Below are 97,991 nucleotides of genomic sequence, written 5' to 3'. Positions count from 1 at the left end.
TGTGCCGCTGGGTGATCGTGCCTTTGTTTTGGTCCAGGATTAAGTTCGTGAACAATCAGAGATTGTTCTGAAACTTCACCCCTCACCCTTACATCCTTGGAGCTTCGCCATCCGTCTCATTCTCAAATGTTCCCCAAACCCCTGTGGCATCCCCGGACAACTAAGTGGCGTTCGTGCCACGCAGGCTGAGCCGGGGTCACTTATCGTCAGGGCGCAGCGAGGGGTGCACGTTACATCTTGGCACTGCTTATTCTCCCTCCCCCTGGTGGGGAGGGATTAAGGGTGGGGGGCGAGGTGAGGCGGTGGTTAGTCTTCACAGGTCATTACGTTGTTTTGGGGGGCTGATAAAAGTTGATCCCGGATCAGGTTCGGGACAGCCAGAGGTTGTTTTCAAATGTTCCCCCCCCATGTTCCCTCTGCCCTCATTGTGAGCCTGTCGAACCATGTATGCTGTGCACGTTCGTTCATCCTTCGACAGGCTCAGGATGCGGTGTTGGTGGTTGAGGCCGTGTGTTTTCTTGCATTAGTGAAGTGCACCAATTGGCGGGGGCGCCGGGGAAGCGAACGCAGTTCGCGACGGCGGCGCGGAAAGAAAACATAAAAACTTATCCCCGCCCATAAAACCTGTGTCACACTTAGGGCATCTTCTTTTGAAGCCAAAGCAGCTTGTTGACGAACAAGGCGCGGCGAGGAGGAGTTTTTTCACGCCGGCGTTGGTTGCTTTGCTGCCGACCCCGGCACCCCCGCCAATTGGTGATATGCGTCAATGCGGGGGGTGTGATTTCACCTTCCTTAAAGAGAAGAAATTGGCCGAACAATCAGACGTTGGTTGTTCGCGTTGATTTGAAATGTCCAGCCTGACGCCGAAGGCAGCTTGTTAGACGCTTGGTGGGTATTGTTTTCCACCTGTGCCAATTGGCACTCATCAAATGATCATGGCGATCAAAACAGTTTTGATGGAGCGCTGAGCAAGGGGATAAAAGGGTTTAGCACCTCGGGCCGTTTCAAATTCACAGCAAAAGCCAATGGCGCGAGGCGTTTGACGTCTCATTTTTAAACTGATTACCAAGACGAGATTTCAAACGCCTCGCGCTTCTGCAATTTGTTCGAACTCCGCCGGAAAACCGTGCGGGGGCATGCCTGTTTCTTGCTTTATCACTCTCGGATCAAGTCCGAGGAAGCCGATGGTGTTTGTGGTGGCGCACGGCCTCGGTTTCTCTTTCCCTCCCCCTGGTGGGGAGGGATTAAGGGTGGGGGGGCTTTAAAAAGCTTAGGTTCGGACTGTACGATCCAAAATGACATATAGGCAATTGGCCTTGCCTCACCTGCCAAATAGGGAAATGATGGAACAAATTCGACCCATCAAAGGACGGTCCTATGATTTGGAAAATCCCGCTGCTGTCGCTGCCGCTGATCATCTATAATCTGGTGGCGTTTGATATTGTTGGTGACAAGGCCAATGGCTGGTCGTCGCCGGTTATGTCGCTTGATATGGTATCGGGTGCAATTTGGACATTAAGTGTGGGCGACTTGTTAGTGGTATTGGCGCTGATCCTTTTGTTTGTTGAGGTGCTCAAATCGACCAAAGTGGGCAATTCCTCGATCATGGATCACATGCTCTCGACCTTTGTATTTATCGCCTATCTGGTGGAGTTCTTGTTGGTGCCGGCGGCGGCAACGTCATTGTTTTTCACCTGTATGGTCATGTCATTGGTTGATCTCATGGCGGGGTTTTCAGTATCGATCCGGTCGGCGTCACGCGACGTCAATTTTGGCGGGCATTAGGGGATAGTTATGAATTTTCGCATTGAAAGTGATTCGATGGGCGACATCGAGGTACCCACAAGTGCCTATTATGGCGCGCAAACTGCCCGATCAAAAATGAACTTCAAAATTGGCACCGAACGGATGCCGATTGAGGTGATTCACGCCTTTGGTTTTTTGAAAAAAGCGGCGGCATTGACCAATCATGAATTGGGAACATTGGATGGCGAAATCAAAGATTTGATTTGTGCGGCGGCGGATGAGGTGATTGCAGGAAAACTCGATCAGCATTTTCCGCTGGTGGTGTGGCAAACGGGTTCGGGCACCCAGTCGAATATGAATGTGAATGAGGTGATTTCGAATCGTGCGATTGAAATGGCGGGTGGTGAAATGGGGTCAAAAAACCCGGTTCACCCGAATGATCACGTCAACAAGTCTCAAAGCTCAAACGACACCTATCCAACCGCCATGCATATTGCCGGGGTGCAAATGATTGAACAACAGCTTATTCCGGCGATCTCGGATTTGCGCAATGTTCTTGATGATAAGGCGAAGCGGTTTGCTGACATTGTCAAAATTGGCCGCACCCATTTACAGGACGCGACGCCTTTGACACTGGGGCAGGAAATGAGCGGCTGGGTCGCGCAGCTGGATTTTGCTTTGGCTGCGATAAAAGCCACGATGGGGCAAATGCAGCAATTGGCCCTTGGCGGTACCGCTGTTGGTACTGGGCTGAACACCCATCCAGATTATGCGCAAAAGGTTGCCGCTAAAATCGCTGAGTTGACGGGTTTGGATTTCAAAACAGCTGATAATAAATTTGCCTATCTTGGGGGGCATGACGCATTTGTTGGCACCCACGGGGCGCTTAAGCAGTTGGCGGTTGCGTTGATGAAAATTGCCAATGACGTGCGTTGGCTGGCGTCAGGCCCACGCTGCGGGCTGGGCGAGTTGAGCTTGCCCGAAAATGAACCGGGCTCTTCCATTATGCCGGGCAAAGTGAACCCTACCCAATGTGAAGCGCTGACGATGGTTTGTGTGCAGGTGATGGGGAATGACGCAACGATTGGCTTCGCTGGCAGTCAGGGCAATTTTGAACTGAATGTCTATAAGCCGGTGATGGCCTACAATCTTATTCAGTCAGTACGATTGCTGGCAGATGCGGCGGGGAGTTTTAATGACAATTGCGCGGTTGGCATTGAACCTAACCGAGACAGAATCAAAGATCACCTGAACAATTCATTGATGTTGGTGACCGCGCTTAATCCGCATATCGGCTATGACAACGCCGCAAAAATCGCCAAACATGCGCACAAAATGGGTCAAACGCTGCGCGACGCTGCGATTGAGCTAGACCTAATGAGTGGTGAGGCGTTTGATGCAGCGATTAAGCCGGAAGAAATGGTCGGGCCAAAATCCTAGGGTCCAGACCCTAGATTAACAGTTAGGCGCTCAGCGTGCGCAAATAGCCAACGGGCATGCGCACGATTTTGCGTTGGTTGTTCTCAATGTAAGCCAATTGCGCTTCGCCCACACTGGCACGGCGTTTGGTGCGGAACATTGGTGTGTTGGATTTGCCCGCGAGCACTTGTGCCACAAACGATGCGTCTGGGCGGTAATTTGCATTGTAAAAACGACGACGGGGCGCGGGCTCCAAAACCACGGGTAGGTTTTGTGCCGAATTGGGCCGGGTTGTGCCGTTTTGGTCTATACTCATGACGCGCTCCGCAAAAAAATCGCGAGCCATGTTTCATTTTGGGACAGAATTGATGGCTCTTACCCATTATATTGCAATGAGCGTGCCAATTATAAAGGATTTGTTAACTTTTAACCCCAGAATTGCGGTGGCATGGTTAAAATTGGTCTTTGGCTTTGCGCAACGCGGTGAAGGTCTTGACCGGATTGGTGCCGCTTAATCCGAACTTTTCGGCAATAATCCGTTGGTCAGCGCGCAAGAACGGATTGGCCAGTTTTTCAATGCTTAGCAAAGTGGGCAATGTGGGGTATCCCGCAGCAATTTGGGCTTGGGCCTGTTCAACCCGCAACAAAAGCGTTGGATTGTCGGGGTCAATGGTTTGGGCGAATGCGCTGTTGGACAAAGTATATTCATGCCCGCAATAGAGCATTGTTTGGTCAGGAAGATCACGAAGCCGCTTTAGGCCTTGCCACATTTGGTCTGGTGGGCCGTCAAACATCCGGCCGCAGCCCAATGAAAAGAGGGCATCGCCTGCAAAAAGGGTGGGTTGCTCGGGCAAAAAGTAAGCGATGTGGCCGGACGTATGCCCCGGTGCTGACAGAACAGTAAGATGGCCCGAACCAAATTTCAGCATCGCGCCTGGTTCAACCTTAATATCGAGTTGGGGGATTAGATCAGCTTCAGCCATTGGGCCATACACGGTGAGATCAAAATGTTTGCGCAAGCTCGCGATGCCATCCACATGGTCCCCGTGATGATGGGTAACGAAAATCTTTGTCGGTGTCAGTTTCAACTGATCGCATTTGGCCAAAATGGATTCTGCTTCTGGTGCATCAATTAGCGCCACCTCGCCAGTGGTTTGACATTCAAGGATCAGTGCAAAGTTGGTTTCTAAAACCGGAACTTGATGGATTTTGAACAATTTATGTCCCCTTTTGCTGATCTTGAAATTGAACAGGCGAGAACCGACTTTAATAAAGTCGCGCATAAATGCATAGTGCACACAATTGAGCGGGCCAAAAGTGAAAGCTGGTAATTGATGTTTGTTGCCATTGACGAATTGTTGCAATTTTACAGGTCGCCGCTGGGTCGGATATCCAAGCGTCTCTTACAAGAGGTTATGGTACAAATGATTGGTGGTGCTGCCGGGCAACGGGTTGTTGGTCTGGGCTATTGTGCACCATATTTGAGCCGTGTCACGCAACAGGCCGAGCGCGTAATGGCGTTTATGCCCGCCCGACAAGGCGCGCAGGTTTGGCCCGCAGATCAGGCCAGTTGCACGGCGTTGGTGGATCCGTCTGAATTGCCCCTTACCGATAGCGCGGTGGATTTGGTAATTGCCAATCACTTGTTTGAATTTGCGCGCGAGCCAGAAGAGCTTATGCAGGAGTTGTGGCGGGTGACAGCGCCCGGTGCTCGCCTGGTGATTGTGGTGCCGCGTCGGCGTGGGCTTTGGGCGCAGCGCGACAATACCCCGTTTGGGCATGGCCATCCATTTTCGCGCAATCAATTGCATAGCTTGTTGCAAGATCATTCTTTCACCCCCGAAGTTTGGCGCGAGGCGCTGTATTTGCCGCCAAGCAATTTTGGCCCGATATTGAAAGCAGCACGAATATTTGAAGGATTGGGCCGGTTTGCTGGTCCAGCCTTTGCCGGGGCGCTGGTGGTGCGCGCGCGCAAAGAAATGTTCCCGGCGGTAACCCGTAAGCGTCGTGTGCGTCAGGTGGTCAAAATGCCCGGTTTTGTGCCTCAGCCTGCCTATCCGGTTCATTCAAATACCAGTCAAATCGTTCAATTGGTCAAAAACCGAACGGATTGATGCTGGTTTGCTTTGCGCAATTGGTTCGAGGACCTTAAGGTGCAGCGCTGCAAATAGAGTTCAACAAATGACGAGCAGTTCAAGTGTCAAACCGTCCTGAGGTTAATCCATCCATTTTGGAAATCGCTGCTTATGTGCCCGGCAAATCCAAGGCCGCACCGGGCATTGAGCCAATTAAATTGTCCGCCAACGAAAGTCCGCTGGGCGCTAGCCCAAAGGCACAAGAAGCCTACAAAAACCATACACAGAATTTGGCGATATATCCGGACGGAGCTGCAACAAAGTTGCGTGACGCGATTGGCGACGTGCATGGGTTGGACCCAGCGCGGATTGGTGTTGGCTCGGGCTCTGACGAGTTGTTGCACCTGATTGCGCAGCTGTATATTCAACCTGGCGATGAGGCTGTGATGAGCCAATTCGGATTTTTGGTTTATCCTATCGTGACGCGTGGTGCAGGTGGCACCCCGGTTTTCGCACCGGAGACCGACCTAAAAACTGATGTGGACGCGATGTTGGGTGCTGTGACACAGAAAACCAAAGTGGTTTATCTGGCGAACCCCAACAATCCAACGGGAAGCTATTTGAATGCTGACGAGTTAAATCGGTTGCATGCTGGGCTGCCGAAAAATGTGGTGTTGGTCATCGATGCGGCCTATGCGGAATATGTGGATGCGGCAGACTATAAGCTTGGCTTTGATCTGGTGGATAAGCATGAAAACGTGGTTGTCACCCGCACCTTTTCCAAAATTGGCCTCGCCAATTTGCGGGTCGGGTGGCTTTATGGTTCAGAACACTTCATGGATGGGTTCAATCGCTTGCGGGGGCCATTCAACGTGAATGGAGCTGCAATGGAAGCGGCACAAGCAGCGGTGCGCGATGTGGCGTTCACAGCGCAGTTAAAGAGCCACAATAAACGGCTGCGCGACAGATTGGTGGCTGAATTGCAGTCCAACTGGTTTCGTACGCGGCCCAGTCAGGGCAATTTTGTGTTGACTGAGTTCTCGCAAGAACCGGGCCACACAGCGCAAGATGCGTTTGAAGCGCTGCTGGCCGAAGGGTTGGTGGTGCGCGAGATGGGCTCATACGGGCTGCCACACGCTTTGCGGATATCCATTGGTCACGATAAAGATATGACAAAACTCATGCAGGTACTGCATGGCATGAACACGAATTGAATATTGTAATGTTTGAAAAAATCGCACTGATCGGGATTGGGCTTATCGGTTCCTCCATCGCGCGCGCCGTTAAAGACCAGCACCTTGCCGCGCATATCGCTATTTCGACACGGTCGCAAAACACCCTCGATAAAGCTGAAAAACTGGGGCTTGGCGATAGTTATTCGATTGATCCAACAATTGTGGTTAAGGGCGCTGATTTGGTGATCATTTGTGCGCCGGTTGGGGCCTATGAAGCGATTGGCAAAGCGATTGCGGGCCATCTGAGTGAAGGTGCCATTGTTTCCGATGTTGGGTCGGTGAAAGAGCATGTTGTCAAAGCGCTGAAACCGCATTTGCCTGCCCATGTTCATTTCATCCCGGGTCACCCGATTTCGGGCACTGAGAATTCGGGCCCAGAGGCCGGCTTTGCGGAATTGTTTGACGGCAAGTGGTGCATCTTGACGCCTGTTGCGGGGACTGATCCTGAGGCTTTGGGCAAACTGAAAGCCTTGTGGGAGGCTTTGGGTAGTGATGTAGAAATCATGGATGCGAAGCATCACGATATGGTTTTGGCGATTACCAGCCATGTACCGCATTTGATCGCCTACAATATTGTGGGCACCGCCGATCATTTGGAAAGTGTGACCAAATCAGAGGTGATCAAATTCTCCGCAGGGGGCTTCCGGGATTTCACCCGGATTGCGGCCTCGGACCCGGAAATGTGGCGGGATGTTTTTCTGACCAACCGCGAAGCGGTGATGGAGATGCTGGGGCGCTTTTCAGAGGATTTGTCGATGCTGCAACGGGCAGTTCGGTTTCGCGATGGGGAAATGCTTGAGGAGTTATTTACCCGCACGCGCAATATTCGCCGCTCAATCATTGATGCGGGTCAAGAAACGGATGCCCCGGATTTTGGCCGTCATGTGGTGGTGCATGAGGACGATGAAAACCAAGTGTAGCCAAAGCGTTAGATCAAAATAAAGCCGGCACGAAGAAGAGTGGGGCAACGCCAATGCTGACGGTGCCAGCATTTGCTTGCCAAAGCGATTTGTACTCGCCATCTGCGTTTGCCAGGCCGAAAATTGTGGGTGCAAGCAAGCCATATGCCTCAGGATCAAACAGTTCCACCAAGCCTTTGGATTGGGTTGTTACCTGGCCATTGAGTTGACCTTGTGCGTCCAGTTTCAGCGCGCCATTGGCGGTAAATCGCATATCTTTTGCGGAGAAATCTAGGGCGTGAACTATCAGTTCGCCACCTTGGCGCTGCCAGTTGCTGAGCAGGCGCGGATATTGCCACCCCATTACATTCCGGTCGAGTGCTGTGGCTTCGAGTTCAATGGCCAAATTGGCATTTTGGGTGTTGAGTTCAATTAAATTTGCATCGGTAATCCGAAAGAATGCCTGCAAACCGTTATCCGCATTTTGGGTGGCGATCAGATGGGCTTCAATATTCTTGGCATTTGCCAATTCAATCGGTGTGATTAAGCTGTCTGACCATTTAATATCTTGGGCAATTACAGAAACACGTTCGAGGTCGAAACTCCAATTCAGCCGGGCGCTTAATTGGAGGCTTGAAAATTCAAGCTCGCGCTCACTGCCTGTGAAGTCATTGCGCCAATAAATGGGTGCATCGGCGAAAGCAATGACGTGGGTTGGGCTGTAGATACGGATTGTCGCTTTGACGTTTTGGACCGTAATCTGGTCGTCGCCGTCAACCAGTTGCGCGTTGGTACAGGTGACATCATAACGAAATGGGAACCCGGTAATCGAGCGATTGGCGCAGGAAACCCGCGGCTGTGCGCCAGCTGTTGCCAGCTGGTCCAATTCGCTGCCAACAATGTTTGCCCCATAAAACCAAGCGCTCGTGTAAGCGAGGGAAAGCAAGAGGACAATGGCGATGAGGATTTTGAATTTGGTCATGTAAAATGGTCTAGCGCGGCTTTGGTTTCTTGTCACTCAAAATGGCGAAAATCGATGTGAAAATCGGGTTGTTGTGCGAAGTCTTTGCTGTTCTTATGGCGGTACACATTGAATGTCATTGCATTGGAAAATTGGTCAGAATATGAGTTATTGGGTGTTTGGTTATGGCTCACTGATTTGGCGGCCTGGCTTTGAATTTGTCGATGCGCGCCAAGCGCTGCTGCGGGGGTTGCACCGGCAATTGTGCGTTTATTCCTTCACCCATCGCGGCACCGAGGCGCAGCCTGGTTTGGTGTTTGGACTTGATCAAGGCGGCGCATGCCGGGGCATGGCGTTTGAAATCGATGGTGCGAATTGGGAAAAAACCCACGCCTATTTGCGCGAGCGTGAGCAGGGTAATGATGTTTATAAAGAGAGTTGGCGAAAAATTGCGCTGGCGGACGGCCGTTCAGTTAAAGCGCTAACGTTTGTGGCGGATAGGCGTCACCGCCAATATGCGGGGCGTTTGCCGCGCGAAGAACAATTGCGTTTGGTACGTCAAGGCGTCGGCAATTCGGGCATGAACCCTGAATATGTGATCAACACTTATGCACATTTACATGAAATGAATATACAAGATGAGGGCTTGAAATGGCTGCATGATGCATTGGTGAACGGTGACTAGGGTCTGAACCCAATCCAGACCTTTTCTCAATTGAGTTCAGACCCTAGCCGCTATCTCAAGCGGCGTCGCGCTCCGGGTTCCGGTGGGCTGCCTCCAAATCCCAAATCATTGTCAAAGGGGGCATTTCATCGTCCGCTAACTCCAGCACATAGGCATCATCTGCGATATGGATGGCTTTTAAGAACGCGCGGCGGCTCTGTTCATCGTGGATGAGGTTGTCGCCTGTTCCGACCCATAAAGCATCTTCGCCAACGTCATTATGCTTGGATAAAAGGCAAAGTTGATTGCCGGCCATGTTCAGGTCTGTGAGGTTGGTTTTGGTGAGCACATAAATGCGGCCCGTGCGCCCTTGCCAATCCGTGGATTGATCGGAATTGCGCAGATTAAGTCGTCGAATTGCTTCTGACATATTCACATTCCCCGATTCCATGCCCTGCAAAAAGAAGAACAAAAATAGAACAAACTTGTTCCAATGTCAATCCTTCAAATAGGGCAGCGCTACATATATGGGTTTTTATAGGTAAAATGTCAATATATGGTGTATTTAGTGGCGATGTGCGTCGATTCTTGCTTGAAGGGCTGGGGTGATGGTGCGCGCGATTCCCTTATCGATGTCGTCCATCAACATTTTGGTTGTCACCGGTTCAATCCGTTCCTGAATCAGGTGGTGAAAAGCGTCCAGTTCCATCCCGGACGGGATCGGCTCCAGATATTTTGCGCGGGCCGTGCCTGGCCACAGAATCAGTGAGTTGCGCGGCCAGTAAAGACCCGATGTAACCGCGACAGGTACGACGGGTACATCCAGGGCTTCGTACATTTTTGCCAGACCCCACTTGTATTTGGCTACGTCAAGCGGCGCGCGCCGGGTGCCCTCTGGGTAAATAACGATACGGCAATCGCGAGCAATTGCCTGTTTGCCCTGCTTCACCATTTGGGGCAGGGCTGATTGGCCGTTCTTTCGATCAATAGATATGGTGTGGAAATTTTGCATGCACCAGCCAAAGAACGGGATATCCAAAAGTTCTTTTTTGGCGATGAATGTTGGGCGACCTTTGGTTGCGGGCAACAGCGCAAATATGTCCCAATCGGACATGTGTTTGGATGCGATGATAAACGGTCCCTCAGGCAGGTTTTCCTGGCCCGTGATTTCAGTTTTTATGCCCACGACCCAACGCAATAAAAATAGGTTGCCCAAATACCATATTTTGACGACCCACCAGCCAGCCATTTTGCGGCCGACCAGTGAATATAGACCGAGGGGAATGGCCAAAATCGCGGTATAGCTGATGAATAAAGCATAAAAAATCATCGACCTGATGGCTTGGATAATCATCGGTATAGCCTTCGTTTTAGGAGCATTTTGGTTCTAGGAGCAATTTGGTTCTAAGGAGCGATTTGGGCCAAAAAGCGGTGCACTGTGATCCGGGACGTGATGGCGGTCAAGACGGCGATGGTGACCACCACTAAAACCAGACCCAATAGACCCAACCATCCGAGCGTGAATTGGCCAAACAGCAATTCAACCTGTGTGGCGCTTTGCGCGGGCAGGATAGCGCTTGTTATGGTGCTGGCCACAAAGAAAAAGACGATGGACATCGCACCGCCAAAAAACCCGCCCTGCATGCCGATTGCCAAAAAGCGTTCTTGGAAAGCGCCGGCAATATATCTGTCACCTGCGCCAATAAAGTGCAAAACATCAACGATTTCCCGATTGGTGGCCATGGCACCGCCGGTGGCAAATACGATGGCTAACACGGTGGCGGTGAGAATGAGAATGAGCGCTAACCCGCCCGATAGCACAACGGTGCCTGCCATAGCATTAAGTTGTTGCTGCCATAAGGCGTGTGTGTCCACGCTGGCGTCGGGAATGGCGCTGGCCAATTTTGATTTTAGCGCTTCCAGATCAAACTTTGCGGGGTCGGCCAATTGCACAACCACCAAGCGCGGCAATTGAAAGGCGCTAATGTCAAACTTCTCGCCAAGCCAGGGGCTAAGCAATTCGGCGCTGTCTTGAATTGTGAGTTCAAATGCGCGGGCGACACCGCCAGATTGCTGAGCTAGGCTGATGGCTGTGCGGATGTCCGATAACATTTTTTCTTCTTCAACTGGCTGCAGTTGAATGGTGAGTTCACGCCCGACCTCGGACGACCAGGCCATGGTTGAGTTTTGCACCAAATAGACCGCACCAAAGGTGACACAACTCAAAAAGGTCATGATGGCCACAAGAAACGCCAAAGTGCGCCCAGCGATGGATTGGCGCGGAACGATTGGAAATGATGTTTTGGATTTTGACAGCATTTGACTAATGAGAGACATTGATGCCTCCATTTTGCAGTTGCAAGCGCGGAAACTTGAATTTGTTCAAGAGGTGAAGCTCGTGGCTCGCCAAAATGATGGTGGTGCCCATGCGGTTAAGTTCGACAAAAAGGTGCAACAAACGTTCAGACAATTCCGGATCAACATTGCCGGTGGGTTCGTCCGCCAACAGCAAATCAGGTTTGGCGATCACGGCGCGCGCGATGGCAGCACGTTGTTTTTCCCCGCCTGACAAAAGCTCAGGCCGGACATGCATTTGGTGGCCTAGGCCGACCCAGTCGAGCAATTCTTCGACATTGGATTTATATGCACTTTCGGGCTCACCCCGAACCACCAATGGCAGAGCCACATTTTGAAATGTCGTGAGATGCTCAAGCAGCCGATATTCTTGAAAAACGATGCCGATATGCTGACGCATTTGCATTAATTCGGATTTTCCAAGGTCTGAGGTGCTTTTGCCAAACATTTTCATTTCGCCCACAGTCGGGCGTATGGACAACAGCAACAGGCGCAAAAGCGATGTTTTGCCTGAACCCGATGGCCCCGTCAGAAAGTGAAATGATCCCGGATCAATATTGAAATTGAGGTTTTTCAGGATTTCTGGGCCGGCCCCGTAGTGAAGTCCGACATTTTTGAATTTGATCAAGACCTACTCCCGAATCACTATTTGGAAACTATATTATCAGCGATGTGCAATTTGGTGCTCAATCGCTACCAGTTTTTTCAGAGTGTTAACATAATCAGCGCTACATTTGGGGCGGAAGTTTTGCATCGGTTCGCATTAAATGATTATTGTATGTCCAAATTGCAGCACGCGATATGAAGTTGCCGCGCAAGCGATCGGCGATCAGGGTCGGTCTGTGCAGTGTGCCAACTGCACTAGGTCATGGCATGCGCAAGCGTTGGTGGAGGACGATTTCAACGCTCTTTTGGGCGATGCGTTGAACGAACCGCCAAAAGAAAAGAAGCCTAAAGGGAAAAAAGTTACCGCAGCAGACGAAGATGCGTTGGATATCTCGTTTACGGCTGAGGAAGACAAGGCCGCCGCCGATGGCGATCCCAAACGTGTTGGTGATTTTGAACTTCCCGACGATGACGATCCGTTTGGCGATGATGATGATGGCACGAAAAGCGGGCGCGAAGCGGTGGAAAGCGCAATTGATGCCGCGCAAGATGTGATGAACTCCCTAAATGAAGACAATGAGGTCGAGCTGTCATCATATGCCGCGCGCCGAAGGCAACAAATCGAACGCATGAAGCGCTCTCGGCGAATTGCGAAGCGGCATCGCGAAATCTCTCGTGCCTTGCCGATGGCCAAATTACGTCGAAATATCAGTTTTATCGCGTTTGGTGGCGCATTGATCACTGTGGTGCTGCTGTTTGGTTTTAGCAATCGGGTAGTGCAGTTCTATCCGGATATGGCTGGGTTCTATCGCCTATTCGGACAGACGATTAATGTGGTTGGCCTTGAATTTGCCGAAGTGAAAACTGATCGTGTTTGGAACAATGGTCATGAAGAGCTGACTGTGAGTGCGAAAATTGAAAATGTCACTGAACGCATGATCTATTTGCCGCCGATTCGGGTGGCGCTGATAGATGGAGATGGGGGGGTGATTTATGAATGGAATACTACCCCGGGGTTGGCCGTGCTTGAAGCCCGTGGCTTGTTTGAATTTAAAACAGAATTGTCGTCACCACCAAACGATGTGCGACGTGTAAAACTAAAATTTTTGGATTGGCAGAATGATCTTTCACGGTCGTCAACACCAAACCAAGATAGTGCAGGAGAGTAGCGATATGGCAAAGATTTTATTGGCGGAGGATGATCCAAGTGTTCGCGGCTTTGTGAGCCGGGCATTGGAAATGGACGGCCATGATGTGGTTGTAACCGAAGATGGCGGTTTGGCAGCTGAAGCGGTGTTGGAGCATGAAGGGCAGTTTGATTTGATGTTATCTGACATCAAAATGCCCGTGATGGATGGCATCGCTTTGTCGTTAAGCGTTGCCGCACAATATCCAGACATCACGATTTTGCTGATGACCGGCTTTGCTGATCAACGCGAGCGGGCGCATGGGCTAGATGCTTTGGTTTATGATATTGTACCAAAACCATTTACGTTGGCCGACATTCGCGCGAAAGTTTCTGAAGCCTTGGAAGGCCGCGCAGTGGAAAAAATGACGCTGGCGAAGAAGCACGGGGCATAAAGCGGATTGATGGCTGGTGGGCAGATTTTCGTGCGAAACTTGTTGCCAATAGCAACCAACTCCACTTGCCAAATCACACAGAGTTTGAAATTCTGGTCGTACGGCCTGACCCGTGCCGCCGCCCTCCGTTAGGGAAATATATTGCATATGGGGTGTTCAACATCTCAAGTCTTATAATTGGGACAATCGCATAAGGGGGGAAATGCGTCGTTGGTCCGCAATTGTGAGGTTTTGATATGAAACTTTCTGCGCCAATCCACAACTTAAAGCGTCAGGCGAGACTTCTTGCTCGGCAAGAACAAGTCTCACTCCATCAGGCGTTAGACCAGATCGCTAGTCGCGAAGGGTTTAGCCGTTGGAGTTTATTGATTTCAAGATTCGATGGGGTATCCGACGCCGAGAAGGCGGCCCAATCTTTTCAGCCCGGCGATCTGGTTTTGCTGGGTGGTCGACCAGGACATGGCAAGACCAGAATCGGTCTGGCGATTGCCTATTCTAAGATGGCCGCTGGGCATGATGCCTACTTCTTTACCCTTGAATATCATGCCCAAGAGCTGAATGCGCGGTTGGGTGACATGGGATTTGACAATCAATCCCCTAACGCAAATCTAGTCATCGACACATCAGATGATATTTGCGCTGAATACATCACAAGCAACATGGGCATTGCGCGTTCTGGAGCGGTCGTTGTGATTGACTATTTGCAGATATTGGATCAGCGTCGCTCAACACCGGACTTGGATGTGCAGCTCAAGCAATTGCAGAGCTTTGCACGAAAACAAGAAGTGACTTTGATCCTCATTTCCCAAATTGATAGGGCTTTTGAGCATTCGGGTAGAGACTTCCCCGGGCTTGTAGATGTGCGTCAGCCAAACCCAATAGACTTAAGGCGATTCAACAGAAGCTGCTTCGTGCATAATAATAAACTGCGCTGGAACAAGGCGGCGTAAATCAAGCTTGGGAGCGGGGCAGTTTGCCCCGTTATCTATTCCAGCCACTCCGGCACGCTGTCCAAATCAATCAACGCATCTAGGTTTTGGCGTTCGCGAATCACATGGTAGCGATCACCATCGACCAGCACTTCGGCGCATAGCGGGCGCGTATTGTAAGTGCTAGACATAACCGCGCCATAAGCGCCGGCGCTCATGATGGCGATATAATCGCCAGTCTTTACTTCTGGCAGTTGGCGGTTGCGGGCGAGGTAATCGCCTGTTTCGCAAACCGGGCCAACAATGTCGCCGCGCTTTTCCTGCAATTGATGGTCTTCAACAAGCGGCAAGACTTCGTGATAGGCTTCGTACAAGGTGGGGCGGATCATGTCGTTCATGCCCCCGTCCACAATCACGAAGGTGCGCTCTGCGCCCTCTTTGACATATTCAACTTTGGTAACAAAAATCCCGGCGTTGCCCGCAATCATGCGACCTGGCTCAAGCACCAATTCGCACCCCAGATCTTTGACGTGCTTGAACACCACTTGCGCATAGGCCATAGGATCGGGCGGCACATTGTTTGAGCTGTCATAGGGTATGCCCAAGCCACCGCCCACATCGACGTGGCGGATATTGTGGCCTTCTTGGCGGAGCTCGGCTACCAATTGAGCCAACAGTTTGAACGCATTGTCGAACGGTTCTAGTTCGGTAATTTGGCTACCGATATGCATGTCGATGCCTGTGGCGTCCAGATGCTGTAACTGAGCGATGCGTTTATAAACTGCGCTGGCCCGTTCAAACGGAATGCCGAATTTGTTTTCAGATTTACCCGTAGAAATCTTGGCATGGGTTTTGGCGTCGACATTTGGGTTGATGCGCACAGAAACGGGGGCGATTTTGCCAAGCGATTGCGCGACCTCGTTGAGGCGCTCAAGCTCTGGCTCGCTCTCGGCGTTAAAGCATTTGATACCTGCTTCTAAGCCAAGCGTCATTTCTTCGCGGGTTTTCGCGACGCCAGAAAATACGATCCTGTTGGCTGGAATACCCGCTTTGAGCGCACGTTTCAACTCACCCAACGACACCACGTCCGCACCCGCGCCCATTTTGGCGACAAGTTTGAGCATGGCTTGGTTTGAGTTGGCCTTCATCGCGTAAGCGACGAGCGTATTCACGCCCTTAAACGCCTCCTGCATTACCCTTATATGACGGGTGAAGGTGGCGGTTGAATAGACGTAAAACGGTGTGCCAACCTCGCCCGCCAATTCGGTCAGGTCAACGTCTTCGGCGTGCAGCTTGCCATTGCGATATTGAAAGTGGTGAACCATCGTTTATTCTTCTTCGCCAGCGGTCAGTTGTTCGCGCCAACGCGCCACTTGGGCAAGCACATTGCTTGGCGCGGTGCCGCCATAGGAGGTGCGCGATTTCACCGAATTTTCAACGCTCAATACTTTGAACACGCGGCTGTCGATGCGCTGATCGACTTCTTTGAAGTCTTCAATGGTAAGGGCGTCCAAATCACAGCCTTTTTTCTCGGCCAGTGCGACTGCGGACCCGGTAATATGGTGGGCATCGCGGAACGGCACATTTGCCTCGCGCACCAGCCAATCGGCTAAATCCGTAGCCGTAGAAAATCCAGAACCCGCTGCGGCGCGCATGGCGTCGCGGTTTACTTTAAGATCGTTGATCATGCCCGTCATCGCGGCAAGCGCAAGGCCAAGGCTGTCGAAGGCGTCGAAAGCGACTTCTTTGTCTTCTTGCATGTCTTTGGAATAGGCGAGGGGCAGGCCCTTCATCACAATCATTAGCGATGTCAGTGCGCCCATGATGCGGCCAATTTTGGCGCGGATCAGTTCGGCTGCATCCGGGTTGCGCTTTTGCGGCATGATCGACGAACCGGTGGAGAATTTATCCGACAGGGTCACGAACTTAAACTGCGCGGTAGACCAAATCACCAATTCTTCGGATAAGCGCGACAAGTGCATGGCGCAAATCGAAGCGCAGCTGAGGGCTTCAAGCACAAAGTCGCGATCTGCAACTGCATCAAGAGAGTTTGCAGTTGGGCGCTCAAAACCCAAAGCCGAAGCGGTCATGTCGCGATCAATGGGGAAGGATGTGCCGGCCAAGGCCGCTGAACCCAATGGGCTTTCGTTCAGCCGTTTGCGCGCGCCATGAAAACGTGATGCGTCGCGCCCCAGCATTTCAACATAGGCCATCATGTGGTGACCAAAGGTGACCGGCTGGGCGCTTTGCAAGTGGGTAAAGCCGGGCATGACGGTGTCCGCTTCTGCTTCAGCTCTGTTGATCATTTCTAATTGCAGGGTTTTGATCTGGGTGATGAACATATCAATTGTGTCGCGCACATAGAGTTTGAAGTCTGTGGCGACTTGGTCGTTGCGCGACCGGCCTGTGTGCAGACGACCTGCTGGCTCGCCGATCAATTCTTTCAATCGAGCTTCCACATTCATGTGAATGTCTTCAAGCGCGCGCGAAAAAGTGAACGACCCGGCATCGATTTCTGATTGGACTTGGGCTAGACCTTTAACGATTGCATCCTTATCCTGTTCGGTAAGAATGCCAGCGGCAGCAAGCATTGTGGCATGGGCTTTTGAGCCTTCTATATCTTGTTTATAGAAGCGCTTGTCGAAATCGATAGAGGCATTTATTTCCTCCATGATGGCGTCTGGTCCAGAAGCAAAACGACCGCCCCACATTTGATTGCTCATGCCTTACCTCTCTTTAGGAAAAAATATGTCTCAGGATTCGCACAATGACAGCCCCAAACCATCTCGCAACAGGTGGACTATGGGGGCATTGATTGGTGTTGTTGTAGCTATAGCGACCGCTGTTTGGGTTAGCAATGGTGGCCAAGAGCAAAATGGTACGGCCTATCAACCAAATGAGGCTGTGCGTGTTGCTCTGGATGAGGCGGCGCAGGGTGAGTTAGCCGCATTTCGTGCCACCGCAAATGGTGCGGGTTACCCTGAAATTTCATTCGTTTCTGACAAGGGTGAGCAAGTCGGATTTGAACTGTTTGAAGGCAAAGTAACGCTGGTGAATTTCTGGGCAACATGGTGCGCACCTTGTCGAGCGGAAATGCCAGCGCTGGATGCGCTGCACGTCAAATATGCAGATCAGGGCTTTCAGGTTGCAACGATAAATCTGGACGTTGGTGATGATGGCATTGATAAAGCCCAGGCCTTTATGGACGAGATCGGTTTGAAGAACTTGCCGTTGCACGCTGACCCAACCTTTGATGCGTTTGATGTTTTGAAACAGCGCGGCACTGCGCTTGGACTTCCCACAACCTTATTGCTCGGGCCTGATGGGCATGAATGGGGCGTGTTGGTTGGCCCAGCCGAGTGGAACAGCGACGACGCGTTCACCCTTATTGAGGCGGCACTGGCTCAGGCCAAGGGCTAAAGCTGTTTAACCACTCGCGCTGGGTTGCCAGCCGCCACGCAGTCCGACGGGATGTTTTTTGTCACCACCGCGCCAGCGCCAATTGTGGTGCGGTCGCCAATCGTGACGCCAGGCAAAATGATCGCCCCAGCTCCAATCCAGCAATTGTCACCAATGGTTATGGGCGCGGCAATGTTGATGAAATTCATCCGGTCAGGTTCGTCTGGGTATGGATAGATACAACGCTCGCTCGAACGCACGGGGTGGCTTGCGGTGATGATTTGCACGTTAGGCGCGATCAGGGTTTCGCTGCCGATTTTTACGAAGTGATTGTCCAAAATAGTGCAATTGATATTGATGAAACTGCGCTCGCCGATTTCGGTCATTTCGCCATATTCAACGAAGAATGGCGATTCGACCCAGAACTGCTCGGGGGCTTTGCCCAATATGGTGCGCAGTAGTTCCATCCGCTCGGGCGCGTCGAGGTCAAGTTGGTTGAACTGGCGTATGACTTTTCGGGTGCGCACAGCATGGGTCACCAGATCAGGATCGCCCGCCAGAAACGGCTCGCCAGCGAGCATTTGTTGTTTTGCAGTTTTGGACATGAGACGCCTGCTGGACTGGAATTGGTATTATTCCGTTCTAGGCGAAGAATTCTGGTTTGGAAAGAGTGCTAGGCCGATTTGTCGACCAATATGCCTGTGCCGGCTGCGGGCATCGCCCTGGCGTTGGCGAGGCCTTGTTCGAGCATATTTACGGCTTGTTGCTGCATGTCATTTGCAGCTTTCACCATCATAAGCTCGGCGCTTTGCTGGCGTTGTGCTGATTGCATCCCAATGGCTTGGGTGATCAATGACATGTCCATCTGAAGCGCCTTCCTAGCTTTTCAGTTGAAGCCAGTGTCGCCCATTTAGCGTTAATGGCGGGTAAACAGATTGGTTAGAATTTTTGCTAGGTCGATTGTTTGTGCAATTGAGCTAGCGTCCAAAAAGGTTAACCGTGCTGCGTTTCATGAAGAAAACCAGCGTTGCCCCTGCAATCAACCCGCCAATATGCGCCCACCATGCGGTGGCACTGCCATCGGGGAACAGCACAAAGAACAATTGCATGGCAATCCATAATCCCAGTACCCAAAGGGCGGGAATGGGAATAGGCAAGGGGATGATGATCCGCGCCAGCACATAGACTTTCACTTTTGGGTACAAAATGATGTATGCGGCGATGACACCGGCAACAGCGCCTGATGCACCAACCAATGGTGCGGTACTTGTTGGGTCAGCCAGCATGTGAGCAAGGCCACCAGCCGCTGCGCAAGCCAGATAGAATATGAGATATCGAACATGGCCCATAGCGTCTTCGATATTGTCGCCAAACACCCATAAAAACAGCATGTTGGTTAGGACATGCATCCAATCGGCATGCAAAAACGCGTACGTGAACAGAGTGGTTTGATCTGGTAAAAACGGCACTTGGTCAATAAGCGGTTCGTTGAGCCAACCGGGGACTACGGCCATGGTGATCAACACCATTTCTTCGCCTGAAGCAGGGAGCAAATATTGGATGGTAAAAATGATTAAGTTGATGGCAATCAGGGCATGATTAACCCAAGGGCGGTTTACATAGGTTTTGGGGTTTTGATCGTACAATGGAATGAACAAACAGCTTTCCCCAAACTTTCTTTTAGCCGCCGTTGGTCGCTTTGCTCCCGACCCCGGCACCCCCCGGGGCTTGTTTTACGCGCCGCCGTTGGTCGTTTTGCTCTCGACCCCGGCACCCCCGCCGCTTATTTGTATGCCGCCGTCGCGAACTAAGTTCGCTTCCCCGGCACCCCCGCCGATGTGACTATCGGTTTTTGCCCGGCTGCCACAAAACGTCGCGCGCGCCATTATCATTTGTGACACGAGATAAAACAAACAGCAAATCCGATAATCGATTGAGATATTTCACGGCAACTGGATTTGTATTTTTCTCTGCGGCCAATAGAGCAACGCCAATGCGCTCGGCGCGGCGCACTACGGTGCGGGCGAGATGTAAATGCGCCGACAAAGCACTGCCACCGGGCAAGGTGAAACTTTTGAGCGGTTCAAGATTTTCATTATAGGAATCAATTGTTTCTTCCAGCCAATCCACTTGACTCTGCACAGCTCGCAATGGCTCGTAAGTTAGGCCCTCGTCCGGTCCCGGCGTGGCGAAATCTGAACCCACATCAAACAGATCGTTTTGAATGCGGGCCAGCGCCTCATCGAGCTTTTCATTCTCGCTTGAATGCAAGCGCACAAGGCCGATGGTTGAATTCGCCTCATCAATGGTGCCGTAAGCTTCTACCCTGATATCAGCCTTTGAGCGACGTGGGCCAGAAACCAAACCAGTGGTGCCATCATCGCCGGTGCGCGTATAGATTTTGTTCAGCTTGACCATAATTGCTCCTTAGCGCGGTGCGAAAAAGAATGCCGCTATAAACAAAATGACAATAGCGATAAATTGAGCAATGACCCGGGCGCGCATGAGTTTTTGAGAAAGATTAGGCGAACCGCCGCGCAGCATGTTGAACAGGCCAGCGAACAATATGAGCGCCACCACGCCAAGGGCGACAAAGATGAGAATGTTGATTGGTTGATCCATGGGTCGACTCGTTGGTTTTACATTTTGGCGCCAGTATAAGCGGATAGTTCGCTTGCCAACAGGTCATAAATGACGCGGATGCGATTTGCCTTGTGCACTTCGCGGTGCGCCACCAGCCACATTTCCATTGCAGGAATTTTGAGGTCCGGCACAATATGCACCATGCCCGGGGTGGTTTCGATGAGGTTGAACTGGGCAAAACTGACACCCAACCCTTGTTTGACCATTTCCCAAATCAACGTTTGGCTGTCAGTGCGGAGTTTAAAATTCTGCCGTTCGAGCGGAAAACCGATGGCCTTAGAAACCCGAATAATATCGTCTTGCCGATCAAGCCCGATGATTTCGTGGTCGTATAGGTCTTGCGGCGTCAGGGGTGTGCCATGTTTATCCAAATAGGACTGATGGGCGCAGGCGCGTAAGGGCACATCGCCGATTTTTTTGCCGACCACATCCAATTGGCCGGGGCGGAACATACGGATGGCGATATCTGCTTCGCGCAGCAAAAGGTTTTCAACGGCGTCTGAGGGTACGATCTCCAATTCGATCATCGGAAATAGTTCGCGCGCTTTTTTGAGGATGGCGGGCAAAATATTGTGCGAAATGATTTGCGACGCGGTGATCCGCACAGTGCCATCAAGCAGCTCGGTAGCGCCAGTTACCGCGAGTTGGGCTTGGGCCAAAGCAGATTTTGCATTGCGTACCGGGTCAACCAATTGAAAAGCGATAGATGTCGGCTTTAGGCCCCGGCCCGTTCGATCAAACAATACCGCGTTGAGGCAGCTTTCCAACTCTTCAATATGCCGGCCAAGTGTGGGTTGGGATGCGCCCAACGCACGTGCCGCGCCAGATAATGACCCCTCATCCATGACGGCTAAGAACGACCGCCATAAAAACCAATCGGGTTCTGAGGGGAGTTTAATGTTATTCATAACTGAATACCTGAGATGCGATTTTGGCTAATTTCAATTTGAATATGAATGGATATGTTAGGGGCAGTCAAGCAAACAATTCGAAACTCAGGAGCAACAACATGGCTGACACAGTAACAATTCTCGGCATTAATGGGCGCATCGGGCAATTTGCGGCAAAAGCTTTTATCGAAGCAGGCTGGAACGTGAACGGCTTTGGTCGTTCAAACAAAACATCGTTTGATGGGTTCACCTTTGTGCAAGGCGATGCGTTCAATCTGAGCGATGTGAAACGCGCAATCAGTAACGCGGATGTTGTCGTACATGCATTGAACCTTCCTTATGACAAATGGGAGGGCGAAGCCGAACGCATGAACGACGTGGTGATTGAAGCGATGAAAGGAAGCGGTAAAACGCTGGTCTTTTCGGCCAACGTGTACAATTTCGCGGCGAGCGTCACCAAAATGACACCGCACAGCCCGCAAAATCCGGAAACGGCAAAGGGTGAAATTCGCAAGCGGATGGAATTGGCGTTGCAAGCGGGCGCTGAGCAATTTGGCTTTAAGGCCTTTATGATGCGGGCTGGTGATTTTTATGGACCCGGAGCCGAAGGCAGTTGGTTTGATTTGGGTTTCGCGATGAATTTCAAAAGCAAAAAAATCACGCTGCCATGTGATGGGCAAACCAAACACACCTGGGCCTATCTGCCAGATCTTGGTCGGGCTTTTGAAAAAATTGCATCAGCGCGTGACGAGCTAAACACGTTTGAAAACTTCCATTTCCACGGCAACTTTGTTACTGGGCAAGAAATTGCCGACGCAATCCAACGGGTGGTGCCGCAGCCCTACAAAGTGACCAGCATGCCTTGGTGGCTGCTGAGTATTATGGGGATTTTCCAGCCAGTAATGCGTGAAGTGGTCAAAATGCGCTATTTGTGGAAGTCGCCACAGGAATTGGTCGACCCAAAGTTGGACGCTCTTTTGGGCGCAGGGTTTGGTACGCCGTTTGAGCGGGCTGTTGCTGAAACGACTTTATCGCTTTTGCCGGAAGCTGAGCTTGAAAAACTCAAAACACTGAAGCGTATACCGGCACTGGCTTAACCTTCGTCGTTAGCACTTTTCTGGTCGCGTTCTCGAACCGCAAAACCGGTATTCACTTTTGCTGAGAACGCTCTAGTCTTCTTCATCTTCCTCAAACCCCAGCTGGGCGCGGACTTGTTCTGGCGTCCAGTCTCGTTTTTTTAGGGCGATAAGGCTCAAGGATTTTTTTGATTTGGAGAGCTTGTTGCCCTCATCATCAAGGATAAGGCCATGATGCATATATTTCGGTTCTGGCAGCTCAAGCAGGTCTTGCAAAACGCGGTGCACGGCGGTGGCAAAATATAGGTCTTTGCCGCGGGTTACATGGGTAATGCCTTGGTCCGCATCATCCACCACAACGCTCAAGTGATATGATGTTGGGGTATATTTGCGGGCCAAAATCACGTCGCCCCAAGCGGAAGGGTCAGCCTTGATGGTCTCAACTTCGCTTAAGTCTTCGCTCAATTCCTGCCACGTTACATCGCCAACTTTTGCCAATGCTTTTTCCATATCAAGGCGCAGCGCATAGGCCGCGTCGCTGTTTAAGCGCTTCTCGCGATCATATGGGCTCATATGCTTGCAGGTGCCTGGATATTTTGGTGCGCCGTCGGGATCTTTTTCGCCCGTTGCATTGGCTTTGATCTGAGAGCGCGAGCAAAAACACGGGTAAAGCAAACCTTCAGCATGTAAAGCGTTGAGGGCTTTTTCATAGTCAGCAAAATGATTTGACTGATGGCGCGGTTCTTCGTCCCAAGAAAAGCCGATCCAATCCAGATCATTGAGCATTTGCTCCGTGCCTTCTGGGGTGCAGCGTATCGTATCGATATCCTCAATCCGCAGCAGCAATTTGCCGTCAGCAAGCTGTGCTAATTGTTGGGTGAGAAGCGCCGAAAAAGCATGGCCGAGATGCAATTGCCCGTTAGGGCTGGGGGCAAAGCGGAAAATGGGTTGATCAATGATGTTCATAGTTGCTCTAGTTGCCACGTTCAAAGGCGAAAGACAAACATGAAATCAAACCCCTTCAATGATCGTTTGCGCGAAGAAGTGATTTTGCGCGCGCATTTGGCCGCCCTGACAGACCTTGATCCATCCCTTGTTCCTGTTTTGGCACTGTGCGATCCGGTGCCACTTCGTGCTGAACAAGGCGGGTTTGCTGGCTTGTCGCGGATTGTGGTGGGGCAGCTTTTGTCCGTGCAATCAGCGGCGGCGATATGGGAAAGATTTTCAGATGTGTTGGGCGAATTGAACGCAAAGCGCTTTGTTCAATTGGACGCAGATGCGCTAAATGGAGTTGGGCTTTCAAAAGCAAAATCTGCAACCATAAGGGCGATCGCACTCGCCGAACTATCAGGCGATTTAGATTATGACCGCGTGGCCTTGGCTTCGTTAAGTGATGCACTGACAATGCTCACCGCGATCAAAGGGATTGGCCCTTGGACGGCAGAGGTTTACCTGTCATTTTGTGTGGGACACCCGGATATTTTTCCAGTTGGCGACTTGGCTTTGCGAAAAATAGTTGCGCACCATATGGGGCATGATGTTACACCCAGCATTAATGAGACCATTAAATTGACGCAAAAATGGTCACCATATCGGGGTGCGGCGGCGCGTTTGATGTGGCGCTATTATGCGGTGACAAAGAGTAAAGAAGGCATTTTGATATGAGTGAATTGTTTGGCCCCAAACTTGAACCGGCAAATGGCAATCCGCCAAACAAGCTTGTGATTTTGCTGCATGGCTATGGATCTGATGGCAAAGACATGATCGGGCTCGGCAATTTTTGGAACCAAGGTTTTCCGGACGTTGAGTTTTTGGCGCCCAATGCGCCAGCCCCTTGCTCTGTTAATCCGCTCGGATTTGAATGGTTCCACTTGGATTTAGAACGGGGTGACACCAATTACGAAGCGGGCGCTGAACAAGCTCATCCGCTTATTCGCGACTTTGTTTTGCAACGGACGGCGGATGCGGGGCTTGAGCTTAAAGACGTGGTGCTTGGTGGGTTTAGCCAAGGGGCGATGATGGCGCTTTATACAGGGCTCCGGTTTGAAGAGCCTTTGGCGGGCATTTTGTGTTTTTCAGGCAAAATGGTGGATGCAGAGACCATTGGCGACGAAATGGAATCCTCACCGCCAGTATGTTTGGTGCACGGCGAAGACGATGATGTGGTGCCGGTGCAAGGTAGTCTTGATGCTAAAACTGCTTTGGAAGAGTTTTACATCAATGTATCGCTAAAGGTGACGCAGCAGACGGGCCATTCGATTTCTATGGATGGGCTTCAATTCGCCACCGGGTTCTTAAGCCATGTGTTCAAACCAGACGACCAAATCGACATTGAGTCCAGACCCTAGGTAAAGAGATGATTAACATGCCTTCACAGGGGTGCCATCTTACGGCACAATGATGGGGTGATTGTAAGAGCGTGATTCTGACCAAAGGAGGAAGGCGTGACAATCCATGTGTCACCCGAGGCTCTTCCGGCGCTCGTGTTGAATGCGGACTTTAGGCCGCTGAGCTATTATCCATTGTCTTTGTGGTCTTGGCAGGACGCGATCAAAGCGGTGTGTCTTGATCGGGTAAATATCGTTTCAGAATATGACCGGGTTGTCAGAAGCCCGAGCTTTGAAATGAATTTGCCCAGCGTCGTCGCGCTAAAATCCTATATTAAGCCAGCAAGCAATCCCGCCTTTACGCGATTCAATCTTTTCTTGCGCGACAAATTTAGCTGCCAATATTGCGGTTCGCGTCATGACTTGACCTTTGACCATTTGATTCCGCGCTCTCGCGGTGGGCGTACGACCTGGCAAAATGTGGTGACTGCTTGCTCGCCGTGTAATTTGCGCAAAGCCAATAAGATGCCGCGCGATATTGGCATGTGGCCCAGCCAAACACCGTTTCAACCAACGGTTTATGATCTGCAAGCCAATGGGCGCAAGTTTCCGCCAAACCATTTGCATGAAAGTTGGATGGATTATCTTTATTGGGATATTGAACTAGAACCTTAAAATGCTTCTTCAGAGCGATCTTTTCGTGTCTGCGGGTGTCGCCGTCGCGCTGCGATCCTCAAATACATTTGAGTATTCTCCGGTTCTCGCTTTGGCGGCTCCTACTCAGAGCACGAAATTCTCAGCTCGAATAAGCCATTTTTTTGGTGAAGAGCAACGAGTCCAAATTGGCAGCCTTTTGCGCTTCCGGTGCTCACGTACTTTTAGTACGCTGCACGCTGGTTCTCAGTCCTCACCATTTTCGACTCAAATCAGACATACAGGCGTTTGAACAATTATGATTTTTTATTGGCGTGGAAATTTAAGTAGCCCGCGTAGAGCAATGCCGCAGTAATAATTGTAGAAACAATCGCGTTCAGCCCGGCAAAGCTGAGGCCAAAGAACCGCACCTGCGCGCGGTCGCACGGGATAACCACCGTTTCATTGATGTTCTGCAAATCGGCAAAATCAGCGATACCAGCACCAATGCCTGTGCAGGTGTCCGGACCGGGCCACCAACCCCATTCTACGCCGGCATGATAGCCGCCCATCCACGTGCCATAAGCAAAAATCAGGGCCGCGACACCTAAAAACATCGTCCGTAGATTGGCGGTCAGGCGATCCCATAAGAATAAACCAACCAGCAAAATGGGAATGCCAATATAGTAGGGATTACGCTGTTCGTAGCACAGATCGCACGGGATATAGCCGCCAATATATTGAAAGCCGTAGGCGCTCAATATCGATGCTGTCGCGAGCACCATTGCGCCCAATGTCAGGTTTTTTGCGTTCAACTCAATCACGGCAGTCCCCAATAGTTTAGCCGGTTAAATCAAAAATTTGATGGCAACAAAGCCGCCGACCAGCAAAGCGCAGCCGATGAAAAACATCAATCCAAGTCGTTTTTCAATGAAATCTTTTATGGGCGGACCAAAGAAAAACAGCAATCCCGCGACGATGAAAAATCGCAGGCCACGCGCCACGATAGAGGAGAGGATGAATATGGGTAGATTAAGGCCGGTTGCGCCCGACGCTATGGTGATCACCTTATAGGGGAAGGGTGTCAGGCCAAACACAAAAACGATCAATAGTCCCCAATCATTAAAGGCCATCTGGAAGGTTTCAAATTTGTCCCAGTAGCCGTAAAATTCAAGAATGGGACGGGCGATTGTTTCGAGTAAAGCTGACCCAATATAGTAACCCAACATGCCACCAAGGACCGACGTGACGGTACAAATAAGGGCAAACTTCCATGCAGAATTACGTTTTGCCAACACCATCGGGATCAGCATGATGTCTGGCGGCATGGGAAAAAACGAGCTTTCAGCAAACGAAATGGCGCCGAGGGCTTTGGGGGCATGTTTAGATGCGCCGAGCGCTAAAACCCAGTCATATAGGCGTCTGATCACAAGCATCAATCCTTAGATTTAATTCAGGACACGATGCCCTTTTGCGCCCCAGATGTAATCAGTTTGAATTTCGTGTCAATCAGTGATTGACGCGCCAGCGTTTTTGGCTATATTCCGCCCCGATCACCTTAGTGCGGGTGTGGCGGAACTGGTAGACGCGCGGGATTCAAAATCCCGTTCTTTCGGGAGTGGGGGTTCGATTCCCTCCACCCGCACCAAACAAAAACCCGGTATGCTTTTTAGCTGCCGGGTTTTGTTTTGCCTAAATGTCTCACCATGGCACTTTCACATCATTGACCAGATAACTATTCAATCGGCTGACATGGCTTTTCATCAGTTGTGCGATTGCGCGTTGCCTGCGACAATTTATCCGTAATGGTTTATGCTTACTTAACTGATTTCATTGCAAAGTGCTGAGCGAATGGTCGAATAAAGGTTGATCAAGAATTATTGCCAATTTGGTATGGGTGGGGCTAATGCGCCGTCAAAATTGGTACATTTTGCGAAGATACCTTACTCGGATATTGCGGTTTAGGGATACGCACGGCAGGTGCGTATGTCATGATTTTGCTGGAGAATTGGCGCATGCATAAACTAAAGATTTCTGCCCGAATTTACCTTCTTGTTGCGCTATCCATGGTAGCGGTTGGATTGCTCGCCTATTTGAGCATCAGCAATATCAACAATACGCGCACCGATCTGCGTTCACAGGAACTGGTGTCGTTAACTGATTCAGCGATTGCGATTGTGCAGGCGAACTTTGACCGCGCAGAAGCGGGCGAGATCACCGTTGAAGAAGCGCAAGCCAATGCATTGCGCTCCCTTGAAGATATTCGATATCGCGGTGCTGAATATTTCTTTGCCATCGATGATAGTGGCGTGATGATCATGCACCCATTTGCAAAGCAATTGGTGGGTGGCAATCAGCTTGGTATGAAAGACGTCAACGGAAAAGCAATTTTTGTCGACATGATCGCTATTGCGAAGAAGCAAGGCGCGGGTTTCATGGAATATGTCTGGCCGCGTGGCAAAGAAAAAACACCGGTCGATAAAAGCAGCTATGTTTCCTACTTCAAAAATTGGGGTTGGATCGTTGGCACGGGCGTTTATATTGATGATCTACGCGCCGCCAATCAACAAACATTGATGCAACAACTCGGCTTGACCGCGGCGATTGCTGGGGCGCTGTTGGCGCTTGCGTTCGTCATCGGACGGTCAATTACCAAACCTGTTGGAACACTTACTCAGATTATGCGTGAACTGGCTTCGGGCGACAATGAAGTTGAAGTTTTGGGGGCTGATCGATCCGACGAAATTGGAGAGATGGCGCGCGCTGTGGAAATCTTCCGTGAAAACGGGTTGAAAATGGCGGAACTTGGCGAACAGGATGTCGAGCAACGCAAGCAAACCCGCGAAGAGCGGGCGCAGATGATGCAAGATTTGCAGCGGGCTTTTGGCAAGGTTGTTGATGCGGCCGTGCAAGGCGACTTTACCAACCGCGTTGATATGGAGTTTCCAGATCCTGAATTGAACGCACTTGGCCAAAGTGTAAATGGATTGGTCGAAACTGTGGATCGCGGACTGCATGAGACCGGCGAAGTGCTTGCAGCGCTTGCTCAGACCGATCTCACCCAACGTGTTGAAGGTGATTATCAGGGCTCGTTCCTAAAACTTAAACAAGATACCAATGCGGTCGCAGACCGGCTGACTGAAATTGTTGGGCGATTGCGTGAAACTTCTGGCGGTCTAAAGTCGGCAACTGGCGAGATTTTGGTGGGCGCTAACGATTTGAGTGAACGCACCACACGCCAGGCTGCCACGATTGAAGAGACGTCTGCTGCGATGGAGCAATTGTCCGAGACGGTTGCAGACAACGCCCAAAAAGCACAATTGGCGACGCAAAAGACAACACACGCTTCCCAACTTGCTTCAGAAGGTGGTGAGGCGATGGCCCATGCCTCTACGGCAATGGAACGCATTACAAGTTCATCTTCAAAAATCTCCAATATTATTGGTTTGATTGATGACATTGCATTCCAAACCAACTTGCTGGCATTGAACGCTTCGGTTGAAGCGGCAAGGGCTGGCGAAGCGGGCAAAGGCTTTGCGGTTGTGGCGGTGGAAGTGCGGCGCTTGGCACAAAGTGCTGCGGGTGCATCTTCTGAGGTAAAAGTCTTGATTGAGCAAAGTGCGGGTGAGGTATCTGAGGGCACCAAGCTTGTTTCCGGCGCATCGGCCAAACTTGGTGAGATGCTCACTGCGGTTCAAGAAAATGCAGCTTTGATGGCAGACATTGCCCAAGCTTCAAAAGAGCAATCATCTGCGATTTCAGAAGTTGGTATGGCCGTGCGCCAGATGGATGAAATGACCCAGCATAATGCGGCATTGGTGGAAGAAACCAACGCAGCAATTGCTCAAACCGAAACTCAAGCGGTTGAATTGGATCAGATTGTTGACGTGTTCCGGATTAAAGGTTCAGCCTCGCATTCAAAGCCAGTTGAAGCACCAGCGCCTCAGCAAAGGGCCGCGCCGAAAAAGCCGTCTTACGCTAGTCAAGGCAATGCTGCGATCAGCGAGGACTGGGCGGAGTTTTAGGCTGCAATCCTGTTAAAATTGAGTTTTGCTGGGCGGGGATGTTGATCACATCTCCGCCCATTGCATTTTGGCTGGCCTGTTGGGGTAACATGTCAGTTTGTTGGATTATGTTATGGGCATATTGACGGGGTTGGACGCAAAACTAATTTCTTTGTGCGTATGTTTGGGGCAAAAATGAACATCAATTTGCCCCATTGCATTTGCATCAAGCTTCTTGTCTGGTAACAAGTTGGCTCGTTACAGTTTTGGGTAGGGATGAAATGCGCGTTCTGCGTTGGGTGATTGCTGTCAGTATTTTGGTGTTTGGCGCGTGTTCGTCAGCGCTTGCCATTCCGCAATTGCTGGTCGACATGCAAAGCGGCGAGGTTCTGTACGAAGAAGACGCGGGCGTTGCATGGTATCCAGCGTCGCTAACCAAGCTGATGACAGCCTATGTGGCGTTTGAAGCTATTGCAGCAGGCGAAGTCGAATTGAACACGCCGGTGATCATGTCGGCAAATGCGCTTAAAGCGCCCCCCAGCAAAATGGGCTTTCCCGTGGGTACTGCTGTAACACTAGAGGATGCACTTTATCTGCTGATCGTAAAATCGGCTAATGATGTGGCGATTGCTGTAGCTGAAACGGTGGGGGGCAGCGAAACTAAGTTTGTTGCTTTGATGAATGCACACGCGCGTAATTTGGGGTTGAGCAACACCAATTTTGTCAATCCAAATGGGTTGTATGAATTGCAACAAGTCACCAGTGCTCGGGATTTGGCGGTCCTATCGGTTGTGATCCGCAATCGATACCCGCAATATGACGGGCTTTTTGATACACGCACTATTGAGTTTGGCAAATCCAAATTGGCGTCCTTCAATATTTTGTTGACCAAGTTTCGCGGTACGACGGGGATGAAAACCGGTTATTTGTGCGCGTCTGGGCTGAATATTGTTGCGACCGCAGAACGGCAGGGCCGCAAATTGATGGCGGTTGTTATGGGCGCATCCTCGGAGCGGGAGCGGGGCGAACTTACCGCTTTGTTGCTGGAACGTGGCTTTGATGGTCGGTATAAAGGCGGCGGAAAATCGGTTATCGGCTTGGCCAATTTGGCGTCGATGCCGGTGAATATGCGCGACAAGATTTGTGGAACACAAGCGAAGTCTTATGCGCAAGATCGTGAGGTTGCGTTTCCATTTGGGCTTGATGGTCAACCCACCTATTTAGGGGACACGATCGCACCAAAACGGGTGCAGATCCGCACATTGGGCAAATTGGTGAATGTGGACTTACCGCGCCCACGCCCCGCGTACAATTTTGTACCCGAGGTCGCAACGGTTGAACTGCCACGCCTAAGACCGCATTATATACAGCCTTAGGCGACATTGTGCCGATTAACCGCTTCCACGGGCCATGTCTTGCACATCGCCGGATTGTAGGCGTTGACCGCCTATTGCCCAATCGCCGCTTTTCACTTCCAGTATGCGCACCCAAGTGACGCCGCGTAAGTTCTCGCCTTCAATGGCGACGACTGCGTCTGTTACATTTGTGATGAGTTTTTGTTTTTGATCTGGGGTGAACACCCCTTCGATTACATTGATGTCGATGAGCGGCATATCTGTCTCCTTGTTGGTTGAACCTCAACGTTAAGACAGTCGGGATTGGCTGCCCTAGTGTAGAAAATGGATCGGTGCTGGTACTCTATCTGTACTGGACGAGACCATATGGGGTGCCCATACTCCAGCATGTGAGGAGGGATGATGTCCCAAAACAGCTATAATCAGTTTTGCCCGATTGCGATGGCATGCGAAATATTGGAGCCGCGTTGGACGCTTTTGATCATGTGCGAAATGTGGTCGGGCTCCATGCGATTCAATGAAATCCGGCGCGGGGTGCCGCGCATGTCGCCAACTTTACTGTCGAAGCGCCTCAAAGAAATGGAAGTGCGCGGGTTGATCACGCGACGCGAAGACGGGGTGACGGGGGCTGTGACCTACAAGATTACGCCTGTGGGCAATGAACTTGGCCCAATCGTGCATGCGTTGGGGCAATGGGCGCACCGCAATGTTGATTCAGAGGTGACGCTTGAGCATTTGGATGCGCGGCTTTTGATGTGGAATATCCGCCGCAAAGTGGATCGAAATGCGCTGCCAATGAAGCAGAAAACAACGATCCAATTTATGTTTCGTGAGCTTGAAACTGAGCAACCCAGCTATTGGTTGATTGCCAAACCCGGTTGCGATGTGGACATTTGTTGGAGTGATCCTGGGTTTGATGTTGATCTTTTTGTCAGTGCCGAGCTTAAAGCTATGACCTCAGCTTGGCTTGGTTTGTCCCGTTTGGAAAAAGAGATTGATGACCAAAAGATCGAACTTATTGGTGACGAGCTTCTTGCCAGCACGATTGGCACATGGTTGGTGCGTAGCACGTTGGCGGGATGTTAACGGACCAAATATTGCCGCTCCAATTCAATCAGCTTTTGTTTGCGCCACAACCCGCCGCCATATCCGGTGAGCGAGCCATCTGCGCCAATTACCCGATGGCACGGAATGAGGATGGCAATTTGGTTGGCGCCATTGGCCCGCGCCACGGCTCGGGTGGCGGTGGGGCGGCCAATATCGTTCGCCAATTCAGAATAGCTCTTGGTGTGACCTGTGGGAATAGTCCGCAAATTGTTCCATACATTTTTTGTGAAGACAGAACCATGCAACGCCAAGGGCACTGTAAACTGATCCGATTTTCCGGCGAAAAATTGTTTGAGTTCTTCGTCCACTTGATCAGTGGGCGCAAACCGGCCAATGCCAATATTGCCCTTGACCGTCTTCACTAGCTTTTTGAGTTCAGTGGGCAATGCCTTGCGGTCTCCAAATTCTAACAAATGCAAGGCGTTGTTATCGCATATGGCAATCATTGCGCCCAAAGGCGTGTCGATCCAATCCGCTTTGAGCAGGGCATCCTTAACCAGTTTACCCGGCGGTAGACCCAGTAGTTTTGCAAAAGCGGCTCGAAAAGCGCTGGGGGAGGCGTATCCTGCGTCCAATTGCGCTTCGATGACCTTGCCGCCACCGGCCAAGGTGGTGAACCCATCTCGGATGCGGCTGAGGCGGGCCATTTCCAAAAACGTAATGCCAAATTGACGCTTGAACGCTCGGCGCACCGTTGAGGGGTCAAAACCCATGTTGGTGATGTCGTCTTCACACCAACGATGAGCAGGTTTAGCTTCTAGTGCGTTGGTGAGCGCTTGAATGGTTGGGTCACCATTGGCTTCGGGCGCGAGCGGCTTGCATCTTTTGCAGGGGCGAAATCCTGCCGCAATGGCGACGGATACCTCAGAATAGAAGCTGCAATTTTCGCGCTTGGGTTTTCTTGCCGTACATGTCAGGCGACAAAAGATATGGGTGGAGGACACGCCCACATAGGCGCGTCCATCGTAGGATGGGTTGCGGTCAAGCAGCGCTTGATAGAGTTGGTCGTCATTTGGCAATTGAAAAAGCATGCGCGCAATCTAGCGCAGTTTTAGATTGTTGTCCGTTCGATTTCGGGCGTCTATTGGCTTTTAGGATTTTTGAATTTCAAAACGCAGCACTTTACCATCTTGCGTGCTCGAAAGAAGCTTGTGTCTGGCTTTGTTGCACATGTTTGGAATATCAATCACAGCAATTGGGTCGCTCGCCAATAGTATCAAAACATCGCCGCTGGCCATATTGCTCAAAGCTTTTTCAGCCTTGATCACGGGCAGCGGGCAATTGAGGCCAATTGTATCCACCAGCATATGATTACTCGGCGACAATGAGTACCCAATGGGCACCAAAGCTTGAATTGGCGTTGTAAGTTACGGCTAGCCCTGCATTTGTTACATTTGGCATCAAAAGTGTTTTTGCATCGCGGTTTGACCCGCGCCAACCAGAAAATGTTTCAGCAAAAGTGGTATAGCCGGCGCTGAATAGGGCCGATGCATTTGCCCGTCCAGCGACGAGTGCAGCGGCACCATTATTGTTGCCGTCTTTTGCGTAGCGTGCAGCTGCTTGTGAGGCGGCTATATTGAGTTCTGTGGTGAGGACAAGTGCAGCCAAATTGTTTGCGGCGCGATATTGATTGATCAGGCCAATGGCTTCTTGCTTATCAAGTTGAGCGCCTGGGTTCGCCATTGAAGCGGTAAGTCCGGCGGGCAACGGTGATGTGGCGTTCAGACAGCCTGCAAGCGGCAACAGCAACATAAATACAGCAAGAATTCTGAACATGGCGTCCCCCAACAATTTGCGATTAAATAGCTCTTAGCAGGCCTTGATTGGAACAGCCAGCTCACAGTGCAATTTCAAAACGAATGTTGCTTGATGGAGGCGAACTGCGGCAGCAATATGAAGTTCTTGGGGTAAAGTGGACAATTGCAAAATTGGGAGTGTGAATATGGCAAGGGTTTTGGTGATGGGACGCAAACCCGGGATTGTAAAGGCTGTCAAATTACAGTTTGGCGATTTGGGTGTTTCTTGGGTGGAGGTGGGGAATTTTGCTGATGTGTCAACATCCTTGGACGCGCACCCCGATATTGGCATCGCAATTATGGGCGCGGGCCTTGATGACAAAATGCGGGGCGAATTAATAGGTTTGATTGCGCGCAAACGCCCCGATATTTCCATTCACCTTAAAGACCGCAAGTCCGGCCCAACGGGAATGGCGCCATTTGTTGCGCAGTTGGTGAAAAGCTTTATCGCTTAATTCGCCCGGTCTATGCGGGTGGTGAAGCACGTATAGGCTGCGGAGCGTAAGTGGATGAACGCAACATCTTTGTGCGCAAAAATTTGCTCGGCAGTGTTTTGTAGATCTGAAACATTGACGATTTGGCCTGTGCGATAGTCGATCTTTTCATCTGCCGAATAACCGCGAATGATGAATGTTTCGCGGCCTGCAACTACCGGTGGGACGATATTTTTTCTCCAGCAAAGCGTTCGCAAGGATCGCTGCAGATAAAAATCGGCCCCGTTTCTGCAAAATGTCCTGTTGATGAAAACGGCTTGTATGCGCCCAACAAAACCAACTTTCCTTCTTTGATGTTTTTAAGGCAGTGGCGACAAGGTGCGCCGCCATCCGAAATGCGGGTTTCGAGCGGGTTGCCATGTTCGTCCGGGCCACCCTCCCACCAATTTTGAGCAACAGAAGTTGGAATTGGGGTGAAAATTATGTCAATCATTGGGCTCTCCTTTTGTGAGGAGAACAACATCAAATCTAAAGACATTGCGACCCGGATTTGACCAAATAAGCAGCCTTACTGTCCAAAGCTGTCATGTTCTTTGGACAAGAATTCATCTTCTTGGGGTGTGTTTTGTCTGCCCAAAACTTGATTGCGGTAAGGATAGCGGCCGAATTTTTCGATCATTGTGCGGTGCTTGAGTTCATATTCAAGGCTGTTTTCGCCCGGTAGCGCGCCAAATAGTTTCATCGCTTCGTCGTGCACCGCCAAACTTTCACAATGCATGTACGGCATGTAGGCAAAAGTGCGCCAGTCCTCGTCCAATTTCATATCATCGCCTCGGATCACCATTTCTTGTGCCAATGTCAATGCTATTGGATCGCATGCAAAAGCACGCGGGTCCTTGCGGTAAAGTTGACGGGTGAATTGGTCGAGCACGATAATTTCCGCCAACCGATTTTCAGGCGAAGTGCGCCAGGCAAAAAGTTCACCCTTGTGCGCGGCTGTGTGCGTGGCGGTGAATTTGTCCGCGATTTTTTTGTCGAAGTCTTCGCCACCTGTGAACCAGTCTTTAGCACCGTGGTCCTTAAACCAAAACTGGATGATGTCTTGTGGCTGTACGATCATTATTATTGTCCCCGAAATGATTTGATTTGGGTGTAGGTTGCAATTGTCTTGCCACTAGATCAAGCGCTTGCTGGTGACGATTTGTTGATGTGTCCTATCGCCAAGCGTTAAATGCTGGGCTAAAAGGCAGCGAAACAAAAAGCACAAGGTGCATTTATGTCGAAATCCCCATCCAGTCAGTTCCAAATGCCACCAGAAAGCCTAACGGGGCTCAGCCGTGATTTGTTGCGGCTTGAAGAAGCCGGCAAGCAGGTGATGATCGGGTTGATTGGCGCGGGGGAAATGGGCACTGATCTGATCATGCAAGTGGCGCGGATGCGTGGTCTGCGGATTGGTGCTGTGGCGGTGCGCAATGCAGCAAATGCCTTGAGGGCTGTCGAAATCGCCTATGGTGATCGCGATAATGGCGTTGTGTGCGAAAGTAATGCAGCGATTACAAAAGCCATTGAGGCGGGTAAAATTGCCATTTGTTGCGACGCGGCGTTGGTGGCGAACAATGAGCTGATTCACCAGGTCGTCGAAGCAACGGGTAAACCGAGCGTGGGTGCAGATATCGGATTGCAAGCGCTTGAAGCGGGCAAACATCTGATCATGATGAATGTGGAAGCCGACGTTACTGTTGGCGCTTATCTGAAGCGGCGCGCACAAGAACTTGGGCTGATCTATACGGTTGGTGCGGGTGATGAGCCATCTTCGATCATGGAGCTGATTGATTTTGCAAACGCCTTGGGGCTGCCAATTGTTTCGGCGGGAAAGGGCAAAAATAACCCGTTGAATGTGGAGGCTGTGCCTGACGATTATGCGGCTGAGGCCGAAGCGCGCAACATGAACCCGCGCATGCTGGTGGAGTTTGTCGATGGGTCAAAAACCATGGTTGAAATGGCCGCATTGGCGAACGCGACGGGCTTGGTGCCAGACAAGCCGGGGATGCATGGACCACAGGCAACGCTTGATACGCTTGAAGATATTTTGATCCCGGAATGGGATGGCGGCATTCTGTCGGATGTGGGTCGGGTTGATTATACAATCGGTGAAGGCGTCGCGCCGGGTGTTTTTGTGATCGTTAAAGCGCCGCATGAACGCATTCGTGAGCGCATGGCGGACCTAAAAGTTGGGCGGGGGCCGTATTTCACGCTTTATCGTCCCTTTCATTTGACCAGCCTAGAAGTGCCTTTATCCTGCGCGCGAGTGGCGCTGTATGGGCAAGTGGATATGCAACCATTGGACGTGCCCGTGGCGGAGGTGTGTGCTTTGGCGAAGAAGGACATGGCATCGGGCGAGAAGTTTGATGCAATTGGGCAATATTGCTACCGTTCATGGACGATGACGGCAATTGAGGCGCGCGCAGCGAATGGCGTGCCATGTGGGTTAATAGAGGGCGGCGTTGCCACCGCCCCGATCAAAAAAGGTGAGATGATCACCTATGCAAATTGTCAACCAGATGCGCGCCAGGCCATTGTTCGATTGCGTGCAAAACAAGATGCATTATTGGGGTTGGCTTAGGCAGTTGACTATGCTGCTGGTCATGTTCTCGATCAGATTGAAATAAAGCGTCGCGCCGCTCACCAGGTCTGCACCCAGCGGGTCGATTTCCGCCGAATTGACATTTGTTCCTTCAATGGCGAGTTCTATCAGCTTGGCGTCAAATTGCGGCTCTGAAAATATGCAGGCAATTTGGTTGTTGGCAAGCGCGTTTTTGAGCTCGGTCAGGCGTTTTGCGCCGGGTTTGATTTCGGGGCTCAGCGTAACGGTTCCAGTATTTTTTAATTCGAATCGCTTTTCATAATATTGGTATGCGTCGTGAAAGGTGACAAATTGCTTGTCCTTCACAGCGGCCAAACGCTGCTTGGTTGTTGCCATTTGCGCGTCTAACCTGCCGATCAACTCGCGTGCGTTTTTGCGATACTCGATCTCGTTCACCGTGTCGGCAGCGCTTAGGGTATCGGCAATAATGTTCGTCATGGTTTTCGCGTTTTCGGGATCGAGCCAGATATGCAAATCATGTGCGCCATGTTCGGGTTCGGTTTCCGCCAACGTATCTATCAGCCCTTGCGTCGGGGCGAATTCACGCACCTCGAGCAAAGCGATGCCGGGCTGTTGGGTAAATTCAATTGCCGTAGCGTTTTGCGGTAAAGTTTGTATGGCTTTTTTTAAGAAGCTTTCAAAATTCTCATCAACCCAGAAGATCACATCGGCATTTTGCAGGTTTTGCGCATCCGAAGGCTTGAGCGCATAGGTGTGGGGCGATGTGTTGGCGGGCACCAACACGGTTACGTCAGCAAGCCCTTGGCTGATATATTCCACCAATGATTCAACCGGCCGAATTGAAGTGACCACTTTCAATCTTTCTGCCAGGGCGGGTTGCGCCAAAATAGCAAAAAGGCTTGCGCAAACTAGGGAGATGATGGGGCGCATTTGGACTCCTGATGTCATTTGATATGTTATACTATTACATAGATTGTGTTATGATATAACGTATGGCATAGAGGGTGGCAACAAAGAAAAGCACGCGCAAAAACCCTATGACCAAAAATGTAAAACCATTCAAAACCGAGGGAACTCAGCACATGGCTACACAGAATTTGCTGGTTTCGCTGACAAATGTCGGCGTTGAGCGCGAGGGTAAATGGCTGGTGCGCGGTGTTGATTTTGATGTGCGCCGTGGCGAAATCGTGACATTGATCGGCCCAAACGGGTCGGGAAAATCAACGAGCGTTAAGTGTGCTCTTGGGGTCATTGATCCCACAGAAGGCAGTGTGAAACGGGCAGACAATTTGACAGTGAGTTACGTGCCGCAAAAGTTCAACTTGGATTGGACATTGCCCCTTAGGGTTAAGCGGTTGATGAACCTGACCGCCACGCATTCACAACCAGAAATTGAAGAGGCGCTGAGCCAAGTGGGCATTGCCCATCTTGCCGAAGCGGAGGTTAGCCAACTGTCCGGCGGCGAGTTGCAGCGGGCGCAATTGGCCCGCGCCATGTTGCGCAAACCTGACCTTTTGGTGCTCGATGAACCGGTGCAAGGCGTTGATTTTCAAGGTGAAGCCGCTTTATATGAGCTCATTCTACATATGCGGGATGAGCACAATTGTGGCGTGCTACTGATCTCTCATGATTTGCATGTGGTGATGGCGGCTACCGACACCGTAATTTGTTTGAATGGGCATGTGTGCTGTCGCGGCGCGCCGAAATCTGTGGTGGCGAGCGAAGAATATAAACGTTTGTTCGGCGCACGAGCGCTGGATGCACTGGCAATTTATGACCACCAGCATGACCACACCCATTTGCCCGATGGCCGGGTGCAACATGCTGACGGCACCATCTGCGATGATTGTGACCATTCGCCAGCGCACAAGGAGCATGATCATGCTTGATGATTTTTTTGTGCGCGCGATGGTGGCAGGGATTGGGTTTGCCTTGGTCACCGGGCCACTTGGGGCCTTTGTGGTGTGGCGACGCATGGCCTATTTCGGCGACACGATGGCGCACTCAGCTCTGTTGGGCGTGGCGATTAGCTTGCTGTTGAACATCAATATGATGGTGGGTGTTGTTGGTGCTGCGTTGTTGGTTAGTGCGGCCCTACTGGTGTTGGAACGGCGCGGCGTTTTTTCGTCCGATGCGCTGTTGGGCATCTTGTCGCACTCAACACTGGCACTGGGTTTGGTGCTGGTTGGCTTTATGAGTTGGGTGCGAATTGATTTAATGGCGCTTTTGTTTGGCGATATTTTGGCGGTATCAAAAGTTGATATTGCGCTGATTTACGGATTTGGCGCGCTGATTTTGGTCGGCATTGCTTGGGGCTGGCGGCCGCTGATTGCTGCAACCGTCAATGTGGAGCTGGCACAGGCTGAAGGCATGCACCCGCAACGGGTGCGGATTTTGTTGATGGTTTGTTTGGCGGTTCTGATTGCAGTGGCCATGAAAATTGTTGGCATATTATTGATCACGGCGTTATTGATCATCCCGGCCGCCGCAGCGCGACGATTATCTGCGAGCCCTGAACAAATGATCGTAATTGCTTCTATCATCGGGGTGATTTCTGTGATCGGTGGGCTGAATATGAGCCTTGCCTATGACACTCCATCCGGCCCTTCAATTGTTGTGGCGGCGCTGATCTTGTTTCTGATCAGCCTCAGTCCTCTTTCTGTTTTGTGGCGTAAAAAAAGAAAGGTGAGCTAGATGACACAAGAGCAAAAACTCACCAAAAATCAAACGTTGGTTTTTGATAAGCTCGTCGCATCCACAGGACCGATGAGCGCTTATGATTTACTCGACGAATTGCGCGGCCAGGGCCTAAAAGCCCCGTTACAGATTTATCGCGCCCTTGAGAAATTGCAGGAAGCTGATCTGGTGCATCGGTTAGAAAGCATAAATTCGTTCGTCGCTTGTGCGCAGCCAAATTGCCACGCCAAGACGGGCTTGGTTGCTTTTGCGATTTGTGAAAAATGTGGTGTGGTTTCTGAGTTTTCCGATGAGGTGGTGCAAAGCCGCCTTGCCGATTGGGCCGATGAGCGCCAGTTCACGCCCACCAAAACCAGCCTTGAAATTAGAGGGCTTTGCCAGGGGTGCGGGTGAGAAGGTTTTTGTTTGTTGGAAAACCGTTCTGGAATTGCTATATTGGGTATCAAAGAAAGGAGCCGCCAATGTCAAAAAAAGGACAGCATGTCGTCCCAAATGGAGGCAAATGGAGCGTTCGCAGAGCGGGAGCCACTCGAGCTACTGGAACTTATGCCACACAACAAGAAGCAATTGAGCATGCAAAAGTTATTGCAAGAAACCAGAATACCGAACTTTATGTCCATGGTCGAGATGGCCGAATTCGTGAGCGAAATTCATACGGCAACGATCCCAGCACAGTAAAAGGATAGTGATTGCAACAAGACAATTTTGATCAAAATGTCTTTATCAATTGTCCTTTTGATGAAGACTATGAACCCCTACTTCAAGCGATAATTTTCACAATTTTGTATTTTGATTTTATTCCACGCTTTGCCACTGAGCGGGAAGACGCGGGTGAGGCTAGACTTGCAAAAATCGTCGACCTTATCCGATGTTCGAGACTGTCAATCCATGACCTAAGTCGTTGCCAAGCCAAGGGCAAGGGTGAGTATTTTCGGCTCAACATGCCGTTTGAGCTCGGGATTGACTATGGCTTTCGAAATTTTGGTGGAGCGCACGGAGCCAGCAAGCGGTTCTTAATTCTTGAAGAACAGAAGTACCGGTACCAAGCATCAATTTCTGATATAGCGGGGTGTGATATAAAATTTCACTCGGGGGAATTTGAGAAAGCTGTTCGGCAGGTGCGCAATTGGCTTGCGACATTATTCGATGGTCAGGCTGACGGAGCTGCAAAAGTATTGGGTGCATATGTTGATTTCCAAGAGTGGTATTATGAAATTCAACTTGAAGCGGGGTTTTCTGAAGATGATATCCAAGATTACCCAACAGCAGAACTGTTGGCAGCTATGAAGAATTGGTTTGAACAGGGCAGACCGGTTTGACCTCCTCCCCCACATGCTATCGCGACGGCTTCAAAGAAAATTGGCGCGGCGAATTGGTCGAGTATGACGCACAAGCTGCGAAAGACGTTGCGGTGTGGCGCAAGGCGGAGCGACAGCGCCTAATCGGTTGGCGGCAAGGGGTGTCGAATGATGAACGGCTAGGACATGCGGCCAAAATCTGCGCCTGCCTGTTCGAATTGATTAAGCCCAATGAAACACACATCATATCCGCCTATTGGCCATTTAAGGGCGAGCTTGATTTGCGCCCCTTCATGGTTGCGGCGATTGAAGCGGGCGCAACCATTGTGTTGCCAGTGGTGGAGCAGCGCAACACGCCGCTGCAATTTCGGTATTGGACGCCTGACGTAAAAATGGAACGTGGGATTTGGGGTATTTTGCAGCCGGTAAGTCCTGAGCCATTTCTACCAAATGTGGTCATAGCGCCTTTGGTTGGTTTTGATGATAAAGGATACCGTTTGGGTCATGGCGGTGGTTATTATGATCGCACACTTGCCGCGTATGCCGAACAGCCTCAAAAAATTGGCGTTGGGTTTGAAGAACAGCATCTCAACACCATTTATCCACAGCCGCATGACGTGCCAATGGATGCGATTTTTCTGGCTAGTGGATTGATATCACACAATAAAGTTTCGTGAGAACTTTGAATTCTTTTCGTTAGCGTTTCTATTTAACGAATTAACTATTTACTTGCAGTTTCTTAACTTCAATCTAATAGGTTGAATATTACTCAAATGTTCGAGTATGTGAGACAAAATGGAAGAGTTCGACCTTTTTGCGGATGATGTTGACGACGTCAATACCATCGTCAAAACGCAAAAATCGCTGTTCGATACTGAACAGCGGTTGGGTGCGATGCTTGACGCCATGCCGATTGGGCTTTTGTTTCACACCCAGCAGGGTATTCTTTACGCGAATGATCAGGCCTGCCAGCTCCTTGGGGCGAAAAAGTCGGAGCTTGTTGGCAAGCACTTTCTCGACTATGTCCGGCAAGCCGAATTCCTAGAAGCCAATGCACTGTTGCAATCTGCATTCGATGCCGAGCAAAAAGCTGTGGAAGCGGAGAGTGTGATTGCCAGTAATGGTGGCGCAGACAAGCTGATTAAAATAACCGCAAGCCGGTTACCGTGGGAAGGCACACCGGTCATTCAGGTGCTGTTTCAGGATATAACAGCGCAGAAAAAAGCCGAACAATCTTTGCGTAAGCTCTCCATTACGGATGAGTTGACGGGAGCCTTTAACAGGCGTCACGTTTTTTACGAAGCGGAGAGTTATTTACAGCAAGAAAACGTACCGCCTGTCACGATTGCCATGCTTGATGTTGATCACTTTAAGTCGGTTAACGACACATATGGCCACGCATTGGGTGATACTGTGTTGAAAGAAATTACCGATCTGGCGCATGCGTTTGTGCCGACGATTTCGCATTGCAAGTCGGCGATGTTCGCGCGAATTGGTGGTGAAGAGTTCCTTTTCTTATTGCCGGGCTTGAAATCGGACGAAGGCTTTGCCATTGCGGATGAGTTCAGACGCTCGCTTATGCGCTTGCGTTTTCCAAGCGAAGATGGTCGCTTGGTGAGCATAACGGGAAGCTTTGGTGTTGCTGAGTATCGATCAGGTGACAAAACCATCGATAAGTTACTGAGCCGTGCCGATGCTGCACTTTATCAGGCCAAAGAAAACGGCCGCAACCAAGTTTGCCACGCGACCTAGGGTCTGAACTCAATTGAGTCCAGACCCTAGTTATTCTTCTCCACTATTATCCCATGCGCTCCGATGCATAGCTGTCGGGGCTGGCGGGGAACACGATGGATTTGTTGCCGCTAATAAAGGCGCGATGATGAATGTGCGCGTGGATTGCGCGGGCCAACACTTGGCTTTCTACGTCCCGGCCCAGAGCGACATAGTCGTTTGCGCTTTGCGCATGGGTGACGCGCACGATATCTTGTTCAATGATTGGGCCTTCATCCAAGTCGGATGTGACATAGTGAGATGTTGCGCCGATCAGTTTGACGCCGCGGGCATGGGCTTGTTTGTAGGGGTTTGCCCCCTTGAAGCTTGGCAGGAAAGAATGGTGAATATTGATGATTCGCCCAGACATTTTTTTGCACATCTGGTCCGAAAGCACCTGCATATAGCGGGCCAATATGATAAGCTCTGCGCCAGTATTTTCAATGATGGCAAGCTGTTGGGCTTCAGCTTCGGCCTTTGTCTCTTTGGTCACTTTGATGAGATGGAAGGGAAGGCCCCGACTTTCGACCAGGTCTTGATATTCATTGTGGTTGGAAATAACGGCAACGATGTCGATTGGCAATGCGCCGATTCTCCATCGATATAAAATGTCGTTTAGGCAATGCCCAAATCGCGAAACAAAAATTGCGACTTTCATTTTTTTCGTTTCATCGAAGAAATTAAATTTCATGCCATGTGTGATCGCCACCGCTTCGAATTCGCGCTGCAAATTAGCAAGAGTGAGGGTTTTGGTGCAGGTGAAACTGATCCGCATAAAAAAACCGCCATTTTCTAAATCGTCAAACTGGGCGCTGTCCGTGATGTTGCACACATTGTTGGCCAAGTAAGTTGCTATGGCGGCAACAATGCCGGGTTGAGATTGGCATTCAACAGTCAAAGCAAACTTGTTCATTTTGGGGGGGGATGTCCTTTGATGATTGGCTTTATGGTGGTGCGTTGGATCATTTAGTTGGGTGTGGGCAGACAATGCAAGGGGGGTTGGGTCAATCTGGTTTGTTGCCAAGAGTTAGAGCTCACAATAGCCGCATTTGAAAATGGTGATCCCGACGCGATTCGAACGCGTGACCCCCAGATTAGGAATCTGGTGCTCTATCCTGCTGAGCTACGGGACCACTCGGGCGGCAACATAGCTTGTGCGCTGCACTAAGAAAAGTCGGAATAAGGGATGATTTTTGCCATAATTTCATGCAACATCGCAGTCTGATCATATTGTAAGTTTGTTTGGGGCAAGTTATTTCTTGGTGTCTTTTCGATTTGGAATGTTTGCGGCGGCTTTCATGAGCATAACCATGTTTTTTGGCGGCGCGGCGTTTGCCTGTGAGACATTGAAACCGGGCCCAAAGGGGCGTGTGGTTGAAGTGACTGATGGCGACACGGTTATTCTTGATGGTGGCGAAAAGATCCGTTTGATCGGCATGCAAGCGCCAAAACTGCCGCTTGGTCGAGTTGGCTTTGAAAAATGGCCCTTTGCCGATGAAGCGCAAGTGTTTTTGAGCGCTTATTCGCTCGGGAAAAATGTGCGAATTTACTATGGTGGTGCGCGCAAAGACCGACATGGTCGGGTGCTTGGTCATATGTTTGTGGATGATGATCGGGAAAAATGGGCGCAAATTGCCATGATTGGTGCAGGGCTTGCGCGGGTGTATTCGTTCAGTGATAATCGGCACTGCTTGGACGAATTGTTGATGGCGGAACGCCAGGCACGGACGGACCGCAAAGGCATCTGGGCTCACCCCTATTACAAGCTACGCGATGCGCACAAACCACAGCTTCTGGAAAAACGCGACGGTTATTACGAATTGGTCGAGGGTCGGATATTTGATGTGGGTGACACGACATATCGGGTATACTTGAATTTCGGGCGTGAATGGAAAACGGACTTCACTGTGGTTATTGATCGGCGTGCCGTGAAGCAATTTACTGAGGCTGGGATCGATTTGCAAAAGATTGAGGGTGCTTTGGTGCGCGTACGTGGCTGGATTGATGTGGATGATGGCCCACGGATTGATGTGACCCATCCAGAGCAAATCGAAATATTGGCGTTAAAGTAAAATGAAGTGGCAACAGATCATTATCGTTGGATTGCTGAGCGGCTCCATTTCGGGTTGCACGACAATTTTTGATGGCGGCCCCAATGTTGGGGTGAGCCGGCTGGGTGACGGGTCCACTTTGGTGCCAGCGGGGACCGATCCGAGCGACCAGATTGTGGGGCAACGCGAACATCCAAAAATAGTAGCGTCATACGGAGGGTCTTACGATGATCGCTCGTCTGAGATTATGTTGGCGCGATTGGCGAGCAAGCTGTTGGTCGCTGCTGGTGAAGGTGATGTGCAACTTACGGTCACCATTTTGGACAGTGAAGAGGTCAACGCGTTTGCGCTACCAGGTGGCTATATTTATGTGACCCGGGGGATATTGGCTCTCGCTAATGATGAGGCAGAGCTGGCGGCGGTGCTGGCGCACGAAATCGCGCACCTTACGCTACGTCATGCCCGCGAGCGATCCAACAGAGAACGCACCAGCAAAATTGTTGATAGAGTGATTGGCGGTGTTCTGGGCTCAAACCCTGAGACTGACCAGTCTGCTGCTCGTTCAAAACTTTCATTGGCAGCATTCTCGCAAGCACAAGAATTGTCGGCGGACAAAGAGGGCATAAAAATTGCTGGCCAGGCCGGGTATGATCCACATGCGGCCGCGCGTTTCTTGGGGCTAATGGCACAATTTGCGTCCTATAAAACAAAAGGGCAAACGGGCGATGATTTCTTGTCCAGTCATCCCTCAACACCGGATCGCATTGAATTGGCGGTGAAAGCGGCTCGCGGGTTTGGTGCGCCGGGCATCGGCACCACAGAACGTGAGCGCTATTTGCAGGCGATTGACGGGGTAGCGTTTGGCCCAAACCCGGATAATGGGGCAATTGCCGGTCAGCGTTATATCCATCCAAATCTTGGATTTGTTTTTTCTGTACCCAAAACCTACAATTTAACAAATGCAAATGCATCGGTTGTTGCCGTGGCAAATGACGGCACGGCGGCGCGCTTTGACAGCGTGTTTGTTCCCCCGCAGGTGTCGCTTGCGGACTATTTGAGTTCGGGTTGGGTTTCGGGTTTAAATGAGCAGTCGATAAAATCAGATGAACTTAACAATGTCCCGATGGTCACCGCGTCGGCAAAGACCAAAGATTGGGCGTTTGAGATTGCGGTGTTGCGATTTGAGGGGCAAGTCTATCGCTTCATCTTTGCGGCGAAAGATTCTGGCAAGCGACTGAACAGTGATTTTGATTTTACCTTGAAGAGTTTTAGAAAATTGCGCAGCGCAGATCTGAAGCAAATCCAGCGGTTCGAGTTAGTGGTTGTTGAGGCGCGCGCTGGACAATCTGCACGCGATATGGTCAAGCGGATGAATGGTGTGTCTGATGCCGCAGCGCTGTTTAACGTGTTGAACGGTTTGCTGCCGGGGGATCAATTGATCCCGGGCCAGAGCTACAAGACAGTTCAAAAAAAATAGGGCCGGTCAACAACCAGCCCTATTAGAAGTTGATGCTGGGGTTGGCGATTATGCCGCCGCCTCAGCTGAATCACTGGCTTCGTCAGGTTTTGCGCCACGACGCGGACTTTTTGCCAAATTCTTTTGGATGAGCTGAAGCGCTTCAGTCAATGTGATCTTGTTCACCACGCCAATTTCGCGTGACATGCGATCAATCGCTGCTTCAAACAATTGACGCTCTGAATAGGATTGCTCTGGTTGTTCTTCTGAACGGAAAAGATCGCGCACAACTTCAGCAATCGAAATCAAATCACCGGAATTGATCTTGGCTTCATATTCTTGGGCGCGACGGCTCCACATTGTACGTTTTACACGGGCGCGGCCGGTCACAGTTCTCAGAGCTTTTTCAACTGTTACATCTTCGGCGAGTTTGCGCATGCCGACGCTTTTAACTTTGGCAAGCGGTACACGAAGGGTGAGTTTGTCCTGTTCGAAATTGATCACAAAAAGTTCGAGGGTAATGCCCACGACTTCTTGCTCTTCGACGCCGGTAATTTGCCCGACGCCATGTGCTGGATACACAACAAATTCGCCTGTTTTGAATCCTTGACGCTGCATTGGCTTCTTAGTTACCATTCGGTAAACTCCTAATTGACGCCCCAGCACTCCAACGTGAAGTGCCCTTACTGATCTGTCCCGATCATCGTCGAAAAAAGTGCCGTTCACGAAACTTGTGAGGGTTCTGTGATGGTTACCAAAATCCTAATTTATTTGCTTAGAGCAAAAAAAATGTGCCCTCCGGCACGGCTGGGTAAACGGCAAATTGCGACTGTTACTCATATGTAACACAAAAACGCGACAGAATCAATTTCCTCGCGTTTTTGGGTCGAACGTGCTTAATTTTGCCGTTTACTTGAAAAAGCGATCAATCGCCTTCGCCGGGTGCTTCTGAAAAGTATTTTTCAAATTTGCCGGTTTCGCCATCAAATTTGGCGGCATCTTCAGGGGGATCGCGCTTCTCGGCGATGTTTGGCCATATGTCCGCAAATTTTGTATTGAGCTCAAGCCAGGCTTCTTGGCCGGGCTCTGTGTCAGGCAAAATGGCCTCGGCTGGGCATTCAGGTTCGCACACGCCACAATCGATACATTCGTCTGGATGGATCACAAGCATGTTTTCGCCCTCATAGAAACAATCTACGGGGCAGACTGCAACGCAGTCCATATATTTGCATTTGATACAATTGTCGGTGACGATGTAGGTCATAGGTGGGTTCCGTTAGGTGTTCATTTGCAATAAATTGCAGTTGGGGGAGGTGCAACTGGACTTACCCGGTCCCTTAGAGAAACTGACGGTCTATTGGCTAATGAATTTTTGCCCAAAGTGCAAGGGTGGTTTTGAGCAACGAATTTTAAACCTTTGGCAATGTGTGAAATCTGGTTTCAATCGGGCTGTTTTAGGCGGTCTGTTTCGCGTCTTTGTCGTTTTGTGGGGCGCCCAGCGCCTTTTTCACGCAGCGCAACGGGCAGAAGGCGAGGCCCATCAGATTTGGGAATAGGGGGCGGGCTAAGGTCCTCGAACAGCAAGGCTGCCATTGGGGCAGAGCCACGATTTTCGCCAAGGCCCACAATTTTGAGAATACGAATGCTGCGTGGCAAGGTGATGGTGAGCACATCGCCAATTTTTATCTTGTTGGCTGGATTGACGCAGCGCTCAGAATTGACGCGCACATGGCCGCCATTTACCAGCTTTTGGGCCAATGTGCGGGTTTTGACGCAACGGGCAAACCAGAGCCACTTATCAAGCCTGCGCTTTTGCTCGGGTTCGCTCATGTGGCTTTCAGCTATTTTTTCAGCGCGGCAAGAGCTGCAAATGGCGAATCTGGATCAATCGGCTTTGGCTTGTAAGCAGGCTTGCTTGGCCGTTTATGCTGATTCGGTTTTTTGCCGGCCGGTTTTGCGTCTTTTTTGCCTTTTGCAAAAGGAGGGCGATTTTGTTCGCGCTTCTTGGCATGCTGTGGATTGTTGGTGCGACGTGGTGCCGGGTGCCAAATTTCGTCAAACTGTGGCTCAGCAGGTGCCGCTTCGGCCACTTCAGTCGCTACAATATCTAATTGTGCAGCCCCATCATTGCTTGGCTCATTGCTGTTGGCTGCAGCAACAGTTTCCGCTGTTCCGCCGGTCGCGATTTCGTGGGCAGGTTCAGTTTTGATTGGTGTGCGGGTTAGTTTGTAACCAAGCGATGCCAAAACAGTAGAAAACTCTTCACCTGCACATCCAAGAAGGCTCGTCATTTCCACAGTGACGCGGAACCCGTTGCCATCTGCGGCACCTTCTGGTGGGTTGTCTTGATTGCGTTTTGGATCAAACGAAATCAAAGGGCGAATCAAATCGGCCAAGCGTTCCAAAATGTCGACCCGTACGGCGCGATTGCCGGTGACTTTGAAGCCTGCAATCTCGTATAGCTCTTTTGCAATTTCGGGGTCGGTATCAATTGAGGTGCGACCTGACAAAATGATTTGCGGTAGTTCACGTACACCGGGCTGGCGCACGCCGCCATTTTTCAATGCCCAAAGAATCAGCGCCATTTCGCGCGGTGCTGGTTTTAGCGAAAGCGGCAAATAGATGTGATAGGCACCGAACTTGATGCCCATTTTGCGCATGATGGCGCGCACGTCTTGATCCAGAGATTTTACATCATTGGCAATCTCTGCGCGCGGAATGACCCCAAGGCTTTCGGACAACCGGAATGCTACGCCGCGAGCTGTGCCTTCAAGTTCGGCTGGCTCCTTTAGGGCAATCAATTGCTCCAACTGGGTGTTGATTGCATGGCGCAACCAAAGGTCCAAGCGGTCTTGCACACCCCCCAGGTCCGGTCCGGTCAAGCTTTCATCGGCCAAGATGATCAGACGCGGGGTCAATATGTCATCGCCCGGTGCAAGTTCTGCGATAACCTCGCCGCGCCAGCGGATATGACCTTCGGCGGTCAACACAAATTCATCGTTGGGAGAATCAGTTACTTTCTCGGCCCGTTTCTTGATTTCAGGCGCAATGGCGACGCTGGCCGCAGAGCGCAAATTTTTAGTCTCCCCGCCATCTTGAGATGAAAGGGTAAAGCGAAATCCTTGAATGGATCCGATGGATTGGCCCTCAAGGGATACTTCGCCACTCTGTGATATTTCTGGTGCAGTCATTTGCTTATCTCTTAAATGGCGCATTAATACACTTGTACGGCGATCAATAAACCGCAGCGTGAGACGCTTATGTAGTGCGTCTGACAATGTGTTTTCAATCTCATTTGTTTTTTCACGCCAATAGGTAGGATCTTTTAGCCAGTTTTTCCGGTTTGCGACATAGGTCCAAGTGCGGATTTGTTTGATCCGATTGGACAAAGTGTCAATTTCGCCTTGGTCATTGTCGCAAAACCTGACCTGTTCGGCAATCCAGTCTTCGCTAATTGTTTCGTTTTGCTCAAGATTTAGGAAGATTGTGGCAATTATCTCACCATGTTGGGCGGGGGAGATGTTGCGATAGTCAGGAATAAGTGCGCAATCCCAAGCCAATTCGGTGATTTTCTTACCCGTCTTGGGGCCAATGTCAGGATGCCGCATTAAATATTCTAGTGCCAATTGATCCTTGGCTGTTGGCACATTGGTGAGTTTTTGATGGGTTGTGCGTTGATCAAGCGATTGTTGGAGCAGGGTGAATGAAGCGAAATTGAGTTTTGGGTTGCGCCATTGAAGCACTTTTACGGGTTCAAATTCGTGTGCCTCGAGCTGGCTCACAAGTTGGTCTGAAAACTCCTCAACACCACCGGTCACCCCAAACGTGCCATCTTGTGTGTGTCGTCCTGCACGGCCAGCGATTTGTGCGTATTCAGCGGGAATAAGTGGCCGCATCTGTTTGCCGTCAAATTTCATGTCGGCGGCAAAGGCCACATGATCAATATCAAGATTTAGCCCCATCCCGATCGCGTCAGTTGCGACCAAAAAATCGACCTCGCCATTTTCGTAAAGTTCCACCTGCGCATTGCGGGTGCGCGGGCTCAGAGCCCCCATCACCACCGCCGCGCCGCCGCGCTGGCGACGGATCAATTCGGCGATGGCGTAAACGTCATTGCTGGAAAACGCAACAATTGCAGACCGCCCCGGCTGTCGCGTGATTTTTTTTGAGCCTGAATAGGTGAGTTGGGACAAGCGCGGGCGATAAATAATTTCAACGTCTGGCAGCAGTGCGGCAATGATCGGTGCCATCGTTGCAGCGCCCAGCAATAGCGTTTCGTGGGTGCCGCGCGCGTGCAAAATGCGGTCGGTAAATACATGCCCGCGATCAAGGTGGGTGGCGGTCTGAATCTCATCAATAGCAACGCACTCGACACTGAGATTGGTGGGCATAGCCTCCACAGTGGCGACCCAATAACGTGCGTTTTTAGGGGCAATACGCTCTTCGCCGGTCACCAAAGCCACAGCGGCAACGCCCACCTGATCCACCAATCGCTGATAAACCTCGCGCGCCAGCAGCCGCAGGGGCAGGCCAATCATGCCCGTGCGATGGGCCAACAGGCGTTCAACCGCATAGTGGGTCTTGCCCGTATTGGTCGGGCCCAGAATCGCTTTTACGTTGCCCGCGGCATATTGGGTTTGCATAATCTCTCCGGCACCTTTTGGTGAGGGGGCTGGTTTGACTGTCTTATTTCGAGACAGGGCGGCGGGTCAAACCAGAGTTGGATTCATCTTTGGTACAAAAAGAGAACGAACACAGACCGAATCGGCGTTGAGCGTCCATTCTTGCTTCGTTCCCTACAGTATATGGTGGGTGGTGCGGTGATGGGGCACTATTTTTCGTGAAATTGTACGATTGGGGGCTTGAAAAAACAAAATCACGTTTACCAGTGTTTCGATTTGATTAACTTGGCCAATTTCCTAACCATTGTTTCAAATGTTTGAATGTATTTGAGTTGCCCGTCGACACATATATTAATCTTTGCGGGCAGGAAGGGGCGCAAAAAAAGTGCAATCTTTACGAAAAACACTTTGACGTGTCGAATTGAGAACCAATCCGGGCGCATATGGTTAACGGTATTTCGTTATCATCGGGTGATTTTTAGTCGTTCAGCCGCGTCAGAACCATTGATATATCGCCAAATGCTGTGCCTACCAAAATCCGATATGGAATCAAATAGCCTGATTGCTTTAATGGTGCATACCAAATCAAAAAACGTTGGTTGGATTGCATGTAGGTGGTGGTGTCGGAATTCGAAAAGTGACCAGAAATCGGCTTGTACCGCATTGTACACAACATCACAGGACCTTGGTAACCCGTGGCCTTTGACTTTGCTGTTTGCTCTTTTGCGAACTTTAACTCGATGTCATAGCGCTCAACACCTGTATAAATGTTCAAACTCCGGTTGCAAATTTCCGGCTCCAAGCGGTCTGCCTTGAGCAAAAAGGCGGCAATAGGGTCGTTGATGGCACGGCGATGGCTGGCGACAATGGGCACCCGGTTTTTATTTTGACTGAGGGGTGGGGCGACTTGTTCGCTGGTGACATTGCCATCTTGTGCTTCAAACCGAACATTGAATGATTGTTTGTTGGCAATGGTTTCCAGTTCAAAGCGGTTGCTTTGTAATTGACCGGCTGAGGAATTGCCCGAAGACGACAATCGGGCGGTACCCGCTGCAATAAGGGATGCGAGGCCGGATACATCGCCAGAAATGTTGACGCTATAATTTTGACCGTTATCTTTGAATGACACACCCACGATGGCGATATTGACGCCGCGTAAGGTCACAATATAGGTGGCATTTGCATCCAGAACTGCTGCAATTGCGTTATAGGGTGCCCAAAAAATGGCAAGTGTGATACAGATAGTGCGGATAAAGGGTGTGTAAAATGATGCGGCCACGATGTCGGTCGATCCTTAGCTATTACGCAAGTTTGGTGCTTTTGACGAATCACTGATTTTCAACAGTGCCGACATGGTTTGATGCTTTCAAGGCAATTCGAAGTGATTTTACGATAGAAGTGCTTGACTAATGGCGGCCAATTACTTACTTAAACGCGACTTTTTCATGTAATTGAGACCTGTCGGGCTCCGCAAACTGCGCGAGACAGACGAGGTTTTGTGGATCGAATGGGAATTATAACATGGCACGGCGTTGTGAACTTTCTGGCAAAGGTGTGATGTCTGGTAATAATGTGAGCCATGCGCTCAACCGGACTCGTCGCAAGTTTTTGCCTAACTTGTGCAATGTGACTTTGATGTCTGAGGTTTTGGGCCGCAATGTGAAACTTAAAGTTTCAGCATCGGCTTTGCGTACTGTTGAGCACCGCGGTGGCTTGGACGCATATTTGCTCAAAGCAAAAGACACTGAATTGTCAGATCGCGCGTTAGGCGTGAAAAAAGAAATCCGTTTGGCGCAAGCGTCTTAATACGGCTTTCTGTTTGAATTTTGATATTGAATCCGCGGGACGATTTTTCGTTTCGCGGATTCTTGTTTTCATAAGTGGCGTCGGTCTATTGCCGGAATTGCTACGTAACATAAGAGGTGCATGATGATGCTCACTCGTTTTTTTGTGGCCGTTGCGGCCATGGCGATTGTTGTCGCCACATCAAACTATTTGGTTTCAATCCCGGTTGATTTTCAACTTGGCCCATTGGACCTCAAAGAAATCCTCACCTGGGGTGCCTTCACCTATCCATTTGCTTTTCTTGTTACTGATTTGACCAACCGTCATTTTGGTCCAAAGTCCGCGCGGATCGTTGTGCTGGTCGGCTTTTCCCTGGCTGTTTATTTGTCGATCAAATTGGCTTACCCAAGAGTAGCGGTTGCATCTGGCACCGCGTTTTTGGTGGCACAGTTGCTTGATATTTCGATCTTTGATCGCTTGCGGGGGGGCGCTTGGTGGCGCGCGCCACTGATTTCATCCAGTATCGCCTCGGCAATTGATACGGCGATCTTTTTCTCGTTGGCGTTTGCGCCTGCCTTTGTCGGCATCGATCATTTCTTTGCACAGAGCGACACGTCGCTTGGCTTTGGTGTGCCGCTGTTGAGCATGGGCCCTGAAGTGCCCCTTTATGTGTCGTTGGGCTTCGGCGATTTGATCGTTAAAGGTCTAATGGTTTTTGCGCTGTTGGCACCATACAGTTTTTTGAGACAGTTTATCTCAGATCGCCAGGTTGCCAAAAGCGTTGTTGCCTGATCAGTTGAGTGGGTAATGCCTATAAAATGCTGAACTGAATGTGAGCGCAATTTAGCATTTGATCAACGCCCCGTTTTTTCGGGGCGTTTTTTTATGTGCCAACGCCAACTACCTTCCATACAGACTTGAATTGCGTTTCGCGCTTCGGTTTGATAGGAGTAACAAATCAGATCGCCGGGTTCACGGCGCTGATTTTCGGGAAATCCCAAAAAATGAAAATTTCGACGCAGGCTGACTTTGAGCAAGTGCTGAAATGGTTTGCTCTTGCTTTGGGACTTTGCAGTACGATTGCGATTGTTCAAGGCTGGCAGTTGGCGGCCATGCTGTTTGGGCTGCCATTCTGTTTGATATGGATTTATTGCGGTTGGCTCAGAACAGAGCGACAGTTGAAATACATAAATATCATGTTTTCGGCGCTCTACATTTATGGAATCGCTCGGTATTTCATGCTGGATGCTTAAGAAGTCAAACGGGTGTGATCCCCTAGTCATGTGAAGCTGTACAGCGGACCTTAAACTACACGATGTTTTGAATTCACTTTTAACGAAAAAGGCCCGCCACAGATGTGACGGGCCTTTGGTGTCTTCATCAAAGTAATTCTTAGTGATCTGCCAAAAACGCTGTCAAAATATCGCGCGCGGCTTTTAGATCAGTTTTGTCGATCATTTCGGTTACTGTGTGCACATAGCGACACCCGACAACTATGCCAACAGCTTTTGCGCCAGCGGCGGCTTGTTGGGCGGCGGCGCCATCTTGTCCGCCACGGGCCAAAATGGTGCGTTGGTATGGAATATTGCTCTTTTTGGCCAAAGCTTCCACTTCACGCACAAGTCCGATATCCGCGATGAATGAGCTATCTTTCACATGAAGGCCAAAGCCCTTGCCTTGAATGGTCACGGCTTGGTGCTCAGGCACCCCAGGCGTGTCGCAGGCGAGCGTTACGTCAATTCCTAGTCCGATATCAGGCTGGATTGCGTGCGCCGCTGTGCGGGCACCGCGCAGGCCAACTTCTTCTTGGGTGGTGAAAGCCACATGGATTTCGCAATCGTGGGTGGATTTGTCTTCCACCAGCTTGCGAATTGATTCAATGCCCAACCAACATGCCACACGGTTGTCGAGTGCTTTGGAGACGATTTTGTCTTCCATATCGAGCAATGGCTCGTCCATCACCACATAGTCGCCAACTTGCACGACGTCTTTGGTTTTTTCGCCCATGCCCAGGTCGATCACGAACTCAGAAACGGTTGGAATTTTTTTGCCTTCTTCAGGGCTTTGAATATGGATCGGCTTGCCGCCTGGATTCATCACGGCTTTATAGTCGCCTTTTTCGGTCACCACCAAAACGCGGCGGCTGAACAGGTTGCGCGTGTCAAAGCCGCCCACATTGTCCACATAGACATGGCCTTTTTCACTAACGTGTGAGACCAGAAATCCGATCTCGTCCATATGGCAAAGCAGCATGATCTTTTGCGGTGGATTTGCTGGTTTGCCTGTTGGGTTGCGTTTGCACAAAAGTGAGCCCATTGGATCGGTGACCACTTCGTCGAAAAGGCCTTCAACTTCTTTTTGGATGAGCGCACGGATGCGGTCTTCGCGGCCCGGCACGCCCGGGGTTTCGCACAAGCGCTTCAGTAGATCGATATTCATGAATTATCCCTTTATCAGATTTGCCCGTTATGGCCGGGCTTTGATGTAATCTGGGGGCATACTGACGTGATTTGCATCTGAAATCAAAATTATTTTACTAGCTCAAATTGCAGCAACAATGTGCGTTCCCAACCACGAAAATTGTCGTCTGAGAGGATGGAAATGATGGTTTCGCCATTTGCACCAATATGGGTCGCCAAGCCTTCCATATTGTCCACGTCGCCGCCATTTGCCTCGAGTAATTTTTCGCCAAACAAAACTTGTCCGGCTTGTACTTGGGCGGCTGCGATTTTTCGCAATTGCATGGAAAAGCCGAAAATGCCCACATCGCGATAAAGGATCAACAGGTCACCAGCTTGTGTAAAGGCACAACCTGTTGGGCGGAAGCCGCCCTCTGCGGCAACGCTAAGATCGCCGCCATCGCGTTTGCCCGAAAGCCATGCGCGGTTGTTGCCTTTATCGTTGCGCACGTCTTCGGCAATCATCAGCGTTGAGCCAGCAACAGGAGAAGCTGGTGGGGCGATGCAAAGCGACTCGATTGACCAATTGTTGCGTTGTTGGGTGAGCCAAGTGGGGATGATATAGTCTTTGGCTGCGCCGCCTGGCCGTCCATCGAGCAACGCAAAATCGGCGACACGGGTGAGATTTTCGAACCCGATCCGCACGGCGACGGCTTCTCCGTTTCGGTAGATGGTGTCTATGGCTTCGGAATCGCGTGACCACAAGTTGGGAAGTTTTACGCCTTTGGAGTTTTTGATCGGCTCGATCGTGGCGTTTTGGATGGCGACCGGCGCGCCCTTTTGATCGTAGCTAATTTGTCCAGCAACAAGGTAACCGGTGTCTGTAACCATCGCCACGCCGCCATTGGTGGACATGATGGTGAGGTCAGACAATCCACCAAAGTTTGGCACGTTACCTTTGAGTTGCAAACCACCCCGCCAGATCAGGCCAGTGCCAACGGGTTTGCCGATAGCTTGGCCTTTAAACCATTTAATGGGGGTGGCACTAATGTTGAATTTTTCAGCGAAGGCATTGCTGGGCGCAAAAATGGTGCCGAGTAATCCCAAAAGCAAAATGAATGAGCGAACTATTTTCGGCCTCGGCGACGGGTTTCGGCAGGCAATTCTTCATCAAACAAGTCTGCGAGATTGTCAGTAAGTGCACCCGCCAATTCTTCAGCATCCAGCAAGGTGACCGCGCGGCGATAATAGCGGGTCACATCGTGCCCAATGCCGATGGCCACCAGTTGAACTGGTGAACGGGTTTCGATGTCTTCAATAACGTAACGCAGATGTTTTTCTAAATAATTGCCCGGGTTGACGGATTGCGTACTGTCATCGACAGGCGCGCCGTCAGAAATCACCATCAATATGCGGCGATTTTCGGGCCGACCCAGAATTCTCTTATGTGCCCACAATAGAGCCTCACCATCAATGTTCTCTTTGAGCAGCCCTTCGCGCATCATCAAGCCAAGATTTGACTTGGCGTGACGCCATGGCTGTTCGGCAGATTTATAGATGATATGGCGAACATCGTTGATCCGACCCGGATTGGCAGGGCGTCCGCCTTGCATCCAAGCTTCTCGTGATTTGCCGCCTTTCCAGGCGCGGGTGGTGAAGCCCAAAATTTCAACTTTTACGCCGCAACGCTCTAGCGTGCGCGCCAGAATATCGCCGCAAATCGCCGCAATGGTGATCGGGCGGCCGCGCATGGAGCCTGAATTGTCAATCAACAAGGTCACAACCGTGTCGCGAAAATCGGTGTCTTTTTCGACTTTGAACGACAAGGGTTGCAACGGATCGGTTACCACGCGGGTGATGCGTGCGGTGTCCAGCAGACCTTCTTCAAGATCAAATTCCCAAGAGCGACTTTGTTGGGCCATCAAACGGCGTTGCAATTTGTTGGCCAACCGCGCCACGGCGCCAGAAAGTCCATCCAATTGTTTGTCCAATAGCGCGCGCAATTGTTCAAGTTCTTCAGGCGGGCAAAGGTCTGCCGCGCTCACGGTTTCGTCGAACTTTGTGGTGAATATCTTATATTCGGGCATGTTGCGGAAATGATCAGGAATATCATTGTCCGGTTGCGCGTTGGGGCTATCTTCGCCATGTTCAAGCGGCGCGTCCTGTTCCTCCATATCTTGCATATCGGCGTCTTCGCCTTCGGTTTCACCTTCTTGCTCGGTGTCGCCTGGCGCTTGTTCTGCGTCGATTTGCTCTTCATCCTGTTCGGAGGTGCCGTCTTGTTTATCGGCATTTTCGTCTGGAGCATTTTGCGGATCAGTGTCTTCGCCCGCATCGTCCTCGTCGCCATCCAAATCCGTTGGATCAGCATCAACTACCAATTCCATGCTGCGCAACGCCGCGCGGCAAAGTTTGGAAAACTCAGTTTGATCATCCACGAGCGATGCTAAATCGTTAAGCTGTTCGCCCGCTTTTTGCTCGATAGTTTCGCGCCAAAACTCAACCAAGCGTTCGCCGGATGAAGGAATGTCTATGCCCAACAGTTTTTCGCGCAATACCAAACCCATAGCCTCGGCCAAAGGCGCGTCGGCAATGTCGGTGACGGACGCGTAGTTGGCGCGGAACAATTTGTCCTCGAGCATGGCGGCTAGATTGCCCTTCATGCCAGGTAAACGTGCGGTGCCGAGGGCCTCAACCCGAACTTGTTCGAGACTGTCAAAAACCGCTCGCGCCTCGGGGTCTTGGGGTGAGTATTTTTTGTGTAGTTTTTGGTCGTGGGCGGCCATACGCATTGCCATGGCGTCGCCTTGGCCGCGCGCGATGGCTATATCTTCAGGCTTTGGCAGCCGGGGTAGGTTGGCCAACCGGGCTTTGTCTTTGGTGAGTAATGGCCGGTCGGACGTGAAAGCCACTTCCAACTCTTTGTCCTCGGCGATGGCGCGCATGGTCACGCCAACGGCGTTTTTCAACGTCGCTGACGGATCAGGTTTATTGGCGCGTTTGGATATGCCAGACATATTTTCCCTCTCGGGTTAGACCGCTCCGGCTGGAGTTTTAGGCGCTCAAAGCGATGTTCGCCGCAGATTCAGGCAAGTCGGTGCCAAACACACGCTGGTAGAACTCAGCTACAACAGAACGTTCCAACTCATCACATTTGTTGAGGAATGTGAGACGGAAAGCCATGCCGATATCACCAAAGATTTGCGCATTTTCAGCCCAGGTGATAACCGTACGAGGGCTCATGACGGTCGAAAGGTCGCCATTGATGAACGCCGACCGCGTCAAATCAGCAAGCCGAACCATGTTCGAAATTGTTTGGCGGCCTTCTTGTGTGTCAAAACTTTTGGCTTTGGCCAAAACAATGCCGACTTCTTTTTCGTGTGGCAAATAGTTCAAGGTTGCCACAATCGACCATCGGTCCATTTGACCTTGGTTGATTTGTTGCGTGCCGTGGTAAAGACCAGATGTATCGCCCAAACCGATAGTGTTGGTAGTTGAGAACAAACGGAAAGCGGGGTGTGGCTCGATCACTTTGTTTTGGTCAAGCAAAGTCAGACGGCCGGACACTTCTAATACGCGCTGGATCACGAACATCACGTCAGGACGACCCGCATCATATTCATCGAACACGATCGCGATGTTGTTTTTCAGCGCCCATGGCAAAATGCCGTCGCGGAATTCAGTGATTTGTTTGCCGTCTTTGATGACAATGGCATCTTTGCCCACCAAATCGATCCGGCTGACATGGCTGTCCAAGTTGACCCGCACAAGTGGCCAATTCAGGCGCGCGGCGACTTGTTCGATGTGGGTTGATTTGCCCGTGCCGTGATAGCCTTGCACCATGACCCGACGATTGTGTTCAAAACCGGCAAGAATGGCCAATGTGGTTGCTTTGTCGAACAGGTAATCAGGATCCAGAGGCGGCACGTGTTCGGTGCGTTCTTTATATCCTTTGACCACCAAATCTGAATCTATGCCGAAAAGATCGCGTACTGAATATTCGGTATCGGGCAGGGGTGCTGTCACACTCATTATGGGTAACCTTTTAGATAGAACGTATTCGTCAATTGGGGTTTTGGCACAATTTGCGTGCAAAAGGTAGGGTGGGGAATGTTAAAGATGCAAGTTATATAGCAACAAAGTTCGGGCTCGACCAGCGCCGAGCCCTCATCAATATGCTGCTTGTTTGATCACACAAATCCTTTGGACTTAAGATGGTTGTAAGCCGTCACGATATTGCGCAAACGCTCCTCGGAACTTTTGTCGCCGCCATTAATGTCTGGGTGGTGTCTTTTCACCAGATCTTTATAGGCTTTTTTGATCTCATCCGGGCCTGAGGCTGTGCTGACATCCAGCATTTCCAGTGCTTTTTTGTCGGCATCCAGAATTTTACGATCTGTGGAACGATTTGGCCCTGCGGACTTGCCTTGCATCCGGGCATAGCGGCGGAACACGTTGGATGGGTCATGGTTCTTTTTCTTGCGACCTGCCGTGCTCGGTCCGTCGGTTGCGTCGTTGGCAACTTTGTTCACGCCCATTTCCCAAGTCGGTCGCCCGCCGGTGCGGTCAGACACAATTTTTTGAATTTCGTCATCTTTCATCTCGGAGAAGAAGTTGAAACTCTTGTTATATTCGCGCACATGGGTCATGCAGAATTGGTAATAGCCGGGTTGATCAGAACCTTTTGGTGCTTTGTGCGCGCCAGCTTGGTCACAGCCCTTCCATGCACAACGTGGCAAATCGTCCTCAGGTTTTGCGGCTGAAGACGCGCGGCGTTTTACTTTTATTTTGTCGAAGAGCTTTGAATTCAATGTACGTGCTCTTAAAGTTAGAGAAATGGACACCTCTTTTACATCAAAAAGTAGCGAGAACGAAACCCCCTATGTCGATGAAACAAACAATCTTTGAGAAATTGTCGAAAGAATTTGCGCCTACCCACCTAAATGTGATCGACGAAAGCGAATTGCACCGGGGCCACGCAGGTTATCGCGAAGGTGGAAACTCCCACTTCAGGGTACAGATTGCCGCCGCCGCTCTTGATGGCAAAACCCGGGTCGCCCAGCAGCGGGCGGTGATGGATTGCATGGCTCAAGAATTGAAAGAAGCCATTCATGCCTTTGCGATTGAGGTGAGCCCAAGTGATAAGTTCAGACCCTAGAACTTGGTGATCAGACGATCCGATAAATTGATCACATTGTCGCCTGTTGCAAATGGGGGCAATACTTTTTGCATGCGACGGGCATCCTCAGCATTTACAGGTTTGGAGAATAGGAAGCCTTGAAACTGGTGTACCCGCTCGCCTTGGGATAAGAACTCGGCTTTGGAGATCTCGTCTACGCCCTCGGCGACCAAAGTAATGTTCATTTGCTTGGCAATTAAGCAAACGCCGTTGAGGATATTACGTGATATTTCAACAGTGGCGGCATCATCAATGATCGATTTGTCGATTTTGATTTTGTCGATTTCAATCTGACGCAAATAGTGCAACCCACAATAACCTGCGCCAAAATCGTCAAGGGCGATTTGCACGCCCATTGCCCGTACGCGTTCAAGGGTCGTGCGAATTTTTTCCACATCATTGATGAGTACGGACTCGGTGATTTCCAGCTCCAACCGATAGGGGGCAAGGCCGCTATCATTGAGCGCTTCTTGTACGGTGGTTAAAAAGTCAGACCGGATTAATTGCACGGGCGACACGTTAACGGCGACAAATAAGTCGGGGTGCCAGCTTGCGCATTCGTGGCATGCTTGTTGGAGTATGTGCGCACCAATATCCAAAATAAGCCCGGTGCTTTCGGCAATCGGGATAAATTCCTCGGGGTTTAAAATTTCGCCATCAGGCAGCTCAATGCGAGATAGGGCTTCAAAGCCTGCGATTTGCAAAGGGTTTTTGGCGTGAACGATGGAATGAAAATAGGGTTTGAGCGTCGCTGCGTGTATGCAGTCGCGCAAAATACCTTCAATGCGGCGGCGGTTCGATGCCTCGCTAGCAAATCTGGGCTCAAATACGCATCCTGCGTGGCCGGTTTCCTTGGCTTTATATAGAGCTAGATCTGCGGCTTTGAGCAGTTGGTCTTGGCTGGTGCCGTGCAAGGGAGAAAGCGCAGTGCCGATGGATGCGGTAACGTTCACCTCATGATCGGGCAATATGTAGCGCTTAGCCAAGAATACACGCAGTTCGCGACCAAAATGGGTAGCCGCCATTTCATTGGCAGTTAGATATTGAATGACCACAAATTCGTCACCGCCGAAACGCGCGACAAAACCGGCATCGCCGACCCAGTTTTGAATGCGGCAACCAAGCTGATTGATCAGCTCGTTGCCCACATCGTGGCCAAGAGAGTCATTGACTTGTTTGAAACGATCTATGTCGACAAAATGAACGGCAAACGGGTGGTTGCCTTGGTTGGTTTCCAACAATTCCTCGAGCTTGTTGGTGAGGGCCAACATGTTCGGCAGGCCCGTCAAATGATCGGTTGTTGCTTGTGCGGCAATTATTTTATTGGCCCGCTTTAGGCGACCTGATGTGCGGTAAGAGGGGTAAAGGAATATCGGCGCAACGAGCGAGGCGACCACAAGAGTGACCCCTAATTGATACCAAATGCCAGCATAATATTGGCCAACAGTTTGAAACGCGACCACCGCAAGAATGGATGCGAGCACCGTCGCGCCGGCCGATTGAAACAATGTCAGCTTTGCTGGGCTGATCGAGGGATCGCCCGCGAAGTACTTTCCAATTATGTTCCAACATTTCTTGATCATCATGCACAAGAGCATATTGGACAGGAATTACGGTTTTCGCGGCGAAATAGGTTGCATTTTAATGAACTTGGAAAGTGCGTGTGTTTACAGTGGTATAGAGTCTATATGTAAGGAAAAATTCACCCAAATTGCCCGCTGCAAATACCGGCATCTAGCGGTAATGCGCGGTAAAGTGGCACAAAGGTTGGCGGTTGTGCTGCCGATCCGAGCGGCACGGCCTTTTAGTTGGTTGCAACCAAGATGGCACCAGCGGCGATCATTGCGACGCCAAACCAAGCTGCGATCGAAAGGCTTTCACCCAAAAAAAGGGCACCAAGAACAGCAACGAACACAACACTGAGTTTGTCAACAGGGGCGACTTGCGCCGCTTGCCCAATTTGTAAGGCCTTGAAGTAACAAAGCCAAGATGCACCTGTGGCAAGGCCGGACAAAATCAAAAATAATATGGTTTTGCCCGAAAGCGTATTAAGGGGTTGGTATTCGCCGGTTTTAACAATCAACAATGTTAACCCAACAACAACCACAACAGTTCGTATGAGAGTTGCAAAATTTGAATTTATGTCGGTAACGCCAATTTTGGCAAATATCGCGGTAGCGGCGGCAAAAAAGGCGGCCAAAATTGCCCATGTTTGCCAGCTAGTGGTGATGTCACTCATTTGCTTCGTGCTGTGGTCAAGGAATAATCCTTAGTTCGGTGATGCGATTGCGTTCCTTTTTTAAGACGCTAAAACGTTTGCCGTGAAATGTAAAAGTCTGGTTGATATTGGGGATCATTTTTGCTTCATCAAGCACCAGCCCGGCAATGGTGGTGGCGTTTTCGTCTGGGAGGTTCCAATCAAGTGCGCGATTAAGGTCGCGAATGGGCAAAGAGCCTTCCACAATGTAAGAGCCGTCTGGTTGCTTTTTTGCCCCTTGCATGACTTCGTCATGTTCGTCAGCGATTTCGCCAACGATCTCTTCCAAAATATCTTCTAGCGTGATCAGGCCTTCCACCTCGCCATACTCGTCCACAACGAGGGCAAAATGGGCCTTTTCGAGTAAGAATGCGTTCAGTTGTGCTTGCACAGGTGTTGTGTCGGGCACAAACCACGGCTTTGATACGATGGCGTTGATGTCAAGTTGCTCAACATCGCCACCCGCTTTGAACAAAGCCCGCAGTAAGTCCTTCGCGTGCATGACGCCAACGATGTTTTCCTGATCGTCTTTCCAAAGCGGGATGCGTGTATAGGGGCTTTCAAGAATCTCTTGCACGAGCTGCTCTTTGGGCAAGTCGGCGTCGAGTGCGAGCATTTTGGTCCGGTGTACCATGACGTCAGACACTTCCAATGCGCTCAGATCAAGAATGCCGCCAAGCATGTCTCGATCATTCTTGACCACCTCACCATCCCGGTGCAACAAGTCCACGGTGCCGCGTAATTCGTCGTGACCCGTCATGCCCGTGTCATCGCCTTCCCGGCGTGCGCCGAGTAACCGCAACAAAGCGTTGACCAGTTTTTGAATGGCAAAAGTGATAGGTGCAAACAGCGCCACTATGGGCCGCACAAAGGGCGCAACACCCAAGGCAAACTCGTCAGGTTTTGAGATTGCCCAGGTTTTGGGCAACACTTCTGAGAAGATGACCACCAACGCCGTCATGACGATGGTGGCGTAGATCACACCCGTATCCCCAAACAATGCGATGAGGACGCTTGTTGCCAAAGATGATGCGAGAATGTTGACCAGATTGTTGCCCAACAATAGTGCGCCGATCAGGCGTTCTTTGTCTGCGGTTAGCTTTTCAACCAATTTGGCACGTTTGTTGCCCGATTTCACCCAGTGATGAATGCGCGCCCTAGAGGCCGCTGTGAGGGCTGTTTCGGAACCAGAGAAAAACCCAGATAGGGCCAGAAGCACCAAAATAGCAGCCACTGACACCCAAAAGCTGGGGGGCAATGACGCAAAAAATTCAGCCATTAGTTTCGTTGCTCCTCAAGAAATGCAGAAATCGCGTCGGGGTCAACACCCTTTTGAATGAAAGCCTTGCCGATGCCTTTTGTCAAAATAAAGGTGAGGGCACCGCGAGAAACTTTCTTGTCCTGGGCAATATGATGCATCAATTTGTCAGTCGATGCGAGTTCGCCGGATATGTCGCTTAGCTCGGTTGGCAGACCAACTGCTTTAAAATGGTTGGTGACGCGCACAGCGTCTTGTCCGTTTGCCATGCCGATTTTTGTTGAATATCGATGGGCGAGTACCATGCCAATAGCGATACCTTCGCCGTGTAGCAAGCGATCACAATAGCCCGTGACCGCTTCAAACGCGTGTCCGAACGTATGCCCCAAATTGAGTAATGCACGGGCGCCAAGTTCTTTTTCGTCGGCGGCAACAAAACGCGCTTTTGCCTGGCAAGCATGGGCGATGGCTTTTGCGCGGGCCGGGCCCCCTTCAAATATTTCGCGCCAGTTTTCTTCGAGCCAAAAGAAAAACTCTTGGTCATCAATGAGGCCATATTTGGCCATTTCGGCGTATCCGGCGCGAAACTGTCGTTCAGACAATGTGCCAAGCGCGGTTAAGTCTGCGGCAACGTATCGGGGCTGGTGAAACGCGCCGATGAGGTTTTTGCCGTGTGGGGAGTTGATGCCGGTTTTGCCGCCCACTGAACTGTCAACTTGCGCTAATAGTGACGTGGGTACTTGCACAAAATCCATGCCGCGGCGAATGATTGAGGCTGCAAAACCTGCCAGATCACCCACAACGCCGCCACCAAGGGCAATCACAATGTCGTTGCGTTCAAGCCGCTCTTTAAGCAACGATTCAACAACGTGGTTGAGCATTTTGTTGGACTTCGAGCTTTCGCCAGCGGGAATGGTCACCACAGCAAAGTCCAGGCCTTCAGCCTCCAAAGTATGCTTAAGGCGCGGAAGTTGTTCGCGCGCAACGTTTTCATCGGTCACAATGCCGTAACGTGCGCCGGGGAACATGGATTTGAGCTTTGCGCCCAGCGTGTCTATGGCGTCGTGCGCCACATTTATGTCGTACGCGCGTTCGCCCAGATCGATATGAACGATATTGTTGTCGGTCATTTTGTTTGCGACTTTTCGGTTGGGTCCAAATATTCAGCGAGGGTTGCAATGATTGTTGAGGCAATCTGCTCGTGCGTCGCCTCATGCGATACCACCGTTACATCCGCTAGCGCATATGTTGGATAGCGTTGATCCACGAGCGATTTGAGTGTGCCAAATGGGTCTGGTGTGCGCAATAGAGGTCTTGTGTTGCGGCGCGACACACGCTCGAATAGCAATTCAACATCGGCTTTTAGCCAGACACAGATGCCGTGCTGGGATATGTTTTTGCGGGTGTTTGGGTCCATATAGGCCCCACCGCCAGTGGAGATGACTGCGTTGCGCCGTGTGCGCAAAAGCCGGGCGATAACGCGGGTTTCCCCGGCGCGAAACTCTTCCTCGCCATGGGTTTCAAAAATATCGGGGATGGGCATGCCCGCCGCCAATTCAATTTCGTCGTCGCTATCGATAAATTCAATATTCAGGAAATGCGCCACCCGACGGCCCACGGTCGATTTGCCTGCGCCCATCATGCCAATGATGACGATTGGCCGAGCGTTGCGACTTTTATTCACGCGATCTGCATTGCGTTGCACCACGGTGCTGTCCAATTCGACGGGCACTAATATCTCCAGCTTGACCTCGAATGTGAGGTTGAAGCGATGTGTGGGTGAATTGTCAAGCCGCAACACGTAATCGAATGCTTGATTGCAAGCGCAAAATGGCCCAAAAGAGGGCAGTTGGAGGAACTACTATCAAATGCCTACGCTTATTCGTTTTGTGTTATTTATTGGAATTCTAGCGGCCATTGGGTACGGCTCTATGTACGCGTTGACGATATTTGTTGACCCCGAACCGCGCGAAATGACTCAGCGCATTCCATCGCGGGATTTGTTTGGAAATAATTAGGTTTGGCAACAGGACTGCGCCAATGTCCGATCAGTATTTGATCGAAAATTTTTTGGAAATGATGAGCGCCGAGCGCGGCGCGGCCGCCAACACGCTTGAAGCCTATCGTCGTGACCTTTCTGACTATGCGGCGTTTGCCGCAGCGAAAAATGGGGAAATGGCGAACGCCGACCGACATCTGATCCAACATTATCTCATTGCTTTGGATGAACGTGGATTTGCCGCTTCCAGTGCGGCGCGACGTTTGAGTTCGCTCAGGCAATTTTATCAATTCTTAGTGGCTGACGGGGTGAGAAAAGATGACCCCACACGGGTCATTCCTGCGCCCAAAGCGGGCGTGCGGTTGCCAAAAACCATGTCAATTGGTGAGGTTGACCGATTGTTTGCGCAAGCTGAATTTGAAGTGGCGAGCGACAAACTTAAGCCAAAAGCAAAATTGCGGGCGCACAAGCTCTATGTGTTGCTTGAGTTATTATATGGCACGGGCATGCGCGTTTCCGAACTTGTTGGCCTGTTGCGTTCAAGCGTGACCCGAGAAGGTTCAATGCTGAACATCATTGGTAAGGGCAACAAAGAACGTGTGGTGCCGCTTAATGACCGCGCCAAAGATGCGCTGCTTGCTTATTTGGGTCACCTGCCTCCGGGCCGGTTCGTATTTCCAGCCAATACGGATACAGGATTTTTGGCGCGCCAAGTTTTTGCGCGTGAGTTAAAGGCATTGGCGGGTCGTGCGGGATTGGACACTTCAAAAGTATCGCCGCATATTTTGCGCCATGCTTTTGCCTCACATTTGTTGGAAAGGGGAGCCGATCTTCGTGTGGTGCAGTTATTGTTGGGGCATTCTGATATTTCTACGACACAAATTTACACGCACATTTTGGATGAGCGGTTGACCGCGCTTGTGCATGACCATCATCCCTTGGCCAAGGACTAGCGCTAAAACGCTTAGAATTGACGATCAAGTTGGGTTTTTGCCAAGGCTAAGGCGCACAAAGCTTGACATTAACCGGGGGAATGGCCACTTTCCGCCGCAATCATATGAGGTTCCAAAGCCGACAGGTTAGGAACGACAAAAAAGACGGATAAAGATGCAATCCTATCTCGAGTTTGAAAAGCCAGTTGCCGATATTCAAGGCAAAATTCAAGAGTTGAAATCGCTTGCGCAAAGCGGCGAAGCGATTGAAATTGAAGACGAAGTCATACGTTTGCAAGACAAAGCAGACGAAGCTTTGCTCGAGATTTATGGTCGGCTTTCGCCTTGGCAAAAAACGCAGGTGGCGCGGCATCCGCTGCGGCCGCATTTTGTTGACTATATCAAGCAATTGATCACGGACTTTGTACCCTTGGCGGGTGACCGCAAGTTTTCTGAAGACGCTGCGGTGCAAACCGGATTTGGTCGTTTTGATGGTCAGCCGGTTGCGATTATCGGCCAGGAAAAAGGTTCGAATACGGAAACACGCCTCAAGCATAATTTTGGCTCCGCGCGGCCTGAAGGGTATCGCAAAGCGGTGCGCGTGATGGACATGGCGGATCGATTTGATATCCCTGTTCTGTTCCTCGTGGATACCGCTGGTGCTTATCCGGGCGTTGGTGCAGAAGAGCGCGGGCAGGCCGAAGCGATTGCCCGATCAACCGAGAAGTGTTTGGAAATTGGTGTGCCATCTTTGGCGTTGGTCATAGGTGAAGGTGGTTCGGGTGGCGCGATTGCGATTGCGACGGCCAACAAAGTGGTCATGCTTGAGCACTCGATTTACACGGTGGCTTCGCCAGAGGCGGCGGCAACAATTTTGTGGCGTGATGCCGCCAAAGCCCAAGAAGCGGCGAACAACATGAAAATCACGGCCCAGGACTTGTTGCAGCTTGGTATTATTGATCACATTATCGCGGAACCCGCAGGTGGCGCGCATCGCCATGTGCAAGAAATTATGCAGTCCACCCATAAGGTGATCGAAGACTTTTTGGCGGAGTTTGAAGGCAAAGGCCGTCTTGAAGTGCGTGAGCACCGCCGAGAGAAATTCCTCGCGATGGGCGCAAACCTTACTTAGGGTCTGGACTCAATTGAGAAACGGTCTGGATTGGGTGCAAGGCGAATAGTATTGTGCATCTTATTGGATTAACTATAATTCATTAGGGTGTACTGTAAGCTTTGTAGCTTGGATGTAGGTTTGGAGGCGATTGTGGCAAATGGTCTGCGCAATATTGTAAAATCATTGTTGGTGTTGATCGCGCTCGGGGTTTTGGCGGCGTGTACCACAGGCTTTGAAAGCGATCGCGGAAATATTCCATTGCCGTCTTTGACCAAAGCGCGACTTGGCCAGATGGGCTCAAGCGAAGGCGCGCCCATGCTGGTGCGGATTTTTAAAAGCGAAAGCGATTTGGAAGTCTGGAAGCAGGTTGAAGCCACGGGCAAGTTTGAATTGTTTCGCACCTATAAAATTTGTGCATGGTCCGGCGATTTAGGACCAAAGTTCAAAGAAGGGGACCGTCAGGCACCTGAGGGTTTCTACGACGTGACGCCGGGATTGATGAATCCGCGCTCCAGCTATTTCTTGTCTTTCAATCTTGGTTTTCCAAATAAGTTTGATCGTGCGTATGGACGTACCGGCACAAATATCATGGTGCATGGGGATTGTACCTCAAGCGGATGCTATGCAATGACGGACGAACAGATTGCGGAAATTTATGCGCTGGCACGGGAAACGTTTAAGGGCGGCTCTAAGAGTTTTCAGGTTCAGGTTTATCCGTTCCGCATGACGGGCGAAAATTTGGCCGCTTATAGTGACAGCGAACATATGGAATTTTGGCGCGACATTAAAGTTGGCTACGACCATTTTGAACTAACCAAGCAACGCCCCACATGGGATGTTTGCGATGGCCGATACGGTGTTAACCGGGCCGGTGGCTGTGGGGCCTCAACGCTGAGCGCAGAAATGCGCGCAGCTTATGGCAAAATGCAAGTAGCAGATGCGGCGGCTTTCAAGGTGGCTATGGCCAACAAAGCGCAATCCAAACTTGACGCGGAGGCTGAAGCGCAACGTAAAATTGAGGCAGCGCAGGCCGCAGATGAACGCAAAGCGGCGATCAATCAAACCACGAGCAAAGTGACCGGCTGGTTCGGGGGCTTGTTTGGCGGTGGGGGCTAAATGTCGGTGCTGAGAATCCAGATGCTGCTGAACGCGCTGGGCGACTAGAAATCATGCGCCGGGTGTTTTTGCCGCTTTAAGCGACTAAAGCTTTTTGATCCAATAACCGACGGTCTTATGTTCATCAAGCGCGGCGGTATCGATCATCTCAAAGCCAAGTTTTTGATGGAAGGCGACCGAGCCGGGATTTTCTGGTATGTGGTTGATTTCACAACATACCAGCGCAATGCCGTCCGCTTTGGCTTTGGCCATAAGGTCCAAATAGAGTTTTTTGGCGTGGCCTTTGCCACGCGCATGCTCGGCGGTGACGATCCTATCGATATAAGCAAAACTTTCGTAGCGCTTTTTGAACCAAGAAAAATTGATGCCGTCGTGCGGCGAGTTATGGCTCATAGTGATCAGAAATGCATCCAACGAGCCAATGGTCTTGGTCAGATATGACCGCTCGACCAATCGTTGCAGGTCTGCGCTTTCAAGGAACGAGGTTTCCTTGGCGTGGATATTATTAAGCACTAACACATGATCGAATTGATCTGATGTGAGGGACATCTTAGTCTCCTTAGAGCGGCCAGAAGACCATGATGGATGGCACCGAAACGGCGACAATGATGATTTCAAGTGGAAGCCCCATTCGCCAATAATCAGAGAATGAATAGCCACCCGGGCCCAATATCAGCATGTTATTTTTGTGCCCAATTGGGGTGAGGAACGCGCAGCTTGCAGCGACGGCCACCGCCATCAAAAATGGGTCCGGGTTCACGTCCATTTGAGCGGCTAGACCGATTGCGACGGGCGCAGCTACAATTGCGGTCGCAGTATTGTTCAAAACGTCAGATAAGGTCATGGTGACAATCATCAGCAGCGTGAGCGCCACCCAAGCTGGTAAGCCCGCAGTTGCGGCACCCAGTGCGTTGACGATCAATTCGGTGCCGCCTGAGCTTTCAAGCGCCGCGCCCAAGGGGATCATCGAGCCCAACAAAACCACAACGGGCCATTCGATGGTGTCATAGAGTTCGCGCAACGGCACGATGTCGGTGAAAACAAACACGATGACAACGACCGCTAAGGCGACGGGGAGGTATATCCAGCCAAGGCTGGCAGCGATCAAAGCGGCGGCGAATACACCAATGGCGAGCCAAGCGCGGTCATATTGGGTTATGGGCAATCGACGGTCGGCCAATGGCAAACAACCCATGCGCCCGATCACGTCTTCCACATTATCAGGAGCACCAAGCAACAATAAAATGTCGCCCGGTTCCAGTTCGGTTTTTCTGACCTGCGTACGAATGGCTTTACCTTGTCTTGAAATCCCCAAAAGTGAAACGCCATAGCGCGGGAGCAATTTGGACTGCATGGCGGTGCGCCCGGCTAAGCGGCTTTCGCGGGTCACCACAGCTTCGGCCAGAATGATGTCGCCTGACAGGGCCTTGTTGGATGCGGTTTGGCCTTGGAATTTCAAGCCGAGTACGCCAACAAGGGCGTTAATCGCTTCAGGCGAGGCTTCAATGATCAGGTGATCGCCTGCCTTGATCTCTTCGTTGCGGGCGCGGCCACCCAATCGAGTGCCACGTCGCGCTAACCCAAGCACATAACAGTCGTTTTCTTCGGCGATGGCATCGAGTTCTTTGACCTTTTGGCCAATTGCTTTGCTGTCTGCACCAACCACCAAATCTGCAACATAGCCTTCCAATTCGGCCAGTTCAGAGGGCGAGTTCTTGTTGCGAGATTGTTCGGGAATCAACCGCCAGCCAATTGTTGCCACATAAAGCATACCCACTAACGCAGCGATTAGGCCAACGGGGGCGAAATCGAACATTTTAAACGGCTCGCCCAACGTGGTTTCCCGGATTGAAGCAATAATGATGTTTGGTGGCGTGCCGATCAGGGTCACAAGGCCACCCAAAATTGTCGCGAATGACAATGGCATTAGTGTTTGCCCCGGTGTCCGCCCGGCTTTTTGCGCCGCTTGAATGTCCACAGGCATCAGCATGGCCAACGCCGCCACATTGTTCATGAAGGCCGACAAAATGCCACCCAGCCCACCCATGATGGTGATGTGCATGCCAATGGAGCGCGATTGATCAATCACCGAGCGGGTGATCAAATCGACCGCACCTGAATTGGTCAGCCCGCGCGAAACGACCAAAACCAGAGCAACGATTATCGTTGCGGGGTGACCAAACCCGGAAAAAGCCAAGTCGGTCGGCACCACATTAAACAGCAGTGCAACGATTAGTGCGGTGAATGCCACAATATCGTAGCGCCAGCGGCCCCACAAAAAACCAGCAAAAACGAGAAAGAAAAGCGAAAACAGAATGATTTGGTCAGGTGTCATATAGCGGGTGGGCCTAGTTTATCTGCACAATGCGAATTGGTCTCATGATCGCAAATCGGGAAGCCGCCGACTAGGGGGTAATTAGGATTTGTTTGGTTCATTGCCGGCTCTAATCATGTAAAAGTCAGATAAGGCCGATCAGGATTGTGGGCTTGTATTTTGCGCGGTTCATTGAAATCATAATTTTTGGAGAAATATGACAAAAAACACACATCCCTTTGAGCAAGCACACTCGATTGGCCCGAAAATGGTGCGCCTATTGGCGTCAATCGGAATAACCGATTTTGAACAGTTGGTTGATGCGGATGCGCGTGAGCTTGCTTTGCGAATCAATGTGGAAATGGGAGATAAGCGCCTAAATGGGATGGGCGTGCGGGCGCTGGAAAATCTGATTGCGTTGGCTAAGGCGAACACGGCATGACATTTGATCGGTTTGTGGCAGACATACGGTCATGCAATGTTTGCGCTGCGCATTTGGCTTTGGGGCCGCGCCCGGTTTTGCAAGTAAGCCAGAGAGCCAAAATCTTGATTGCCGGGCAAGCGCCGGGCCGTCTTGTCCATCTTTCGGGCAAACCGTTTGATGATAAAAGCGGCGAGCGTTTGCGCGACTGGCTTGGGGTAACATCAAAACTGTTTTATGATCCGTCGCTGTTTGCCATTGTGCCGATGGGGTTTTGCTTTCCAGGCGCCGGCAAATCCGGCGATCTTCCCCCGCGCCCCGAATGCCGGGCAACTTGGCACGATAATCTCTTCACTCTCATGCCACAGCTTGAGCTGAAAATCATCATTGGCGCTTTTGCGCTCGATTATCATTTGGGTGACAGACAATCCAAAACGCTGACCGGGACGGTGCAGCGATGGCGGGAATTTATGCCGGACTATTTGCCGTTGCCGCACCCAAGTCCGCGCAATAATATTTGGCTCAAGCGTAATCCGTGGTTTGAGGCAGAGGTTTTGCCCGAGTTGCGGCGCTTAACGAAGGCATTGTTGGTATGAGCACAGATTGGCCCCGTTGGAACAGCGCGCTGGTTTATTGGTCAAGAGGTTGGCCATTTATTGGTGCTATCCTGCAAAAGAATTTGAGTTATCAAACTGCCAAACTGCCCCATTTTGAGGATCAAAAACTAACAGAATGGTTTGCTGATCGCTTGGCGAACGCAAACAGCTATCTTGAGTTTGGCAGTGGTGGCACCACGTTTTTAGCCGGCCAACTGGGCATCCCGTTTGCCAGCAAAGAAAGTGACTTGTTGTTTTCGCTCAGCGTCCAACAAACGTTGCAGCAAGCGGGATATCTGAAGGCCAATCAGCAACACATTCACGCAGATATTGGGCTGACGGGCAATTGGGGTTACCCAGTGAAGGTGAATGGCTTGTCGCGACGTGAGAAAACCAGATTTGCCGCCTATTCTGACATGCCGCGAATGGACAAATTGCCCGACTTGATCCTCATCGATGGACGTTTTCGGGTGGCTTGTGCGTTGAAGTGCATCACGGCGCTGTTTGGCACAGCAGGCTGGACCATATTGGTGGACGATTACATCAATCGACCCCACTATCACGTGGTGGAGCAGTTTGCACAGCTTGATCAGATGGTTGGGCGCATGGCGGTTTTTGTGCCATATCCAGACGTGAAAATGGCCGCTATAGAAGATGTTCTAAGCGACCATTTGTATGATTGTCGATAGGCCGAATGACCTTTAAGCAATCGCCCCGTGGCAATGCTTGTATTTTTTTCCAGAACCACATGGGCAAGCTTCGTTGCGGCGCACCTTGCCCCACGTTGAAGGGTCGTCTTTGTTGGCCACATCGCTTGCTGGAACTGCATCATTTTCGCCGGTAAACGGATCAATGTGCTGCTCTTGCATTGGCGGCAATTGTGGCTCAGGTGGGGCCACTTGCACCTGCACATGGCTGAGTTGCGCAATCACCAGTTCGCGCAGGCTGTCGAGCAATGTTTGGAATAGCTCATAGCCTTCTTGTTTGTATTCGTTCAGCGGATCACGTTGCGCCAGCCCGCGCCAACCAACAACTTTTGATAGGTGATCAAGGGTCACCAAATGCTCACGCCATAGCCCGTCAATCGATTGCAATAAGATCTGTTTTTCGATTTGTCGCATGATTTGTGGCGAATAGTCGGCCGCCTTTTTTGCCGCTGTTTCGTTGGCCAATTTAATAAGGCGTTCAGTAACTTGTTCGCTGTCTATGCCTTCTTCCTCTGACCATTCTTTGATCGGGGCATTCACATTGAGGTAGGTTTTTGCCGCTTCTGCGAGCTGCTCATGCGCCCATTGCTCAGGGTAGGAACGGGCTGGAATAGCCTTCTCGATGATGTCATGTACAACATCCTCGCGCATATCTTTGATGGCAATGGCCACATTGGCTTCGTCCATCAATTCAAGACGTTGTTCAAAGATTACCTTACGCTGATCGTTCATGACATCATCATATTTGAGGATGTTTTTGCGGATATCAAAGTTGCGCGCTTCAACTTTTTGTTGGCTGCGCTCAAGCGCTTTGGTTACCCAAGGGTGAGCGATGGCTTCGCCGTCTTCAAGGCCAAGTTTGACCAACATGCCTTCCATGCGTTCGGGTGCGAAGATACGCATCAGATCGTCTTGCAAGGACAAGTAGAATTTGGAGTGACCGGGGTCACCTTGACGGCCTGACCGGCCACGTAGCTGATTATCAATCCGGCGAGATTCATGCCGTTCGGTGCCGATCACATAAAGACCACCGGCAGCAAGAGCTGCTTGTTTACGTTCTTCGATTTCTGCTTTGATTTGTTTGATCTTAGCGTCGCGTGCGTCGCCTTCAAGGTTAGCGCACTCAATATCAATGCGCATTTCCAAGTTGCCGCCCAGCTGAATGTCGGTTCCCCGACCCGCCATGTTGGTTGCAATTGTTACCGCGCCGGGCATGCCCGCATCGGCGATAATTTGTGCTTCTTGTTCGTGGTGACGGGCGTTGAGGACTTTGATGTCTTTTGCGCCCTTTTTCCGCAGCATGTCCGCAAGAAATTCAGATTTCTCAATTGATGTTGTGCCCACCAAAACCGGCTGATTGCGCTTTTGGCAATCAAGCACTTCATCGGCGATGGCTTTGAATTTCTCTTCAACCGTGCGGTAAACTTCGTCTTCTTCGTCAACCCGGGATACATCTTGGTTGGTGGGGACAGAAATCACATCCAATTTGTAGATGTCAGCAAATTCCTCGGCTTCAGTGGCGGCAGTTCCGGTCATGCCAGAAAGTTTTTCATAAAGGCGGAAATAGTTTTGGAAAGTAATCGAAGCCAGAGTTTGGTTTTCCGGCTGGATTTTTGCGCCTTCCTTGGCCTCTAGCGCTTGGTGCAGACCTTCTGAAAAACGACGGCCTGGCATCATTCGACCGGTGAACTCGTCAATGATCACCACTTCATCGTCGCGCACAATATAATCTTTGTCGCGGGTGAAGAGTTTATGTGCACGAAGTGCGGAATTCATGTGGTGGACGATAGAAACATTTTCGATGTCAAAAAGGCTTTCGCCTTTGATCAGCTCTGCTTCTTTGAGGATGGTTTCAAATTTTTCAATTCCGTCATCAGTAAAAGACGCAGAACGTTGTTTTTCGTCGAGTTCAAAATCTTCGTCGGTGACATGTTTCATCAACGCGTCGATTTGCACATAAAGATCGGAGCGGTCTTCTGATGGACCAGAAATAATCAAAGGCGTCCGGGCTTCGTCAACCAGGATTGAATCGACCTCATCGACGATCGCGTAATGGTGTCCGCGCTGCACCATTTGTTCTTTAGTGAACTTCATGTTGTCGCGCAAATAGTCGAAGCCAAATTCGTTGTTGGTGCCGTAGGTCACATCCGCTGCGTATGCTGCGCGGCGTTGATCGTCTGACAGTCCGTGCACAATGACACCGGTTGTAAGGCCGAGAAAACCATAGACTTGGTTCATCCATTGCGCATCGCGGCCAGCCAGATAGTCGTTCACGGTGACAACGTGTACGCCTTTGCCGGTGAGGGCATTGAGATACACTGCCAACGTTGCGACCAGTGTTTTGCCCTCGCCGGTGCGCATCTCGGCGATGGCATTGTCGTTCAATACCATGCCGCCGATAAGCTGTACGTCAAAGTGACGCATGCCCAATGTGCGTTTTGCAGCTTCCCGCACGGTGGCGAAAGCTGGGACCAACAGGTCTTCTAATTTCTTGCCACTTGCGTAGTCGGCTTTTAGCTCGTCAGTGCGGGCGCGCAATTGCTCATCGCTTAGGGTCTGCAGTTCCGGCTCCAGGGCGTTGATTTTATCAACAATTGGGCGGTATTTTTTGACTTGGCGATCGTTAGATGAGCCAAAGATTTTTTTTGCTAACGCGGCGAGTGCCATATGAGCGGTCCCATTTTGTTGCTATTGCGCCTTAATTTTGGCGCATCAGCGGAAAATTCTTGGTATGAAGAGGGCAAAATATGGGCAAATGCCATTAGATTTTGCCTTTTCAAGCGTTGGGAGATGTAAGTGCGGTTAAGTGTCTTGTCAACGTCTCGGAAATCACGCAAACGTCAATTAAATATGTTCGACCAGTGCTTGTTTATTTTATAGTCGATGCACATGCAAAAGAAAAAGAAAGATCAATAATGCAGAAAACAGAACTGAAACACCAAAATCCACTACGTTCCATCTTGCTTGGTGGGGCAATTGTGGCTGGCATGATGTGGGCTCCAAGCGTTATGGCGCAGGAAGTTTTGTCACCCGAGGCTGTGATTGCTGTGGTGGGAGGCGAAGACATTACGCAAGCTGATCTTAGCTATGCACTTGAGGATATGGGTGAAGAAATCACACAGATCCCGACAAATGAGCGCCGCAGTTTCTTGGTGCAAATGCTGGTGGATATGAAGGTGATGGCGCAAGCTGCACGCAAAGCGGGGATGGCTGACACAAGCACCTTTGCGCGGCGCAAAGCCTATTTGGAAGATCGCGCTTTACGTCGTGCGTATTTGCAAGACGTTATGGCGGCTGAATTAAGCCAAGAAGAGTTGAAGGCGGCCTATGACGATGCTTTCAAGGATTTTGATACAAGAGAAATGCTGCGTGCACGTCATGTTTTGCTGGCGACTGAAGACGATGCGAAACGGGTGGTTGTCGAACTTGAAAAGGGCCGCGATTTTGCTGAAGTAGCGAAAGAAAAGTCCACCGGACCATCTGGGCCACAGGGTGGCGATTTGGGCTATTTCGGCGAAGGTGACATGGTGCCAGAGTTTTACAATGCGGCCAATGCACTTGAAATTGGCGCTTATTCTGCGCCGGTACAGTCGCAGTTCGGTTGGCATGTGATCAAACTTGAAGACCGTCGTCCTTCAACGCCACCGGCATTTGAACAGGTTTTGCCGCAAATTCGTCAGCGCGTGATGGTTAAAAAATTCGAGAAACTGGTTGAAGGCCTGAAAGCCAACACTGACATCAATATCGTGGATGCGAGCAACTAATATGGCTGAAAAGTTGGCAGTTTCCCCGTTGGCGCCGGATCATTTTCCGTCCCTTGATAAAGTTGAGGGCGTTGAATTATTCACCGCGCCAATTGGTGCGGGCTATCATGGGCGTCATAATTTGTTGTTGGCACGCATGATCGAAGGGACAAGTGTTGCGGGTGTTTTGACCAACAGCAAATGCCCTTCTGCGCCTATTGATTGGTGTAGGAATAACTTGCCAATTGGTGTGGCGCGCGGTCTGGTGGTCAATGCGGGGAATGCCAATGCTTTTGTGGGCAGAGTTGGCGCTGATACTGTCCTGGCAACAGCTGAGGCGACCGCGAAGCTTTTGGGGGGGGTACCGTCGGAGATATTTATATCGTCAACCGGGGTGATTGGCGAGCCGCTGGACCCCCAACCGCTTGTTGCTGCGTTGGAACAAGCGCTTAAGCACAGCGTTGATTTTGAGGCTGCAGCCAACGCCATTCGCACAACCGATACTTTTGCAAAGGGTGCGGGTGCATCGTTTGATATTGATGGTGTTGATGTAACAATTTCTGGGATCGCTAAAGGTTCGGGCATGATTGCGCCCAATATGGCCACTATGCTGTCTTATATCTTTACCGATGTTCCGGTTTCAGCCGTAGTGCTGCGCTCCATCTTGCTTGAAGGCAATGCCAAAAGCTTCAATGCCATTACAGTTGACAATGACACTTCGACGTCAGACACGTGTTTGGTGTTTGCCACTGGGGCTGCAAAAGCGCGTGGTCTGGTGCCAATCACAGATTTGGATGATCCGCGCTGTGCAGAATTTGCCCAAGCGCTGCATGCTGTGCTCAAAGATTTGGCGTTGCAGATCATTCGAGATGGTGAAGGGGCGACCAAATTGATGGTTGTGAATGTTTCGGGCGCGGTTTCTAACCAGAGCGCGGACATTATTGCCCGTTCAATTGCGAACTCGCCTTTGGTCAAAACCGCTCTGGCCGGGGAAGATGCGAATTGGGGACGTGTGGTGGCCGCGGTGGGCAAAGCTGGTGAGCCAGCGGATCGGGATAAGTTGCAAATTCGGTTTGGTGATTTGGTGGTGGCAAAACAAGGTTATCGCTCTGCTGATTATTCGGAAGAGGACGCCAGCCAATATATGAAAAATCAACAGATTGAAATCGGGGTTGATCTTGGTTTGGGGGTAGGTGAAGCGACCGTTTATGGCTGCGATCTGACCCACGGCTATGTGACGATAAACGGCGACTACCGTAGCTGATGGCCGATCAGCATCCCGTTTTGTTGGTCGTCGCCTGCGCGCTGGTGGATGCAGATCGGCGCGTGTTGATTGCTCAGCGTCCTGCGGACAAGGAAATGGGCGGTTTATGGGAGTTTCCAGGGGGCAAGGTCGAACCACATGAAAGCCCGGAAACTGCGATTATAAGAGAGCTCAAAGAAGAACTGAATATAGATACGCAACAAGCATGTCTTGCGCCATTGACGTTTGCGTCATTTTCTTATGAAAAATTTCACCTTCTGATGCCACTTTATGTGTGTCGAAAATGGCAAGGGATACCTACAGCGCTTGAACATTCAGCGCTAAGGTGGGTAAAACCGCAGCGCTTGCGTGACTATCCAATGCCGCCGGCAGACGAGCCGCTCATCGCTCATTTGTGTGATTTGCTCTAAAGATTGGACCCGATTTTTTTCGAGGAATGTAGCCATGTACGCCACAATCAAAAGATTTTGCCAAGACGATCAAGGAGCGACAGCTGTTGAATATGGTTTAATAGCTGCGGTGATGGCTGTGGTGCTTATTGCTGCATTTGTTGCGCTTGGCGATACGTTGGGCGCATTATTTAACGGCAATGATGAGAGCATTGGCGGCGCGATGAATAACGCGCTTAGCTAGCTCAACTGTTGCGCATTTTGCGCTTAGTCCTTTTTCTCTAAAGCGTCTTTGAGCGACATTTTGGCGCTGCCCGGTGCCAATGGCTTTTGTTGACTGTCGTGAGGTGCCCACGCGGACAACCAAATAAACTCCAATGTGGCTCGAATTCGTCCGTCTTGATCCTGGTTGTCTTCAATATAGTTGGCAATTACTTTGCCCAATAGCTTTCGTGTTGTGGCCTTGTGCGGCAACTCGATCATGGGGTTTGTTGCGCCAAATTTTCGCAGTTCGCTCATTAGGGCGAGCGGGTGCTCGTAGCGGACGGTATGATTCTCTAAATCAGATACCGGCAGTGCAAATCCAGCCCGTTGCAACAGTGCACCAGCATCGCGAATGTCGATAAAGGGGGAAACACGCGCAAATGCCCCGCCGGATAATTCATCATCGGCTTTCAGCCATGCTGAGCGCAACTCTTTAAAGGTTTCGCCGCCAAGCGCTGCGCCCATAAATAGTCCATCAGGTTTTAGGTGGCGACGAATTTGCGTTAAAAATCCGGGTACATCATTGGTGGACTGTAAATCCAGGATCGAGATAATCAGATCATATTGACCGTTTTTGGGCGCAAATTGCTCCACATCCAGCAGCGTCACATTTGTGGTGGGAAGTAGTGTGGTGGCCAATTCAAACTCAATAGGGTCGGTCGCTGTTTTGCTGGTGGTTGTCAAATATTCTTCGGATGGGCCGACAATCAGTGCTTTTGCAAACTTGCGAGTGATCGTGGCCAATCGACTGTGCAGCTCTTGCAACACCAAATCTGCAATAAAGCGATCTTGGGCGACGCCACGGCGTTTCAATCGGGTTTGAATTCGGCTACGATTAAAGAGCATTGGCGGCTGCATGGTGTGGCTCCAAGGATACTTTGAGCGATATTTATGACTGGCACGGACAATAATAGAATTGTCGCGCACGCAAAATCTTACATATCAGCATCGCACAAAATTGCGATCAGTTGGCGTGGTCGGATTTTGAATATGCTGTTTCCCCCGTGCTGTCTAGCGTGTGACGAACCAATTATTGAAGCGGATGGATTATGCGCTGCTTGTTGGGGGAGATTGCGGTTTGTGTCGAAACCATATTGCCCGGTGTTGGGCATTCCCTTTGCTGCGGATTTAGGGGCAAGCGTTTTAAGCGCGCAAGCCATCGCCAATCCACCGCCTTTCGCCCGCGCTCGCGCCGCGGTGATTTACGATGATTTGGCCCGGCAAATGGTGTCGCAGTTCAAATATGGTGATCGGTTGGAATTGGCAAAGTTTTGTGCGCGGCTAATGGTCAATGCAGGAGATGATTATTGGGGCACACCTTGTGTGTTTGTGCCCGTGCCGCTGCACTGGCGACGCAGACTGTTGCGGCGGTACAACCAAAGCCAATTGCTGGCGGACCAATTGAGCGAGCTTACGGGGTTTCCTACTCATTCGGGGTGGGTGGCGCGCAAGCGCCCAACCCGTCGTCAGGTGGGATTGAGTTCAAAAGATCGCGAGCAGAATGTGCGTGGTGCATTTGTGGTCACTGATACATTCTTGGAGGAGTATCAAGGTCAACATATTGTAATTGTTGATGATGTGGTGACAACTGGGGCTACTGTCGAAGCGATTGCGCGCAGTTTTAAGGCAAAATATCGCAATAAGGTGAACGTCATCAGCTTTGCACGGGTTGTCACAGGGCCTATTGGTGCAATATAGAAGCTGGTCCCCTTTGATCAATTAGGAGCAATTTGTGCCCACGATCGATATCTATACCACCCCAACTTGCCCCTATTGTTTGGCCGCAAAAGCGTTGCTGGATAATAAGGGTGTTATCTATAATGAAATGACGGTTATTGGCGCGCCGGCCAAACGTCAAGAAATGCTAGAGCGTTCCAACGGGCGCTATACGGTGCCACAGATTTTCATAGATGGTCAGCATATTGGCGGTTTTGATGAGATGAATGCGCTGGATCGGCAAGGCAAGCTTGACCCGTTATTGAAACAGATTGCCAGTTAAAATGCTATTGGGCGCGTTGCAGATGTGCTCTTCAATGGATGTTAGGGGTAACCTTTCCATCATTGAGCGCGCTTGCGCAGACGCTAAATCCCAAGGCGTTACCTATCTACAAGTGCCAGAAATGGCGGTGATGTTTGCAAAAAATTATGCGGGCATTCAAGCGTTTGTGGAAACGGGTGCTGAAACAGCAATCGCAACCCTTAGTCAAATGGCGAAAACCCATCAACTTTTTCTGCATGTGGGCTCGATGCCCGTTGCGGGTGAAAATAGCAAATGCCTAAACCGGGCGTTTTTGTTCGGCCCGGATGGCACCCAATTGGCCCATTACGACAAAATCCATCTATTTGACGCAGATGTTGCAGGTGATGAGCCGTACCGGGAAAGTGCCAATTTTGATGCGGGTGATCGGGCGGTTGTGGCCGAATTGGACGGGATTAAACTTGGCATGGCCATTTGCTATGATCTTCGGTTTCCGCAATTGTTTGCGACGTTGCGCCAAGCCGGGGCGCAGATTTTGACGGTACCAGCGGCTTTTACCGTACCCACGGGCCGCGCTCATTGGGAAAGCTTGTTGCGCGCTCGGGCGATTGAAACCGGCTGCTATATGGTGGCCGCCGCGCAGGGCGGGCATCATGCCAATGGCCGCAACACATACGGCCATTCGATGATTGTAAGCCCATGGGGCGAAATTTTGGCCACTTGCGCTGAGGGTGCTGATGGGTTAATTGTCGCGCCGTTCGACGCAGAACAGGTGAAACAGGCTAGGTCACGCATACCAACGCTTGGTAATGCGCGTGATTTTTCGTTAAGCGTTAACCATAATGCGGCACAATGATAATGAGTGAACATGAAGGTGTGTTTTTGTGATCCAGTATTCGCTTAGCTGCGCAAATGAACATAAGTTTGAAGCTTGGTTTAAAAATGCCGACGCCTATGACGTGCAAGCCAGCCAGGGTGTGCTGGAATGTCCCGTGTGTGGGTCTGGCGATGTCAACAAAGCGTTGATGACGCCTGCTGTCGGTAAAAAAACCAATCAAAAAGTTGCGCTGTCTGCTGGTCACCCAGATCAAAAAGCGTTGCGTGAAGCCATGAATAAGCTGCGTTCTAAAGTGGTGAACGAAGCTGAATATGTGGGCGATCGGTTTGCGGAAGAGGCGCGCAAAATCCACCTTGAAGAAAAAGAAAGCCGTGGCATTTATGGTGAGGCAACTTCTGAGGAAGTAACCGGCCTTGTTGAGGATGGCATCGATTTTCTGCCACTTCCAGCCGCGCCAGAAGACCACAACTAATCTTCAGTTCTAATCTGTTCTGAATTTTCGAACCGTCTGGCGCTTGCGTGCGGGGCGGTTTTTTGATGTAAAAATCCAGTTGACATCTATGTAAGTTGTAACTTACGGTAAGCTATGACTTACCAAGATATCTTTTCAGCGCTAGCGGACCCAACGCGGCGGCAGATTTTTGAAAATCTACGAGATCGCCCCAAAACCGTTGGAGAATTGGCAATGGGACAAACTGTGTCCCGGCCCGCGGTGTCCCAACATTTGCGAGTGTTGCAGGATGCACATTTGGTGAGCGTGGAACCGCAGGGCAACAGGCGTTTATACTCGATCAAACGCGACGGCCTGAAAGAATTAAGGGACTATCTCGACTGTTTTTGGTCGGATGCATTTTCTGCTTATCGGGCTGAAATTGCGCGCATAGTCGAAAAAGAGGGAAAGTGATAATGCTAGAACCACTCATAAAAACGGTCGATGTGCCGTGCGATCAAGCTACCGCGTTTGATGTGTTTATCAATAAAATGGACACATGGTGGCCATTGGGTAAATTCACTCTGTCCGCGATGAAGGGCGAACCAGCCATTGGCATCCGCGTTGATGCGCGACCAGATGGGCAAATCGTAGAACTCGGCGCTGGTGGCGTTGAAACCCTTTGGGGCACGATCAAAGAATATAATCCGCACGACTATCTGGCGATGGATTTTCACATTCCAGCACCGGGCCACGAAGATGTCACTGACCGCACGCTGGTTGAGGTGCGGTTTACGTCGCTTGGCGACAATTCAACGCGACTTGAAATGACCCAATCCAATTGGGAAGCGCTCGGCGATATGGCCGAAATGGTCCGTGGCGGATATGGCCATGGTTGGACGATGATTTTGGAAGGTGGTTATTTGGCCTCTTTTGCAAAATAGGTTCAAAGGTCTGTTACATCGAACCAGGCGCTGGTGCTAAGGGCCAGCGTCTTCACCGATCTGGCGCTGACCAATCAGAATCTGTTTTGTTGCTTTTTAGCATTTTTATGGCCAAACCAAGCGCGACCCCAACAGCAATCGCGACGGTAAGATCAGCTACGACCGTTAAAGTAAGGGTTGTGATGAGTAAAAATTTATCACTTTTGGACGCGCGCAAATAATCTCCCCATTTGCTTGGCTCGCTCATATTCCATGCCGTTAATATCAAGAGCGCGGACAATACAGTCATTGGAATGAGGCCAATCCAGCTTGCTGCAAACATAACGATCAACAAAATGGTGAGGGCATGAATGATACCCGCAACGGGGGTTTTGCCCCCTACTGATACGTTGGTTGCGGTACGGGCAATGGCGCCGGTCACCGGCATACCACCAAAAAATGTTGAGGCGATGTTGGCAAATCCTTGCGCGGTTAATTCGGCGTTTGGGCGGTGATGCCCGTCGATCATTTTGTCGGCGACCATGGCCGACAATAATGATTCAACCCCAGCGAGAAATGCGATAATAAATGCTGAGGGGAGGACTTCAACGATCTGGCTAAATGTGGTTTGGGGCAATCCGGGCAGGGGCAATTGGCTTGGCAAGTCGCCAAATTTGGTGGCGATTGTTTCCACAGGCAGTGCAAAAACGACGCAAACAATTGAGGTCAGCACCACTGCTGCAATTAGCCCGGGTCCGGATGGTGCCAGTTTTCGAAATACAATCAGTATGAGAAGGGAAACAGCGCCCAGAACAAGCGCTGTAGAATTAATTGCAGGCATTGCCTGCGCAAGAATTTTAATTTTTTCAAAGAACTCGGCGGGCAAATTGGCGATATTCATGCCAGCGAAATCATTTATCTGGCTGGTGGCAATGATAATTGCAATGCCGATTGTGAAACCGCTGATCACCATTTCGGGCACCAAAGCGATAAGCCGACCGGCGCGAAAAAGTCCGGCAATAACCAATATGATGCCAGCGAGAAAAGTTGCGATCAACAGGCCGTCATAGCCATGTTGGTTGATGACAGAGTGAACAACCACGATAAACGCGCCGGTTGGCCCGCCGATTTGAACGCGGCTGCCGCCCAAAAGCGAAACAAAAACCCCACCGATAATTGCAGTGAAAAGACCCTGTGCGGGCGTTGCGCCGGAGGCAATGGCGATGGCAATGCTGAGGGGCAAAGCCACCATCGCCACCGAAATCCCCGCCCACAGATCAGATATGAAGAGTTTCCATGAATAGTCGCGCATGGTGGTCAGAATTTTTGGGGTGCGCATGAATTGCCTTTAGTCGCTGAATAAAATGCCCAAGACTTAAAGCGCAGGCTAAGCTTATGGATCTTAAATTTCCACTGATTTCGACAGCTTGTATTTTGGAGCATTTGTGTTTTCAGCCATAAATGATCTCTACGTTGGAAAGGGGCCGCATAACCTTCTTGAGCAAGCTTTTAAACGCCCCAATCGCCCTCAAGGATGTCGCGCACTTCGTTGATCGCCACGTCCCAGATCTCATTCATTTCAGCGTCTGAACGCTGATATAGTCCGCCAAAATTACCGTCGCCTAAAAACGCGCGCGCTTGTTTGGGCGGTAACTTGCGCAGGCGCGCTAAGTCAATCATCGGCTTTTGTTCGCTGGGTTGGCTGACGCCATCAAGGCGCGTCCAAGGGAAGTTTTCCATCCATGAGGCGTGGGAAGCGATAGGGTCGATTTCTTGCACCTTTGCAAAGGTCTTCTCACCAATCCACCAATTGTGAAAGGCCACACTGCAATCAGGGTTTTCACCCATCCATTCAGATGCGGCACTGCCAGCAGGTAAGTTGCCGCCATGCCCGTTCAACAGCAAAATGCGGCGAAAGCCTGTGTCGCGCAAACTGGTCAGAATGTCTTTGACCACAGCAACAAAGGTTTCAACCTTTAAGGTCACTGTGCCCGGATAGGCCATAAAGCTTGGGGTAATGCCATAGGCTTGCACTGGAAATACCGGAATGCCCAGCGGCTCTGCAGCGTCCAGCGAAATTTTCTGCGCCAAAATATTGTCTGTCGCTAGCGATAAAAACGCATGTTGTTCGGTGCTGCCCAGCGGCACAATCGCGCGATTATCGGTTTTCAAATAGGCTTCAACCTGCGCCCAGTGCATGTCTGCGATTTTCATTGTGCTGCTTTCGTTGTTACCTATTCTTTCGGTTTTTCAGCCAACAACATGTAATTGACACTCAAATCCTTACTCCGTTTCCACTTGTCTTCAAGGGGCGCGTAAGAAACGCCGGAACGTTCTTTGATCTGCATATTGTTGCGCTTAAGGATTGAGGTGATTTCCTCAGGGGTGACGAATTTATCATATGTGTGGGTGCCTTTGGGCAGCCAGCGCAGTACATGTTCTGCGCCAACAATGGCAAGGGCGTAGGCTTTGAAGGTGCGGTTGATGGTGGCGACAAACATGATGCCACCGGGTTTGACGAGAGCGGCGCAGCTTTCCAAATAAAGCTGGATATCGTTGACGTGCTCAATCACTTCCATATTGAGGACCACATCAAATTGTTCGCCTTGTTCGGCCAAAGCCTCAGAAGTGGTGGCGCGATAGTCGATGTCGAGTTCCACCCGTTCGGCGTGATTTTTTGCTATTTGCACGTTCTTTTCGCCCGCATCAGCGCCCACTACGGATGCACCAAGCCGGGTCATGGGTTCGCACAGCAAACCGCCGCCACAGCCAATATCGAGCAACCGCAGGCCTTTGAACGGTTCGCGAGCGGTTTCGTCGAGTTTGAAATGGTTGATCACGGCGTTGCGGATGTAAGCGAGGCGCACGGGATTGAATTTATGCAGCGGTTTAAACTTGCCTTTGGGGTCCCACCATTCGTCGGCCATCGCGGTGAAGCGTTCAACTTCTGCGGCTTCAATTGTGGTTGCTGACATTTCTTAATCCTTAATGCGTTGATGGCCGAAGGGGCATTTGTCCCAGATGTTGGCTTGCACTCTAGCCCAATTTTACCCTAACAGATCAGGTGAGATATTGTCTCAGTCAAGGCAATTGTTGTGTTTTTGTTGATTGAATTGCTGGTTTATGGCAATGGTCCGCGCGCGACAACTTTAAAGTGCACCCTATTTAACCCGTGACAGATAACGTCAGACGGGGCAAAAATTCAGGAACATTTAAATGGCAACCATCGTGATGAAGTTTGGCGGCACCTCCGTTGCCAATATTGAACGGATCAGGCATGCAGTCCGGCATGTCAAACGTGAAGTTGATCTTGGCAACAGAGTTTGTGTTGTTGTGTCTGCCATGTCTGGCAAAACCAACCAATTGGTTGGCTATGCGCGCGAAGCGGCAACGCTGCATGACGCGCGCGAATATGATGCTGTTGTGGCATCAGGCGAGCAGGTGACTGCTGGGTTGATGGCGATTGTGTTGCAGGATGCAGGCATCCCGGCCCGCTCATTTGCTGGCTGGCAGGTGCCGATTGAAACAAATGACGCACACGGTGCGGCACGGATCACCAATATTGAGCCTGACCTGTTGAACCAACGCATGGACGATGGTGTGGTTTGTGTAGTCACCGGTTTTCAAGGGATATCGCCGCAAAACCGGATCACAACGCTCGGGCGTGGTGGATCGGATACGAGCGCGGTGGCGGTTGCCGCTGCGGTTAAGGCGGACCGATGTGATATATATACCGACGTGGACGGGGTTTATACGACCGACCCGCGTATTGTGCCCAAAGCCAGGCGGCTTGAGCGGATAAGTTTTGAAGAGATGCTTGAAATGGCATCATTGGGCGCAAAAGTTTTGCAAACCCGTTCTGTTGAATTGGCTATGGCGCAAAAAGTGCGGTTGGTTGTGCGCTCAAGTTTTGATGACCCAGAAACTGTACCTTCGTTAAAAGAAGATGGGTCTTGGAATGGCCCTGGAACGCTTGTTTGTGATGAGGATGAAATTATGGAAAAACAAATTGTATCTGGTGTGACATGCGCGCGCGCTGAAGCCAAAATCACCTTGCGTGGCGTTAAAGATAATCCCGGCGTTGCGGCGGACGTATTTGGGCCGTTGGCGGATGCGCAAATTGTGGTCGATATGATCGTGCAGAATGTTTCTGACGATGGCCGCGAAACTGACATCACCTTCACCGTGCCGGACACAGAATATGAGAAAAGCCTTAATGTGCTCACAGAAGCTGGTAAATCTACCCTCGAATATGATTCGATTTCTGGTTCAAAAGGGTCTGCAAAGATTTCAGTGGTGGGTGTTGGCATGCGTTCGCACGCTGGTGTTGCCGCCTCAATGTTTAAGGCGTTAGCCGATAAAGGCATTAATATTCAATTGATTACAACTTCTGAGATCAAAACATCTGTGCTGATTGATGAAGAATATGCAGAACTCGCGGTCCGTGCATTGCATACTTACTACGGACTTGATGTAGAAGAAGCCTAAACTGACGCTCAGATCAGGCAAAGGCAACCCCATTGGTGGTTGAGTGAAAAATGACAGTTACAACAGCTGGTCCTAGAGATCTATTGCGTCGCCTGCGGGCGACCATGGCCGAGCCTATGGAAATTCAGGACCGGCTGAACCAAATTGTTGAACTGATTGCGGACAGCATGCATGCCGACGTATGCTCGTTCTATGTTTTGCGCGATGACGGCCAGTTGGAGCTGTTTGCGACCCAGGGATTGAAGCGCGAAGCGGTGCATAAAACCACGCTGCTTTTGGGCGAAGGCTTAGTTGGTCTGATCGCGGCGGAAGCGCAATCTTTGAACCTTGCGGACGCACCATCACATCCAGCTTTTGCCTATCGGCCCGAAACGGGCGAAGACCCTTACCACTCATTCCTTGGTGTGCCTGTTTTGCGGTCTGGGCAAACGCTTGGGGTTTTGGATGTTCAAAGTAGGGCGGGGCGCGAGTTTTCTGACGCGGAAACCGAAGCGTTATTGACCACAGCTACTTTGTTGGCAGAAATGGTCTCAACCGCCGAGTTTGGCGCGTTGGTCGGTACAGGTTCCAATATTGAATTGCGGCGGCCGCGCACTTTTGAAGCTGCGAGTTTTTCTGATGGTATTGCGCTGGGCAAAGTATTCATCCATGACCCGCGGGTAGTGGTGACCAACTTTGTTGCCGAAGATGTGGATGCGGAAACTGAGCGGCTGGAACGGGCTGTGCGCACCATGCGTATGTCAATCGATGATATGTTTAATCAGCGGGATATGCAGGCGCGCTCTGAACATCGTGAGATTTTGGAAAGCTATCGGATGTTCGCCCACGACAGGGGCTGGTTGCGGCGGTTACGCGAGGCGGTGGCGAGCGGTCTAACGGCAGAGGCGGCGGTTGAGCGCGTGCAAAACGACACCCGTGCGCGGATGATGCGGCAAACGGACCCTTACATTCGTGACCGTTTGCACGATTTAGACGATTTGGCGAACCGATTGCTGAGGGTTTTGACCGGAGACACCAAAGTATTTGGCCGCCACGAATTGCCAGAAAATGCCGTGCTGGTGGCGCGGAATATGGGGCCAGCTGAATTGCTGGAATATGATCGCACAAAGCTCAAAGGCGTTGCACTGGAAGAGGGCGGCATGACCGCCCATGTGGCGATTGTTGCGCGCTCACTTGGTATTACGGTGATGGGACAGGCCGATAATATCACCTCGATCTGCGAGACGGGTGACAATATTATTTTGGACGCGCAAACGGGCACAATCCATTTGCGGCCGACTGAAGATGTGGCCGCGACTTATGTGGATAAGGTGCGCCTTAGCGCTAAACGCCAAGAGCGGTTCGCTGCGCTAAAAGACAAACCCTCGGTTACCCTTGATGGTGTGGCGATTACTTTGTTGCACAATTCGGGACTTTTGGCGGATATGTCTGCTATTGAAGAAACCGGGGCGGCGGGCATCGGTCTGTTTCGCACCGAATTGCAGTTCATGATCGCGTCGAAATTGCCGCGTTTGGCCGAACAGGTTGAACTTTACGGCCAAGCGATGGATTTGGCGGGCAATCGCCCGATTGTTTTCCGCTTGCTTGATATTGGTGGTGACAAAGTTGTTGCCTATTTGCGTTCGGCGACGGAGGAAAACCCGGCCATGGGGTGGCGCTCTTTGCGGTTAGGTTTAGACCGACCAGCTTTGTTGCGCACGCAAATCCGGGCACTGCTGCAAGCCGCAAACGGACGACCGCTCGACATATTGGTGCCCATGGTTACAGATTGCCGCGAATTTGTTGAAGCTAAGCAAATGGTCAATGTGGAGCTAAAACGCTTGCACAATTCTAATTTTGCAGCCCCGTGTGAGCTACGTATCGGCGCGATGATTGAAGTGCCGTCTTTGCTGTTCGAATTGGATCAGTTGCTGCCGCTTACAGATTTTGTCTCAATAGGGTCTAACGATCTGGTGCAGTTTTTAACCGCGGCTGACCGTGCTAATGCGCGGGTGGCACGGCGATATGATGCCATATCTCCACCCCGGTTGCGTGCGTTCAAGCACATTGCTGACGCGGCAAGGCGTTATCAAAAACCGTTGACCATGTGTGGTGAATTGGCAGGCCGCCCGATTGAAGCACTTGCATTGATGGCGGTTGGCATCGAGCGATTATCTATGGCTGCATCGTCGGTTGGACAAATCAAGGAATTGGTCTTAAGCCTTGACTTGATGCAAATTCGAGCACAATTGACAGACGCGTTGGACAATGATCAAGGCGACTTGGATATTCGTGAATTTCTTTATGCGCTAGCGGACCGGCAGGGCCTGCCGCTTTAACGCAATTACACATTAGAAGGTGCCGTTTTATGGCGAAATTACCGACCGACAAGTTGGACGCGATGGTCAGTCGCTATCAAGTGATTGAAGATCAGATGTCGCAAGGCCCTGATGCGGAAACCATTGTGAAATTGAGCAAGGAACATTCGGAACTTCAGACCGTTGTGGAGAAAATTCGCGAGTATAATGCTGCGAAATTGGGCCTAAAAGAGGCAGAGGAAATTATTGCATCGGGCGATAAGGAGCTTGCTGAACTTGCAGAGATGGAACGCGATGAGCTGAAGGAAAAGGTTGAGCAATTCACCCAAGACATTCGCCTGTTGTTGCTGCCAAAGGATGACGCTGACGATAAAAGCGCGATTTTGGAAGTTCGGGCAGGCACCGGCGGCGACGAAGCCGCGCTTTTTGCTGGCGATTTGTTTCGCATGTATCAACGGCACGCCGAACTGGCGGGCTGGAAGATGACCATTATGGAACAAGCTGACGGCGATATGGGGGGCTACAAAGAAATCATCGCCTCAATTAAAGGCAATGGTGTTTATGCGCGGATGAAATTTGAATCTGGTGTGCACCGCGTGCAGCGGGTACCCGATACCGAATCAAGCGGGCGTATTCACACTTCTGCGGCGACCGTGGCTGTTTTGCCTGAAGTTGAAGATATCGACATTGAAATCCGCACTGAAGACATCCGGATTGATACGATGCGGGCATCGGGGGCTGGTGGTCAGCACGTGAACACAACCGATAGCGCGGTGCGCATTACCCATATTCCTTCTGGAATTGTGGTTCTTTCCTCAGAGAAATCTCAGCACCAAAACCGAGCGAACGCGATGAAAGTATTGCGGGCGCGGCTTTATGAAGAACAACGTGAAAAGCGCGACAGTGAGCGGGCTGACGCCCGTCGCGACCAAGTGGGGTCTGGCGATCGCTCCGAGCGCATTCGTACATATAATTTTCCGCAAGGGCGCATGACAGACCACCGGATTAACCTCACACTCTATAAGCTGGACAAGTTGATAGCGGGTGAGGGTTTGGATGAGGTTTTTGATGCTCTGATCACTGAAAACCAAGCGGCGCAATTGGCGGCGCTAGACGAAGACGTATAAGCCAAGTGACAAGTTATGCAGAACGGCTGATTTTTTGGCGTAAAAGATTTGAACGTGCCGGTTTGGCGACGGCCGGCTTGGATGCGCGTTATTTGTTGCTGGCCGCTGCTGACCTAGATGCAGCCCAATTGATTAGTGCCGATCAAGACCCAATACCAGCTGATGTTTCAGCAACTTTTGATGCAATGGCTGAGCGGCGCTTAAGCGGTGAGCCTGTGGCACGGATATTGGGTGAAAAAGAGTTTTTCGGGCACAATTTTTTGCTCAACAAGGACACATTGGTGCCGCGTCCTGAAACCGAATTGGTTGTGGATGTTGCGCTGGAACGGTTCCCCAGTGATGGACGGTTGCTTGATTTGGGCACCGGCACCGGCGCGATTGCCATTTCAATTTTGCTGGAGTTTCCAGAGGCAACCGGTACTGCGGTGGATATTTCAAAGGGGGCGCTGGATTGCGCCCGCGAAAATGCTATTCGGCATGGGGTTGAAGATCGGCTGACCCTGTTGCAGGGCAGTTGGTTTGAACCTATTGAGGCGCAAAAGTTTGACCTGATTATTTCAAACCCGCCCTATATCGGGATTGATGAGCGCAATGAAATGAATGCGGAGGCCTTAGGCTTTGACCCTCAATTGGCGCTGTTTGCCGACGAAGGTGGACTTGCCGCTTATAAATTGATCATTGCCCGGGCGAATGAGTTTTTAGCGGGCGACGGATGGTTGATATTTGAAATTGGTTATCGCCAGGCAGAAGCGGTTTCTCAACTTTTAGACTCGAATGGGTTTAGTGAAATCGCAAAGCTTTCGGACCTTTCTGGACATGACCGCGCATTGCTGGCGCAGCGGTGATTTCGATTTTAGAATCAGGCATTAATCGAAGAGTGATTTTTTTCTTGGAAAATATTGGCGAAGCATATAGGTTCACTTTGCGTGTTACATTTTCAGGTGCAGGTCATCTGATCGCGAATTTACAATTGAATCGAATATTTGATTGGTAGGTCGCGCGCACGCCGGACAGCAGGCATATAGCAGCATCCATTTCAGAATTGACAGCGAGCTGACTTCTTTGGTGAAGCGCTTGGGCCGAATTTGGACTGCAACTCATTTTTCAAATGTGTGCAATATGCGCTGTGAAAAGAGATAAGAACAAAGTTTGTAGCCATCGCATGAGACTTCTATGAGACCTGGACAAAAAAATAATCGCTCACGTGGCCGTGGAAACGGTGGCGGTGGTGGGGGTGGCGGACGCAAGAATGTCAATCCATTATCACGCAGTTACGAAAGTAACGGCCCGGACGTAAAAGTGCGCGGCAACCCTGCAACAATTGCTGAGAAATATGTGCAGTTGGCACGGGACGCGCATGCAACTGGTGATTCTGTAAATTCGGAAAACTATTTCCAGCATGCCGAGCATTATTTCCGCATTATTTCTGCTGCGCAAGCACAGTCCCAGGCGCGCCAAGAGGAGCGAGACAGGGAACGCCCAGAACGTGTTGAGACGCCGCCGCGTGAAAGTCAGCCGGAAAAAGCTGGTGAGGTGGCCGCTGTCGAGAACGTGGAAAGCGAAACTGCTGGCGGTGGTGAAGCGGTGGCTGAAAAATCGCAAACTGCAAGTGATACAGAGGAAGAAATGCCACGTGCGCGCCGCGCACCGCGGGCTCGTCGTCCGCGTCGTAAGCCTGTTGAAAATGCCGAGCTTGCAGAGGCGCCGCAGCCATCTATGAATTTATCGGATGAGGCTCCTGTAAAAGTAAAGGCTGCGCCGGTGGACGTCACGTCTTCGGGCGCTCCGCCTCAGACTAAAGATGATGGCAGCTCTGCAAAAGAAGCTGCTGAATAAAGCGCAAAGGGTCGGCGATACGCCGGCCTTTTTTATGCGGCATTGTTGGCGTTAAATTGCCGGCGATAGTCGGTCGGCGAGATCTTCAACTTTTTGCGAAAATGATGCCGCAGCGTTTCGGGGGTCTTAAACCCTGTGCGCAAGGCGATTTCGTCAACACTCATTTGCGCATTCTCCAATAGCTCCCGTGCCAAATAGATACGCTCGGCTATTAGCCACTGGGCCGGGCTTTGGCCGATGGTCTCAGCAAAGCGACGAATCACAGTGCGCTCAGACATGACAGTGTGGGCGGCCATCGATTTGACGCTCCAATTCTGATCAAGTGTTGTGCGCACATGGTCGAGCAGGTTGGCCAGTGGTCCATTGGTGTTTTGGGCCACAGGGCGGGGCACAAATTGTTTTTGTCCGCCTTCGCGATGTGCCGGCAATACCAAACGTTGGGCCACGATATTTGCAGCTTGTGTGCCAAATTCAGCGCGAATAACATGCAGGGCCAAGTCAATGCCCGCCGCAGAACCAGCCGAACTCATAATCTGGCTGTCTGTGCAATAAAGAACGTTTTCCTCAATGTAGGCATCTGGGGCTCGGCTTCTTAGTTCTTCAATATAACGCCAATGGGTGGTGATGGTCTTATGGGTTGTTAGCCCGAGATCGGCCAATAGGAATATACCAGAACAGATTGCCATAAATTGAGCGCCGCGCAGACGCGCTGCGTACAATTGAGCTTTGAGTTCATCGCTCGCGGCTTTGGCCGGTGGCCAGCCGGGGATGATAATCAGGTCAGCGGCCGCAAGGTCTTTAAGTTGCGAATCACATTGAACGATCAGCCCACCGGCAGCCCGCAACGGCCCGGGTTCCACGGCTATTGTTTGGCAAGTGTACCAATTATCGATTTCGGGGCGTGGGGTCGCGAAAATCTCAACGCTTAGTCCAAACTCAAATGTGCACAATTGGTCGTATGCGAGCACGGCCACCCGCTTTGGATAGTTTTGCATTTTTGAAACGTCCATTTCTTCCCAAAAGCCGCTGACATCCTTGGCGGGAATTTACTGTAGGTTGGGTTTTGTGCCAACTGGAATTGTTGCCTTTGTTGATTGTTGGTGCCAAATTGGTCTGATATTGGGGAGGCGCGCATGAACATTATCGAACCGGTTATCGGGTTTCTTGACGCCTATGCATTTTCAGTCTTCATGGTTGGCTGGATTTTAGCGCTGACAGGCGGTGCAATGCACATGATTGGTGGCGGGTTTAAGGATGGTTCATCAAAAGTGCCGGTTCTGGGCAATTGGCAAGCGCTAAAACCTGGCGAGGATGGGTTTTTGCAGCAAGTTATTGCGGGTTGGGTCATGAAAATGGGCCTTCTGATGATTGTGCTTGGCGGTCTAATTTACTTTCTTTGATGTTTTTCGCATTCCCCCTCTTTATCTCCCCCAAATATTCCCCATATCAAATAGCGAAGGGTGCGCCAAAACTGGGCATCCAAAATCGGGTAGCGCTTTTGGGTTTGATGCCGCTCAATGTGGTGAAGACGCAAACGCGATATACAACACTTCGAGACGCGACGAACTGTGCCACAATATGGGCAGGTTGAGCGGGCCGAACATGGAGAGTTGAAACGTGAATATTGAAAAATATACCGAACGTGCGCGTGGTTTCGTCCAGTCCGCACAAAGTGGCGCTCTTGCTGCTGGGCATCAACAGTTTTCCCCTATCCACTTGCTAAAAGTCCTGATGGACGACGATCAAGGCATGGCCACAGGTCTTGTTGATCGGGCCGGCGGCGATTCAAAAACGTTGCGCGCAAATGTGGAAGCGGGTTTGAAAAAGATCGCCTCGGTTTCAGGCGGTGGCGGTCAGCTTTATATGAGCCGCGAAATGGCGCGGGTTTTTGAAACGGCCGAAAAAGCTGCTGACAAGGCTGGCGATTCGTTCGTCACCGTGGAGCGCTTGTTGCTTGCGTTGGTGATTGAAAAAGATAGCGATGCTGGCAAACTGCTCAAATCTGCTGGTGTCACCGCCAACGGGTTGAACGATGCGATTAACGAGTTGCGCAAGGGCCGCACTGCCGACAGCCAGAGCGCTGAAGAAAGCTATGACGCGTTGAAAAAATATGCGCGCGACCTGACCGAAGCGGCGCGGGACGGCAAATTGGACCCGGTAATTGGCCGCGACGAGGAAATCCGTCGTGCCATTCAGGTGCTGTCGCGTCGCACGAAAAATAATCCAGTGCTGATCGGCGAGCCGGGCGTCGGTAAAACCGCGATTGCCGAGGGTCTCGCCCTCAGGATCATCAATGGTGATGTCCCCGAATCGATTAAAGGAAAATCATTGCTTTCCCTTGATATGGGTGCACTGATTGCGGGGGCCAAATATCGCGGTGAGTTTGAAGAACGCTTGAAAGCGGTGCTCAACGAAGTGACTTCAGCCGATGGCAACATCATCCTGTTTATCGATGAAATGCACACGTTGGTGGGTGCAGGCAAAGCTGATGGGGCGATGGATGCATCGAACCTGTTAAAACCTGCATTGGCGCGGGGTGAATTGCATTGCGTTGGCGCAACCACCTTGGATGAATATAAAAAGCACGTTGAAAAAGACGCGGCTTTGGCCCGTCGTTTCCAACCTGTATTTGTGTCTGAGCCTACGGTTGAAGATACGATTTCGATTTTGCGTGGCCTCAAAGAGAAATATGAGCTGCACCATGGGGTGCGAATTTCTGACAGTTCATTGGTATCTGCGGCGACCCTATCCAATCGTTACATCACAGATCGGTTTTTGCCAGATAAAGCCATTGACTTGATGGACGAGGCGTCTGCCCGTTTGCGCATGCAAGTGGACAGTAAGCCAGAGGAATTGGACGAGCTTGATCGGCGAATCATGCAGCTTAAAATTGAGCGTGAAGCGTTGAACAAAGAAACGGACGATGCGTCAAAGTCTCGTTTGGGCAAACTTGAAACTGAATTGAGCGATTTGGAAGAAAAGGCCGACGCACTTAACCAGCGTTGGGTTGCAGAAAAAGACCGCCTTGGTGCCGGTCAAAAGCTCAAAGAACAGCTAGATCATGCCCGTACGGATTTGGAAAATGCACAACGCCAAGGCGATTTGGCGAAAGCTGGCGAGTTGGCTTATGGGCTTATTCCGGAGCTTGAGCGCAAAATAGCAGCAGCTGAGGACGAATCAGGCAGTGCAGAAATCGCCAGCATGGTGGAAGAAGTGGTCACCTCCCAGCATATCGCCCAAGTGGTGTCCCGTTGGACCGGTGTGCCGGTGGATAAAATGCTCGAGGGCGAACGCGATAAATTGTTGCGCATGGAAGATGAGTTGGCCAAGCGTGTTGTTGGCCAAGCAGAAGCGGTGACCGCAGTTTCAAAAGCCGTGCGGCGCTCGCGGGCTGGGTTACAAGACCCAAACCGCCCGATGGGATCGTTTATTTTCCTTGGCCCAACCGGGGTCGGCAAAACCGAATTGACCAAAACCTTGGCGCAATTTTTATTTGACGATGATACGGCAATGGTGCGTTTGGATATGTCCGAATATATGGAGAAACATTCCGTTGCCCGCCTGATCGGGGCACCTCCCGGCTATGTTGGCTATGATGAGGGGGGGGCATTGACCGAAGCGGTGCGGCGTCGGCCTTATCAAGTGATTTTGTTCGACGAGATCGAAAAAGCACACCCGGATGTCTTCAATGTGTTGTTACAAGTGCTCGACGATGGTCGTTTGACTGACGGGCAGGGCCGCACGGTTGATTTCCGCAATACGCTGATCATCATGACGTCGAACCTTGGTGCTGAATATCTTGTTGAGCAAAAAGAAGGCGAATCGGTTGAATTGGTTCGTGGCAAAGTGCTCGACATGGTGCGGGCAAATTTCAGGCCCGAATTCTTGAACCGGGTTGATGAGATTTTGCTGTTCCACCGCTTGGCCCGTTCCGATATGGGTGCAATTGTGGACATCCAATTGGGCTATTTACGCAAATTGTTGGTGGATCGCGATATTACGCTTGAGCTTGATGATGCGGCCCGTGATTGGATCGCCAACGAGGGTTATGACACCGCTTATGGGGCACGTCCTCTCAAACGGGTGATCCAACGGGTGCTACAAGATGAATTGGCTGAAAAGATTTTGGCTGGCGACATTGCAGATGGGCAAACCGTGCATGTTGGCGCAACAGAAGTGGGTTTGGTGATTGACCCCGTGGCTTCTCAAAAAGAAGCCGCTCAATAATCTTCTTCAATACTGGTGCAACAATATTGCTGCATCATTTATCAACGATCAGCATGTGCTCGGGACCTAAAAGGTGCCGGGCACATGTTGGTTTTTGGCGTTGCGATGAGGTCCATGCCCGGGGGCGGGACGGCCAAGTTTTGTTGCACGGCTTAGAAATGAGGTGCCGCATCAGGTTGCGGCACGGTGCGGAAGACCCATGCCATCACCCCTCGTGCCACCGAACTCTGTGTCCCGCAAATGGCATTGCCATGTTGCGGCAAAGCTGTTTGAAGCGTTGACAATGGGACATATTGAATTTAGAACAAAATAAGAACATTGGAAATTGAGATGACACAACACACAACCAATTATTTCAATAGCTTTATTCAAGTTTCGCCCGATTGTACCGCCGTGGTGGGCACAGTGCCAACGCGGGCAGGCACGGTGGCAGCCATGCAATATGAGCGATTGGTTGATGCGCCCTATCAAGTGACGAGTGATCAATTGTTGTTTGGTATTCACGCGGATCGGCGTGCGCTTTCTGGCCAAGAACGGGATCAGGCAAAACAAGAGTTTTTCTTAAAAGGGCAGCCGTGTATGCGCGCGTCACCGCTGGTCAAAACATTTGGCTTTGGCGTGCATCATGATGAAAATGGACGGATTGCGATCTATCCGGTTGAAGGCGAGCAATATGCAAAATTTGCTAGCGATAACAATTTAGAAATAATCAAAGGAATGCGTTCCAAGCGCAAAGGGAGTTAAAACATGCCAGCATTGTTAAAGATCGATTATGTGGAGTTGCCGGGCGCGGACCTTGCGGCCAGCAAGCACTTTTTTGCCAAGGCATTGGGGTGGAAATTTACGGATTACGGGCCGGAGTATTTTTCGTTCGACAATGCGGGCTTAGATGGCGGCATGGATGGCACCAAGGACGCCGTTGCGAAACCGTTGGTGGTGCTTAAAGCGGATGATTTGGACGCCGCGCTTGCACAAATTGAGGCAGGGGGTGGCGAAATTGTGCGGCCGATTTTTGCGTTTCCGGGTGGGCGTCGGTTCCATTTCAAAGAACCAAGCGGCAACGAAATGGCGGTTTGGGGCGAATAATGGGCGATGAACCAAAAGCCTTTGTGCGCCTAGCGGGACTCGAGACAGAACACTTCACCCATGGCAAATCCTACGAATCATATGATGCAGGAATTGCCACCCCGCTCAATCTAACCAAACTCGGCGCAGCCTATACAGTGGTACCGCCGGGAAAAACCGCGTGTCCGTTTCATGTGCATCACGCAGAAGATGAGATGTTTATTATCTTGTCGGGTTCTGGCGAGTATCGGTTTGGGGACACAATCCACAAGGTGCAGGCGGGTGATGTTTTGGGCGCACCAATTGGTGGTCCGGAATATGCGCACCAATTATGGAACAAGGGCAAAGAGCCGCTGATCTATATTGTGATCTCTTCAAAGGCGGACATCGATGTGTGTGAATATCCGGACAC

108 protein-coding genes and 2 tRNA genes are annotated in these 97,991 nt (G+C 50.8%); 59 read left to right on the top strand and 51 right to left on the bottom strand.

What is annotated here, in order from left to right; translation table 11 throughout:
- The first annotated feature begins 1,377 nt into the window (after positions 1 to 1,377).
- Both ACJAZW_RS03365 and fumC read left to right on the top strand, forming a co-directional pair.
- On the top strand, positions 1,378 to 1,785 hold the full coding sequence (locus ACJAZW_RS03365) for a hypothetical protein (RefSeq protein ID WP_415155456.1): 408 nt from the start codon (positions 1,378 to 1,380) through the stop codon (positions 1,783 to 1,785).
- Positions 1,786 to 1,794: 9 nt separating this feature from the next.
- Positions 1,795 to 3,186: a class II fumarate hydratase gene (gene fumC, locus ACJAZW_RS03360; RefSeq protein WP_415155455.1), complete on the top strand. Its 1,392-nt coding sequence runs from the start codon at positions 1,795 to 1,797 to the stop codon at positions 3,184 to 3,186.
- Between the two features lie 22 nt (positions 3,187 to 3,208).
- Here the strand turns inward: fumC and ACJAZW_RS03355 are convergent, their stop codons facing one another.
- Positions 3,209 to 3,481 (bottom strand): hypothetical protein, encoded by a 273-nt coding sequence (locus ACJAZW_RS03355; protein WP_415155454.1) that lies wholly within the window; start codon positions 3,479 to 3,481, stop codon positions 3,209 to 3,211.
- Between the two features lie 136 nt (positions 3,482 to 3,617).
- A complete protein-coding gene (gene gloB / locus ACJAZW_RS03350) occupies positions 3,618 to 4,382 on the bottom strand; it encodes a hydroxyacylglutathione hydrolase (RefSeq protein WP_415155453.1) in 765 nt (254 codons plus the stop codon).
- Positions 4,383 to 4,499: 117 nt separating this feature from the next.
- On the opposite strand from gloB, the gene ACJAZW_RS03345 reads away from it, so the two are divergent.
- The 3 genes from ACJAZW_RS03345 to ACJAZW_RS03335 all read left to right on the top strand — a co-directional run bounded on the left by ACJAZW_RS03345 (position 4,500) and on the right by ACJAZW_RS03335 (position 7,395).
- Positions 4,500 to 5,279 carry a methyltransferase domain-containing protein gene (locus ACJAZW_RS03345; protein WP_415155452.1) on the top strand — a complete coding sequence of 260 codons (780 nt, stop codon included), beginning with the start codon at positions 4,500 to 4,502 and terminating at the stop codon, positions 5,277 to 5,279.
- An 83-nt stretch (positions 5,280 to 5,362) separates the two neighbouring features.
- Positions 5,363 to 6,454, top strand: a complete 1,092-nt coding sequence (hisC, locus tag ACJAZW_RS03340) for a histidinol-phosphate transaminase (RefSeq protein WP_415155451.1) — start codon at positions 5,363 to 5,365, stop codon at positions 6,452 to 6,454.
- Positions 6,455 to 6,462: 8 nt separating this feature from the next.
- Positions 6,463 to 7,395 carry a prephenate/arogenate dehydrogenase family protein gene (locus tag ACJAZW_RS03335; protein WP_415155450.1) on the top strand — a complete coding sequence of 311 codons (933 nt, stop codon included), beginning with the start codon at positions 6,463 to 6,465 and terminating at the stop codon, positions 7,393 to 7,395.
- A gap of 13 nt (positions 7,396 to 7,408) precedes the next feature.
- Here the strand turns inward: ACJAZW_RS03335 and ACJAZW_RS03330 are convergent, their stop codons facing one another.
- Positions 7,409 to 8,356 carry a DUF2125 domain-containing protein gene (locus tag ACJAZW_RS03330; protein WP_415155449.1) on the bottom strand — a complete coding sequence of 316 codons (948 nt, stop codon included), beginning with the start codon at positions 8,354 to 8,356 and terminating at the stop codon, positions 7,409 to 7,411.
- A 142-nt stretch (positions 8,357 to 8,498) separates the two neighbouring features.
- On the opposite strand from ACJAZW_RS03330, the gene ACJAZW_RS03325 reads away from it, so the two are divergent.
- The gene (locus ACJAZW_RS03325) at positions 8,499 to 9,020 is read left to right on the top strand and encodes a gamma-glutamylcyclotransferase (RefSeq protein ID WP_415155448.1); all 522 of its coding nucleotides are present in this window, start codon (positions 8,499 to 8,501) and stop codon (positions 9,018 to 9,020) included.
- A 55-nt stretch (positions 9,021 to 9,075) separates the two neighbouring features.
- Here ACJAZW_RS03325 and ACJAZW_RS03320 read toward each other — a convergent pair whose 3' ends face one another.
- The 4 genes from ACJAZW_RS03320 to ACJAZW_RS03305 all read right to left on the bottom strand — a co-directional run bounded on the left by ACJAZW_RS03320 (position 9,076) and on the right by ACJAZW_RS03305 (position 11,982).
- Positions 9,076 to 9,429: a hypothetical protein gene (locus ACJAZW_RS03320; RefSeq protein WP_415155447.1), complete on the bottom strand. Its 354-nt coding sequence runs from the start codon at positions 9,427 to 9,429 to the stop codon at positions 9,076 to 9,078.
- A 135-nt stretch (positions 9,430 to 9,564) separates the two neighbouring features.
- The gene (locus tag ACJAZW_RS03315) at positions 9,565 to 10,353 is read right to left on the bottom strand and encodes a lysophospholipid acyltransferase family protein (RefSeq protein ID WP_415155446.1); all 789 of its coding nucleotides are present in this window, start codon (positions 10,351 to 10,353) and stop codon (positions 9,565 to 9,567) included.
- Positions 10,354 to 10,403: 50 nt separating this feature from the next.
- A complete protein-coding gene (locus ACJAZW_RS03310) occupies positions 10,404 to 11,336 on the bottom strand; it encodes a cell division protein FtsX (RefSeq protein ID WP_415155445.1) in 933 nt (310 codons plus the stop codon).
- Complete coding sequence (locus tag ACJAZW_RS03305; protein ID WP_415155444.1) at positions 11,323 to 11,982, bottom strand: cell division ATP-binding protein FtsE; 660 nt, start codon at positions 11,980 to 11,982, stop codon at positions 11,323 to 11,325. Before ACJAZW_RS03305 ends, ACJAZW_RS03310 begins: the two co-directional genes overlap by 14 nt.
- A gap of 139 nt (positions 11,983 to 12,121) precedes the next feature.
- On the opposite strand from ACJAZW_RS03305, the gene ACJAZW_RS03300 reads away from it, so the two are divergent.
- The 3 genes from ACJAZW_RS03300 (at position 12,122) to ACJAZW_RS03290 (ending at position 14,491) form a co-directional block, all read left to right on the top strand.
- Complete coding sequence (locus ACJAZW_RS03300) at positions 12,122 to 13,129, top strand: zinc-ribbon domain-containing protein (protein WP_415155443.1); 1,008 nt, start codon at positions 12,122 to 12,124, stop codon at positions 13,127 to 13,129.
- A 4-nt stretch (positions 13,130 to 13,133) separates the two neighbouring features.
- Complete coding sequence (locus ACJAZW_RS03295) at positions 13,134 to 13,541, top strand: response regulator (protein ID WP_415155442.1); 408 nt, start codon at positions 13,134 to 13,136, stop codon at positions 13,539 to 13,541.
- Between the two features lie 236 nt (positions 13,542 to 13,777).
- On the top strand, positions 13,778 to 14,491 hold the full coding sequence (locus tag ACJAZW_RS03290) for a DNA helicase (RefSeq protein ID WP_415155441.1): 714 nt from the start codon (positions 13,778 to 13,780) through the stop codon (positions 14,489 to 14,491).
- Positions 14,492 to 14,526: 35 nt separating this feature from the next.
- Here the strand turns inward: ACJAZW_RS03290 and lysA are convergent, their stop codons facing one another.
- The gene (lysA, locus tag ACJAZW_RS03285; protein ID WP_415155440.1) at positions 14,527 to 15,795 is read right to left on the bottom strand and encodes a diaminopimelate decarboxylase; all 1,269 of its coding nucleotides are present in this window, start codon (positions 15,793 to 15,795) and stop codon (positions 14,527 to 14,529) included.
- Positions 15,796 to 15,798: 3 nt separating this feature from the next.
- Positions 15,799 to 17,193, bottom strand: a complete 1,395-nt coding sequence (argH, locus tag ACJAZW_RS03280; RefSeq protein ID WP_415155439.1) for an argininosuccinate lyase — start codon at positions 17,191 to 17,193, stop codon at positions 15,799 to 15,801.
- A gap of 25 nt (positions 17,194 to 17,218) precedes the next feature.
- On the opposite strand from argH, the gene ACJAZW_RS03275 reads away from it, so the two are divergent.
- On the top strand, positions 17,219 to 17,890 hold the full coding sequence (locus ACJAZW_RS03275) for a TlpA disulfide reductase family protein (protein WP_415155438.1): 672 nt from the start codon (positions 17,219 to 17,221) through the stop codon (positions 17,888 to 17,890).
- Here the strand turns inward: ACJAZW_RS03275 and ACJAZW_RS03270 are convergent.
- The 6 genes from ACJAZW_RS03270 to ACJAZW_RS03245 all read right to left on the bottom strand — a co-directional run bounded on the left by ACJAZW_RS03270 (position 17,887) and on the right by ACJAZW_RS03245 (position 21,420).
- The gene (locus tag ACJAZW_RS03270; protein ID WP_415155437.1) at positions 17,887 to 18,474 is read right to left on the bottom strand and encodes a sugar O-acetyltransferase; all 588 of its coding nucleotides are present in this window, start codon (positions 18,472 to 18,474) and stop codon (positions 17,887 to 17,889) included. The genes ACJAZW_RS03275 and ACJAZW_RS03270 overlap by 4 nt on opposite strands.
- 68 nt (positions 18,475 to 18,542) lie before the next feature.
- Positions 18,543 to 18,734 (bottom strand): hypothetical protein, encoded by a 192-nt coding sequence (locus ACJAZW_RS03265; protein ID WP_415155436.1) that lies wholly within the window; start codon positions 18,732 to 18,734, stop codon positions 18,543 to 18,545.
- A gap of 112 nt (positions 18,735 to 18,846) precedes the next feature.
- Positions 18,847 to 19,527, bottom strand: a complete 681-nt coding sequence (locus ACJAZW_RS03260) for a rhomboid family intramembrane serine protease (RefSeq protein ID WP_415155435.1) — start codon at positions 19,525 to 19,527, stop codon at positions 18,847 to 18,849.
- 184 nt (positions 19,528 to 19,711) lie between these two features.
- Positions 19,712 to 20,287 (bottom strand): cob(I)yrinic acid a,c-diamide adenosyltransferase, encoded by a 576-nt coding sequence (locus tag ACJAZW_RS03255; protein WP_415155434.1) that lies wholly within the window; start codon positions 20,285 to 20,287, stop codon positions 19,712 to 19,714.
- Between the two features lie 9 nt (positions 20,288 to 20,296).
- Positions 20,297 to 20,491, bottom strand: coding sequence for a twin transmembrane helix small protein (locus ACJAZW_RS03250; RefSeq protein WP_415155433.1), 195 nt, complete (start codon positions 20,489 to 20,491; stop codon positions 20,297 to 20,299).
- Positions 20,492 to 20,508: 17 nt separating this feature from the next.
- A complete protein-coding gene (locus ACJAZW_RS03245; protein ID WP_415155432.1) occupies positions 20,509 to 21,420 on the bottom strand; it encodes a LysR family transcriptional regulator in 912 nt (303 codons plus the stop codon).
- A 101-nt stretch (positions 21,421 to 21,521) separates the two neighbouring features.
- Between ACJAZW_RS03245 and ACJAZW_RS03240 the strand changes: the two genes are divergently transcribed.
- Positions 21,522 to 22,499, top strand: coding sequence for an NAD-dependent epimerase/dehydratase family protein (locus ACJAZW_RS03240; protein ID WP_415155431.1), 978 nt, complete (start codon positions 21,522 to 21,524; stop codon positions 22,497 to 22,499).
- Between the two features lie 72 nt (positions 22,500 to 22,571).
- Here the strand turns inward: ACJAZW_RS03240 and gluQRS are convergent, their stop codons facing one another.
- Positions 22,572 to 23,435, bottom strand: a complete 864-nt coding sequence (gene gluQRS, locus ACJAZW_RS03235; RefSeq protein ID WP_415155459.1) for a tRNA glutamyl-Q(34) synthetase GluQRS — start codon at positions 23,433 to 23,435, stop codon at positions 22,572 to 22,574.
- A gap of 48 nt (positions 23,436 to 23,483) precedes the next feature.
- On the opposite strand from gluQRS, the gene ACJAZW_RS03230 reads away from it, so the two are divergent.
- From ACJAZW_RS03230 to ACJAZW_RS03220, 3 genes are all read left to right on the top strand, one after another.
- Complete coding sequence (locus ACJAZW_RS03230; RefSeq protein ID WP_415155430.1) at positions 23,484 to 24,143, top strand: DNA-3-methyladenine glycosylase family protein; 660 nt, start codon at positions 23,484 to 23,486, stop codon at positions 24,141 to 24,143.
- Positions 24,140 to 24,826, top strand: a complete 687-nt coding sequence (locus ACJAZW_RS03225; RefSeq protein ID WP_415155429.1) for an alpha/beta hydrolase — start codon at positions 24,140 to 24,142, stop codon at positions 24,824 to 24,826. The genes ACJAZW_RS03230 and ACJAZW_RS03225 overlap by 4 nt, the downstream gene beginning before the upstream one ends.
- A 96-nt stretch (positions 24,827 to 24,922) precedes the next feature.
- Entirely contained in the window at positions 24,923 to 25,480 is a 558-nt protein-coding gene (locus ACJAZW_RS03220; RefSeq protein WP_415155428.1) for an HNH endonuclease, read from the top strand.
- Between the two features lie 275 nt (positions 25,481 to 25,755).
- On the opposite strand, the gene ACJAZW_RS03215 is transcribed toward ACJAZW_RS03220, so the two are convergent.
- Positions 25,756 to 26,262, bottom strand: a complete 507-nt coding sequence (locus tag ACJAZW_RS03215) for a disulfide bond formation protein B (protein ID WP_415155427.1) — start codon at positions 26,260 to 26,262, stop codon at positions 25,756 to 25,758.
- A gap of 24 nt (positions 26,263 to 26,286) precedes the next feature.
- The gene (locus ACJAZW_RS03210) at positions 26,287 to 26,868 is read right to left on the bottom strand and encodes a YqaA family protein (protein ID WP_415155426.1); all 582 of its coding nucleotides are present in this window, start codon (positions 26,866 to 26,868) and stop codon (positions 26,287 to 26,289) included.
- A gap of 133 nt (positions 26,869 to 27,001) precedes the next feature.
- Between ACJAZW_RS03210 and ACJAZW_RS03205 the strand changes: the two genes are divergently transcribed.
- From ACJAZW_RS03205 to ACJAZW_RS03195, 3 genes are all read left to right on the top strand, one after another.
- A tRNA-Leu gene (locus tag ACJAZW_RS03205) sits at positions 27,002 to 27,086 on the top strand.
- Between the two features lie 367 nt (positions 27,087 to 27,453).
- Positions 27,454 to 29,463: a methyl-accepting chemotaxis protein gene (locus tag ACJAZW_RS03200; protein WP_415155425.1), complete on the top strand. Its 2,010-nt coding sequence runs from the start codon at positions 27,454 to 27,456 to the stop codon at positions 29,461 to 29,463.
- 260 nt (positions 29,464 to 29,723) lie between these two features.
- The gene (locus ACJAZW_RS03195; RefSeq protein ID WP_415155424.1) at positions 29,724 to 30,818 is read left to right on the top strand and encodes a D-alanyl-D-alanine carboxypeptidase family protein; all 1,095 of its coding nucleotides are present in this window, start codon (positions 29,724 to 29,726) and stop codon (positions 30,816 to 30,818) included.
- Positions 30,819 to 30,833: 15 nt separating this feature from the next.
- Here ACJAZW_RS03195 and ACJAZW_RS03190 read toward each other — a convergent pair whose 3' ends face one another.
- Complete coding sequence (locus ACJAZW_RS03190; protein WP_415155423.1) at positions 30,834 to 31,055, bottom strand: tautomerase family protein; 222 nt, start codon at positions 31,053 to 31,055, stop codon at positions 30,834 to 30,836.
- Positions 31,056 to 31,199: 144 nt separating this feature from the next.
- Between ACJAZW_RS03190 and ACJAZW_RS03185 the strand changes: the two genes are divergently transcribed.
- Positions 31,200 to 31,883 (top strand): winged helix-turn-helix transcriptional regulator, encoded by a 684-nt coding sequence (locus ACJAZW_RS03185; protein WP_415155422.1) that lies wholly within the window; start codon positions 31,200 to 31,202, stop codon positions 31,881 to 31,883.
- On the opposite strand, the gene ACJAZW_RS03180 is transcribed toward ACJAZW_RS03185, so the two are convergent.
- The 3 genes from ACJAZW_RS03180 to ACJAZW_RS03170 are packed head-to-tail and all read right to left on the bottom strand — an operon-like array spanning position 31,880 to position 33,680.
- Positions 31,880 to 32,935 (bottom strand): bifunctional transcriptional activator/DNA repair enzyme AdaA, encoded by a 1,056-nt coding sequence (locus ACJAZW_RS03180; RefSeq protein WP_415155421.1) that lies wholly within the window; start codon positions 32,933 to 32,935, stop codon positions 31,880 to 31,882. The two genes, ACJAZW_RS03185 and ACJAZW_RS03180, sit on opposite strands and share 4 nt — an antisense overlap.
- 60 nt (positions 32,936 to 32,995) lie before the next feature.
- On the bottom strand, positions 32,996 to 33,229 hold the full coding sequence (locus tag ACJAZW_RS03175) for a sulfurtransferase TusA family protein (protein ID WP_415155420.1): 234 nt from the start codon (positions 33,227 to 33,229) through the stop codon (positions 32,996 to 32,998).
- Complete coding sequence (locus ACJAZW_RS03170; protein WP_415155419.1) at positions 33,216 to 33,680, bottom strand: CAP domain-containing protein; 465 nt, start codon at positions 33,678 to 33,680, stop codon at positions 33,216 to 33,218. Before ACJAZW_RS03170 ends, ACJAZW_RS03175 begins: the two co-directional genes overlap by 14 nt.
- Positions 33,681 to 33,846: 166 nt before the next feature.
- Here ACJAZW_RS03170 and ACJAZW_RS03165 point away from each other — a divergent pair, with 166 nt between their 5' ends.
- Positions 33,847 to 34,155 carry a hypothetical protein gene (locus ACJAZW_RS03165; RefSeq protein WP_415155418.1) on the top strand — a complete coding sequence of 103 codons (309 nt, stop codon included), beginning with the start codon at positions 33,847 to 33,849 and terminating at the stop codon, positions 34,153 to 34,155.
- Here ACJAZW_RS03165 and ACJAZW_RS03160 read toward each other — a convergent pair.
- The 3 genes from ACJAZW_RS03160 to ACJAZW_RS03150 all read right to left on the bottom strand — a co-directional run bounded on the left by ACJAZW_RS03160 (position 34,152) and on the right by ACJAZW_RS03150 (position 35,254).
- Positions 34,152 to 34,391 (bottom strand): DUF1203 domain-containing protein, encoded by a 240-nt coding sequence (locus ACJAZW_RS03160; protein ID WP_415155417.1) that lies wholly within the window; start codon positions 34,389 to 34,391, stop codon positions 34,152 to 34,154. The genes ACJAZW_RS03165 and ACJAZW_RS03160 overlap by 4 nt on opposite strands.
- The gene (locus tag ACJAZW_RS03155; RefSeq protein WP_415155416.1) at positions 34,349 to 34,627 is read right to left on the bottom strand and encodes a DUF1203 domain-containing protein; all 279 of its coding nucleotides are present in this window, start codon (positions 34,625 to 34,627) and stop codon (positions 34,349 to 34,351) included. Before ACJAZW_RS03155 ends, ACJAZW_RS03160 begins: the two co-directional genes overlap by 43 nt.
- A 75-nt stretch (positions 34,628 to 34,702) precedes the next feature.
- On the bottom strand, positions 34,703 to 35,254 hold the full coding sequence (locus ACJAZW_RS03150; RefSeq protein WP_415155415.1) for a DUF924 family protein: 552 nt from the start codon (positions 35,252 to 35,254) through the stop codon (positions 34,703 to 34,705).
- Positions 35,255 to 35,410: 156 nt separating this feature from the next.
- Between ACJAZW_RS03150 and ACJAZW_RS03145 the strand changes: the two genes are divergently transcribed.
- Positions 35,411 to 36,757, top strand: a complete 1,347-nt coding sequence (locus ACJAZW_RS03145) for an NAD(P)H-dependent oxidoreductase (protein WP_415155414.1) — start codon at positions 35,411 to 35,413, stop codon at positions 36,755 to 36,757.
- Here ACJAZW_RS03145 and ACJAZW_RS03140 read toward each other — a convergent pair.
- Positions 36,740 to 37,669 (bottom strand): zinc ABC transporter substrate-binding protein, encoded by a 930-nt coding sequence (locus tag ACJAZW_RS03140; RefSeq protein WP_415155413.1) that lies wholly within the window; start codon positions 37,667 to 37,669, stop codon positions 36,740 to 36,742. The two genes, ACJAZW_RS03145 and ACJAZW_RS03140, sit on opposite strands and share 18 nt — an antisense overlap.
- A 152-nt stretch (positions 37,670 to 37,821) precedes the next feature.
- On the opposite strand from ACJAZW_RS03140, the gene ACJAZW_RS03135 reads away from it, so the two are divergent.
- From ACJAZW_RS03135 to ACJAZW_RS03105, 7 genes are all read left to right on the top strand, one after another.
- Positions 37,822 to 38,628: an ATP-binding cassette domain-containing protein gene (locus ACJAZW_RS03135; RefSeq protein WP_415155412.1), complete on the top strand. Its 807-nt coding sequence runs from the start codon at positions 37,822 to 37,824 to the stop codon at positions 38,626 to 38,628.
- Positions 38,621 to 39,433, top strand: a complete 813-nt coding sequence (locus ACJAZW_RS03130; RefSeq protein ID WP_415155411.1) for a metal ABC transporter permease — start codon at positions 38,621 to 38,623, stop codon at positions 39,431 to 39,433. The genes ACJAZW_RS03135 and ACJAZW_RS03130 overlap by 8 nt, the downstream gene beginning before the upstream one ends.
- Positions 39,434 to 39,829: a Fur family transcriptional regulator gene (locus tag ACJAZW_RS03125; RefSeq protein ID WP_415155410.1), complete on the top strand. Its 396-nt coding sequence runs from the start codon at positions 39,434 to 39,436 to the stop codon at positions 39,827 to 39,829. It begins immediately after the preceding gene.
- Between the two features lie 68 nt (positions 39,830 to 39,897).
- Positions 39,898 to 40,122: a DUF2188 domain-containing protein gene (locus ACJAZW_RS03120; protein ID WP_415155409.1), complete on the top strand. Its 225-nt coding sequence runs from the start codon at positions 39,898 to 39,900 to the stop codon at positions 40,120 to 40,122.
- Positions 40,123 to 40,125: 3 nt separating this feature from the next.
- Positions 40,126 to 40,755: a hypothetical protein gene (locus tag ACJAZW_RS03115; RefSeq protein WP_415155408.1), complete on the top strand. Its 630-nt coding sequence runs from the start codon at positions 40,126 to 40,128 to the stop codon at positions 40,753 to 40,755.
- Positions 40,752 to 41,411, top strand: coding sequence for a 5-formyltetrahydrofolate cyclo-ligase (locus tag ACJAZW_RS03110; protein ID WP_415155407.1), 660 nt, complete (start codon positions 40,752 to 40,754; stop codon positions 41,409 to 41,411). Before ACJAZW_RS03115 ends, ACJAZW_RS03110 begins: the two co-directional genes overlap by 4 nt.
- A 118-nt stretch (positions 41,412 to 41,529) precedes the next feature.
- A complete protein-coding gene (locus tag ACJAZW_RS03105) occupies positions 41,530 to 42,486 on the top strand; it encodes a diguanylate cyclase (RefSeq protein ID WP_415155406.1) in 957 nt (318 codons plus the stop codon).
- A 46-nt stretch (positions 42,487 to 42,532) separates the two neighbouring features.
- On the opposite strand, the gene purU is transcribed toward ACJAZW_RS03105, so the two are convergent.
- Positions 42,533 to 43,417, bottom strand: a complete 885-nt coding sequence (purU, locus tag ACJAZW_RS03100) for a formyltetrahydrofolate deformylase (protein WP_415155405.1) — start codon at positions 43,415 to 43,417, stop codon at positions 42,533 to 42,535.
- A gap of 143 nt (positions 43,418 to 43,560) precedes the next feature.
- A tRNA-Arg gene (locus ACJAZW_RS03095) sits at positions 43,561 to 43,637 on the bottom strand.
- A gap of 165 nt (positions 43,638 to 43,802) precedes the next feature.
- Here ACJAZW_RS03095 and ACJAZW_RS03090 point away from each other — a divergent pair.
- Together ACJAZW_RS03090 and ACJAZW_RS03085 are read left to right on the top strand one after the other, a co-directional pair.
- Complete coding sequence (locus tag ACJAZW_RS03090) at positions 43,803 to 44,576, top strand: thermonuclease family protein (protein WP_415155404.1); 774 nt, start codon at positions 43,803 to 43,805, stop codon at positions 44,574 to 44,576.
- A gap of 1 nt (position 44,577) precedes the next feature.
- Positions 44,578 to 46,032 carry a M48 family metalloprotease gene (locus ACJAZW_RS03085; RefSeq protein WP_415155403.1) on the top strand — a complete coding sequence of 485 codons (1,455 nt, stop codon included), beginning with the start codon at positions 44,578 to 44,580 and terminating at the stop codon, positions 46,030 to 46,032.
- 48 nt (positions 46,033 to 46,080) lie between these two features.
- On the opposite strand, the gene ACJAZW_RS03080 is transcribed toward ACJAZW_RS03085, so the two are convergent.
- From ACJAZW_RS03080 to ACJAZW_RS03060, 5 genes are all read right to left on the bottom strand, one after another.
- A complete protein-coding gene (locus ACJAZW_RS03080; RefSeq protein ID WP_415155402.1) occupies positions 46,081 to 46,647 on the bottom strand; it encodes a CarD family transcriptional regulator in 567 nt (188 codons plus the stop codon).
- 289 nt (positions 46,648 to 46,936) lie between these two features.
- Positions 46,937 to 47,275 carry a ferredoxin FdxA gene (fdxA, locus tag ACJAZW_RS03075; protein ID WP_415155401.1) on the bottom strand — a complete coding sequence of 113 codons (339 nt, stop codon included), beginning with the start codon at positions 47,273 to 47,275 and terminating at the stop codon, positions 46,937 to 46,939.
- A 176-nt stretch (positions 47,276 to 47,451) separates the two neighbouring features.
- Complete coding sequence (locus ACJAZW_RS03070; protein ID WP_415155400.1) at positions 47,452 to 47,841, bottom strand: RNA-binding S4 domain-containing protein; 390 nt, start codon at positions 47,839 to 47,841, stop codon at positions 47,452 to 47,454.
- A gap of 11 nt (positions 47,842 to 47,852) precedes the next feature.
- Positions 47,853 to 50,654, bottom strand: coding sequence for a helicase-related protein (locus ACJAZW_RS03065; protein WP_415155399.1), 2,802 nt, complete (start codon positions 50,652 to 50,654; stop codon positions 47,853 to 47,855).
- Positions 50,655 to 51,111: 457 nt separating this feature from the next.
- Positions 51,112 to 51,912 carry a DUF3108 domain-containing protein gene (locus ACJAZW_RS03060; RefSeq protein ID WP_415155398.1) on the bottom strand — a complete coding sequence of 267 codons (801 nt, stop codon included), beginning with the start codon at positions 51,910 to 51,912 and terminating at the stop codon, positions 51,112 to 51,114.
- Positions 51,913 to 52,154: 242 nt separating this feature from the next.
- Between ACJAZW_RS03060 and rpmB the strand changes: the two genes are divergently transcribed.
- The 3 genes from rpmB (at position 52,155) to ACJAZW_RS03045 (ending at position 53,671) form a co-directional block, all read left to right on the top strand.
- The gene (gene rpmB, locus ACJAZW_RS03055) at positions 52,155 to 52,439 is read left to right on the top strand and encodes a 50S ribosomal protein L28 (protein WP_415155397.1); all 285 of its coding nucleotides are present in this window, start codon (positions 52,155 to 52,157) and stop codon (positions 52,437 to 52,439) included.
- Positions 52,440 to 52,559: 120 nt separating this feature from the next.
- Complete coding sequence (locus tag ACJAZW_RS03050; protein WP_415155396.1) at positions 52,560 to 53,210, top strand: VUT family protein; 651 nt, start codon at positions 52,560 to 52,562, stop codon at positions 53,208 to 53,210.
- A 212-nt stretch (positions 53,211 to 53,422) separates the two neighbouring features.
- Entirely contained in the window at positions 53,423 to 53,671 is a 249-nt protein-coding gene (locus tag ACJAZW_RS03045; RefSeq protein ID WP_415155395.1) for a peptidase, read from the top strand.
- Between the two features lie 139 nt (positions 53,672 to 53,810).
- On the opposite strand, the gene ACJAZW_RS03040 is transcribed toward ACJAZW_RS03045, so the two are convergent.
- The 5 genes from ACJAZW_RS03040 to ACJAZW_RS03020 form a co-directional block, all read right to left on the bottom strand.
- Positions 53,811 to 54,857, bottom strand: a complete 1,047-nt coding sequence (locus ACJAZW_RS03040; RefSeq protein WP_415155394.1) for a M42 family metallopeptidase — start codon at positions 54,855 to 54,857, stop codon at positions 53,811 to 53,813.
- Positions 54,858 to 54,946: 89 nt separating this feature from the next.
- Positions 54,947 to 55,930, bottom strand: a complete 984-nt coding sequence (locus ACJAZW_RS03035; RefSeq protein ID WP_415155393.1) for an esterase-like activity of phytase family protein — start codon at positions 55,928 to 55,930, stop codon at positions 54,947 to 54,949.
- Between the two features lie 14 nt (positions 55,931 to 55,944).
- A complete protein-coding gene (gene cobT / locus ACJAZW_RS03030; RefSeq protein ID WP_415155392.1) occupies positions 55,945 to 57,834 on the bottom strand; it encodes a cobaltochelatase subunit CobT in 1,890 nt (629 codons plus the stop codon).
- Between the two features lie 37 nt (positions 57,835 to 57,871).
- Positions 57,872 to 58,849 carry a cobaltochelatase subunit CobS gene (gene cobS, locus ACJAZW_RS03025; protein WP_415155391.1) on the bottom strand — a complete coding sequence of 326 codons (978 nt, stop codon included), beginning with the start codon at positions 58,847 to 58,849 and terminating at the stop codon, positions 57,872 to 57,874.
- Positions 58,850 to 59,007: 158 nt separating this feature from the next.
- Positions 59,008 to 59,628 (bottom strand): J domain-containing protein, encoded by a 621-nt coding sequence (locus ACJAZW_RS03020; protein WP_415155390.1) that lies wholly within the window; start codon positions 59,626 to 59,628, stop codon positions 59,008 to 59,010.
- 71 nt (positions 59,629 to 59,699) lie between these two features.
- On the opposite strand from ACJAZW_RS03020, the gene ACJAZW_RS03015 reads away from it, so the two are divergent.
- Entirely contained in the window at positions 59,700 to 59,975 is a 276-nt protein-coding gene (locus ACJAZW_RS03015) for a BolA family protein (RefSeq protein WP_415155389.1), read from the top strand.
- Here ACJAZW_RS03015 and ACJAZW_RS03010 read toward each other — a convergent pair.
- The 5 genes from ACJAZW_RS03010 to ACJAZW_RS02990 form a co-directional block, all read right to left on the bottom strand.
- Positions 59,972 to 61,582, bottom strand: a complete 1,611-nt coding sequence (locus ACJAZW_RS03010) for a putative bifunctional diguanylate cyclase/phosphodiesterase (RefSeq protein WP_415155388.1) — start codon at positions 61,580 to 61,582, stop codon at positions 59,972 to 59,974. The two genes, ACJAZW_RS03015 and ACJAZW_RS03010, sit on opposite strands and share 4 nt — an antisense overlap.
- A gap of 218 nt (positions 61,583 to 61,800) precedes the next feature.
- Positions 61,801 to 62,235 (bottom strand): EamA family transporter, encoded by a 435-nt coding sequence (locus tag ACJAZW_RS03005; protein ID WP_415155387.1) that lies wholly within the window; start codon positions 62,233 to 62,235, stop codon positions 61,801 to 61,803.
- A 16-nt stretch (positions 62,236 to 62,251) separates the two neighbouring features.
- The gene (locus ACJAZW_RS03000; RefSeq protein ID WP_415155386.1) at positions 62,252 to 63,532 is read right to left on the bottom strand and encodes an HlyC/CorC family transporter; all 1,281 of its coding nucleotides are present in this window, start codon (positions 63,530 to 63,532) and stop codon (positions 62,252 to 62,254) included.
- A complete protein-coding gene (gene aroB, locus ACJAZW_RS02995; RefSeq protein WP_415155385.1) occupies positions 63,532 to 64,641 on the bottom strand; it encodes a 3-dehydroquinate synthase in 1,110 nt (369 codons plus the stop codon). The genes ACJAZW_RS03000 and aroB overlap by 1 nt, the downstream gene beginning before the upstream one ends.
- Positions 64,638 to 65,243, bottom strand: a complete 606-nt coding sequence (locus tag ACJAZW_RS02990) for a shikimate kinase (RefSeq protein WP_415155384.1) — start codon at positions 65,241 to 65,243, stop codon at positions 64,638 to 64,640. Before ACJAZW_RS02990 ends, aroB begins: the two co-directional genes overlap by 4 nt.
- A gap of 308 nt (positions 65,244 to 65,551) precedes the next feature.
- Here ACJAZW_RS02990 and ACJAZW_RS02985 point away from each other — a divergent pair, with 308 nt between their 5' ends.
- The 3 genes from ACJAZW_RS02985 to ACJAZW_RS02975 all read left to right on the top strand — a co-directional run bounded on the left by ACJAZW_RS02985 (position 65,552) and on the right by ACJAZW_RS02975 (position 68,672).
- On the top strand, positions 65,552 to 66,463 hold the full coding sequence (locus tag ACJAZW_RS02985) for a site-specific tyrosine recombinase XerD (RefSeq protein ID WP_415155383.1): 912 nt from the start codon (positions 65,552 to 65,554) through the stop codon (positions 66,461 to 66,463).
- Between the two features lie 154 nt (positions 66,464 to 66,617).
- A complete protein-coding gene (locus tag ACJAZW_RS02980) occupies positions 66,618 to 67,574 on the top strand; it encodes an acetyl-CoA carboxylase carboxyltransferase subunit alpha (protein WP_415155382.1) in 957 nt (318 codons plus the stop codon).
- A 132-nt stretch (positions 67,575 to 67,706) separates the two neighbouring features.
- A complete protein-coding gene (locus ACJAZW_RS02975) occupies positions 67,707 to 68,672 on the top strand; it encodes a L,D-transpeptidase family protein (RefSeq protein WP_415155381.1) in 966 nt (321 codons plus the stop codon).
- An 84-nt stretch (positions 68,673 to 68,756) separates the two neighbouring features.
- Here ACJAZW_RS02975 and ACJAZW_RS02970 read toward each other — a convergent pair whose 3' ends face one another.
- Both ACJAZW_RS02970 and ACJAZW_RS02965 read right to left on the bottom strand, forming a co-directional pair.
- Entirely contained in the window at positions 68,757 to 69,221 is a 465-nt protein-coding gene (locus ACJAZW_RS02970; protein WP_415155380.1) for a GNAT family N-acetyltransferase, read from the bottom strand.
- A gap of 10 nt (positions 69,222 to 69,231) precedes the next feature.
- The gene (locus ACJAZW_RS02965; RefSeq protein WP_415155379.1) at positions 69,232 to 71,007 is read right to left on the bottom strand and encodes an SLC13 family permease; all 1,776 of its coding nucleotides are present in this window, start codon (positions 71,005 to 71,007) and stop codon (positions 69,232 to 69,234) included.
- Positions 71,008 to 71,203: 196 nt separating this feature from the next.
- Here ACJAZW_RS02965 and ACJAZW_RS02960 point away from each other — a divergent pair, with 196 nt between their 5' ends.
- From ACJAZW_RS02960 to ACJAZW_RS02950, 3 genes are all read left to right on the top strand, one after another.
- Entirely contained in the window at positions 71,204 to 71,428 is a 225-nt protein-coding gene (locus tag ACJAZW_RS02960) for a hypothetical protein (protein ID WP_415155378.1), read from the top strand.
- Complete coding sequence (locus tag ACJAZW_RS02955) at positions 71,425 to 72,003, top strand: uracil-DNA glycosylase family protein (protein WP_415155377.1); 579 nt, start codon at positions 71,425 to 71,427, stop codon at positions 72,001 to 72,003. Before ACJAZW_RS02960 ends, ACJAZW_RS02955 begins: the two co-directional genes overlap by 4 nt.
- A gap of 83 nt (positions 72,004 to 72,086) precedes the next feature.
- On the top strand, positions 72,087 to 72,692 hold the full coding sequence (locus tag ACJAZW_RS02950) for a hypothetical protein (RefSeq protein ID WP_415155376.1): 606 nt from the start codon (positions 72,087 to 72,089) through the stop codon (positions 72,690 to 72,692).
- Positions 72,693 to 72,704: 12 nt separating this feature from the next.
- Here the strand turns inward: ACJAZW_RS02950 and secA are convergent, their stop codons facing one another.
- The gene (gene secA / locus ACJAZW_RS02945) at positions 72,705 to 75,377 is read right to left on the bottom strand and encodes a preprotein translocase subunit SecA (RefSeq protein ID WP_415155375.1); all 2,673 of its coding nucleotides are present in this window, start codon (positions 75,375 to 75,377) and stop codon (positions 72,705 to 72,707) included.
- 248 nt (positions 75,378 to 75,625) lie between these two features.
- On the opposite strand from secA, the gene ACJAZW_RS02940 reads away from it, so the two are divergent.
- The 4 genes from ACJAZW_RS02940 to ACJAZW_RS02925 are packed head-to-tail and all read left to right on the top strand — an operon-like array spanning position 75,626 to position 78,350.
- Positions 75,626 to 76,474 carry a peptidylprolyl isomerase gene (locus ACJAZW_RS02940; protein ID WP_415155374.1) on the top strand — a complete coding sequence of 283 codons (849 nt, stop codon included), beginning with the start codon at positions 75,626 to 75,628 and terminating at the stop codon, positions 76,472 to 76,474.
- Between the two features lies 1 nt (position 76,475).
- Entirely contained in the window at positions 76,476 to 77,717 is a 1,242-nt protein-coding gene (gene argJ, locus ACJAZW_RS02935; protein WP_415155373.1) for a bifunctional glutamate N-acetyltransferase/amino-acid acetyltransferase ArgJ, read from the top strand.
- Positions 77,717 to 78,127 carry a (deoxy)nucleoside triphosphate pyrophosphohydrolase gene (locus ACJAZW_RS02930; RefSeq protein ID WP_415155372.1) on the top strand — a complete coding sequence of 137 codons (411 nt, stop codon included), beginning with the start codon at positions 77,717 to 77,719 and terminating at the stop codon, positions 78,125 to 78,127. Before argJ ends, ACJAZW_RS02930 begins: the two co-directional genes overlap by 1 nt.
- 34 nt (positions 78,128 to 78,161) lie before the next feature.
- Complete coding sequence (locus tag ACJAZW_RS02925) at positions 78,162 to 78,350, top strand: Flp family type IVb pilin (RefSeq protein ID WP_415155371.1); 189 nt, start codon at positions 78,162 to 78,164, stop codon at positions 78,348 to 78,350.
- A 23-nt stretch (positions 78,351 to 78,373) separates the two neighbouring features.
- Here the strand turns inward: ACJAZW_RS02925 and ACJAZW_RS02920 are convergent, their stop codons facing one another.
- Positions 78,374 to 79,216 carry a methyltransferase domain-containing protein gene (locus ACJAZW_RS02920; protein WP_415155370.1) on the bottom strand — a complete coding sequence of 281 codons (843 nt, stop codon included), beginning with the start codon at positions 79,214 to 79,216 and terminating at the stop codon, positions 78,374 to 78,376.
- 144 nt (positions 79,217 to 79,360) lie between these two features.
- Between ACJAZW_RS02920 and ACJAZW_RS02915 the strand changes: the two genes are divergently transcribed.
- The 6 genes from ACJAZW_RS02915 to ACJAZW_RS02890 all read left to right on the top strand — a co-directional run bounded on the left by ACJAZW_RS02915 (position 79,361) and on the right by ACJAZW_RS02890 (position 82,560).
- Entirely contained in the window at positions 79,361 to 80,068 is a 708-nt protein-coding gene (locus tag ACJAZW_RS02915; RefSeq protein ID WP_415155458.1) for a ComF family protein, read from the top strand.
- 34 nt (positions 80,069 to 80,102) lie between these two features.
- The gene (grxC, locus tag ACJAZW_RS02910; RefSeq protein WP_415155369.1) at positions 80,103 to 80,369 is read left to right on the top strand and encodes a glutaredoxin 3; all 267 of its coding nucleotides are present in this window, start codon (positions 80,103 to 80,105) and stop codon (positions 80,367 to 80,369) included.
- A 1-nt stretch (position 80,370) separates the two neighbouring features.
- A complete protein-coding gene (locus ACJAZW_RS02905) occupies positions 80,371 to 81,204 on the top strand; it encodes a carbon-nitrogen hydrolase family protein (RefSeq protein WP_415155457.1) in 834 nt (277 codons plus the stop codon).
- 28 nt (positions 81,205 to 81,232) lie between these two features.
- Complete coding sequence (locus ACJAZW_RS02900; protein ID WP_415155368.1) at positions 81,233 to 81,658, top strand: DUF1178 family protein; 426 nt, start codon at positions 81,233 to 81,235, stop codon at positions 81,656 to 81,658.
- Positions 81,659 to 81,772: 114 nt separating this feature from the next.
- The gene (locus ACJAZW_RS02895) at positions 81,773 to 82,090 is read left to right on the top strand and encodes an ArsR/SmtB family transcription factor (protein WP_415155367.1); all 318 of its coding nucleotides are present in this window, start codon (positions 81,773 to 81,775) and stop codon (positions 82,088 to 82,090) included.
- Positions 82,091 to 82,092: 2 nt separating this feature from the next.
- Entirely contained in the window at positions 82,093 to 82,560 is a 468-nt protein-coding gene (locus ACJAZW_RS02890) for an SRPBCC domain-containing protein (RefSeq protein WP_415155366.1), read from the top strand.
- Between the two features lie 52 nt (positions 82,561 to 82,612).
- On the opposite strand, the gene ACJAZW_RS02885 is transcribed toward ACJAZW_RS02890, so the two are convergent.
- The 3 genes from ACJAZW_RS02885 to ubiG form a co-directional block, all read right to left on the bottom strand.
- Complete coding sequence (locus ACJAZW_RS02885) at positions 82,613 to 83,878, bottom strand: SulP family inorganic anion transporter (protein ID WP_415155365.1); 1,266 nt, start codon at positions 83,876 to 83,878, stop codon at positions 82,613 to 82,615.
- A gap of 170 nt (positions 83,879 to 84,048) precedes the next feature.
- Positions 84,049 to 84,753 (bottom strand): creatininase family protein, encoded by a 705-nt coding sequence (locus tag ACJAZW_RS02880; protein ID WP_415155364.1) that lies wholly within the window; start codon positions 84,751 to 84,753, stop codon positions 84,049 to 84,051.
- A 20-nt stretch (positions 84,754 to 84,773) separates the two neighbouring features.
- Positions 84,774 to 85,514 (bottom strand): bifunctional 2-polyprenyl-6-hydroxyphenol methylase/3-demethylubiquinol 3-O-methyltransferase UbiG, encoded by a 741-nt coding sequence (ubiG, locus tag ACJAZW_RS02875; RefSeq protein ID WP_415155363.1) that lies wholly within the window; start codon positions 85,512 to 85,514, stop codon positions 84,774 to 84,776.
- A 241-nt stretch (positions 85,515 to 85,755) separates the two neighbouring features.
- Here ubiG and ACJAZW_RS02870 point away from each other — a divergent pair, with 241 nt between their 5' ends.
- The 5 genes from ACJAZW_RS02870 to ACJAZW_RS02850 all read left to right on the top strand — a co-directional run bounded on the left by ACJAZW_RS02870 (position 85,756) and on the right by ACJAZW_RS02850 (position 92,287).
- Complete coding sequence (locus tag ACJAZW_RS02870; protein WP_415155362.1) at positions 85,756 to 87,027, top strand: aspartate kinase; 1,272 nt, start codon at positions 85,756 to 85,758, stop codon at positions 87,025 to 87,027.
- Positions 87,028 to 87,077: 50 nt separating this feature from the next.
- On the top strand, positions 87,078 to 89,345 hold the full coding sequence (ptsP, locus tag ACJAZW_RS02865) for a phosphoenolpyruvate--protein phosphotransferase (protein ID WP_415155361.1): 2,268 nt from the start codon (positions 87,078 to 87,080) through the stop codon (positions 89,343 to 89,345).
- A 29-nt stretch (positions 89,346 to 89,374) separates the two neighbouring features.
- Positions 89,375 to 90,451 (top strand): peptide chain release factor 1, encoded by a 1,077-nt coding sequence (gene prfA, locus ACJAZW_RS02860; protein WP_415155360.1) that lies wholly within the window; start codon positions 89,375 to 89,377, stop codon positions 90,449 to 90,451.
- A 5-nt stretch (positions 90,452 to 90,456) separates the two neighbouring features.
- Positions 90,457 to 91,296, top strand: coding sequence for a peptide chain release factor N(5)-glutamine methyltransferase (prmC, locus tag ACJAZW_RS02855; RefSeq protein ID WP_415155359.1), 840 nt, complete (start codon positions 90,457 to 90,459; stop codon positions 91,294 to 91,296).
- A 328-nt stretch (positions 91,297 to 91,624) separates the two neighbouring features.
- Positions 91,625 to 92,287 (top strand): DUF4167 domain-containing protein, encoded by a 663-nt coding sequence (locus ACJAZW_RS02850; RefSeq protein ID WP_415155358.1) that lies wholly within the window; start codon positions 91,625 to 91,627, stop codon positions 92,285 to 92,287.
- Positions 92,288 to 92,319: 32 nt separating this feature from the next.
- Here ACJAZW_RS02850 and ACJAZW_RS02845 read toward each other — a convergent pair whose 3' ends face one another.
- Complete coding sequence (locus ACJAZW_RS02845) at positions 92,320 to 93,297, bottom strand: helix-turn-helix domain-containing protein (protein WP_415155357.1); 978 nt, start codon at positions 93,295 to 93,297, stop codon at positions 92,320 to 92,322.
- Between the two features lie 123 nt (positions 93,298 to 93,420).
- On the opposite strand from ACJAZW_RS02845, the gene ACJAZW_RS02840 reads away from it, so the two are divergent.
- The 5 genes from ACJAZW_RS02840 to ACJAZW_RS02820 all read left to right on the top strand — a co-directional run.
- Positions 93,421 to 93,687, top strand: a complete 267-nt coding sequence (locus ACJAZW_RS02840; protein WP_415155356.1) for a hypothetical protein — start codon at positions 93,421 to 93,423, stop codon at positions 93,685 to 93,687.
- 217 nt (positions 93,688 to 93,904) lie between these two features.
- A complete protein-coding gene (clpB, locus tag ACJAZW_RS02835; protein WP_415155355.1) occupies positions 93,905 to 96,514 on the top strand; it encodes an ATP-dependent chaperone ClpB in 2,610 nt (869 codons plus the stop codon).
- Positions 96,515 to 96,844: 330 nt separating this feature from the next.
- Positions 96,845 to 97,258, top strand: a complete 414-nt coding sequence (locus tag ACJAZW_RS02830) for a DUF6157 family protein (protein ID WP_415155354.1) — start codon at positions 96,845 to 96,847, stop codon at positions 97,256 to 97,258.
- A gap of 3 nt (positions 97,259 to 97,261) precedes the next feature.
- Positions 97,262 to 97,600 carry a VOC family protein gene (locus ACJAZW_RS02825; protein WP_415155353.1) on the top strand — a complete coding sequence of 113 codons (339 nt, stop codon included), beginning with the start codon at positions 97,262 to 97,264 and terminating at the stop codon, positions 97,598 to 97,600.
- The coding region (locus ACJAZW_RS02820; protein ID WP_415155352.1) for a cupin domain-containing protein at positions 97,600 to 97,991 on the top strand (392 nt) is incomplete at its 3' end. The genes ACJAZW_RS02825 and ACJAZW_RS02820, both read left to right, overlap by 1 nt.

It is taken from the genome of Maritalea sp., assembly GCF_047634455.1.
In the GTDB taxonomy this organism is placed as follows: domain Bacteria; phylum Pseudomonadota; class Alphaproteobacteria; order Rhizobiales; family Devosiaceae; genus Maritalea.
This window is presented reverse-complemented; position numbering and strand designations above follow the sequence as displayed.

What these genes read in the sequence shown, in the direction of transcription:
- ACJAZW_RS03365 (WP_415155456.1), top strand. Translation starts at nt 1,378, where the DNA reads ATGATTTGGAAAATCCCGCTGCTGTCGCTGCCGCTGATCATCTATAAT.
- fumC (WP_415155455.1), top strand. Translation starts at nt 1,795, where the DNA reads ATGAATTTTCGCATTGAAAGTGATTCGATGGGCGACATCGAGGTACCC.
- ACJAZW_RS03355 (WP_415155454.1), bottom strand. Translation starts at nt 3,481, where the DNA reads ATGAGTATAGACCAAAACGGCACAACCCGGCCCAATTCGGCACAAAAC.
- ACJAZW_RS03345 (WP_415155452.1), top strand. Translation starts at nt 4,500, where the DNA reads ATGTTTGTTGCCATTGACGAATTGTTGCAATTTTACAGGTCGCCGCTG.
- ACJAZW_RS03335 (WP_415155450.1), top strand. Translation starts at nt 6,463, where the DNA reads ATGTTTGAAAAAATCGCACTGATCGGGATTGGGCTTATCGGTTCCTCC.
- ACJAZW_RS03330 (WP_415155449.1), bottom strand. Translation starts at nt 8,356, where the DNA reads ATGACCAAATTCAAAATCCTCATCGCCATTGTCCTCTTGCTTTCCCTC.
- ACJAZW_RS03325 (WP_415155448.1), top strand. Translation starts at nt 8,499, where the DNA reads ATGAGTTATTGGGTGTTTGGTTATGGCTCACTGATTTGGCGGCCTGGC.
- ACJAZW_RS03320 (WP_415155447.1), bottom strand. Translation starts at nt 9,429, where the DNA reads ATGTCAGAAGCAATTCGACGACTTAATCTGCGCAATTCCGATCAATCC.
- ACJAZW_RS03315 (WP_415155446.1), bottom strand. Translation starts at nt 10,353, where the DNA reads ATGATTATCCAAGCCATCAGGTCGATGATTTTTTATGCTTTATTCATC.
- ACJAZW_RS03310 (WP_415155445.1), bottom strand. Translation starts at nt 11,336, where the DNA reads ATGTCTCTCATTAGTCAAATGCTGTCAAAATCCAAAACATCATTTCCA.
- ACJAZW_RS03300 (WP_415155443.1), top strand. Translation starts at nt 12,122, where the DNA reads ATGATTATTGTATGTCCAAATTGCAGCACGCGATATGAAGTTGCCGCG.
- ACJAZW_RS03295 (WP_415155442.1), top strand. Translation starts at nt 13,134, where the DNA reads ATGGCAAAGATTTTATTGGCGGAGGATGATCCAAGTGTTCGCGGCTTT.
- ACJAZW_RS03290 (WP_415155441.1), top strand. Translation starts at nt 13,778, where the DNA reads ATGAAACTTTCTGCGCCAATCCACAACTTAAAGCGTCAGGCGAGACTT.
- lysA (WP_415155440.1), bottom strand. Translation starts at nt 15,795, where the DNA reads ATGGTTCACCACTTTCAATATCGCAATGGCAAGCTGCACGCCGAAGAC.
- argH (WP_415155439.1), bottom strand. Translation starts at nt 17,193, where the DNA reads ATGAGCAATCAAATGTGGGGCGGTCGTTTTGCTTCTGGACCAGACGCC.
- ACJAZW_RS03275 (WP_415155438.1), top strand. Translation starts at nt 17,219, where the DNA reads ATGTCTCAGGATTCGCACAATGACAGCCCCAAACCATCTCGCAACAGG.
- ACJAZW_RS03270 (WP_415155437.1), bottom strand. Translation starts at nt 18,474, where the DNA reads ATGTCCAAAACTGCAAAACAACAAATGCTCGCTGGCGAGCCGTTTCTG.
- ACJAZW_RS03265 (WP_415155436.1), bottom strand. Translation starts at nt 18,734, where the DNA reads ATGGACATGTCATTGATCACCCAAGCCATTGGGATGCAATCAGCACAA.
- ACJAZW_RS03255 (WP_415155434.1), bottom strand. Translation starts at nt 20,287, where the DNA reads ATGGTCAAGCTGAACAAAATCTATACGCGCACCGGCGATGATGGCACC.
- ACJAZW_RS03250 (WP_415155433.1), bottom strand. Translation starts at nt 20,491, where the DNA reads ATGGATCAACCAATCAACATTCTCATCTTTGTCGCCCTTGGCGTGGTG.
- ACJAZW_RS03245 (WP_415155432.1), bottom strand. Translation starts at nt 21,420, where the DNA reads ATGAATAACATTAAACTCCCCTCAGAACCCGATTGGTTTTTATGGCGG.
- ACJAZW_RS03240 (WP_415155431.1), top strand. Translation starts at nt 21,522, where the DNA reads ATGGCTGACACAGTAACAATTCTCGGCATTAATGGGCGCATCGGGCAA.
- ACJAZW_RS03230 (WP_415155430.1), top strand. Translation starts at nt 23,484, where the DNA reads ATGAAATCAAACCCCTTCAATGATCGTTTGCGCGAAGAAGTGATTTTG.
- ACJAZW_RS03225 (WP_415155429.1), top strand. Translation starts at nt 24,140, where the DNA reads ATGAGTGAATTGTTTGGCCCCAAACTTGAACCGGCAAATGGCAATCCG.
- ACJAZW_RS03200 (WP_415155425.1), top strand. Translation starts at nt 27,454, where the DNA reads ATGCATAAACTAAAGATTTCTGCCCGAATTTACCTTCTTGTTGCGCTA.
- ACJAZW_RS03195 (WP_415155424.1), top strand. Translation starts at nt 29,724, where the DNA reads ATGCGCGTTCTGCGTTGGGTGATTGCTGTCAGTATTTTGGTGTTTGGC.
- ACJAZW_RS03190 (WP_415155423.1), bottom strand. Translation starts at nt 31,055, where the DNA reads ATGCCGCTCATCGACATCAATGTAATCGAAGGGGTGTTCACCCCAGAT.
- ACJAZW_RS03185 (WP_415155422.1), top strand. Translation starts at nt 31,200, where the DNA reads ATGTCCCAAAACAGCTATAATCAGTTTTGCCCGATTGCGATGGCATGC.
- ACJAZW_RS03180 (WP_415155421.1), bottom strand. Translation starts at nt 32,935, where the DNA reads ATGCTTTTTCAATTGCCAAATGACGACCAACTCTATCAAGCGCTGCTT.
- ACJAZW_RS03170 (WP_415155419.1), bottom strand. Translation starts at nt 33,680, where the DNA reads ATGTTCAGAATTCTTGCTGTATTTATGTTGCTGTTGCCGCTTGCAGGC.
- ACJAZW_RS03165 (WP_415155418.1), top strand. Translation starts at nt 33,847, where the DNA reads ATGGCAAGGGTTTTGGTGATGGGACGCAAACCCGGGATTGTAAAGGCT.
- ACJAZW_RS03155 (WP_415155416.1), bottom strand. Translation starts at nt 34,627, where the DNA reads ATGATTGACATAATTTTCACCCCAATTCCAACTTCTGTTGCTCAAAAT.
- ACJAZW_RS03150 (WP_415155415.1), bottom strand. Translation starts at nt 35,254, where the DNA reads ATGATCGTACAGCCACAAGACATCATCCAGTTTTGGTTTAAGGACCAC.
- ACJAZW_RS03145 (WP_415155414.1), top strand. Translation starts at nt 35,411, where the DNA reads ATGTCGAAATCCCCATCCAGTCAGTTCCAAATGCCACCAGAAAGCCTA.
- ACJAZW_RS03140 (WP_415155413.1), bottom strand. Translation starts at nt 37,669, where the DNA reads ATGCGCCCCATCATCTCCCTAGTTTGCGCAAGCCTTTTTGCTATTTTG.
- ACJAZW_RS03135 (WP_415155412.1), top strand. Translation starts at nt 37,822, where the DNA reads ATGGCTACACAGAATTTGCTGGTTTCGCTGACAAATGTCGGCGTTGAG.
- ACJAZW_RS03130 (WP_415155411.1), top strand. Translation starts at nt 38,621, where the DNA reads ATGCTTGATGATTTTTTTGTGCGCGCGATGGTGGCAGGGATTGGGTTT.
- ACJAZW_RS03125 (WP_415155410.1), top strand. Translation starts at nt 39,434, where the DNA reads ATGACACAAGAGCAAAAACTCACCAAAAATCAAACGTTGGTTTTTGAT.
- ACJAZW_RS03120 (WP_415155409.1), top strand. Translation starts at nt 39,898, where the DNA reads ATGTCAAAAAAAGGACAGCATGTCGTCCCAAATGGAGGCAAATGGAGC.
- ACJAZW_RS03105 (WP_415155406.1), top strand. Translation starts at nt 41,530, where the DNA reads ATGGAAGAGTTCGACCTTTTTGCGGATGATGTTGACGACGTCAATACC.
- purU (WP_415155405.1), bottom strand. Translation starts at nt 43,417, where the DNA reads ATGAACAAGTTTGCTTTGACTGTTGAATGCCAATCTCAACCCGGCATT.
- ACJAZW_RS03090 (WP_415155404.1), top strand. Translation starts at nt 43,803, where the DNA reads ATGAGCATAACCATGTTTTTTGGCGGCGCGGCGTTTGCCTGTGAGACA.
- ACJAZW_RS03085 (WP_415155403.1), top strand. Translation starts at nt 44,578, where the DNA reads ATGAAGTGGCAACAGATCATTATCGTTGGATTGCTGAGCGGCTCCATT.
- ACJAZW_RS03080 (WP_415155402.1), bottom strand. Translation starts at nt 46,647, where the DNA reads ATGGTAACTAAGAAGCCAATGCAGCGTCAAGGATTCAAAACAGGCGAA.
- fdxA (WP_415155401.1), bottom strand. Translation starts at nt 47,275, where the DNA reads ATGACCTACATCGTCACCGACAATTGTATCAAATGCAAATATATGGAC.
- ACJAZW_RS03070 (WP_415155400.1), bottom strand. Translation starts at nt 47,841, where the DNA reads ATGAGCGAACCCGAGCAAAAGCGCAGGCTTGATAAGTGGCTCTGGTTT.
- ACJAZW_RS03065 (WP_415155399.1), bottom strand. Translation starts at nt 50,654, where the DNA reads ATGCAAACCCAATATGCCGCGGGCAACGTAAAAGCGATTCTGGGCCCG.
- rpmB (WP_415155397.1), top strand. Translation starts at nt 52,155, where the DNA reads ATGGCACGGCGTTGTGAACTTTCTGGCAAAGGTGTGATGTCTGGTAAT.
- ACJAZW_RS03050 (WP_415155396.1), top strand. Translation starts at nt 52,560, where the DNA reads ATGATGATGCTCACTCGTTTTTTTGTGGCCGTTGCGGCCATGGCGATT.
- ACJAZW_RS03045 (WP_415155395.1), top strand. Translation starts at nt 53,423, where the DNA reads ATGAAAATTTCGACGCAGGCTGACTTTGAGCAAGTGCTGAAATGGTTT.
- ACJAZW_RS03040 (WP_415155394.1), bottom strand. Translation starts at nt 54,857, where the DNA reads ATGAATATCGATCTACTGAAGCGCTTGTGCGAAACCCCGGGCGTGCCG.
- cobT (WP_415155392.1), bottom strand. Translation starts at nt 57,834, where the DNA reads ATGTCTGGCATATCCAAACGCGCCAATAAACCTGATCCGTCAGCGACG.
- cobS (WP_415155391.1), bottom strand. Translation starts at nt 58,849, where the DNA reads ATGAGTGTGACAGCACCCCTGCCCGATACCGAATATTCAGTACGCGAT.
- ACJAZW_RS03015 (WP_415155389.1), top strand. Translation starts at nt 59,700, where the DNA reads ATGTCGATGAAACAAACAATCTTTGAGAAATTGTCGAAAGAATTTGCG.
- ACJAZW_RS03010 (WP_415155388.1), bottom strand. Translation starts at nt 61,582, where the DNA reads ATGATGATCAAGAAATGTTGGAACATAATTGGAAAGTACTTCGCGGGC.
- ACJAZW_RS03005 (WP_415155387.1), bottom strand. Translation starts at nt 62,235, where the DNA reads ATGAGTGACATCACCACTAGCTGGCAAACATGGGCAATTTTGGCCGCC.
- ACJAZW_RS03000 (WP_415155386.1), bottom strand. Translation starts at nt 63,532, where the DNA reads ATGGCTGAATTTTTTGCGTCATTGCCCCCCAGCTTTTGGGTGTCAGTG.
- aroB (WP_415155385.1), bottom strand. Translation starts at nt 64,641, where the DNA reads ATGACCGACAACAATATCGTTCATATCGATCTGGGCGAACGCGCGTAC.
- ACJAZW_RS02985 (WP_415155383.1), top strand. Translation starts at nt 65,552, where the DNA reads ATGTCCGATCAGTATTTGATCGAAAATTTTTTGGAAATGATGAGCGCC.
- ACJAZW_RS02980 (WP_415155382.1), top strand. Translation starts at nt 66,618, where the DNA reads ATGCAATCCTATCTCGAGTTTGAAAAGCCAGTTGCCGATATTCAAGGC.
- ACJAZW_RS02970 (WP_415155380.1), bottom strand. Translation starts at nt 69,221, where the DNA reads ATGTCCCTCACATCAGATCAATTCGATCATGTGTTAGTGCTTAATAAT.
- ACJAZW_RS02965 (WP_415155379.1), bottom strand. Translation starts at nt 71,007, where the DNA reads ATGACACCTGACCAAATCATTCTGTTTTCGCTTTTCTTTCTCGTTTTT.
- ACJAZW_RS02960 (WP_415155378.1), top strand. Translation starts at nt 71,204, where the DNA reads ATGACAAAAAACACACATCCCTTTGAGCAAGCACACTCGATTGGCCCG.
- ACJAZW_RS02955 (WP_415155377.1), top strand. Translation starts at nt 71,425, where the DNA reads ATGACATTTGATCGGTTTGTGGCAGACATACGGTCATGCAATGTTTGC.
- secA (WP_415155375.1), bottom strand. Translation starts at nt 75,377, where the DNA reads ATGGCACTCGCCGCGTTAGCAAAAAAAATCTTTGGCTCATCTAACGAT.
- ACJAZW_RS02940 (WP_415155374.1), top strand. Translation starts at nt 75,626, where the DNA reads ATGCAGAAAACAGAACTGAAACACCAAAATCCACTACGTTCCATCTTG.
- argJ (WP_415155373.1), top strand. Translation starts at nt 76,476, where the DNA reads ATGGCTGAAAAGTTGGCAGTTTCCCCGTTGGCGCCGGATCATTTTCCG.
- ACJAZW_RS02930 (WP_415155372.1), top strand. Translation starts at nt 77,717, where the DNA reads ATGGCCGATCAGCATCCCGTTTTGTTGGTCGTCGCCTGCGCGCTGGTG.
- ACJAZW_RS02925 (WP_415155371.1), top strand. Translation starts at nt 78,162, where the DNA reads ATGTACGCCACAATCAAAAGATTTTGCCAAGACGATCAAGGAGCGACA.
- ACJAZW_RS02920 (WP_415155370.1), bottom strand. Translation starts at nt 79,216, where the DNA reads ATGCTCTTTAATCGTAGCCGAATTCAAACCCGATTGAAACGCCGTGGC.
- ACJAZW_RS02915 (WP_415155458.1), top strand. Translation starts at nt 79,361, where the DNA reads ATGCTGTTTCCCCCGTGCTGTCTAGCGTGTGACGAACCAATTATTGAA.
- ACJAZW_RS02905 (WP_415155457.1), top strand. Translation starts at nt 80,371, where the DNA reads ATGCTATTGGGCGCGTTGCAGATGTGCTCTTCAATGGATGTTAGGGGT.
- ACJAZW_RS02895 (WP_415155367.1), top strand. Translation starts at nt 81,773, where the DNA reads ATGACTTACCAAGATATCTTTTCAGCGCTAGCGGACCCAACGCGGCGG.
- ACJAZW_RS02890 (WP_415155366.1), top strand. Translation starts at nt 82,093, where the DNA reads ATGCTAGAACCACTCATAAAAACGGTCGATGTGCCGTGCGATCAAGCT.
- ACJAZW_RS02885 (WP_415155365.1), bottom strand. Translation starts at nt 83,878, where the DNA reads ATGCGCACCCCAAAAATTCTGACCACCATGCGCGACTATTCATGGAAA.
- ACJAZW_RS02880 (WP_415155364.1), bottom strand. Translation starts at nt 84,753, where the DNA reads ATGAAAATCGCAGACATGCACTGGGCGCAGGTTGAAGCCTATTTGAAA.
- ubiG (WP_415155363.1), bottom strand. Translation starts at nt 85,514, where the DNA reads ATGTCAGCAACCACAATTGAAGCCGCAGAAGTTGAACGCTTCACCGCG.
- ACJAZW_RS02870 (WP_415155362.1), top strand. Translation starts at nt 85,756, where the DNA reads ATGGCAACCATCGTGATGAAGTTTGGCGGCACCTCCGTTGCCAATATT.
- ptsP (WP_415155361.1), top strand. Translation starts at nt 87,078, where the DNA reads ATGACAGTTACAACAGCTGGTCCTAGAGATCTATTGCGTCGCCTGCGG.
- prfA (WP_415155360.1), top strand. Translation starts at nt 89,375, where the DNA reads ATGGCGAAATTACCGACCGACAAGTTGGACGCGATGGTCAGTCGCTAT.
- ACJAZW_RS02850 (WP_415155358.1), top strand. Translation starts at nt 91,625, where the DNA reads ATGAGACCTGGACAAAAAAATAATCGCTCACGTGGCCGTGGAAACGGT.
- ACJAZW_RS02845 (WP_415155357.1), bottom strand. Translation starts at nt 93,297, where the DNA reads ATGGACGTTTCAAAAATGCAAAACTATCCAAAGCGGGTGGCCGTGCTC.
- ACJAZW_RS02840 (WP_415155356.1), top strand. Translation starts at nt 93,421, where the DNA reads ATGAACATTATCGAACCGGTTATCGGGTTTCTTGACGCCTATGCATTT.
- ACJAZW_RS02830 (WP_415155354.1), top strand. Translation starts at nt 96,845, where the DNA reads ATGACACAACACACAACCAATTATTTCAATAGCTTTATTCAAGTTTCG.
- ACJAZW_RS02825 (WP_415155353.1), top strand. Translation starts at nt 97,262, where the DNA reads ATGCCAGCATTGTTAAAGATCGATTATGTGGAGTTGCCGGGCGCGGAC.